Origin of the sequence: Dyadobacter sp. NIV53, from assembly GCF_019711195.1 — a bacterium.
GTDB lineage: Bacteria > Bacteroidota > Bacteroidia > Cytophagales > Spirosomataceae > Dyadobacter.
Window position 1 is genome coordinate 3,056,590 of the sequence record NZ_CP081299.1, and the last position, 115,343, is coordinate 3,171,932.

Annotated in this window: 97 protein-coding genes and 2 pseudogenes (2 of these 99 only partly in view); 43 read left to right on the top strand and 56 right to left on the bottom strand. The window is 40.1% G+C overall.

The window, feature by feature from the left end; translation table 11 throughout:
• The 5 genes from KZC02_RS12255 to ahcY form a co-directional block, all read left to right on the top strand.
• Positions 1 to 475, top strand: partial view of a peroxiredoxin gene (locus KZC02_RS12255; RefSeq protein ID WP_221394355.1) — the 3' portion only. 77 nt of this gene lie to the left of the window's left edge; only the last 475 of its 552 coding nucleotides appear in the window; its start codon lies beyond the left edge, outside the window; its stop codon occupies positions 473 to 475.
• A gap of 119 nt (positions 476 to 594) precedes the next feature.
• Complete coding sequence (locus tag KZC02_RS12260) at positions 595 to 1,185, top strand: carboxymuconolactone decarboxylase family protein (RefSeq protein WP_221394356.1); 591 nt, start codon at positions 595 to 597, stop codon at positions 1,183 to 1,185.
• A gap of 205 nt (positions 1,186 to 1,390) precedes the next feature.
• On the top strand, positions 1,391 to 2,335 hold the full coding sequence (locus KZC02_RS12265; RefSeq protein WP_221394357.1) for a hypothetical protein: 945 nt from the start codon (positions 1,391 to 1,393) through the stop codon (positions 2,333 to 2,335).
• A gap of 22 nt (positions 2,336 to 2,357) precedes the next feature.
• Positions 2,358 to 3,821, top strand: a complete 1,464-nt coding sequence (locus tag KZC02_RS12270; protein WP_221394358.1) for an MBOAT family protein — start codon at positions 2,358 to 2,360, stop codon at positions 3,819 to 3,821.
• Between the two features lie 269 nt (positions 3,822 to 4,090).
• Positions 4,091 to 5,407, top strand: a complete 1,317-nt coding sequence (gene ahcY, locus KZC02_RS12275) for an adenosylhomocysteinase (protein ID WP_221394359.1) — start codon at positions 4,091 to 4,093, stop codon at positions 5,405 to 5,407.
• 117 nt (positions 5,408 to 5,524) lie between these two features.
• Here the strand turns inward: ahcY and KZC02_RS12280 are convergent, their stop codons facing one another.
• The 15 genes from KZC02_RS12280 to KZC02_RS12345 all read right to left on the bottom strand — a co-directional run bounded on the left by KZC02_RS12280 (position 5,525) and on the right by KZC02_RS12345 (position 24,322).
• Positions 5,525 to 6,388: a mechanosensitive ion channel family protein gene (locus KZC02_RS12280; protein ID WP_221394360.1), complete on the bottom strand. Its 864-nt coding sequence runs from the start codon at positions 6,386 to 6,388 to the stop codon at positions 5,525 to 5,527.
• Between the two features lie 274 nt (positions 6,389 to 6,662).
• On the bottom strand, positions 6,663 to 7,559 hold the full coding sequence (locus KZC02_RS12285; RefSeq protein WP_221394361.1) for an anti-sigma factor domain-containing protein: 897 nt from the start codon (positions 7,557 to 7,559) through the stop codon (positions 6,663 to 6,665).
• Positions 7,556 to 8,086, bottom strand: a complete 531-nt coding sequence (locus KZC02_RS12290) for an RNA polymerase sigma factor (RefSeq protein ID WP_229254229.1) — start codon at positions 8,084 to 8,086, stop codon at positions 7,556 to 7,558. Before KZC02_RS12290 ends, KZC02_RS12285 begins: the two co-directional genes overlap by 4 nt.
• A gap of 360 nt (positions 8,087 to 8,446) precedes the next feature.
• Positions 8,447 to 9,175 carry a gliding motility-associated ABC transporter permease subunit GldF gene (gene gldF, locus KZC02_RS12295; RefSeq protein ID WP_221394362.1) on the bottom strand — a complete coding sequence of 243 codons (729 nt, stop codon included), beginning with the start codon at positions 9,173 to 9,175 and terminating at the stop codon, positions 8,447 to 8,449.
• A 63-nt stretch (positions 9,176 to 9,238) separates the two neighbouring features.
• Positions 9,239 to 9,754, bottom strand: coding sequence for a DUF4199 domain-containing protein (locus KZC02_RS12300; protein WP_221394363.1), 516 nt, complete (start codon positions 9,752 to 9,754; stop codon positions 9,239 to 9,241).
• Positions 9,755 to 9,833: 79 nt separating this feature from the next.
• On the bottom strand, positions 9,834 to 10,388 hold the full coding sequence (locus tag KZC02_RS12305) for a DUF4199 domain-containing protein (protein ID WP_221394364.1): 555 nt from the start codon (positions 10,386 to 10,388) through the stop codon (positions 9,834 to 9,836).
• Between the two features lie 86 nt (positions 10,389 to 10,474).
• On the bottom strand, positions 10,475 to 11,758 hold the full coding sequence (locus KZC02_RS12310) for a dihydroorotase family protein (RefSeq protein WP_221394365.1): 1,284 nt from the start codon (positions 11,756 to 11,758) through the stop codon (positions 10,475 to 10,477).
• Between the two features lie 89 nt (positions 11,759 to 11,847).
• Complete coding sequence (gene gcvH, locus KZC02_RS12315; protein WP_221394366.1) at positions 11,848 to 12,228, bottom strand: glycine cleavage system protein GcvH; 381 nt, start codon at positions 12,226 to 12,228, stop codon at positions 11,848 to 11,850.
• Positions 12,229 to 12,306: 78 nt separating this feature from the next.
• A complete protein-coding gene (gene sprA, locus KZC02_RS12320; RefSeq protein ID WP_229254233.1) occupies positions 12,307 to 18,498 on the bottom strand; it encodes a cell surface protein SprA in 6,192 nt (2,063 codons plus the stop codon).
• Positions 18,458 to 19,486 (bottom strand): cell surface protein SprA, encoded by a 1,029-nt coding sequence (gene sprA, locus KZC02_RS31765; protein WP_229254235.1) that lies wholly within the window; start codon positions 19,484 to 19,486, stop codon positions 18,458 to 18,460. Before sprA (KZC02_RS31765) ends, sprA (KZC02_RS12320) begins: the two co-directional genes overlap by 41 nt.
• 103 nt (positions 19,487 to 19,589) lie before the next feature.
• On the bottom strand, positions 19,590 to 20,180 hold the full coding sequence (gene ruvA, locus KZC02_RS12325) for a Holliday junction branch migration protein RuvA (protein WP_221394367.1): 591 nt from the start codon (positions 20,178 to 20,180) through the stop codon (positions 19,590 to 19,592).
• 30 nt (positions 20,181 to 20,210) lie between these two features.
• The gene (locus KZC02_RS12330; RefSeq protein WP_229254243.1) at positions 20,211 to 21,770 is read right to left on the bottom strand and encodes a lytic transglycosylase domain-containing protein; all 1,560 of its coding nucleotides are present in this window, start codon (positions 21,768 to 21,770) and stop codon (positions 20,211 to 20,213) included.
• Between the two features lie 287 nt (positions 21,771 to 22,057).
• Complete coding sequence (gatA, locus tag KZC02_RS12335; protein ID WP_221394368.1) at positions 22,058 to 23,515, bottom strand: Asp-tRNA(Asn)/Glu-tRNA(Gln) amidotransferase subunit GatA; 1,458 nt, start codon at positions 23,513 to 23,515, stop codon at positions 22,058 to 22,060.
• 94 nt (positions 23,516 to 23,609) lie between these two features.
• On the bottom strand, positions 23,610 to 23,810 hold the full coding sequence (locus KZC02_RS12340; protein WP_221394369.1) for a twin-arginine translocase TatA/TatE family subunit: 201 nt from the start codon (positions 23,808 to 23,810) through the stop codon (positions 23,610 to 23,612).
• Positions 23,811 to 23,890: 80 nt separating this feature from the next.
• Entirely contained in the window at positions 23,891 to 24,322 is a 432-nt protein-coding gene (locus KZC02_RS12345) for a YkvA family protein (RefSeq protein WP_221394370.1), read from the bottom strand.
• A 186-nt stretch (positions 24,323 to 24,508) separates the two neighbouring features.
• Here KZC02_RS12345 and mdh point away from each other — a divergent pair, with 186 nt between their 5' ends.
• The 11 genes from mdh (at position 24,509) to KZC02_RS12395 (ending at position 43,609) form a co-directional block, all read left to right on the top strand.
• Complete coding sequence (gene mdh, locus KZC02_RS12350; RefSeq protein WP_221394371.1) at positions 24,509 to 25,435, top strand: malate dehydrogenase; 927 nt, start codon at positions 24,509 to 24,511, stop codon at positions 25,433 to 25,435.
• Positions 25,436 to 25,810: 375 nt separating this feature from the next.
• Positions 25,811 to 28,831: a TonB-dependent receptor domain-containing protein gene (locus tag KZC02_RS12355; protein ID WP_221394372.1), complete on the top strand. Its 3,021-nt coding sequence runs from the start codon at positions 25,811 to 25,813 to the stop codon at positions 28,829 to 28,831.
• A gap of 445 nt (positions 28,832 to 29,276) precedes the next feature.
• Positions 29,277 to 30,905, top strand: a complete 1,629-nt coding sequence (locus tag KZC02_RS31770) for a hypothetical protein (RefSeq protein WP_229254245.1) — start codon at positions 29,277 to 29,279, stop codon at positions 30,903 to 30,905.
• 77 nt (positions 30,906 to 30,982) lie between these two features.
• Positions 30,983 to 32,092: a triple tyrosine motif-containing protein gene (locus KZC02_RS31775; RefSeq protein WP_229254247.1), complete on the top strand. Its 1,110-nt coding sequence runs from the start codon at positions 30,983 to 30,985 to the stop codon at positions 32,090 to 32,092.
• A 180-nt stretch (positions 32,093 to 32,272) separates the two neighbouring features.
• Positions 32,273 to 35,305 carry a TonB-dependent receptor gene (locus KZC02_RS12365; protein WP_229254249.1) on the top strand — a complete coding sequence of 1,011 codons (3,033 nt, stop codon included), beginning with the start codon at positions 32,273 to 32,275 and terminating at the stop codon, positions 35,303 to 35,305.
• 13 nt (positions 35,306 to 35,318) lie between these two features.
• Complete coding sequence (locus tag KZC02_RS12370) at positions 35,319 to 36,812, top strand: RagB/SusD family nutrient uptake outer membrane protein (protein WP_221394373.1); 1,494 nt, start codon at positions 35,319 to 35,321, stop codon at positions 36,810 to 36,812.
• A 25-nt stretch (positions 36,813 to 36,837) separates the two neighbouring features.
• Positions 36,838 to 37,680, top strand: coding sequence for a LamG domain-containing protein (locus KZC02_RS12375; RefSeq protein WP_221394374.1), 843 nt, complete (start codon positions 36,838 to 36,840; stop codon positions 37,678 to 37,680).
• Positions 37,680 to 39,350 carry a glucoamylase family protein gene (locus KZC02_RS12380; protein ID WP_221394375.1) on the top strand — a complete coding sequence of 557 codons (1,671 nt, stop codon included), beginning with the start codon at positions 37,680 to 37,682 and terminating at the stop codon, positions 39,348 to 39,350. Before KZC02_RS12375 ends, KZC02_RS12380 begins: the two co-directional genes overlap by 1 nt.
• Positions 39,351 to 39,388: 38 nt before the next feature.
• Entirely contained in the window at positions 39,389 to 40,765 is a 1,377-nt protein-coding gene (locus tag KZC02_RS12385) for a glucoamylase family protein (RefSeq protein ID WP_221394376.1), read from the top strand.
• Positions 40,766 to 40,903: 138 nt separating this feature from the next.
• Positions 40,904 to 41,887, top strand: coding sequence for a kelch repeat-containing protein (locus KZC02_RS12390; protein WP_221394377.1), 984 nt, complete (start codon positions 40,904 to 40,906; stop codon positions 41,885 to 41,887).
• A gap of 84 nt (positions 41,888 to 41,971) precedes the next feature.
• Positions 41,972 to 43,609, top strand: a complete 1,638-nt coding sequence (locus KZC02_RS12395; RefSeq protein WP_221394378.1) for a M1 family metallopeptidase — start codon at positions 41,972 to 41,974, stop codon at positions 43,607 to 43,609.
• Here the strand turns inward: KZC02_RS12395 and KZC02_RS12400 are convergent, their stop codons facing one another.
• The 3 genes and pseudogenes from KZC02_RS12400 to mazG all read right to left on the bottom strand — a co-directional run bounded on the left by KZC02_RS12400 (position 43,610) and on the right by mazG (position 45,757).
• On the bottom strand, positions 43,610 to 44,272 hold the full coding sequence (locus KZC02_RS12400; protein WP_221394379.1) for a thiamine diphosphokinase: 663 nt from the start codon (positions 44,270 to 44,272) through the stop codon (positions 43,610 to 43,612).
• Between the two features lie 7 nt (positions 44,273 to 44,279).
• Positions 44,280 to 44,798 (bottom strand): DUF16 domain-containing protein, encoded by a 519-nt coding sequence (locus KZC02_RS12405; protein ID WP_221394380.1) that lies wholly within the window; start codon positions 44,796 to 44,798, stop codon positions 44,280 to 44,282.
• 124 nt (positions 44,799 to 44,922) lie between these two features.
• A pseudogene (gene mazG / locus KZC02_RS12410) lies at positions 44,923 to 45,757 on the bottom strand (nucleoside triphosphate pyrophosphohydrolase).
• Between the two features lie 109 nt (positions 45,758 to 45,866).
• On the opposite strand from mazG, the gene KZC02_RS12415 reads away from it, so the two are divergent.
• On the top strand, positions 45,867 to 47,714 hold the full coding sequence (locus KZC02_RS12415; RefSeq protein WP_221394381.1) for an ABC transporter ATP-binding protein: 1,848 nt from the start codon (positions 45,867 to 45,869) through the stop codon (positions 47,712 to 47,714).
• A 1-nt stretch (position 47,715) separates the two neighbouring features.
• Here KZC02_RS12415 and KZC02_RS12420 read toward each other — a convergent pair whose 3' ends face one another.
• The gene (locus KZC02_RS12420; protein WP_221394382.1) at positions 47,716 to 48,186 is read right to left on the bottom strand and encodes a PaaI family thioesterase; all 471 of its coding nucleotides are present in this window, start codon (positions 48,184 to 48,186) and stop codon (positions 47,716 to 47,718) included.
• A gap of 161 nt (positions 48,187 to 48,347) precedes the next feature.
• On the opposite strand from KZC02_RS12420, the gene KZC02_RS12425 reads away from it, so the two are divergent.
• Entirely contained in the window at positions 48,348 to 49,142 is a 795-nt protein-coding gene (locus KZC02_RS12425) for a phosphosulfolactate synthase (RefSeq protein ID WP_221394383.1), read from the top strand.
• 28 nt (positions 49,143 to 49,170) lie between these two features.
• Positions 49,171 to 49,827: a DedA family protein gene (locus tag KZC02_RS12430; RefSeq protein WP_221394384.1), complete on the top strand. Its 657-nt coding sequence runs from the start codon at positions 49,171 to 49,173 to the stop codon at positions 49,825 to 49,827.
• A gap of 178 nt (positions 49,828 to 50,005) precedes the next feature.
• Here the strand turns inward: KZC02_RS12430 and guaB are convergent, their stop codons facing one another.
• Positions 50,006 to 51,481, bottom strand: a complete 1,476-nt coding sequence (gene guaB / locus KZC02_RS12435; RefSeq protein ID WP_221394385.1) for an IMP dehydrogenase — start codon at positions 51,479 to 51,481, stop codon at positions 50,006 to 50,008.
• A gap of 204 nt (positions 51,482 to 51,685) precedes the next feature.
• Here guaB and KZC02_RS12440 point away from each other — a divergent pair, with 204 nt between their 5' ends.
• The 7 genes from KZC02_RS12440 to KZC02_RS12470 all read left to right on the top strand — a co-directional run bounded on the left by KZC02_RS12440 (position 51,686) and on the right by KZC02_RS12470 (position 62,419).
• Positions 51,686 to 52,240 (top strand): RNA polymerase sigma factor, encoded by a 555-nt coding sequence (locus KZC02_RS12440; protein ID WP_221394386.1) that lies wholly within the window; start codon positions 51,686 to 51,688, stop codon positions 52,238 to 52,240.
• 21 nt (positions 52,241 to 52,261) lie between these two features.
• Positions 52,262 to 53,269, top strand: coding sequence for a FecR family protein (locus KZC02_RS12445; protein WP_221394387.1), 1,008 nt, complete (start codon positions 52,262 to 52,264; stop codon positions 53,267 to 53,269).
• Between the two features lie 104 nt (positions 53,270 to 53,373).
• Complete coding sequence (locus KZC02_RS12450) at positions 53,374 to 53,736, top strand: STN domain-containing protein (RefSeq protein ID WP_221394388.1); 363 nt, start codon at positions 53,374 to 53,376, stop codon at positions 53,734 to 53,736.
• Between the two features lie 26 nt (positions 53,737 to 53,762).
• Positions 53,763 to 56,807 carry a TonB-dependent receptor gene (locus KZC02_RS12455; RefSeq protein ID WP_221394389.1) on the top strand — a complete coding sequence of 1,015 codons (3,045 nt, stop codon included), beginning with the start codon at positions 53,763 to 53,765 and terminating at the stop codon, positions 56,805 to 56,807.
• A gap of 40 nt (positions 56,808 to 56,847) precedes the next feature.
• Positions 56,848 to 58,290, top strand: coding sequence for a RagB/SusD family nutrient uptake outer membrane protein (locus KZC02_RS12460; RefSeq protein WP_221394390.1), 1,443 nt, complete (start codon positions 56,848 to 56,850; stop codon positions 58,288 to 58,290).
• A 125-nt stretch (positions 58,291 to 58,415) separates the two neighbouring features.
• Positions 58,416 to 58,847 carry a hypothetical protein gene (locus tag KZC02_RS12465; RefSeq protein WP_221394391.1) on the top strand — a complete coding sequence of 144 codons (432 nt, stop codon included), beginning with the start codon at positions 58,416 to 58,418 and terminating at the stop codon, positions 58,845 to 58,847.
• Entirely contained in the window at positions 58,844 to 62,419 is a 3,576-nt protein-coding gene (locus tag KZC02_RS12470) for an FG-GAP-like repeat-containing protein (RefSeq protein WP_221394392.1), read from the top strand. The genes KZC02_RS12465 and KZC02_RS12470 overlap by 4 nt, the downstream gene beginning before the upstream one ends.
• A 1-nt stretch (position 62,420) precedes the next feature.
• On the opposite strand, the gene KZC02_RS12475 is transcribed toward KZC02_RS12470, so the two are convergent.
• The 5 genes from KZC02_RS12475 to mutY all read right to left on the bottom strand — a co-directional run bounded on the left by KZC02_RS12475 (position 62,421) and on the right by mutY (position 67,971).
• Positions 62,421 to 63,806, bottom strand: a complete 1,386-nt coding sequence (locus tag KZC02_RS12475) for a transporter associated domain-containing protein (RefSeq protein WP_221394393.1) — start codon at positions 63,804 to 63,806, stop codon at positions 62,421 to 62,423.
• Between the two features lie 243 nt (positions 63,807 to 64,049).
• The gene (locus KZC02_RS12480; RefSeq protein ID WP_221394394.1) at positions 64,050 to 64,529 is read right to left on the bottom strand and encodes a single-stranded DNA-binding protein; all 480 of its coding nucleotides are present in this window, start codon (positions 64,527 to 64,529) and stop codon (positions 64,050 to 64,052) included.
• A 73-nt stretch (positions 64,530 to 64,602) separates the two neighbouring features.
• Entirely contained in the window at positions 64,603 to 65,793 is a 1,191-nt protein-coding gene (locus KZC02_RS12485) for a Gfo/Idh/MocA family protein (protein ID WP_221394395.1), read from the bottom strand.
• Positions 65,794 to 65,917: 124 nt separating this feature from the next.
• Positions 65,918 to 66,775, bottom strand: a complete 858-nt coding sequence (locus KZC02_RS12490; protein ID WP_221394396.1) for a phytanoyl-CoA dioxygenase family protein — start codon at positions 66,773 to 66,775, stop codon at positions 65,918 to 65,920.
• 116 nt (positions 66,776 to 66,891) lie between these two features.
• A complete protein-coding gene (gene mutY / locus KZC02_RS12495) occupies positions 66,892 to 67,971 on the bottom strand; it encodes an A/G-specific adenine glycosylase (RefSeq protein ID WP_221394397.1) in 1,080 nt (359 codons plus the stop codon).
• 159 nt (positions 67,972 to 68,130) lie between these two features.
• Between mutY and KZC02_RS12500 the strand changes: the two genes are divergently transcribed.
• From KZC02_RS12500 to KZC02_RS12510, 3 genes are all read left to right on the top strand, one after another.
• Positions 68,131 to 68,436 carry an HU family DNA-binding protein gene (locus KZC02_RS12500; RefSeq protein WP_221394398.1) on the top strand — a complete coding sequence of 102 codons (306 nt, stop codon included), beginning with the start codon at positions 68,131 to 68,133 and terminating at the stop codon, positions 68,434 to 68,436.
• Between the two features lie 30 nt (positions 68,437 to 68,466).
• Positions 68,467 to 69,315: a tetratricopeptide repeat protein gene (locus KZC02_RS12505; protein ID WP_221394399.1), complete on the top strand. Its 849-nt coding sequence runs from the start codon at positions 68,467 to 68,469 to the stop codon at positions 69,313 to 69,315.
• A gap of 271 nt (positions 69,316 to 69,586) precedes the next feature.
• Positions 69,587 to 71,152, top strand: coding sequence for an Rne/Rng family ribonuclease (locus KZC02_RS12510; RefSeq protein ID WP_221394400.1), 1,566 nt, complete (start codon positions 69,587 to 69,589; stop codon positions 71,150 to 71,152).
• Between the two features lie 60 nt (positions 71,153 to 71,212).
• Here the strand turns inward: KZC02_RS12510 and KZC02_RS12515 are convergent, their stop codons facing one another.
• Positions 71,213 to 72,040, bottom strand: coding sequence for an enoyl-CoA hydratase-related protein (locus KZC02_RS12515; protein WP_221394401.1), 828 nt, complete (start codon positions 72,038 to 72,040; stop codon positions 71,213 to 71,215).
• Between the two features lie 51 nt (positions 72,041 to 72,091).
• Positions 72,092 to 73,180 (bottom strand): M20 family metallo-hydrolase, encoded by a 1,089-nt coding sequence (locus KZC02_RS12520; RefSeq protein ID WP_221394402.1) that lies wholly within the window; start codon positions 73,178 to 73,180, stop codon positions 72,092 to 72,094.
• A gap of 140 nt (positions 73,181 to 73,320) precedes the next feature.
• On the opposite strand from KZC02_RS12520, the pseudogene KZC02_RS12525 reads away from it, so the two are divergent.
• Positions 73,321 to 73,598 (top strand): annotated as a pseudogene (locus KZC02_RS12525) (type II toxin-antitoxin system RelE/ParE family toxin).
• Positions 73,599 to 73,608: 10 nt separating this feature from the next.
• A complete protein-coding gene (locus KZC02_RS12530) occupies positions 73,609 to 73,935 on the top strand; it encodes a HigA family addiction module antitoxin (protein WP_221394403.1) in 327 nt (108 codons plus the stop codon).
• Positions 73,936 to 73,951: 16 nt separating this feature from the next.
• On the opposite strand, the gene KZC02_RS12535 is transcribed toward KZC02_RS12530, so the two are convergent.
• From KZC02_RS12535 to aat, 3 genes are all read right to left on the bottom strand, one after another.
• Entirely contained in the window at positions 73,952 to 75,202 is a 1,251-nt protein-coding gene (locus tag KZC02_RS12535; protein ID WP_221394404.1) for a glutamate-5-semialdehyde dehydrogenase, read from the bottom strand.
• A complete protein-coding gene (gene proB / locus KZC02_RS12540; RefSeq protein WP_221394405.1) occupies positions 75,202 to 76,233 on the bottom strand; it encodes a glutamate 5-kinase in 1,032 nt (343 codons plus the stop codon). The genes KZC02_RS12535 and proB overlap by 1 nt, the downstream gene beginning before the upstream one ends.
• 128 nt (positions 76,234 to 76,361) lie before the next feature.
• The gene (aat, locus tag KZC02_RS12545; protein ID WP_221394406.1) at positions 76,362 to 76,973 is read right to left on the bottom strand and encodes a leucyl/phenylalanyl-tRNA--protein transferase; all 612 of its coding nucleotides are present in this window, start codon (positions 76,971 to 76,973) and stop codon (positions 76,362 to 76,364) included.
• Between the two features lie 447 nt (positions 76,974 to 77,420).
• Here aat and KZC02_RS12550 point away from each other — a divergent pair, with 447 nt between their 5' ends.
• From KZC02_RS12550 to hemH, 7 genes are all read left to right on the top strand, one after another.
• Positions 77,421 to 78,131, top strand: coding sequence for a GNAT family N-acetyltransferase (locus tag KZC02_RS12550; protein ID WP_221394407.1), 711 nt, complete (start codon positions 77,421 to 77,423; stop codon positions 78,129 to 78,131).
• A 138-nt stretch (positions 78,132 to 78,269) separates the two neighbouring features.
• Positions 78,270 to 79,472 (top strand): argininosuccinate synthase, encoded by a 1,203-nt coding sequence (gene argG, locus KZC02_RS12555; RefSeq protein WP_221394408.1) that lies wholly within the window; start codon positions 78,270 to 78,272, stop codon positions 79,470 to 79,472.
• Between the two features lie 34 nt (positions 79,473 to 79,506).
• Positions 79,507 to 79,869 (top strand): four helix bundle protein, encoded by a 363-nt coding sequence (locus KZC02_RS12560; protein ID WP_221394409.1) that lies wholly within the window; start codon positions 79,507 to 79,509, stop codon positions 79,867 to 79,869.
• 14 nt (positions 79,870 to 79,883) lie between these two features.
• On the top strand, positions 79,884 to 80,891 hold the full coding sequence (gene argC, locus KZC02_RS12565) for an N-acetyl-gamma-glutamyl-phosphate reductase (protein ID WP_221394410.1): 1,008 nt from the start codon (positions 79,884 to 79,886) through the stop codon (positions 80,889 to 80,891).
• 113 nt (positions 80,892 to 81,004) lie between these two features.
• On the top strand, positions 81,005 to 82,138 hold the full coding sequence (locus KZC02_RS12570) for an aspartate aminotransferase family protein (RefSeq protein ID WP_221394411.1): 1,134 nt from the start codon (positions 81,005 to 81,007) through the stop codon (positions 82,136 to 82,138).
• 130 nt (positions 82,139 to 82,268) lie between these two features.
• Entirely contained in the window at positions 82,269 to 83,216 is a 948-nt protein-coding gene (locus tag KZC02_RS12575; protein WP_221394412.1) for an N-acetylornithine carbamoyltransferase, read from the top strand.
• 95 nt (positions 83,217 to 83,311) lie between these two features.
• The gene (hemH, locus tag KZC02_RS12580; RefSeq protein WP_221394413.1) at positions 83,312 to 84,373 is read left to right on the top strand and encodes a ferrochelatase; all 1,062 of its coding nucleotides are present in this window, start codon (positions 83,312 to 83,314) and stop codon (positions 84,371 to 84,373) included.
• Between the two features lie 110 nt (positions 84,374 to 84,483).
• Here hemH and KZC02_RS12585 read toward each other — a convergent pair whose 3' ends face one another.
• From KZC02_RS12585 to KZC02_RS12600, 4 genes are all read right to left on the bottom strand, one after another.
• Positions 84,484 to 85,632: a cysteine desulfurase family protein gene (locus tag KZC02_RS12585; protein WP_221394414.1), complete on the bottom strand. Its 1,149-nt coding sequence runs from the start codon at positions 85,630 to 85,632 to the stop codon at positions 84,484 to 84,486.
• Between the two features lie 2 nt (positions 85,633 to 85,634).
• The gene (gene glmM, locus KZC02_RS12590; RefSeq protein WP_221394415.1) at positions 85,635 to 87,038 is read right to left on the bottom strand and encodes a phosphoglucosamine mutase; all 1,404 of its coding nucleotides are present in this window, start codon (positions 87,036 to 87,038) and stop codon (positions 85,635 to 85,637) included.
• A 108-nt stretch (positions 87,039 to 87,146) separates the two neighbouring features.
• On the bottom strand, positions 87,147 to 87,989 hold the full coding sequence (locus tag KZC02_RS12595) for a transglutaminase family protein (protein WP_221394416.1): 843 nt from the start codon (positions 87,987 to 87,989) through the stop codon (positions 87,147 to 87,149).
• A 149-nt stretch (positions 87,990 to 88,138) separates the two neighbouring features.
• Positions 88,139 to 89,161, bottom strand: a complete 1,023-nt coding sequence (locus KZC02_RS12600; protein ID WP_221394417.1) for an alpha-E domain-containing protein — start codon at positions 89,159 to 89,161, stop codon at positions 88,139 to 88,141.
• A 224-nt stretch (positions 89,162 to 89,385) separates the two neighbouring features.
• Here KZC02_RS12600 and KZC02_RS32480 point away from each other — a divergent pair, with 224 nt between their 5' ends.
• Together KZC02_RS32480 and KZC02_RS32485 are read left to right on the top strand one after the other, a co-directional pair.
• On the top strand, positions 89,386 to 90,222 hold the full coding sequence (locus KZC02_RS32480) for a helicase HerA-like domain-containing protein (RefSeq protein ID WP_255637422.1): 837 nt from the start codon (positions 89,386 to 89,388) through the stop codon (positions 90,220 to 90,222).
• Positions 90,185 to 90,943 carry a helicase HerA-like domain-containing protein gene (locus tag KZC02_RS32485; RefSeq protein ID WP_255637424.1) on the top strand — a complete coding sequence of 253 codons (759 nt, stop codon included), beginning with the start codon at positions 90,185 to 90,187 and terminating at the stop codon, positions 90,941 to 90,943. The genes KZC02_RS32480 and KZC02_RS32485 overlap by 38 nt, the downstream gene beginning before the upstream one ends.
• A 56-nt stretch (positions 90,944 to 90,999) precedes the next feature.
• Here the strand turns inward: KZC02_RS32485 and KZC02_RS12610 are convergent, their stop codons facing one another.
• The 10 genes from KZC02_RS12610 to KZC02_RS12655 form a co-directional block, all read right to left on the bottom strand.
• Positions 91,000 to 91,419, bottom strand: a complete 420-nt coding sequence (locus KZC02_RS12610) for a DUF2141 domain-containing protein (RefSeq protein WP_221394418.1) — start codon at positions 91,417 to 91,419, stop codon at positions 91,000 to 91,002.
• 7 nt (positions 91,420 to 91,426) lie between these two features.
• Positions 91,427 to 91,993: an acyl-CoA thioesterase gene (locus KZC02_RS12615; RefSeq protein WP_221394419.1), complete on the bottom strand. Its 567-nt coding sequence runs from the start codon at positions 91,991 to 91,993 to the stop codon at positions 91,427 to 91,429.
• 46 nt (positions 91,994 to 92,039) lie between these two features.
• The gene (locus tag KZC02_RS12620; protein ID WP_221394420.1) at positions 92,040 to 93,122 is read right to left on the bottom strand and encodes a Gfo/Idh/MocA family protein; all 1,083 of its coding nucleotides are present in this window, start codon (positions 93,120 to 93,122) and stop codon (positions 92,040 to 92,042) included.
• Positions 93,123 to 93,229: 107 nt separating this feature from the next.
• Positions 93,230 to 94,579, bottom strand: coding sequence for a neutral/alkaline non-lysosomal ceramidase N-terminal domain-containing protein (locus KZC02_RS12625; protein ID WP_221394421.1), 1,350 nt, complete (start codon positions 94,577 to 94,579; stop codon positions 93,230 to 93,232).
• 211 nt (positions 94,580 to 94,790) lie between these two features.
• Positions 94,791 to 96,026: a DUF58 domain-containing protein gene (locus KZC02_RS12630; protein WP_310590435.1), complete on the bottom strand. Its 1,236-nt coding sequence runs from the start codon at positions 96,024 to 96,026 to the stop codon at positions 94,791 to 94,793.
• Between the two features lie 62 nt (positions 96,027 to 96,088).
• A complete protein-coding gene (locus tag KZC02_RS12635) occupies positions 96,089 to 97,060 on the bottom strand; it encodes a MoxR family ATPase (protein WP_221394422.1) in 972 nt (323 codons plus the stop codon).
• Positions 97,061 to 97,587: 527 nt separating this feature from the next.
• Positions 97,588 to 98,778, bottom strand: coding sequence for a DUF4350 domain-containing protein (locus KZC02_RS12640; RefSeq protein WP_221394423.1), 1,191 nt, complete (start codon positions 98,776 to 98,778; stop codon positions 97,588 to 97,590).
• 50 nt (positions 98,779 to 98,828) lie between these two features.
• Complete coding sequence (locus tag KZC02_RS12645) at positions 98,829 to 99,671, bottom strand: DUF4129 domain-containing protein (RefSeq protein WP_221394424.1); 843 nt, start codon at positions 99,669 to 99,671, stop codon at positions 98,829 to 98,831.
• Positions 99,616 to 100,497, bottom strand: a complete 882-nt coding sequence (locus tag KZC02_RS12650) for a hypothetical protein (RefSeq protein WP_221394425.1) — start codon at positions 100,495 to 100,497, stop codon at positions 99,616 to 99,618. Before KZC02_RS12650 ends, KZC02_RS12645 begins: the two co-directional genes overlap by 56 nt.
• Positions 100,498 to 100,542: 45 nt before the next feature.
• A complete protein-coding gene (locus KZC02_RS12655; protein WP_221394426.1) occupies positions 100,543 to 101,508 on the bottom strand; it encodes a stage II sporulation protein M in 966 nt (321 codons plus the stop codon).
• A gap of 95 nt (positions 101,509 to 101,603) precedes the next feature.
• On the opposite strand from KZC02_RS12655, the gene KZC02_RS12660 reads away from it, so the two are divergent.
• Entirely contained in the window at positions 101,604 to 102,317 is a 714-nt protein-coding gene (locus KZC02_RS12660; RefSeq protein ID WP_221394427.1) for an RDD family protein, read from the top strand.
• 52 nt (positions 102,318 to 102,369) lie between these two features.
• On the opposite strand, the gene KZC02_RS12665 is transcribed toward KZC02_RS12660, so the two are convergent.
• From KZC02_RS12665 to KZC02_RS12705, 9 genes are all read right to left on the bottom strand, one after another.
• A complete protein-coding gene (locus tag KZC02_RS12665; protein ID WP_221394428.1) occupies positions 102,370 to 102,792 on the bottom strand; it encodes an HNH endonuclease in 423 nt (140 codons plus the stop codon).
• Entirely contained in the window at positions 102,779 to 103,009 is a 231-nt protein-coding gene (locus tag KZC02_RS12670; RefSeq protein ID WP_221394429.1) for a hypothetical protein, read from the bottom strand. The genes KZC02_RS12665 and KZC02_RS12670 overlap by 14 nt, the downstream gene beginning before the upstream one ends.
• A 154-nt stretch (positions 103,010 to 103,163) precedes the next feature.
• Positions 103,164 to 106,229 (bottom strand): efflux RND transporter permease subunit, encoded by a 3,066-nt coding sequence (locus KZC02_RS12675; protein ID WP_221394430.1) that lies wholly within the window; start codon positions 106,227 to 106,229, stop codon positions 103,164 to 103,166.
• Positions 106,230 to 106,406: 177 nt separating this feature from the next.
• Positions 106,407 to 107,453: an efflux RND transporter periplasmic adaptor subunit gene (locus KZC02_RS12680; RefSeq protein WP_221394431.1), complete on the bottom strand. Its 1,047-nt coding sequence runs from the start codon at positions 107,451 to 107,453 to the stop codon at positions 106,407 to 106,409.
• 1 nt (position 107,454) lies between these two features.
• Positions 107,455 to 108,033, bottom strand: a complete 579-nt coding sequence (locus tag KZC02_RS12685) for an NAD(P)H-dependent oxidoreductase (protein ID WP_221394432.1) — start codon at positions 108,031 to 108,033, stop codon at positions 107,455 to 107,457.
• Entirely contained in the window at positions 108,030 to 109,400 is a 1,371-nt protein-coding gene (locus KZC02_RS12690) for a TolC family protein (protein WP_221394433.1), read from the bottom strand. Before KZC02_RS12690 ends, KZC02_RS12685 begins: the two co-directional genes overlap by 4 nt.
• A 42-nt stretch (positions 109,401 to 109,442) precedes the next feature.
• A complete protein-coding gene (locus tag KZC02_RS12695; protein ID WP_221394434.1) occupies positions 109,443 to 109,793 on the bottom strand; it encodes a DUF4260 domain-containing protein in 351 nt (116 codons plus the stop codon).
• Between the two features lie 12 nt (positions 109,794 to 109,805).
• On the bottom strand, positions 109,806 to 110,426 hold the full coding sequence (locus tag KZC02_RS12700) for a TetR/AcrR family transcriptional regulator (protein WP_221394435.1): 621 nt from the start codon (positions 110,424 to 110,426) through the stop codon (positions 109,806 to 109,808).
• Positions 110,427 to 110,651: 225 nt separating this feature from the next.
• Entirely contained in the window at positions 110,652 to 111,185 is a 534-nt protein-coding gene (locus KZC02_RS12705) for a YceI family protein (RefSeq protein ID WP_221394436.1), read from the bottom strand.
• 287 nt (positions 111,186 to 111,472) lie between these two features.
• Here KZC02_RS12705 and KZC02_RS12710 point away from each other — a divergent pair, with 287 nt between their 5' ends.
• Positions 111,473 to 112,282, top strand: a complete 810-nt coding sequence (locus tag KZC02_RS12710; protein ID WP_221394437.1) for a transglutaminase family protein — start codon at positions 111,473 to 111,475, stop codon at positions 112,280 to 112,282.
• Positions 112,283 to 112,442: 160 nt separating this feature from the next.
• On the opposite strand, the gene kbl is transcribed toward KZC02_RS12710, so the two are convergent.
• The gene (kbl, locus tag KZC02_RS12715; RefSeq protein ID WP_221394438.1) at positions 112,443 to 113,633 is read right to left on the bottom strand and encodes a glycine C-acetyltransferase; all 1,191 of its coding nucleotides are present in this window, start codon (positions 113,631 to 113,633) and stop codon (positions 112,443 to 112,445) included.
• Between the two features lie 36 nt (positions 113,634 to 113,669).
• Positions 113,670 to 114,623, bottom strand: coding sequence for an NAD-dependent epimerase/dehydratase family protein (locus KZC02_RS12720; protein ID WP_221395034.1), 954 nt, complete (start codon positions 114,621 to 114,623; stop codon positions 113,670 to 113,672).
• 172 nt (positions 114,624 to 114,795) lie between these two features.
• Here KZC02_RS12720 and KZC02_RS12725 point away from each other — a divergent pair, with 172 nt between their 5' ends.
• On the top strand, positions 114,796 to 115,257 hold the full coding sequence (locus tag KZC02_RS12725; protein ID WP_221394439.1) for an Lrp/AsnC family transcriptional regulator: 462 nt from the start codon (positions 114,796 to 114,798) through the stop codon (positions 115,255 to 115,257).
• A 72-nt stretch (positions 115,258 to 115,329) separates the two neighbouring features.
• Here KZC02_RS12725 and KZC02_RS12730 read toward each other — a convergent pair whose 3' ends face one another.
• Positions 115,330 to 115,343 carry the final stretch of an ABC transporter permease gene (locus KZC02_RS12730; RefSeq protein WP_221394440.1) on the bottom strand. It continues 2,338 nt past the right edge of the window, so 14 of the gene's 2,352 nt are visible here — the last part of the coding sequence; its start codon lies off the right edge, out of view; its stop codon occupies positions 115,330 to 115,332.

A 115,343-nucleotide genomic window follows, 5' to 3' on the forward strand; every position in this document is an offset into this window, starting at 1 on the left:
AAATGAATTTTATGATATTACTTCAGAAGATCACAAAAATGCTGAAAAATGGATGGTAATGTTCTGGTGGCCAAAAGACTTTACTTTTGTTTGTCCTACTGAAATTGCTGAATTCAACAAAAAAAATGAAGACTTCGCAGATCGTGATGCAATCCTGATCGGTGCGTCTACTGACAGCGAAAACGTTCACCTTGCATGGCGTAAAAGCCACGACGATCTTCGTGATCTTCAATTCCCAATGCTTGCTGATACTTCAAAATCTCTGGCTGAAGAACTTGGTATTCTGGAAGCAAATGAAAAAATTGCATATCGTGCTACCTACATCGTTGATCCACAAGGAATTATTCGTTGGGTATGTGTAAATGACCTTTCTGTTGGCCGTAACGTTGACGAAGTTCTTCGTGTATTAGACGCTCTTCAAACAGATGAACTTTGCCCATGTAACTGGGTAAAAGGCGAAGCTACTTTAGCGTAGTTTTTTAGTTTATGAGTTTAGAGTTCATGAGTTTAAAGTACGCAGACTTTGAACTCTAAACTCATAAACCCTGAACTTCTGAAATCATAAACTTCTCCCCCACTTCTAATCCTACTAAAATGTATCCATTTGCAACAACAGGGAATACGAAAGATTCTCTGTATAAAGAAGTTAATCTTCCTGCTGAGTTTGAAAGCGTAATGATTAACAAACTGGCGGCGTTGGACCACCGTTATCTGAAAGACCTTAAAATCAATATTGGCAACGTTCTTAAATCTCAGAATATCAATCGCAAAGAAGCACTTCTGATTGCACTTTCGGTGGCTATTAATGAAAAAAATGCAGCTGTTATTGCTGCTATTGAAGAACTTGCAGTAAATGAAGGTGCGGAAGAAAAAGAAATCGCGGAAGTTACTGCCTGTGTTTCTTTAATGAATGCCAATAATGTGTTCTACCGCTTCAGACACTTTATGGACAAAGAATTTTACAACAATGCTCCTGCCGGTATCAAAATGAGCATTATGGTAAATCCTGTATTGGGAAAAGAGCTTTTTGAATTGTTAAGCCTGGTAGTTTCTGCATTGAACGGCTGCGAAATGTGTGTTACTTCACATGAGCAATCTGTATTGAATCATGGCGGAACTCAGGCTCGTATCTTCGATGCTGTAAGAATCGGGGCTATTTTCAAAAGTTTTACTGTTCTAGCCTGATGAGACAGAAGGATATTTTCGAATAACTGAAAACTAGTTTAATACTGCCAGTCATTATTAAAGCCCTGGAGCGTGGTCATTTGGCCACGCTTTTTTTAATGTGCAGGCTCGATTTATCAGATAATAAATTTATTTTTATCCATATTTGCCGGATAAATGGCTTTCTGGCAGCACCAGGCTGATACCCCTCTTATTGTTTGATTAAATGGAATTTAAGCTTCTCAGAAAAATTGTTTTTAAGGTTTTATTGCTGGCGATTATTGTTTTTGGCTTTATTGAATTGTCTTATCGTGTTATTACCGCAGGATGTGCCAAAAATGCATTTACAGCTGCTCTGGTAGACAAACACCATTACGCCAATTCAATTTCTACCCCAAAAATAGTTCTGGTTGGAGGTTCTAATCTGGCTTTTGGCATTAATTCAGCAACTTTAAGAGAAAGAACAGGATTGCCCGTAGTGAACATGGCCTTACTTGCGCCACTTGGAATTCACTTTATTTTGTCCGATGCAGCGGCGTATGTAAAAAAAGGTGATATAGTAATTATGTCATTTGAATACAACATTACTGTAAACGGGGATATAGAATCCCAGTTGTATGTTGCAGATTTTACACCCGAAGACGGGCCTTTTGTTACCGATACCTCAGGATTAACCGGCAAGTGGAAATCACGTTTATTACATCGCCTGCATGCTCCTGCAAAAATTGAAACAGTTTTTGAAAAACCTTCTGTTGACGATCCTTACTCTATTTATTTCCGTGGTGCATTTACAAAAGAAGGAGATATCGTCAGTCAGCTTAATAACTATAAAGGTAACGTACATGACGGAAACGGGCCAATTTCCACCTTGCCCTTCAGGAAACAAATTGAATCAATGAATGCTTTTACAAAACAATTTGAAGACAAAGGTGCCAGAGTATTTTTCCTCTATCCCACGGTAGCAGAAAGTTTTTACCAGAATGCAACTACCGCAATCTATGACCTGGACAAGAATTTCGATAAACATCTAAAAGCCCGTATACTATCCAAGCCACAGCAATCGGTTTACGCCGACAGTTCATGTTTTGATACCGTATTTCATTTAAATGGACGTGCCCGGGATATTCATACAGAAAAGGTTGCCAGTGCATTGCTTGCCATTGGTATTTAACTAACTCAAATTAACTGCTGCGATGTTATTTAATTCCATTGAATTTCTGATCTTCTTTCCTGTTGTTACAGTTCTTTTTTTCCTGGTAAAACATCAATACCGCTGGATATTACTTCTTGCGGCAAGCTGTTACTTTTACATGTGGTTCAGGCCGGTTTATATCCTGATACTGGCATTTACAATTGCAATCGACTATTATGCAGGAATACTGATAGAGGAGTCGGCTGCCAGGCGGAAAAAGTGGTTTTTAATATTGAGTATTGTTGCAAATGTTGGCGTGCTGGCGGTTTTCAAGTACTATAATTTTTTCGCTTCGGTCGTTAATACGCATTTTGATACATATTCACCATTACTGAATATTCTGCTTCCGGTTGGGTTATCTTTTCACACCTTCCAGGCCATGAGCTACACATTCGAGGTTTACCGGGGCAATCAGAAAGCTGAGCGTCATTTTGGGATTTATGCATTGTATGTTATGTTTTATCCTCAATTGGTTGCCGGACCAATCGAACGCCCCCAGAATATTCTTCATCAATTTTACACCAAACATTATTTTGATTACGACCGTGTTAAAAGCGGCCTTATTTTAATGGCTTGGGGTATGTTTAAAAAAGTAGTTATTGCCGACCGGCTGGCTGTATTTGTAAACCAGGTTTTTGATCATCCTGCCAACTATTCAGGACCTTCGGTTATTACCGCATCGGTCTTTTTTTCTTTTCAGATATTCTGCGATTTCTCAGGATACTCAGACATTGCTATTGGTTCAGCCCAGGTAATGGGTTTTACGCTCATGAAGAACTTTGACCGGCCCTATTCTGCCAAAAGTATATCGGAGTTCTGGCGAAGATGGCACATTTCTCTTTCATCCTGGTTCCGCGATTATCTGTATATTCCTCTGGGTGGTAACCGGGTAAGCAAGCCACGTGCTTATCTTAATCTTTTTATCATTTTTCTTGTAAGCGGATTCTGGCACGGAGCCAATTGGAATTATATTATCTGGGGAGCATTACATGGTTTTTATCTCATTTTTGCACTTCTTACCCTGAAACCTAGAATGTATTTGTTATCAAAAAGCGGGATTGCAAGGTTTTCCTGGTTTAACGATTCATTACAAACCATTACCACATTTGCCTTAGTCAGTTTCGCCTGGATTTTCTTTCGCGCAGATTATTTAGATACAAATGCTATGTGGAACCTGGTTAAAAGCACCGGAAAAGGCTGGCCAACATTTCAGGAATTTTTCACTACCGAATATTTTATGGAAAACATATGCCTGGGTCAGCGCCGCAGGGTGTTTTTTACAGCAATAGGGCTCATTTGCTTTATGGAATTCATTCATCGCTTACAAAGGAACAGGAGTTTAAGGTTGTCCATATCTTATCAGCCAATATGGATACGGTGGACAATTTACTCTGTGTTTTTACTATCCATTTTATATCTTGGGGTTTTTAATAATACGCCACAATTTATATACTTCCAGTTTTAAGGTGCCTGATTTTCAGTCAATAAAATATAATCATGCCCTCAGTTTTCTATCATTTAGAAAAAGAATATAATTCCTGTGTAGACAAAATATCTAGGCATAGTTGCTGAAAGGCTGTCTGTTGCTTTAAATTTTAGGATTCACATTCAATTATAGATAGAATATCTGATTTTTAATTCAAAACCCCAATTTTCATCTACGATCATTAATCCTGTTAGTTTTTCTACTTAATTTTGTACCTATTATAAGATATTAAACTAAAATTATAAATAATGGCAACTTCAACCGAAACATACGTTCCTTACAAGGTTAAAGACATCTCGCTGGCCGAATGGGGTCGTAAAGAAATCACATTAGCAGAAGCTGAAATGCCAGGTTTGATGGCGATTCGTGCTGAATTCGGACCATCAAAACCTCTTGCAGGTGCACGTGTTGCTGGTTGTCTTCACATGACTATCCAAACTGCTGTGCTGATCGAAACACTTACTGCGCTTGGTGCAGAAGTTACCTGGTCATCGTGCAATATATTCTCTACGCAGGATCACGCAGCAGCAGCAATCGCAGCGGCAGGAATTCCTGTGTATGCATGGAAAGGCATGAATGAAGAAGAATTCAACTGGTGTATTGAGCAAACACTTTTCTTTGGAGAAGATCGTAAGCCATTGAATATGATCCTTGATGACGGTGGTGATCTTACCAACATGGTTTTTGATGAATATCCTGAACTGATCGAAGGCATTAAAGGCCTTTCTGAAGAAACTACAACTGGTGTTCTTCGCTTGTATGACCGTTTGAAAAATGGTACGCTTCATTTACCGGCAATCAACGTAAATGATTCTGTTACAAAATCGAAATTTGACAATAAATATGGTTGCCGCGAATCACTTGTAGATTCAATCCGTCGCGCAACTGACTTGATGCTTGCTGGTAAAGTTGCGGTTGTAGCTGGTTACGGTGATGTTGGTAAAGGTTCTGCTGAATCACTTCGTGGTGCAGGATGCCGTGTATTGGTAACTGAAATTGACCCGATCTGTGCACTTCAGGCTGCAATGGACGGTTTTGAAGTTGTAACAATGGATGAGGCTGCTACACGTGCAAATATTTTTGTTACAGCAACAGGAAATTACAAGATCATTACTGATCGCCATTTCCTTAAAATGCGCGATAAAGCTGTGGTTTGTAATATCGGCCACTTCGATAATGAAATTGATATGGCCTGGTTGAACGGAACTTATGGCGCGTCAAAATCTCAGATCAAACCACAGGTTGATATCTATTCTGTTGAAGGAAAAGACATCATCATTCTTGCGGAAGGCCGTTTGGTAAATTTAGGCTGTGCAATGGGTCACCCATCTTTTGTAATGTCCTGCTCATTCTCAAACCAGACTTTGGCTCAGATCGAACTTTGGACTAACACTGCTGCTTACGAGAAAAAAGTATACGTTCTTCCAAAAGCTCTGGATGAAAAAGTTGCTGCTTTCCACCTGGCACACGTTGGTGCAAAACTTGAAACACTTTCTGATGAGCAGGCTGCTTATATTGGTGTTACAATCGAAGGACCTTACAAAGCTGATACTTACAGATATTAAGAAAAGAAGGGTTCACGCAGAGTAAAGAGAGCGTCCACCCGGTTTTACGCAGAGAGCGCAGAGTTCAACTTTGCGCTCTCTGCGTTTTTTGCTGTCCTGCCCTGAGTGAAACTTCTTTTACTCTTTCGCAGGTGGTACATATTCCATAGTCCGGGTTGGATATGGGATTGAAATTTTATTCTCATCAAATGCCTTCTTGATTGCTTTTATAGCTACACTTTTAGCTGTACCCGGCCCTATCTTTACCTGATCGATCCAGAATAAGATCTGGAAATCAATACTGCTGTCTCCAAATTTGGTATAATTGAATTCAACCGGCCTGATTGCACTCAGAAAATCAAAATCCTTAATGACGGACGTTGCCAGTTCTTCCACAAGTGTCAGATCGTCGTGATATGAAACGCCGCATTCAAGCAAAACCCTGCGTTCACCGGAATAAGTAAAATTAACAATCGGCTTCTGGAAAATGTCCTTGCTTGGGAGTTCTACCTGCTGTCCGGCAAAATTATCCAGTTTCACCGACCGCAAACCTATTGACTTTACTCTTCCTGTATATCCGTTGGTTTCTATCACATCGCCTACTTTGATCGGCCGCTGAATAGCAATAAATGCTCCCGAAATAAAGTTGGCAGTCAGATCCTGAAAAGCGAACCCGATTGCAAGAGCAAGAACTCCCGCACCGGCAACCAGTGAAGCTACTGTTTTTTCAAGGCCCAATGTCCCAAGCGCAAAAAATACACCGGTCATCATAATAGCAATTTTGGTAATGGTGGATATTAGACCAACCAATGCAATATTGTGAGACGCTCTGCCCAAAATCCTGGATACAATTTTACTGACATAATCTGCCAGATATTTGAAAAATATAAGGATCAGTAAGGCGATTATGATATTGGGCACAAATCTGATACTGGCATCAAACCAATTGTCCAGCTTGGCAGTTATCGGATTTACTATTCTTGAAATTTGTAATAATATCATTTTTGACTTGTTTGATTTTTCTAAATTCTAAGATGGCGCGAACGTTTTTGATAGCGCGAACGTCCCCGTTCGTGCTTTGATGGCTCGAACGTCCCCGTTCGTGACTATTATTGTAAGGCCTCCGGCCTAGATTATTTATCACAATACCAAGGCCGGAGGCCTTACAATAGCAGTCACGAACGGGGACGTTCGCGCCATCAAAAACGCCCGTCGGGAAATTACTTTCCAGACGGGCGTTTTCAAAACTTTGAACCTTAAACTTTTATAAACTTACTCAGACCTTACCCATCACATACATTTCTTCCATGGTTGGGCTTGGATTACCTCCTGCTTTTTCAAGCGTTATGGCAAAAGCAGCAGAGCCGGTTTTTGTATTTTTCATTTTTAGAACTTTGCCTGAATATTGCCCGTCCAGCATGCCAATATCCACCGGCTTACCATCTACGATACTCCACAGCTGATATTGCTTGCCAATAGGAGGAGTCGGAAGATTCTGTACGTCAAGCATCACCTCATTTGTTTGCTGATTCCAGAATGCGGCCACCGAACTTTCCGGGGACTTTTCCAAACCTGCCATCCGAATAACTTTAAAATCGGGATTACGATACATATCGGCTAACAAACCTTTATAATCGTAGTCTTTTTTCAGAATTTGTATATTGGCGGCCATTTCTTCATTCCTCTTATTGAGTTCCGAGACCTGTACCGACGACCATCCTGCAAACAAAGCAAGCAAAACGGAAGCAGCAATAGCCAGCTTAGCCCAGAAAGGTGTTACCTCTCTTATTTCAGGATGTTCAAATGCGCCTTCTATTACCTTGGTTTCAGCAATAGTTTCTGATGGAATTTGTACGAATACACCTTCCCTGATTTCCTTGCTTAAATTTTGTTCAACATCTGTATTTTCAGTGCCGGCTATTTCTTCAGTCCTTGGTTCATCAACAGAATCAAAATTCATTTTTGCAAAAAGTGATTCCTTTAATGAAGCAGGAGGCGCCATCTGATGTTTGAGTGCGTATTCTTCCAAAGCACTTTCGGTCCGCAACAGCTCTTCCTTTATCTCCGGATAAATATGTGACATACACTCCACTTCCTGTTTTTCCTGAGAAGAAACAGTGCCCAATACATACTCCTCTAATATACCGGACTCTATGTAGGCTAAGATATTCATACTGCAAAGTGTTGTTTTAACTCCTGTAACGCTGTTCGGATTCTTGATTTTACCGTACCCAATGGTATGTGCAATTCTTCGGAAATTTCTTCATGTGTATAACCCTGAAAATAGGCCATATCAATTAGAACTTTCCTTTCGGGCCTCAGCATATCGATAATTGCTTTCATTTCCGAACTTGTTGTCTGTGAATCTTCTGATACATCTCTTTCATTCCGGACAGCCACGTTTTCGATATCATCCATTATTGGTTTCCTCCCTTCTACACGTACGGCATCTATTGCACCATTCCGTGCAATGTTCATGATCCATGTAAACAACCTTCCCTTTTCCGGATTATATGAAGCTATATTTTTCCAGATTTTTAAGAAAGATTCCTGCATTACATCGGCCGCTTTCTCCTCGTCCCTCAACGTTTTCGAAATGATATTAAACAAAGCCCCTGAGTAGTGATCGTACAGAAATTCAAAAGCAGTCCGCTCATTTCTTTTCAGAGCCGCTACCAATTCTTCCTCCGAATATTTCACTTTGCTAGTCGCCAAGAGTCGCTTAACAGTTAATTGTAAATTTCTTACTGGCAAGCTAATAAAAATTTCGAAGATCTGAAGACGCGGAAAATAAAATAATGATTCCGTGTAAACATCCGCTGAAACTCCTATCAGGCACAGTCTTGTTAATCTGACATCAAAGTTGCGTGTGATACTAATCATTTTAGTGTGTTTCTATCATATACGATCCCTACACAAAAATGGATCAAACAAGCATTTCGAAAGTGTTTAAATGCAGATAAATGTATGCAGTACAGAGGCAAAAAAATGAATGCAACCAGAATGCGAAGTCAGCTTTTGGTTGTTGTTGAAAAGAGCATTTTATTCTTCGGCAAATTATTATTTCCTCAGTTTTTCAACCTGCCAGTAAGTAAATACCAGAAAAAGTACCATCAGGCTGATCAGATATATTACGTTCCTTGAATCGACAAGGCCTTTTCCCAAAGCGCTGTACTGAGCATCTAAAGCCATCCATGAAAATAACCCGGCAAAAAAGCCGCTTTCTAAAAGTAAAGAAACCGCGCCAAAACCGATATACCAGATAAACCCAAGAAAAACACCTAAAATAAAAGCAACTATCTGATTATCATTGAGTGAAGAGCACCATATTCCCATAGCAACTAATACGCCGCAAAAAAGTATTAAGCCTATATAAGACCCGAATACGGCTGCTGAGTCAATATTACCTTTGGGATTACCTAACTGGTATACACTGATGTAATAGAGTATTGTGGGTGAAATTGTAATTAGTACTAAAGCCCAGTTAGCAAAAAACTTTCCCAGGATCAGGTCGCGGTTACGAAGCGGTTTGGTAAGAAGCAATTCCAGTGTACCTGTCCGGCTCTCTTCTGCCAGCGACCTCATTGTAATGGCAGGGATTAGAAAAAGCAACACATAAGGTGCCAATTTGAAGAAAGAACCAAGGTCAGCATATCCATAATCCAGTATGTTGGAATCAGGAAAAACCCAGACGATCAAACCGACAGCCGTTAAAAAGACAGCCATTACAATATAGGCAATCAGGGAATTAAAAAAACTGCCAATTTCTTTCTGAAAAATTGCTAACACGCTGTTTTAATGAAAATAAATAAAAAGTGATTTTTAACCTAAATAATAATCCAGTGAATATTTTTACTCAAACACCGGTTTTTCTTTACGAAGGATTGCCGAAATAATAAGCGAAAGGATAAAGCCCATCAGTATATACATAAAAACGCCCATAGCAAATGTAATTCCCGGTGACATAAATTTCTGGGAGAGCTCCATGGCCTGATCAATCTGGGAATCATCCATACCTTTTGCTTCCATATCTTCACGGGCTTTATCCATTACTTTTGTCATTAGTTCAGGATCGATGAACCTTATATAAAACATGGTAAACATCGAAGATAGAAAACCCAATACTGCCGATAATAAAGCGCCAAGTCCCAATCCTTCGCCATAGGACATGAAACCTTTATTCTGCTGACGAAAATCTTTCATGGCCAAAACAATCACTACAATCAGAAATACAAATGACAATGTCGATAACAGCTGATTTTGGGAAAGTCCTGTAACATTAAGAATTGTTGTATAAACCATAATAATCACAGCGCCCACAACTCCGAATTTCAGAGCCACACGGGCGGTAGATGCTTTTTCTTCCATTTTAAAAGTTGTTTAGGGTAATTGGTTAGCCACTTAAAACCTGCTTATTTTCAGAATTTTATGAATATAAATTTCAGGTCTATTTGTTATAAATGCCGTAATCCTGTCTTCTGAAAATAAGGGATATGACAAGAATCGGGATAATGCCTAAAATGAACTTCTGAACAATTTCATTTTTAATAATAATAGATGGTTTATTATTTTGCACCACTTTATACATATCCAAAAATTCCGGATCAGTAAGGTAACTTAATTGCGTCTTGCGATCATGATTCAGCAGTTCTAATCCCGCCGAAATATAATCCGTAAAAACACTCGGATCTATATAAGAAACGAATAAGTAAATCAGCCATCCGTTAATGATGGCAGCTACACAAAGCACCACATAACCAATCGTAAGTGCTTCCCATAAATGCAGCAACCCATTTCCAACATTCTTGCGGTAATACCAGCATGCGCCCGAAATTAGAATGATAAAAATCCCCATATCCATTACACGTATATTACTAAGGGGCTCAGCTTTTAAAAAATATAATCCAAGAAAAAATATAAATACCAGCAGTCCCGTAATCAGACCGAAGACCATGGAAACTTTTAGCAGTGGTTTATTAAAATAATCAATTATTTGTTGCATAATTTATTTAAAACGAAAAATACGGCCACTTGATTAAGTGAACAGATCAAAATTTAAAGTTCAAAGTAAAATAGTTTAACCGTTTGTTAATCAAACCATTCCAGTTTATTATTATTGATTACACCGCGTACTTTGCCTTTCAGGGTTTTTCCTAAAAATGGGGTATTTTTTGATTTTGAATAACTTTTATCAAAAACCCATTCGGTACCACTTTCAAAAAAAGTAAGGTTGGCATCTGCGCCTTCCTGAATATGTTCTTCCTGTAACCTTAAAATGTATCTTGGCTGGGAAGTTAGCTTTTCAATAATATCTTCAATGGACAAACCACTATACATTACCGACAATGAAAAAGCAGTTTCCAGTCCGGTTATACCAAAATCAGCGTGATCAAATTCGAGATTTTTACTTTCCTCATCATGCGGATTATGATCCGAAACGATTGCATTAATAGTTCCGTCGGCCAGACCTGTGCGAAGAGCAGATATGTCATCAGAGGAACGGAAAGGTGGATTTACTTTCAGATTCGTATCAAAATCTAGCAAATCACTATCCTGAAATGCTAACTGATGTGCTGCTACATCACATGAAACCGGCAAACCTTTTAATTTGGCATTTCTGATCAGGCCAACAGCTTCTTTTGTTGAGATCAACGAAATATGTAATGCTGGAGACTGGGAAACATACATACTTTTTTCAAGTGCATATTCCAGTAATTTCAAATCCCGGTTCAGCATCATTTCTTCTGCCAGGGAAGGCATCCCTTTCATTCCGATCAGCGTGCTCGTTACACCTTCATGCATTTGTCCGTACAATGTCAGCTGGCGTTCTTCCGGGCGATTCATCAGCAGTGCATTCATGGGTTGTAAATACAGGATCGTTTTCAGGAAAAGATCTGCATTCTGAACAGGATTTTCGCCATCTGTAAAAGCGATAGCCCCGGCTTCGTGCAGGTCGATCATTTCTGTAAAATCAATCCCCTGTGCTTTACGTGTGATGGCCGCTGCGACGTGTAGTTTTACCAGCCCGCCACTGCCCGACTGACGAATATAGGTCAGCGTATCTTTACTATGCACTACCGGCTCGGAATTGGGCAATAACACAATTTCTGTGAATCCACCGCGGGCTGCTGCAACACGAACAGATGCCAGATCTTCTTTATGTTCAAAACCCGGATCACGGGAAGCTACACGCATATCAACCCATCCAACCGAAACGCAGAGCCCTGCTCCTTCTTTTATTTCAGCATTGCCTGCTTCCAGGTTTTCCCCAATCTGTTTTAATTTTCCGTTTTCTATCAGTAAATCTTTTAACTGACCGTTGAAAGGGGATTTCTTGTCTATTATCCGAACTGAGCGAACTAATAATTTCATATTTTTTATTACAAAAACTGTATCCGGAAAAAGGTTACAATCCATTCTATATTACAAAAAAAAGCTCCCTACGGAGCTTCAAGCTTTTATCAGGCACCTATAAATTTTTGGTAATCTTCTGCTGAAAGTAGCCCGTCCATATCACCGGGATTTGATAAAGTTACTTTAACCATCCAGCCTTTTCCGTAAGGATCAGAATTAACCAGCTCCGGTTCGCCATCCAGCTCATCGTTCACTTCCACTACTGTTCCGTCCAGAGGAATAAATAAATCTGAAACTGTTTTTACCGCTTCAACCGATCCAAAAACTTCTCCTTTTTTTAAAGCATCACCAACAGTATTGATATCAACATAAACAATATCACCAAGCTCCTGTTGTGCGTGGTCTGTAATTCCTATAAATGCAGTATCTCCTTCGATACGAATCCATTCATGATCTTCGGTATATTTCAGTTCAGATGGGAAATCCATAATATAATTAGTGTAAGTTTTGAAAAGCCTTTCCATCGCAAATTACACGATGTAGACTGTATTTTCCAAATGGAAATTTTATTCTGCCAAATTGAACTTGATTTGCACACCGCCGGAAGTACTGGCTCTGTAAAAAGAGTTGGAAACCAATGGATCATTAAACATCCTGTCAAAGTAAAATTGAAGGCTTAATCTATTGTTAACCATATAATTAACAGTTGGGCGAAGCTGGAAATTAATGTTACCCGATATTGGTATGTTTTCACCATCAAATTTGCGCTGAATGGCACGCGTATCGCGGAATGTAAGGCCCAGCTGCATGGTCATATCGTTTTTCAGCTTTTTCTTTACACCATTGATCTTAAATGGCAAAGGAACATTGTTCTTGGTAAAACCGATATTGATTGTAACATCCTGATTAAAAAGCTCAGCAACCTGTGCATTTGAAAGATTTAAAGCCACCGTTCTGTCACGGTTATATTCCAGACGGGCAGTGATCTTATTTTGCGTCCGGAATTCCACACCCAAAAGTGGCTGGAACCTTTCTGCAAGTGTTATTGTGCTCATAGAGAATACAGGAATATACTGCCCGAGGTCATTCAGCCTCGACGACAATGGATAACCGGTCACAGCAAGGTTTACATACAGAGATGTATAATCAAGGGAAGATGTAAAATTACCAACACTGTAATCAGAGCTATATTTGTGTTTGATGGTAAAAGAGCTGAACAACCTTTTAAACATAGGCAGCTGCGCCAGGCCGCTATAGCTCAAATCCCAGTTAGGCATTGGAAATTTCAGGAACGGATTGGTACGGACCTTACTCGTATCAGCAGTTCCTTTACCCGAATAAGCTGCGAAAAAAGCTGCGATCAATACGTCCTGTGATGTTTCATTATATTCACCCTTTACATCCGAATGATTCCGGTTACTCAGAACTTCAATCATTTTTGCGCGGTAAGCCCTGAACTTATCAAACACCGGAGAAGAATTATCCCTGTTCTGTTTGGTAAATGCAGTACGGAAAGACCAGAACGACATACTGAACTGTCCGTTCCGTAATGGGCTCTGCGAAGTATACAGACCCGTAGAATCCGGCCTGTAAAATTCCTGATACGCATCCTGACGTGTTAATCTCACGTCGATAATCATTCTGAAATCTTTAAATGGTTCCAGGGTTGTACCGGCTGCAAACTTTTTGGCGATGGTTTGTTGAAACGGCTGGTTTTGAACCTGGCTTTTAGTTATCCAGCCTTTATCACCAGCTTTTATCTGAAAGTTACGGTCTTGTTGTCCGAGTACAAATGGTAATCCCGGAGCATTGGCATTATCAAGTCCAAAATATTGGGGAGCTCTGAGATAACCTGGAAGAGCCGTTGTCTCCAGTACGGAATAACTGAAATTGATCCCTCTCACAGTCATCAGCGCACGTGTTATATTTTTTACAATATCCGTGGTACGCATATCTATGTCTTCAATATCACCCGGGCTCCGAGCAAAATTCTTGCGTACAGCCGAAGGTGTATTGGCAAATTTCAGGTAACGCAACTTATTATAAAGCAATACAAAATCGACTTTGCCCGTAACACCTCTTTCCCTGCTGTTCCGGATGATATCACCAAAAGGCGCACCGGTAGTATCCACCAGTCCTAATGCATTCGCCTGATATGAGTATCCGATAGAGTGTTTGTAATCTGCCGTCATCCAGTCGAGAACAGGAATTTTGTCAAGCGGCAAACGATAGGTAAAATCAATCTTCTGATCGAAGTTTTTCATACGGCCCAGTTTTTTAAAATTGGACCATAACGAATCTTTTTTCGCCGATGTATTAATATCTCCCGTTGGCTCATCAATAATAGAATTAGCGGAAGAATTATACGACAGTGTCATATTTTTGGTCAGGTTCCAGCTGAAATCATAATACCGGTTAAACCAGAAATATTTTTCATAAGTAGGCAGAATCCCATCCGTAGTAAGATCCGAATTTCTTAACTGGGTTTTCAGGAAACGGCGGTCTACATCAGCCCGTACCGAAACCATATTTGGAAGTAGTGTCAGGTTAAAATCTTTGATCAGTTCAGCCCAGCGATTTTTAGCTGCAAAGTTTTTAAACGGTTCAAATGCTTTTGGCTGACTGCTGTAAACATAGGCTATCCCACCTTTATACATGCGCTGCGAATATTCCTGAGTCAGGATATTTCTTCTCCTGTCGTCACTGAAAGCATACGTAAAAGATAAATTCTCAAAATCATAAAAGTGATTTCTGACGCCCTGCTTTGTCTTAACTTTCCGGACATTAGAAAAATTTATTCCTCTTTTCACGGCATTCTCTTCTACCATCCGGCTGTACCCGTCTCTTTCGTCCGACGATAAATTGGCCAGAGTAGTATTAAGCGGTGTATCCGGATCAAGCGGATCAAAGTGTGGTTTTACATTTCTGCGGTCATAACTCACAAATACAGGAATACTAAATCCCCAGCTTTGCGGCAGTAATTTGTCCAGTGCAATATTGGAAGAAAGGCCATACTCTGTTGTTAAATTCCTTGTCCGTTCACCTATCCGCTGCTGTACACTTCCAAACCCGAAAGTTTCAACCCGGCCGGAAGCGGTTAATGTCGCAAAATCCGCAAGTTTGGCATCCAGCTGCGCAATGGCTGCTACGCCTCCGGTTTCATCAAAACCTTCCACATGCATCTCATCCACCCAGATACAGAAACTCTTTGAGACTTCATCGGCAGATTTTGAATTGGTCATCCCGATCATCATCACTCTTACCGAACTTAAATCAGGATTTCCAACAACTGTAATATTGTATCGCCCGTCAGAAGTAGGTACCGTATAAGGCACGCTCTGGTTCCTGCCAATTTCCTTATTCCTGGTTGCTTTTGCACTGATCAGATCTGCCAGTAAAATATTAAGTTCATTCGCTTCCGGCCATACTTCCGTTGGAGTGGCTGCCGTAGTTCTGGATGCCTGCAGTTTGGATATATCAATTTCATAATAGTTCTGCGTAATGTCGGTTCCAATCCGCATGAATGCACCAACCATATTGTCCTCTTCACGTTCGTTGTGCATGTGCACGTACATCCGTAATCTTTTCCTGAATAATAAATCCAGGTTTACATTTTTATACACAGCACGGGAATCCCCGTCACGAAGATCGGTAACGCACAAACTCATGGATTGCTCATTCAGAAGCAAAGGCGGCCTTTGTGTATTGTCCTGATCGCGTATCCAGCCTGGAGGAATAGTGTAAACGTATTTATTATTCTCGTTGTTCTTCTGGCCATTTTCTTCAATACTTACTGTACCAACCGTAAATTTGGCATCGTAAGGTTCCGGAACTTCCTGCAATCCACCGTCATCCAGATTCGATGTATATTTCCGGTATTGCTGGCCTACCATTTGTAATTGTGCAAAACGTAGCACAACCGGTTGCTCAAACTCAGTCAGGTACATCCGCATAAAACGAATTGACTTAAACCCATTTATTGCACCAACCTGTCCCGTAAACTCTTTGATAGGTACCCTGAATAAATACCAGCTTTGCCCATCTGCTGTATTAACCGATTTATCAACAATAAAGCCTTTTCCTATTGCAAGTTCTCCGGGTTTGAGATCTATTTCATATTCGTAATAAGCTTCGTTATCATTAATGGTATTGTCGACATTCATATCCTCACCATCAGGAACATTGGTGGAAGATGGTGTAACGTCTGCTGAACGTCCTGCACTTTCAGGAGAGTTGTTCTCCATTCCAACATAATTTTTGTAACGCTCAATGATTTTCAGGTTAGCTGCGTCCTGTTCAGCTCCCAGAAAGAACTGAAAATCGTCACCAGAAGGGTCACCCATAATTCTTGCTTTGGCTTCGGCACTTAGATTTGCAGGAAGACGATCAAGATATGATTTAAAAAATACCCTTTCCTCATCGTTGCTTAATCCATCCAGACCTACATCCTGTTTCTCCCGTGCTCCGTTTTCATTCGTAAAAGCATTGATCAGATATTGTGATTTTGTAACATATCCCCAAGCCGTGGAATCTACATTGGTACCTACTACTTTTGGTACAATAGGAAGTCCATTCTCAAAGTTATATCGTTCGTCGGGAATGGCATCTTCGGAAATATCTCCCAAATTGAATACCAGTTTTCCACCTGTTGTATTCACTTTGTTTTCAGTTCCATCCTGCACAATTCCATTTCCCTTGCCATCGTTGATGAACGGATCAAGCATCCAGAACTCAATACTTTCAATGTTGGCATTATCAAAATCATTGTCTGAAGTTATGGCCCTGCTCAATGCACCAAAATTTTGCTTTGGTAATTTAAGCCGTCCGTCGGTAGCCAGGTCTGTATTGTAATTATACATTCCTCTTTCAGAAGGATAATAGGCAATGTCAAGAATATTCTGAGGGTAAGTTACTAAACCAGCAATAGCACGGTTTGGAAAAATCTGATTGGGCAGGTATAGTTTTGCATAATAATTTGCACGGTCCGCATCTGTGATATTTGCAGGCGGCGTATATCCGCCACCTAATCCCTGCGCTCCACCAAAAATATTGTCGATTGTGTAGGCCGAAATTTTTGCACGTTTGTAACCATAACTTAATGAAGTACCAGCTATACCATTACTAAACTTAGCAGGCACACTTGCCACTCTCCATTTTTGCGGTTGTCTGGCCAGATCATAAACAGTACGTGCGGCTTCAAAGTCATCAACAAGTGAGCGGTTATTTACGTCTTTGGATACACCGGGGAAAAGTTTGGCTACCTCGGCCTTAAACTGGATACTAGACATTTCCTTGGTTTGCAGAAATGGCAACCTGTCAAGCCACTTCGTCAGAAACGGTACATCTTTCCTGAGATTGATGTCAAATCCGAGCATTGTATTATTCACAGGTTCGTTACCAATAGATACACGCGTCAGAAACCCGGCTGTTCTTTCACGGTATTTCATGGCCGTCATCCCAATGCTCAAATCCCGGTTTACAACATAATCCAAACGGGTCCCTAACAAAGAACGCGTCTGGTTCTGAAACATATCGGGGCGTTCATATTCAATTACGATTTCGCGGCCTGAGTTTAAAATACTCTGGTTAAGCAATCTGACGCGGCCTAGCTGTGCTTCCACCAGATAATCAGAACCAGCTGATAATGGAACACCACCGGAAGTAACCGTTACCGAAGTTTCCAAAACACCAAATGGCAATGATACTTCTGCTCCTTCGCTGGACTGATAAGACCCTTTCAGAAAAAATTTGTTCCTTTCTGTGATCTGCTGAGCATCTATCATGGTTTTGCTATATAGCTCACCAAACACATATTTGCTACGGTACTGATCTTCTCCTGACCCGAATTTTTTAGAAAGTGTACTTCCAAATGGTTCAAGTACGGGGAATATAATCCTGCCGGTTTTGCTATCTACCGTTATTCCTTCTACAAAGTCAAAATTACCATCCGGCTGCAAGTCATTGACAGGATTCAGCCGGTCCAGTCCAAAGAGGCGTATCAACGGTACGTTGGCAATACTACTTTCCTGAAGATTGGGATTATCTATACCAGTTAAATCATCCTTATAAATAACCCGAAGCTGAAATCCTTGTTTCTCGATCTGGCTGGTTCCTAATGAGTACACATTTTTCATCATCAGGTTCCACATCGGCAGATTTGTATTGTTCCGAAGCGTTGAAGATTTTAATAATTTTAAAGCAATTACTTCATCATCTGTTCTTGCCTGATAATCTTCTGTAAGCTCTCCGACTTTATAAGCTCTTCCGTTTAATGTATATTCATAAGCAACCGCAAGAACTTCGTCATTTCTAAGTGTATTGGTTAAAGAAATATAACCCAGTTGGGGCTGAAAAACATAATCTGTTCCGGCAACCAGCCTTTTAGCACCTCTTAACAATTCGTAATCTTTGGTTTTTTCAAATCCCAGAGCAGTTATTGCCGAATTTGTATTATCAACCTGTCTGAATGCAGCATTGGTTTGTAAGTTTTTATACAATCCGTTTGCCGCATTGTCACCTGGAGAAGTTCTATTAATCGGCTGAAGAGTAGCGTTTGCTGCTTTAAATGGAGCAGGTTCACCCATATCCGCAAATCCGACAACATTTCTTAAAGACGAAGTTGTTGTTGTCCTATTGGTTACATACACCTCGATTCTGGTTACTGTAACGCCGGAAGTAATGGTTGGAGTTGTTGTTAGCGAAGATTCATAAATATTTCTAAAAGTATTGTGACAGAAAGAAATTCCGGTTCTCGTCATAAGTATCAGCGCGAATCTCGTATTCCCTTCCCTGTGCCCCACCTCTCAAAACGATTCTTTCTTTACTTGATTTCTGTTGGGAAGCAACGAAAGTCGCCTTTAATCTCCCAAACTGGAAATCCGTTTTTATCCCGAACAAATTCTGGACACCCGGAATTAACTGGCTGTTAATAGCCCAGTTAATATTTCCTGCTTCAATTTTTTTAATAAAGCTTTCCTCGGGATTTTTATAATTCAGTTTTATCGCATTCTCAAAATTGAAGTTGGCTTTCGTATCAAAGTTGGTCTGGAAACCAAGCATATCTCCCAGCCGGGCGTCAAAGTTGATATTGATCTGTTCGTTAAAGATAAATTGGGTATTTCGTCTCTGACGGATCGGAATAGAAGGATTATCCAAAAACTGGTTCATTACTCCCAAATCGAGAGAAACAAATCCGGTAGGTTTAAAATTAATGAAGTCATCACCAAGCAGTTTTGAAATAGCCGGCGGCATATCCAGTTTAGGCAAAAGTCCGCGGGCACCCATTGCGCTTTTGCCATCCTGCCTGCCAGCATATTCGCGCAGCAGGCTTTTGTAAGCCCTGTCTTCCTGAACTTTATCATATTGTTCAAGATTCATACCTTCCGGTGCCCTGAAATCCAGATTTCCTGTTGGTGTTTCAATGCTCTCTGATACAGCAATCTTTCCGGAACTATCCAGCAAAATAGAGGTAGAAATATTGGAAGGGTCTTTCAGATAAAAGGGCGAACGGGGCCTTGGCTGGGCAAATTTGTTAGAATAATAATCCTTCCAGCGCATGATGAACTGGTTGCCGGATCTATCAATATTTTTTTTGGTAGTATCATTTACCAGCGTGTCGGCCAATAAGGCCCAATCTCCCGGTTCACTGGAATAAACATTCGTCTCAACCGACAAAGAAGCCAGCATCACCCCGCAGGTGGATATTGTGAATGTCTTAAAAAGTAAAGAGTAAAGTGCTGACGACAAGGCTAATATTCTTATTTAGAGAAGGTTACTGCTACGATCCTATTCATCATATCCAATAATGGTTAAAGTATGCGATATCCTGCTAACAACCATTTCCACACAGCTAGCGAAGCGCCAGTTTAATTAATTGCTCCACGCTCATTTCCTGGCCCTCACGTTTAATGATTACATCGAGGCTTTTTTCCGCTGTTACTTTCGGAATTCCCAATGTTATTAAGGCTGCAAGTGCTTCACTTCGTATCGTGTTTGACTGGCTGCCGAAAGATTTAATTTCAGTTATACCAAATGCTTCCTTACGAATTTTATCCTTTAACTCTAAAATAACTCTTTGGGCAGTTTTTAATCCGATCCCTTTAATGGACTGTATCAAACGCAAATCTTCATCAACGATACCTTGTCTGATTTCGTTGGATGACAGCGAGGACAACATGACCAAAGCAGTAGATGGCCCAACACCCGAAATACCAATTAAATCTAAAAAAAGCCTTTTCTCATCAACTCCCCAAAAGCCGTACAAAATATGTGCGTCTTCACGGATATTCAAATAGGTGACCAGTTTACAACGCTCGCCATATTCAGGTAAAGATGTATAGGTTTGCAATGAAATCCTGATCTCGTAACCAATTCCATTTACATCAATAATTGCATAAGCAGGATCTTTGTAAGTAACCGTTCCGTTAACGTAAGCAATCATATATATAGTATGTGTATTTACAATCAGTTATTAACTGGAAATAATTAGTTTTTGGCCCGGTTTAATCTCGTTTCCTCTTATCTTGTTAGCCTTTTTGAGGTGATCAAGCTGTAAACCATAACGTTGCGAAATAGTCCACAAAGTATCACCATGCTGAACAGTGTGATAACGCATTTTTATCCCTCTGTCTTTTTTAACTTTTCGTTCCGGCTGGTCCAGATTTGCAAAATGTTCTTTTTTGGCAGGAACAACTTCTTTAACCTCTTTCATGATCACCAGTTTCTGCCCTTTTTTAATCACGCTTTTACGAAGGTGGTTCCATCTTTTCAAATCGGCAACCTGTATTCTGTATTTTCTGGAAATGGATTGCAAAGTTTCTCCTCTTCTGACAATATGAGAAGATTTCTTTGTTTTACTGACCGTCGTAGAAGCTGATGACTGGTTGTCTTCAAATTCCTCCTCATCATCGTTGCTAACATAAGCATAAGGAAATGCAACACCTTTACTTAATGAATCGGTACGGCAACTGTCAGCCATCGCCATCATCATATTGGCAGCAATAAACTTACGCGTACAGGAGTCCATGATCGACAGCCTGTTACTAACCAGATAAGTATATTGTATACTTGGTACTCTAAGTACGAAGTCCCTTGTTTGATCGGGAAGCAGGTTTTTTGTAATAGAAGGATTCAGTCTGCCCAGATCCTGAAAATCTATTCCGCTATTTTGGCAAAATGCAACGAGGTCAATATACCCGTTGATATGAATGGTATCATTAGGAATTTGATATTCAGGATTCTTAGCATAAATCCCATGATCATTTCCATAATTCATCATGTAGTTCATCGCTACATACTGAGGTACATAAGAGCGTGTTTCTTTTGGCAATGCATTATATATAGTCCAGAATGTAGTTCCATGCGAGCGGCGCATAGCGCGTTTTATATTTCCGGGCCCTGTGTTATAAGAGGCAAGTGTAAGCTCCCAATCACCAAAAATATTGTAAAGCTGTTTAAGATATCTGCAGGCGGCATCCGTAGCTTTTACAGGTTCAAAGCGCTCATCGATATAACTATCCTGATAAAGTCCGAACTCACGGCCGGTCGCAGGCATAAACTGCCATAATCCTCCGGCTCTTGCGCGTGAAATTACTTTGGGGTTCAGGCCAGACTCAATCATGGATAAATATTTGAGCTCAGTTGGAAGGCCGTATTTCTGAAGTGTTTTTTCAAAAAGTGGAAAAAATACCGGCATTTTTTCCATCATGGTCTGTGTAAAGTCTGTCTTTTTATAAATAAAATATTCAACAAACTCATGGGAAGATTTATGATAAGTGAGAGGAATTGATTTCTCAAGTCTTGCAAATCTTTCCCTCAGCAGTTTTTCAGGTATTGCAGGTGTTGCCCCTATTTCCTCAAGATCAGGTAATGGTAATCCGATCTCGTCCGCCGACACTGCCATAGCAAGTGTGTCTATTTGTTCCTGCTTTTCCTGTAGTATGGTTTGGAAAGCGCCAGCCGCAACAAACGGCGTATTATAAAATCCTGCACAAATGGCTCCAAGCCATAATAATTTTTTCGAAATCTTCATCAATAATTGCTTTTGAAGGTTAATCAATTCCCGGTTTTCAATGGCTTTATCTGTTGATAAAAAGTGACAGACATAAATCCTATTTATAATTTTCAATATCTGAAAATTAGCCTGTTGAATTAGAATAATCTCTAATACAGTAAATTACTGACTCTATTAAAGTAAGATATATTTTTTCTGCATTTTAGAATTCACTTTGGCACGGTTTTTTAATCTCACCAAGTGTTAATTCCGTATTTACTATTTAAAAGACGAAAATAACGATATTTCTTAATTCAAGAATAATTTTAAGAGTTACTTTGCAACACTACATTATTTTTCTTCGTAATGGAAGACAGATACTTTGTGAATGCAAACATTTTTTCTTCACCAAAAAAAGGAGCCATTACCTGAATTCCAATTGGCATACCACTTGTATCGGTACCATTAGGAATAGCAATGGCCGGATTCCCAACCACATTAGCCTGCACCGTAAAGATATCAGCAAGATACATTTGTAATGGGTCTTCTGTTTTCTCCCCAATTGTGAATGCAGTGGTGGGTGTCACCGGAGAAATCAGAAAATCAAACTGCTCAAAAAACTTTTGTGTTTCTTCCCGGACTAATCTTCTAACGCGCTGGGCTTTGGTATAGTATGCGTCATAGTAATTTGCACTTAAAACAAAAGTACCCAACAGGATTCTTTTCCTCACCTCTTTTCCAAAACCTTCCGTTCTGGATTGCTTGTAAAGCGATTCCAGATCCTTCGTTTGAGCAGAACGATGGCCATATCGGACACCATCAAATCTGGATAAATTAGAACTTGCCTCCGCAGTAGTAAGAATATAATAAGTAGGTAGTAAATAATCGAGTAACGGCATTTCTATCGGCTCCACCTCATGCCCGTCCGCTTTCAGCCGATTAATGATATCCAGTGTATTTTGCCTGATCTCAGGAGAAATGGATTTACTTTCTATGGTTTCGCGTATGTATCCTATGCGCGCTTTCCCATTCCAGTCAGCAACTGAACTATATGAAGGAACGCCTTGAGGCGCAACTGTACTATCAAATTCATCTGGCCCAGCCATTATTTCCAGCAAAAGTGCCGCATCTTCCACACTTTTGGTAATAGGGCCGATACTGTCAAAAGAAGAGGCATAAGCAACAAGGCCCCAGCGGGAAACACGTCCGTAGGATGGCTTCATCCCAACCACACCGCAAAAAGCGGCTGGCTGGCGAACCGATCCGCCTGTGTCACTTCCCAGAGATGCGTGGCATAAGCCAGCCTGGACGGCAACTGCGGAACCTCCGGATGAACCTCCGGGAACCTTGGAATTATCAGCAGCATTAAGAACAAACCCCAGTGAGGAGTTTTCATTGGAAGAACCCATAGCGAATTCATCACAATTCTGCCTGCCAATAACAATAGCGTCTTCATCCAGAAGGCGCTGAACTGCAGTAGCAGTATAAGGAGCTATATAAGAATTAAGAATCTGGCTACCAGCCTGCAATGCATGCCCTTTGTAGGAAAGTACGTCTTTAAGACCAATAATGAGGCCGGCAAGTCGCCCGGCAGTACCATCATTTATCTTTTCATCAATAAGAATTGCTGACTGTTTTGCTTCATCAGTGTAGACATCAACAAAGGCATTAAGATGAGCATTGGACGCAATCCGTTCCAAATAATGATTAACCAACTGCACGCAGGTAAGACTTCCTTTGTGCAAATCATTCTGAATTTCTATTAGCGTAAAATACTCTTTCAATGTATTAATATATTGGGTGGGGTTATAAATAAAGAATCAGAGCCAATAAGTTAGACTTAACGGCTCTGGCTAGTACTACGACAAGATTAAAGGGTTATTTAGGATCCTCCATACTTTTTTCGATATTTTCCTTTACGTCTTTGGTAGCGTTCTTAAACTCGTTAATACCCTGTCCCAAACCGCGCATCAGCTCAGGAATTTTCTTCGCACCGAAGAATAACAAAACGAACAATGCGACCAGAAAGATCTCTTGTCCACCCAATCCCATAAATGCCAAAACGGTTAATGATCCCATATCTATTTTCTTTTTTATGTTTACAAAAATACTTATTCTTTTCTTAAAGAACTAAATTACTTCGAACTTTATCCTAGACTTTATCCTATATTAATCGTTTTTTCCTGTTTCTCCCACTCACTAAACTTATTAACATCGCTTCCAAGTGTTTTGATCAGCCATATCACCAGAGCGATATCATCTGTGATTCCTATTAATGGCAAAAAATCAGGTATGATATCAATCGGGGAAATGAAATAAATCAAAACTGCTACAATTGAAACCAGGCTTTTCCAGGGAAGACCTTTGTATTCTCCCGAAGCATATGCCTTCACCATCCGGATCAATAGCTGAACGTTACTTTGAAATTCTGCCATATTACCCTTAAAACCAACCGTATTCAGCTTACCCATTACCTGCTGTGCCAATTCCATCAACCGGGTTGCATTTCCGGCATATCGCCCCGCCTTTCCTTTTGCATTTTTAAAAAAAACGGATTTTAATATTTTTGTTATTAGTGAATCATTATCCATTTGGGAAAAATCAAAAGTGTTTGTTATGACAATATAACTATCTATGTACGCAAAAAATTGCACATTGGATTGCGACGTATTACTTTTCTGTCAAAAAATAAAATTCTTTATGGTTTTAACAAATTATGTATTCAAATTTAGGGCATATTTTAAAATACTGAGTTCTTAACATTAAATATATTCTTTATGAAGATTACCGTCGTAGGTGCTGGTGCCGTAGGTGCAACCACAGCTGACAATATTATTCGTCGTGAGCTGGCCGAAGAAGTCGTATTATTGGATATCAAAGAGGGAGTAAGTGAAGGGAAGGCACTGGATATGTACCAAACGGCCGCTTTACTGGGATTTAATACCAAACCCATTGGCTCAACCAATGATTACGAAAAAACCAAAGGCTCGGATGTCGTTGTGATTACCTCTGGCCTTCCCCGTAAGCCCGGCATGACACGTGAAGAATTAATTGGCATTAATGCAGGAATCGTTAAAGGTGTTACTGAAAATATTCTTAAGTATTCCCCAAAGGCCATCATCATTGTAGTTTCCAATCCGATGGATACAATGACTTACCTGGCATTTAAAGAATCGGGTATTCCTAAAAAACGGTTGATCGGTATGGGTGGTGCCTTGGATAGCGCACGTTTTAAAACTTACCTGGCATTGGAAATGGATGTTTCCCCGCTGGATATCCACGGCATGGTAATTGGCGGACACGGCGATACGACCATGATTCCTTTAACACGCCTTGCAACTTATAACGGCATACCGGTCAGCCGCTTTATATCACCTGAAAAACTGGAAAAAGTAGCTGCTGATACGATGGTGGGCGGAGCAACACTTACTAAATTAATAGGAACATCTGCGTGGTATGCTCCGGGTGCTGCAACATTACTTCTGGTGGAGAGTATCGTTCGCAATCAAAAGAGAATTGTGCCGTGCAGTGTGTATCTGAATGGAGAATACGGACAAAAAGATATTTGCATGGGTGTACCTGTTGTTCTAGGCCGTAACGGCTGGGAAAAGATAATTAATATAAGGCTAAGTGATGCTGAAAAAGCGGCGTTTGAAAAATCAGCTGAGGCTGTAAGATCTATGAATGGCGCGCTAAGCCTTTAAAGTCCAAATTGTTTCTAAAAACCGGCCCTCGAAAAATCAGGGCCGGTTTTTTATTTTATAACCCTTCTAGGTTTTGTTAATTCATACAATATTTTCTAATAAAGTTTGGGTGTATTCGAAATCACTTCTTAGAATAATTAAATTTTTTTAATTATTGATTGATGAATTGTGAAATATTGTTAAAAAACCCTGCTCATGCAATCTGTTACAATATATTGAACTATGTAAAGAAAGCAATTTATAATTCCAATATACGGTAGGATTATATAGTTTAATTCTGCAACTTGCATGCTTTAAAATATTTTATTCACCAGTTATTAAACTGTTTCAATCAATTTTAACATCAATTTACTATTTAAGCCACAGATTCTATTTATGAGAAAATTACTAATTCTACTTATTATGACCTTTGTCTCTTCTGCTATATACGCACAAGGAATAAAAGGTAAAGTTACTGATGCCAAAACCGGAGCTGGTCTTCCAGGTGTATCCATTCTGATTCAGGGTACAAACAATGGAACCGCTACAGACGCTGATGGGAATTACAACCTTAACATTGCCGATGGAAGTTACAAACTGAGCGCAAGCTTTATTGGTTTTACCACCCAGACTGTTGATGTGAAAGTAAGCGGAACAACAGAATTGAACATTGCACTTGCAGAAGGCACTGCTACACTGGACGAGATTGTCGTTACAGGTTCAAGAGCCGGTGGACGTGTTAATACAGAAAGCCCGGTTCCGGTTGACGTAATCAACGTGGCACAAATGACTACTCAGGTTCCTCAGAACAACCTGAACCAGATCATGAACATCGTTGCTCCATCTTTTACCTCAAATACAGCAACGGTTGCCGATGGAACTGACCATATTGACCCGGCTCAGCTACGTGGCTTGGGCCCGGATCAGGTTTTGGTATTATTAAACGGAAAGAGAAGACATACTTCTTCTTTGGTAAACGTAAACGGTACTCCGGGACGTGGATCTGTTGGTACGGATTTAAATGCAATGCCGGCATATGCTATTGAAAAAATCGAAGTATTGCGTGACGGTGCATCTGCACAGTATGGTTCTGATGCCATTGCGGGTGTTATCAACGTAAAAATGAAAGAATCGACGGGTAAATTGAATATGTCTCTTTACAGCGGTGCTAACTTTTCTCACGGTTCTAACGATCACACTGGTGGAATGGACGGAGAAAATCTTCAGATTGATGCTAACTATGGTGTTAGAATTGCCAAGAAAGGTTTTATCAACTTTACAGCATCTGCACTGACAAGAAAACCAACTTACCGTGCTGACTTCGCAACGGGTAACATATTCAATGCTTACAATGCCATTGAATATAGAGTAAAGCAAAGTGGCGGAAATGTTGGCGGGTTGGTTAATGATGTTGCGGCAATCAAACAAGGTGCATTAGGCGTGAGTTATCTGGATGCGGCAACGCAATCTTCCATTGCTGCTGCAAGTTCAATTGGTGATTTACAAAAAGTACTTGGCGCTGACGTAACAGACAACGAATTGGCATTTAGAGGATTACAAAGAAGAGACTTCAACATGCGTATTGGTCAGTCTGAATTGAAAAGTATTCAACTTTTCGCAAACATGGCTGTACCAATTAACGAAAACCACGAGTTTTACGCATTTGGTGGCTACGGAAAGAGAAAAGGAAACGCAGCAGGTTTTTACAGAAGACCAAACCAGGCTCGTACCTTTACAGGTATTTTCATCAATGGTTTCCTTCCAGAGATTCACTCTGACGTTATTGATGCTTCTGCGGCAGCTGGTGTTCGTGGTAAATTAGGCCTGTTCAATTATGATTTGAGTAATACATTTGGTTCTAACACATTTAATTATGGAGTAGAAAACACGGTAAACACAACCCTTTTGCAAAACTCTCCTACTGTTTTCAAAGCTGGTGGATTAAATTTCAAGCAAAACACGGTTAACCTTGATTTGAGCCGTAAATTTGACGTACTGTCTGGCTTGAATCTTGCTTTCGGTGGTGAGGCTCGTTTTGAGTCATACAGAATTAAAGCAGGTGACGAAAACTCATGGGCACGTTATGATGTGAATGGCAAAGTTATTACCTCATCTACACAATCTCCGCCAACTGATTTCTTTGGCGCAGCACGTCCGGGCGGATCTCAGGTGTTCCCAGGTTTCAGACCGGAAAATGCAGCAGAAACGAAAGACGCCAACCGTCAAAGTGTTGCTGTATATGTAGATACAGAATTGGAAGTAACCAGCAAATGGTTACTTGAAGGAGCAATCCGTTTTGAAAATTATTCAGATTTTGGTAGTACAACCAATTTCAAATTGGCTACACGTTACAAACTGACTGACAATATCAATCTTCGTGGTGCTGTGTCAACTGGTTTCCGTGCACCTTCTCTTGCTCAAATTTACTTTAACTCTACTTCGACTCAATTCGTAGGTGGTGTTCCTTTTGAAGTAGGTACATTCAGCAATGCATCTGATGCTGCTAATTTATTGGGTATACCTAAGTTGAAACAAGAAGAATCTAAAAGTTTCAGTGCAGGTTTTACGGCTAAAATACCAAGCTCGAATTTGACAATTACAGCGGATGGTTATTTCGTTCGTATTAACGACAGAGTAATCTTAACGGATCAGTTCTCACGTCCAAGCGGAACTGTAACTGGTTCGGCATTGGAACTGCAGCAATTGTTTGATAAGGCAAATGCAACCGCGGCTACTTTCTTCTCTAACGCGATCAACACACAGTCAAAAGGTATAGACATGGTGATTTCTCACAGAGCAAGGTTTGACAACGGTGCAACATTGAGAACGGATCTTGCCGGTACAGTTTCACAAACCAAACAAGTTGGTGATATCAAAGCGTCTAAAATCCTTGCAGACAACGGACAGATCAACAACTATTACTCTGAAGCTAACAGAATTTATCTTCAGCAGGCGATTCCTCGCGTGAAGTTTAACTGGAGCCATACGTTAAGCGTTAAGAAATTTGACCTGTTCCTTAGAAATGCATACTTCGGAAAAGTTACGGATCCTAATACAGTTGACGTAAATGGTGATGGTTTCATCGGTGCTACTATCGTTAACGGACAAGCTGTTGAAAACGAGCACCCTATTTGGGGAGGAAGATTGATCACAGACCTTTCTGTTGGATATCAGATTGCAAAATTTGTTAAAGTTGTTGTAGGAGCTAACAACCTGTTCGATATCTATCCGGACAGAAACTACAACTCAATCACTGCTAAAAGACCAACCGGTGTATCGGAAGGAAAAGTACTTTATGGCGCAGCTGCTTCAACAGTTGATTTGTCAAACGCAAACCAATTCGTTTATTCAAGAAATACTTCTCAATTCGGTATGAACGGAAGATTCTTGTTCGCTCGTCTGAACTTTACATTTTAATACCAGACAATCTGATCGGATTATTGAATAAGTCATAAACAAAAATGGGCAGCCTTAACCGGTTGCCCATTTTTGTTTATGAAGTAATCACTCGTATCGGATTTGATATTGCATGGCCACACCGTGCAATAGGTAATTTGTAAAAGTGAATTTTACAAAATGTGAACCGGAAGTATTAAGATTGTACCGAATATCATTTTTGATCTTAATCGTCAGCTGGATTTACCTAACGTAAAACAACTGACAAAGTGAGTACTAATATTGTAATTGCTCTAAACATAGACAAAATTTATAAAGATTTTGTAAACGAATAGCGGACGATATTCCTAATAAAAGATTAAATTAAAAGTCAGTTGAAATGAATTGTTTCATTGTAAATGAAAAAAACTTATTGATAACATTCTCTATTTGCAAACATATAAGTAAGCAATGTTCTAAGCTGACCTTGTTTTTATGTTTTGCCTTTTCTTCATTTTTACAAGCCCAGGAAACCCCGCCCTTAATTAATTATTCGCTTTCTGTTTATAAAGCACACAACCAAAACTGGTCTATAGACCAAAGCCAGAACCATATTATATATGCCGCCAATTCTGATGGATTACTGGAATACGATGGCGCTTCCTGGAAACTATATCCATTACCTAATCAGCAGATTGTCAGAACCGTATTATGTGACGAAGTTATGGTCGATAAATCACTAAGAGGAAAAACATTTGTTACAGGGACGAATACAGAAAACAGGATCTATGTCGGCGGTTACGGTGAATTCGGGTATTGGCATCCTACTGCAACGGGCCAGCTGGCCTATCATTCGCTGAGCAAAGATGTTAACTTCGCCAGTCTGAAAACAGAGGAGATCTGGCACATTCTCAAAACGCCGGAATATATCTATTTCCAGTCATTTTCGGCTATGTACCGATATGATGGCAGGAAACTAATCGAAATAAGCTCTTCCGGCAACTTTATGTTTTTAAGGTATGTCAATAACCGTCTTTTTATTCAAATGATTGGCAAAGGGTTATTTGAGCTGAAAGGTGAAAAATTCATCCCATTACCAGGAACAGAACAATTGGCCGGTTCTATTGTCTCTTCAATTTTACCATTCTCTAAAAATCAGATCCTCATTACCACTGCAAAACATGGCTTGTTTATTTGGCAAAATGGAGAGATGAAGCCCTGGAACATTCCTCTTTCCGAAGAGTTAAAAAAGAATATCGTTAACAAGGCTATTGTATTAAGTCAGGACAGCAGTTTCGTATTCGGAACAATACAAAAAGGCATTTATGTCATTTCACGAAACGGTACTTTAAAATACCAGTTTAATAAAGAAAACGGATTACAAAACAATACAGTACTGGCATTGGCAGAAGACAGCCGGAAACATTTATGGGCAGGGCTTGATCAGGGAATTGACCTGATCAAAATGTCTTCTCCATTTATATCCTATCAAACCAATAACAATCCCTTAGGTTCTGCCTATGCAGCGGCTATATGGCACGGAAACCTTTATGTTGGATCTAATAATGGTGTATTTGTAAAAAAATGGATGTCAGCCGATCCTTTTCGTGCCATTCCCGGATTAGGCGGACAAACCTGGAACTTAAAAGTGTTCAATGATCAGCTGCTTTGCGGGCACAATGATGCCACATTCCGTATAGACCATAAGGGGGTTACAAAAATATCTGACGTTACCGGCGGCTGGGTTTTTCTACCGGTTAAAAATGGAAACGACACCTTGCTGTTACAAGGCTCGTATACCGGCCTGAGTGTTTATAAAAAGAACAAAGAACATCTCTGGACTTATGCATACCCGGTCAAAGGAATACTTCCTCTCCCGATCCGGCAAATTGTTCAGGACAAAGACGGATCATTCTGGCTGGGACATGCCTACAAAGGGTTATATCGTGCCAAATTAACTGCGTTACTTGATTCAGTAATTCAGTGGAAAGAATACAAATCTCCAAAAGATATTCCTAGTGAATTTTCAGTAGAAATATCTAACTGGAAAAACATAATACAGATCAGGTCCGCCAACCAATTTTTGAACCTGACCTTAAAAACCAGCTTCATCTGAGTCAATACTTTACCGATTCTGACAATGAACCGTTTAAAATCCGGAACGGAATAAAAAATGAATGGTTTAAGGTTTTCATGAACAAAATCCTGATGTATAATGATAGTAATGAAGTAAAAACTTTTGAGCTGGCACTCATCCGAAATAGTGAAACGATTATCCCTGTTTCTGATCAGTATTACTTCTTTTGCCTTGCTAATGGATATGCTTTATACAACAGATCTTATTCTAAAAAGAACACTGTTAATAGTATTAGACCTATCATTCGTAAAATAGCGAATCTGCGTAACCTGGCCGAGACTTTTGCTATTGGCGGCAAAGTAACTTTACCGAAAGATATCCGCTCCATCAGGATCATGTATGCACTTCCAGTTTTTGGGCAGAATATACAGTATAAGTACAGATTAAAAGGGCTTTCAGATCAATGGTCGGAATGGACAGACCAGAATTTTGTGGAGTATACCAATCTTGAATCCAGCTCATATAATTTTGAAATCAAGAGCAGTTTAAATAATGAAATTACCTCCTATCCATTTTCAATTACTCCCTATTGGCGGGAAACAGCCTGGGCGAGATTTTTATTCGCTGTATCAATATTCCTGATTGTGGTTGCTCTCATCATTTATCAGGAAAAAAGGCTGGCAAGGCATCGCAGAAAACTGATAGAAGAACAGGAAGAAAAACTGCGCCAGGAAAGACTTTCCAGTGAAAGGAAAATTATGGAACTCCAGAACGAGAAACTCCAGAGTGAAATCAAAAGTAAGAGCCAGCAGATAAGCAATGTTGCTATTAATGTGGTTCGTAAAAACGAAATTCTGGAAGAAATAAGGGATGAGCTCAAACAGGTGAAACAGGAAATGGGCCAGCAACTTCCCAATATCCATTATCAAAAACTACTGAACAGTATTGAACGAAATGTAGCCGGCAAAGAAGACTGGGTTTTGTTTGAGGATAATTTCAACGAAGTACATGAAGAGTTTTTCAAGAGATTAAGAATGATTAGTCCAACCATTTCACCATCCGAACTCAGGCTTGCTGCATGTCTTCGCATGAACCTTTCTACAAAAGAAATGGCACCTGCACTTGGGATTTCCATTCGTGGCGTCGAAATAAAAAGATACCGATTACGTAAGAAACTAGGCCTGGAGCTGGATGCCAATCTGGTTCAGTACATGATGGACATTTAAATTGTTTGTATTAATCTAATACAAAAATCCATAAAATACTATTTATACTTGCATTATTCTCATTGATGTAGTTGTGATGTAGTCTGTTTTTGGAATTATCGGATTGTAAAATTCTAAATTTGCAACAATTCAATTAATTCTTGCAATAATTATATCACCAATTTTTCATCTTTATCATCAATGAAAACTGTTTTACGCTCACTGTGTATGCTGGTCTTTCTGTCGTGGAGCGTTACCTCTTATGGACAGCAAATTAGTATATCAGGAAAAGTCACATCCGCTCCGGATGGATCGCCTCTTCCAGGGGCAAGTGTTTTAATAAAAGGAACAACTACTGGTGTTCCTACCGATGCTGATGGAAATTACTCCATTCAGGTTCCTTCTACAAGTTCAATACTTGTTTTTTCAATGATTGGTATGACCGCTCAGGAAATTACTGTGGGTTCTAAAACCGTATTGAATGCATCCCTACTTGAAGACGCACGTGCACTTAACGAAGTTGTAGTTGTAGGTTATGGCTCTCAGAGGAAACTGGATGTAACCGGCTCGGTCGTTCAGATTAAAGGAAGTGAAATTGCAAAGCAACCCTCAATGAATGCTGTCAGTGGTTTGCAAGGTAAAGTTGCAGGTGTGCAAATCAGCAATTCCGGTAAGCCTGGTGAGGCACCTCAAATCCGTATTCGCGGTGTCGGTACGGCCTATGGTAGTGCTAACCCATTATATGTTGTTGATGGAGTATGGTTTGATGATATCAGTTTCCTGAATTCGGGCGATATTGAAAGCATGAACATTCTTAAAGATGCTTCAAGTCAATCTATTTATGGAGTTCGTGCAGCAAATGGTGTTGTACTCATCACAACCAAAAAGGGAAAAGCTGGTAATGCAGTTGTTAATTACAATGGCTACGTGGGTTATCAAAAAGTGACAAACCAAGTCAAAATGGCTAATGCAAACCAGTACGCAACGATGGTTAACGAACTGGCAAATGTCAATGGCAAAGGAAACGTTCTTGATCCATCCCAATACGGAGAAGGCACTGACTGGTATCACCAGATTCTTAGAAATGCATTGGTAACCAATCACCAGATATCTATAAGTGGTGGCGGAGAAAAAACAACCTACAATTTCTCTCTTGGTTATCTGAATCAGGACGGTGTTGTAGAAAAGAATAATTTCAAACGTTACACTGCCCGTTTACAAAATGATTTTCAGGTATTGAAAAGCTTGAAAATTGGTTATACAGCTACCGGATCTTTCAGTAAATCAAAAGATGAAGCAGGTGGGATTTTCCGTCAATTGTATGCTGCCGGCCCAGTTGTACCTGTTTATTACGCCGACGGAACCTATGGAGATCCGACTGATTACAATTTAGGAGATGGAAATAATTACAATCCACAAGCAACAGTCGATTTCTATAATCAAAATACGAAAAAGACTTTATTGACTGCAAATGCCTATGCAGAATTGACAATATTGAAAGGTTTGACTTTTAAGACGAGCCTGGGCGGTCGTTACGGACAAGATGAGACGCGCTCTTATGTTCCCAATTATGTTGCAACTTTTAAACAAAGAAATACAACAAGCAAATTGGAATTCACCCGTCCTCAGACGAGATACTGGATTTTCGAAAATACACTGACTTACGCAAAAGATATTGGTAAACATAGCTTTACTGCATTATTAGGCCAGTCAGCTCAACATGATCAGTCATATGAAGTAAAGGCAAGTGCTCTTAATGTACCTTACACAAGCGAAGGTGATTTATATCTTGCGCTTGGGAACATAGATGGACGTACCATTGAGGATAAAGGAGACTTGGGAACATATGCTTCATACTTTGGAAGGGTTAATTATTCTTTCAACGACCGCTTCTTGCTTAATGCCTCGTTACGGGCTGATGGATCTTCCAAATTCTATCAAGGTGGAAATGCATGGGGTTATTTCCCATCAGTAGGTGCGGGCTGGGTAATCAGCAATGAATCTTTCATGGCAAATCAACATGTATTCGATAATTTGAAAATACGAGGTAGCTGGGGTAAAATTGGAAACGCATCTGTTCCTTCTAATTTGTCAACGCTGACAGTTGCAAACGGAGCTGATCTTGCCGCAATTTTTGGCGGGCAATTAAATACCGGTGCAAGTATCAACTCTATTATTCCTCCGACTACTTATTGGGAACGTGGAGTTGGAACTGACATTGGTATTGAAGGCGCTTTACTTAAAAATAAATTAACAATCGAACTCGACTATTATCTTAAGAAAACTGAAAAAGCCATTTTTGATATTCCGGTATTATCATCAATCGGTACTGCCTCCGCAAGAATTGTTGGTAACCAGGCCACTTTCCAAAACAAAGGCTTTGAAGCTGTATTGAACTGGAGAGACGAAATTGGAAAAGATTTCAGTTATAGTATTGGTATAAATGGTGGATTGAACAACAACAAAGTATTGTCTGTTACATCCGGAGCAAATCCAATTTATGATGGAGGTGTAGGCCTTACCAGCGGAGCTCTTGCAACCCGTACGGTTGTTGGTGATCCAATTGGATCCTTTTACGGCTACGTTGTTGATGGCATTTTCCAAAATCAGGAGGAAATTAATCATTCCGCACAGAAAAACGCAAAACCTGGCGATTTCAGATACCGTGATATCAGTGGTACTGCCGGGGTTCCTGATTCAACGATCTCTTCTCTTGACAGACAAGTAATTGGTAATCCCAACCCAAAATTGACATATGGTATAAATACCAGTTTTAACTATAAGTGGTTTGATCTGAGCCTTGATTTTCAAGGCGTTGCCAAAGTTGATATTTACAATGCAAACCTGGGATGGAGATATGGTAACGAAAACTTCACAAAAGACTTCTACGATAACAGATGGTACGGAGCAGGTACTTCAAATACTTATCCTTCAGCTAACATCGGTGGCGGATCAAATTATCTTCCCAATACATTTTTTGTTCAAAGCGGAAGTTATTTCAGAGTTCGGAATGCGCAGATCGGATACACTTTCCCACAGTCGGTTAACGACAAGCTGAAAATTAAAAAACTTCGCGTTTACGCAAATGCTCAGAACCCACTGAATTTCTTCAAGTACAAAGGACTTTCACCAGAAGTTAGAGCGAATGAAAATAAACCAACCCAGGCTGGAATCGATGCTAACGTATATCCTTTGTCGGCAACTTACAACTTCGGTATTAACGTCACTTTCTAAGATCATCAGGAATATGAAAAATATAGATTTTAAAAACAATTTAAAGCAAGCAGGCTTGTATTTGGGATTAGCTTCTCTTTTACTGGTTCCTTCTGCTTGTGAGCAAAGCTTTTTGGATACCGATCCACAAGGCAAACAAGCTGGTACTGTTTTCTGGCAAAACGAAGGCGATGCAACTAAGGCTGTAAATGCCATGTATGCAAACCTGAGAGGATGGACCAACACTGCTTTTGCTCCTATTGCAGTTGAAAACATGGGATCCGATGATGCAGAAAAAGGCAGTACAGCCTCTGATGCGACCTTTTTCAATGATTATGATAACTTTTCTGTTGGATCTGGTGATGGCCAGCTTGCTGACTTCTGGAAAGGGCAATATCAGAACATCAACTATGCTAATCAGGTACTGGACAACATTCCGGCAATCAGCATGGATGAAACACTGAAAGCAAGATATCTGGGTGAAGCCAAATTTGTTCGAGCTTATTCTTATTTCAGATTGGTAAGGGCATATGGAGATGTTCCATTGCGTTTAAAATTACCTGCTGATGCATCTGAGTACAATTTACCACGTACACCTAAGGCAGATGTATACGCTGCGATTGAAAAAGATCTTACTGAAGCCGCGGCTGTTCTTCCTCAAAGCTATGGTTCAAGTGATCTTGGACGAGTAACTAAAGGAGCTGCTATGTCACTTAACGCAAAAGTGTCAATGTACCAGTCCAAATGGCAGCAGGTTTTAGATTTGACTAACCAGGTAATTGCTTCGGGGAAATATTCCCTTTTCAATAATTACGAGCAATTGTTTCGAATAGCAAATGAGAATTCTTCTGAGTCAATTTTTGAAATCCAGAACGAGCTTTTGCAGTCGAACAAAGATGCATCTAACTCGCAGTATTCACAAGTTCAGGGTGTTCGTGGAGTCACTGGCGGCGGATGGGGATTCAATGTTCCAACCAAAGCTCTTGCCGATGCTTTCGAAACTGGTGATCCAAGAAGAGATGCAACGATCATTTTCAGAGGCGAAACAACTCCAGAAGGTGATGCTATTGCAGCTGTGGGGGACAACCCGATGTATAACCAAAAATCATATGTTCCTTTCAGCCTTTATATATCCGGATTTAATGAAGGAGCACAACAGAACGTTCGTGTTATAAGATATGCAGATGTGTTATTGATGAACGCAGAAGCTGCCAATGAACTAGGTAACAATGCGTTGGCGTTATCATCACTTGAATTGGTAAGAGCTCGTGCAAGAGGGACGAGTAAAACCATACTTCCGAAGGTGACAACTACTGATAAAGTTGCATTACGTACTGCTATCTGGAACGAACGTCATTATGAATTGGCGATGGAATTTGACCGTTACTTTGATGTGATCCGTCAGGGAAGAGGCGCTGAAATCTTTGGACCAAAAGGATGGAAAGCTAACAAAAATGAAGTATGGCCGGTTCCTCAGACCGAAATCGATTTGAGCGCAGGTTTATTGGTTCAAAACCCTGGATATTAATCAATCTCTTACAAAGGATCTATCAATGAAAGCTATAAATTCTAAATTAACATTGGCAATCACCATGCTTATGATTGTCGGCCTAACAGCTTGTTACGAAAAGTTTGACCCTGAAAGTTATGCACCGAGCGTTTCGATTGGTGGTTTTACATCATCTGGGGAAATTGCAACTTCAAATCTGGTCGCTTACTGGCCTTTTGATGGCGATTATGTGGATGCGATATCAAAAACTGCTGGTGTAAACACCGGAACATCATTTGCAAATGGCTTGAAAGGGCAGGCTATGAAAGGTGCGAAAAATGGATATGTTTTATTTAATCCAACGAGCGCTATACTTGGCCTTCAGAGCTTCACAATAGGGTATTGGGTTAACAGTCAATCAACCACTGCTGCGGGAGGAATAATTGGTTTAGTAACACTCTCGAGTAAGGAAGCATTCTGGGGCAATCTTGAAACATTCTTTGAAAATGGTGGAACTACCACAGATGGAATTTTCAAGGCGCACATTCAGAATGATACATTGGATACCTGGGTTTCGAAAGATGGTATTGTAAACTTGTACAATTCGTGGACCCACATTGCTTTGTCTTATGATGCTACCTCTTCCACTTTTAGTATCTACATAAACGGATCTAAGGTGAACACAACAACGGTTGCTAAATTCGGTAACCTAAAATGGAAAAACCCAGGCCAGATAGTATTTGGAGCAAATCAATTTCAAACTACGCCAAGTTTAACAAAAGCATCAGAACCGCAATCTTGGGCAAGTTACCTTACGGGTTTGCTTGATGAAGTTAGAATCTATAATGTCGCTCTGAAAGACGCAGAAATAGACGCTCTTGTTAAACTAGAGTCAAGAGGAAAATAATGTCCTTCAAAAATTTTGTTTTTTTCTGCTTTACCGTATGGTTCGGGATTTCCTGTAAAAAGGAAAATAATCCCGAACCACCGGTAACGGTCGTTCCAACTTCGTTTGGTTTCAACAGCCTTAAGGTTGATGGCTCTTATAGTGGTTTCTCCTACGTCGATGTGAAGCCCAAGCCCATTATAGAATTCAACTTTTCAGCACCATTAAACAGTGCATCCTTCGCCAATGCAGTCAGTATTATATCCAAAACCGGTGAAGTTGTACCCTATTCCACCTCGCTGGAAAACGGGGACAGTACTGTAATAATAATTCCAATAAATGCATTGCCTTATCTAAGTTCCTATAAGGTTCTAATTTCCAAAGCCTTAAAGTCTAAATCTAACGGTTCGTTACTTAGTGAAGTCAGTATAAACCTTATAACCGCTCTCGACACAACCGATAAGTTCCCAAAAATTACCGACGAAGCACTTTTAACCCTGGTTCAAAAACAAACCTTCAGGTATTTCTGGGAATTTGGACATCCAACAAGTGGTTTGGCAAGAGAAAGAAATACATCCGGTGATATCGTAACCTCCGGTGGCAGCGGCTTTGGAATAATGACCATTCCGGTTGCTATTGAAAGAAATTTCATAACACGTGCAGAAGGACTGGAAAGAATGCAGAAGATCGCAGGTTTCCTGAAAGATAAAACACAAAAATTTCACGGCGCTTTTCCTCACTGGATCAATGGAGCAACCGGAGCGGTAGTACCATTCAGTACAAAAGACAATGGAGCCGACCTGGTTGAAACTTCTTACCTGATACAGGGATTACTGACTGCGAGACAATATTTCAACAATTCAAATCCTGCTGAAACTGCTTTAAGAACAGATATCAATACGATCTGGAATGGAGTAGAATGGGATTGGTTTCAAAAAGACAAGGGAAATGTATTGTACTGGCATTGGAGTCCTGATTATAATTGGGATATGAATTTGCCAATTAAAGGCTGGAACGAGTGTATGATTACTTACGCACTGGCGGCTTCGTCTCCAACGCATCCTATAATAAAATCAGTCTATGATAATGGCTGGACAGGCAATGGAAGTTTTGTCAACGGCAAATCTTATTTGGGAATTACATTGCCTTTAGGTGAAGCTTACGGAGGGCCATTATTTTTCTCACAGTATTCATTTTTAGGTATAAATCCAACCAACCTTAAAGATGGTTTCACCAATTATTTTACTCAAAACAGGAATCATACATTAATCAATTACAATTATTGCAAATCCAATCCTAAGGGATACTATGGATACAGTGACCAATGCTGGGGATTGACAGCCAGTGACATTCCAGATGGTTATACTGCCAGTTCGCCAACAAACGACATAGGTGTAATTGCTCCGACTGCAGCTTTATCTGCATTTCCGTACACGCCTGATGAATCCATGAAAGCTTTAAAGTTTTTCTATTATAAACTTGGTGATAAAATATGGGGCGAATACGGTTTCTATGATTCGTTTTCTCTGGTGCAACCCTGGTTCGCCAATTCGTATCTGGCTATTGACCAGGGTCCGGTAATTGTCATGATTGAAAATCACAGAACTGCCTTATTATGGGATCTTTTCATGAGTTGCCCGGAAGTGAAAACCGGAATGAAAAATCTTGGTTTCCAAAGTCCTAACCTGTAAATAATTGGTACCCGCAATTAAAACAATAAACCTTTATCATGAAAATTTTATCTTACCTGACCTTTTTCATTTGTTTGATTCTTGGCATAACCAATAGTAATGCACAAAAGAAAAAAGCAAATGTTACTAAGCCTGCCATTTTTAATCCCGCCGACCGGCCAAAAAATTTATCAGATACAGCCCTGCTTGAACTGGTGCAAAAGCAAACTTTTCGTTATTTCTGGGATTTCGCTCATCCTGTAAGTGGCTTAGCCCGTGAAAGAAGCAACGTTGCCTACGATTACGGCGGAGAAGTAACGACAACTGGCGGAACAGGATTTGGCATTATGGCGATGATTGTGGCGGCTGACAGAAAATGGTATCCAAGGGATTCCATAGCAAAGCGACTTTTGAAAATGGTGAAATTCCTGTCAAAAGCTGATAATTTCCATGGTGCTTTTCCACACTGGATCAATGGGGAAACAGGAAAAATCATCCCGTTCGGACGTAAAGATGATGGTGGGGATTTGGTTGAATCGGCTTTTTTATTTCAGGGACTCTTAACAGCCCGGCAATATTTTAATCAGGATACACCTCTGGAAAATGATTTAAGGAACCGCATTACCTGGATTTGGAATGAAATAGAATGGGATTGGTACACACGCGGAAACCCGGATCAGCTTTACTGGCATTGGAGTCCGAATAATGGCTGGGCAATGAATTTTGAATTGAGAGGTTACAACGAAACGCTAATTACATATATTCTCGGTGCAGCTTCTCCACGTTATCCGATCACCGCACAGGTTTATCATAAATGCTGGGTGCAAAGCGATCATTTTAAAAATGGCAAAGAATATTACGGCATAAAATTACCTCTGGGTTTTGATTTCGGCGGCCCGTTATTCTTTACTCATTATTCATTTTTAGGTTTAGACCCACGTAATCTGAAAGACCAGTATGCTGATTATTGGGAGCAAAACGTAAACCATACTTTGATCAATTATAAACATTGCGTTGCCAATCCGGGTAAATTCGAAGGTTATGGAGAGAACAGCTGGGGACTAACAGCAAGTGATACTTACAATGGATATAATGCACATTCGCCCAATAACGATTTCGGCACAATTTCACCAACAGCTGCTTTATCATCATTTCCTTATACACCTGACAAATCAATGAAAGCACTTCGTCATTTTTATGACGATCTGGGAGATAAAATATGGAGCGAATATGGCTTCACAGATGCTTTCAACGAATCGCAGAACTGGTATGCTAAATCTCATCTGGCCATTGACCAGGGACCTATCATTGTAATGATAGAAAATTACAGGACCGGGCTCCTCTGGAAATTATTCATGCAGGATCCCGACGTTCAGAACGGATTAAAAAAATTAGGTTTTGAAAGTCCGGCACTTGAAATTACCAGCAAAAATTAACCTATTCTTTCCCGTAATTACCAAAAGACCAGTCTCAGGCTGGTCTTTCGCTTTTATTAAATATAATTGTATCTTAATGGTGTTTTAAGACGTATCTCGAGCAAAAGGATGCTAAACTCAACCCATTTAAATACAAGGATGATGATTTCATTTCTAAAAACCGGAGTATTACTGGTTATTCTAAATTTATGGGCGGTATCAGTTTCTGCACAAATCTGGGAAGTTTCAGAACCAGAAAACCTTCCTGAAAAACGGCATGAAAATGCGATGACAACTGCCAATGGAAAGCTTTACTTATTAGGTGGCCGCGGAATTAAACCGGTTGACGAATATGATTTTAAAAAAGATTCATGGACAAGCCTTAGTAAAACACCTATTGAAATGAGTCATTTTCAGGCTATTTCGTTTAAGGATGAAATATATGTTCTGGGAGCGTTTACAGGCGGATATCCACATGAAGTTCCTATTCCAAACATTTATATTTTCAATCCAATCAAAAATGAATGGAGGAAAGGATCCGAAATCCCTGAGAACCGAAGACGTGGGGCAGCGGGTGCATTTGTATTGAATGACAAGATTTACCTGGTTTGTGGCATTCAGGATGGTCATTGGGACGGACAGGTTACATGGTTTGATGAATATGATCCGGCAACGGATAAATGGAAAACACTTGCTGATGCACCACGTCCAAGAGACCACGTACAGGTTGCAGTCATTGATCACAAACTTTATGTAGCAGGCGGAAGGCTTTCAACTGCACGAATCAATCAGGTACTTAATACGACGATCAAAGAAGTGGATGTATATGATTTTAAATCCGGAAAATGGTCAACCCTGGACGCATCCAATAATTTACCCACTTTACGTGCCGGCAATACTACTGTAGCTTATGGTGATAAAATTTTGATCATTGGCGGGGAAAGTGACGCGCATGTAGAAGCGCATAATGACGTAGAAGCATTCGATATCCGGACTCAAAAATGGGAAAAACTGCCATCGCTCCATCAGGGACGACATGGAACCCAGGCTGTTGTACTCAATAAGAAGGTCTACATTGCAGCAGGATCAGCTAATCGGGGCGGTGGCCCGGAACTAAATGATATGGAAATCCTGGTTAAATAGCTTTTAGCAATTGACTTTTAGCACCTTTTGCAAGATATCACCTGAATTAAGTTCATAAAAAAATATTATAATCCTGATTAATACATGCTTAATAAGACCCTGATTTTCTGCCTGTTACTGATATCATATTGCACATTTGCACAAAATAAGTCTTTCACGCACGCTGATACTTTACGCGGATCTATCACACCTGAACGCGCCTGGTGGGATCTTACCTATTACCATTTGCAGGTGACACCTAATGCTAAAGACAGCACTTTAACCGGAAGTACTGAAATCCGTTATAAAGTAGTAAAGCCTTATCAAATAATACAGGTAGACTTACAGGAACCTTTGCAAATAAGTAAAGTAACACAGGATGGCCAGGACTTGAATTTTAAAAGAGATGGAAACGCATTTTTTATAACCTTACAGAAAAAACAGGAAACAGGAAAGCAGGAAGCAATTGTAGTCAGTTATTCGGGCCGGCCTAAACTGGCAAAACGTCCGCCATGGGACGGAGGTGTACAGTGGATCCCGGATGGAAAAGGAAATACCATTATTGCTACTTCTTGTCAGGGATTAGGTTCCAGCGTATGGTGGCCATGTAAAGATCACATGTATGACGAACCGGATAGTATGCTCATCAGCGTTACTGTTCCCGAAAATATGAAGGATGTTTCTAATGGTCAGTTACGCAATATTTCTAAAAATCCTGATAATTCCCAGACATTCAATTGGTTTGTAAAAAATCCTATAAACAATTATGGGGTAAATATGAACGTGGCCAATTATGAAAGCTGGAAGGAAGTCTATAAAGGTGAAAAGGGAGATCTCAATGTAAGTTATTATGCCCTGCCCGAAAACCTGGAAAAGGCAAAGGAACAATTTAAGCAGGTTCCTATGATGCTGAAAGCATTTGAGCACTGGTTTGGCCCTTATCCATTTTACGAAGATGGTTATAAACTGGTAGAGGTTCCATACCTGGGAATGGAACACCAGAGCTCGGTTACTTATGGCAATAAATATAAAAATGGTTATTTAGGCAGGGATTTATCCGGTACCGGCTGGGGATTGAAATGGGATTTTATTATCATTCACGAAAGTGGTCATGAATGGTTTGCCAACAATATTACCTACAAAGATGTGGCTGACATGTGGGTGCATGAAAGCTTTACCAATTATTCGGAAAATTTATTTACTGAATACTATTTCGGCAAAGAAGCAGGGTCGGACTATGTAATTGGAACGCGTAAACTGATTGCCAATGATAGCCCGATCGTTGGCCCATTTGGTGTGAACGAGTCAGGTTCGAAAGATATGTACTATAAAGGTGGAAATATGCTGCATACAATTCGTCAGGTTGTAAATAACGATGAGAAGTGGCGGCAAATTCTGCGTGGATTAAATAAGACTTTTTATCACCAAACTGTTGACGGTTCACAAATAGAAAATTATGTTAGTGAACATGCCGGGCAAAATTTGTCAAAAGTATTTGACCAGTATTTGAGAAATATCCGGATTCCTGTTTTGGAATATACTTTTAAAGATAAAGAGCTGCAATACCGGTGGGCTAATGTGGTAAATGGTTTTGATATGCCGGTAATAGTAAAAATTGACTCTGGAAAAGACCAGTTTCTTAATCCAACCGGTGAGTGGAAAACATTAAAAGTTAAAGAAGGGAAAGTGCTGGAAGTAAACCGGAATTTTTATGTTGAGTCTAAGAAAGTTTCAGCTTTATAATCAGTCCCAGCATTCCATAATCAGGAGATCGCCTTTTTGAGCTGAAATCCGTACAATTCCATCTTTTTCCGCCTCGTTACTATTTCCTGAACGATAACCTAATATAAGGATTTCGTCGTTCAGGTTATATTTCAGGCCACTGGTTTGTATTCCTTCAACCTGTCCGATTGGAATTAAAGAAATCGGAGTTCCTGCTACATACCATTTTTCGTAAGTACATTTTAGAGGAAAAATTTTGGAATGATCGTCGAACAGTACAAGGTGTATCTGCTCTTTGTAGCGAACCAAATTGGTAATATTAGTTATAGCATGATCGGCACGGCGGCCTGTTGCCCAAACAATATTAGCAGCCGGGAATCCACGGTCAATTAAAAAATCAATTGCTTTTTCCAGGTCTGTTTTATTCTGATCTGGTGTACTGATAATTTCTAAGGGTTCCTGCTGAGACCGGATTGCTTCAAAATCATGTTGCTGATCAAAATCACCCATCCAGACATCAATCTTGATTCCAAGTTCAAGCACACGGTAAATAGCATGATCCAATACCACTATAAACGGGCTCCATTCTAACAGCTGCCCAAGAAGTTCTCCACTACAAGCTTCTCCATTTGCAATGATGAGAGCGGGTTCCTGTTTTTCTTTAACAATGTGATGAGAAGACATTTATCTCTTATTTACTTTTAATAAGAGTTATAAGATCGTCAAATTTCTGATCCATTCTGTCAAATCGTTCATCCATCTTATCGAATCTTTCATCCATCTTATCGAATCTTTCGTCTATCTTATCAAATTTCTCATCTATCTTATCAAACTTCTCATCTATCTTATCAAATTTCTCGTCTATCTTATCAAACTTCTCATCTATCTTATCAAACTTCTCATCTATCTTATCAAATTTCTCGTCTATCTTATCGAACTTTTCGTCTATCTTATCAAACTTTGTTTCTATTCTATTAAATTTCTGATTTACCTCTATTCTAAATTCTGATAAGTTAATGGTTACTTCTGCAACCTGATGTTTTACTAGAGTTAATTCCTTATTCATTTTAGCTTGCTGTTGCTTTACATCAGCAAAACCGCGCTGCATATCAGTGGTAATTGTTGCCAATCCCTTCGCAATTATTTCAATTTGTTTACCTTGATCCACTGCTAAAATTTCTAATTGATCTACCCGTTCTTCCAGAAACATGTTAATCTATTTTTATGTTGATGAATATTTTGATTTGGTTTTTCAAATCCACTTCAATATCGAAAAGAAATTCCAGCCTTACAAATATTTGAATTTTCCAATTTAAAAAAATTCGATAAACTTCTCAGATCCTTAATTCCTTTGCTTTATTCCAATATATGTCCATTTCATTCAAAGTCATATCACCAAGTGATTTCCCATCGGCTTTTGATGCCTCTTCAAGATATTGAAAGCGCTTGATAAACTTCTTGTTCGTTCTCTCCAATGCCGTTTCAGGATTGATATCGACAAATCTTGAATAATTAACCAGCGAAAATAACAGATCCCCAAATTCCCCTTCTGCTTCTTTCTGATCTATTACCTCGGTTGTTTCTATATTGAAATTATCTTTAAATTCCTGTAGTTCTTCTTCCACCTTTTCCCAAACCTGTTGTTTTTCATCCCAGTCAAAACCTGCCCCACGCGCCTTTTCCTGAATACGCATTGCTTTTACCAAAGCCGGTAAGGAGGCTGGTACGCCGGATAAAACGGATTTGTTACCTTCTTTCAGTTTCAATTGTTCCCAATTCCTTTTTACATCCTCTTCTGTATCAGCAACAGTATTGCCGTAAATATGCGGGTGCCGTGAAATCAGTTTATCACAAATACCGCTCAAAACATCCTTAATATCAAACTGAAAGGCTTTTTCAGGATGGCTCTCAGAAGCTATTTTGGCATAAAATACAATGTGTAAAAGCACATCGCCCAACTCCTTTTTTATCTCTGGCAAATCGTTTTCCAGAATTGCATCCGACAGCTCATAAGTTTCTTCGATGGTAAGGTGGCGTAAGCTTTCCAAAGTTTGTTTCCGGTCCCATGGACACTGCTCGCGAAGTTCATCCATGATCGTCAGTAACCGATCAGAAGGCCATTAGTTGCTGCTGCCGCCTTTCCGGCAGTGAATCAAATTTTTTTTCCATTTCACAAAGATAGAGAAGCGAAAACAGGAAGTTAGAATACCCATTCTTAAAATCGAACTTTTTTGCCATTAATATAAGTTATCACAAGTCATCAAATTACTTATTATCATTGGGCAAACCATCTGTAAAAGAATCTGTTAAATCCAATTCTGTTAATTCTCAGTCATTTAGAAAGCGATTTTCTGCTTTACAAAACCTTCCCCGTTTTTTCCGCCTGGTTTGGGAAACCAATAAGTCATTAACAACAGGAAATGTCTTTTTCCGTCTGCTCAAATCAGGGTTGCCTTTGCTCATGCTTTATATTGGCAAAGAAATCATTGACGAAGTAATCCGGTTAATGGATCACAAATCCGATTCGCACCAATACCTTTGGATTTTGGTAGGGGCAGAATTGGCACTGACCATATTATCTGATTTGCTCAACAGGTGTATCAGTTTATTCGATAGTTTATTAGGTGATCTCGTAGCAAATAAAACTTCAGTTGATCTGGTTCATCATGCTGCAAAACTGGATCTTTATCAATTTGAAAATCCTGTATTTTACGACAAACTGGAACGTGCACGCCGGCAAACATCCGGTCGTACAGTATTATTATCCCAAACCCTCGCTCAGATACAGGATATTGTAACACTGCTATCATTAGGAATTGGCCTGGTTGTTTTTAACCCCTGGCTTATTTTGATTTTAATTATAGCGGTAATTCCCTCATTTTTAGGAGAAACACATTTTAATGAAAGAACCTATTCGTTAACACGAAGCTGGACACCTGAACGCCGTGAACTGGATTATCTCCGATATCTGGGGTCGAGTGCCGAAACCGCAAAAGAAGTTAAGGTTTTTGGTTTGGAAAATTATCTGGCCGGTCGTTTTAAATCACTTTCAGAAGAATATTATCTGGCCAATCAGAAAATCGCAATCAGTCGTGCCGGCTGGGGATATCTGCTTTCCGCCCTTGGTACTTTGGCCTATTATTTTGCCTATATATTTGTACTGATGCAGACATTAGGCGGAATTATTACCATTGGCACCATGACTTTCCTTTCGGGTTCATTTCAGCGTATGCACGGAATGTTACAAGGTATAATGAGCCGTTTTTCAGGAATTGCTGAAAATGCACTTTACTTGCAGGATTTATTTGACTTCTTTGAAATCCAGCCTACAATTCTTGCCAATGAAACAGGAAAGACTATTCCTGCCCCAATCAAAAAAGGAATAACTTTTGAGAATGTTGGTTTTAAATATCCTGACACCGAATTATGGGCTTTACGCAATCTTTCATTCTCCATTGAACCAGGTGAGAAACTGGCACTTGTCGGAGAAAACGGGGCAGGAAAAACGACTTTGGTAAAATTACTTGCTTGCCTGTACAAACCGACCGAAGGACGTATTCTCATTGACGGTGTCGATTTACTGGATTATCAATTGTCAGATCTACGCGCCAACATCGGAATTATTTTTCAGGATTATATCCGGTATGAAATGACGGTTTCCGATAATATTGCAGTAGGCGACATCAATCATTTTGAAGATCAGGAAGCCATTGAAAATGCTGCTAATATGAGCATGGCTCATGAAGTAGTAGCTCAATTACCTAATAAATTTCAGCAGGTTTTAGGAAAAAGGTTTAAAGATGGCACTGAACTTTCCGGCGGACAATGGCAAAAAATTGCCTTAGCCCGTGCTTACATGAGAAATGCACAGCTAATCGTTCTGGACGAGCCGACGTCTGCTCTGGATGCAAGGGCCGAGCACGAGGTTTTCAAACGTTTTACCGGGCTGATTGAAGGAAAAATGGCAGTATTGATTTCCCATCGTTTTTCAACTGTTAGAATGGCTGACAGAATTCTGTTTCTGGAAAAAGGGCGGCTGATTGAATACGGATCTCATAATGAATTGCTTGATTACGACGGTAAGTATGCGGAGCTGTTTCAGTTACAGGCGCAGGGATATCAATAATTTAAAAAGTTAATTTCAAACTGGTTTGAATCAGGTTGCTTGTACATTTTGCAACGATTTTTCCCTCAGCATTGGTGATTTCGCCTTCAACGTGAACGATGTTTTTACCAGCCCTGATTACCTTTCCTTTGGTTAAAAGAATCTCACCGACACGTGCCGCATGCAAAAAATCACAATTAAGGTTAACCGATGTGAAGGCGAAATCACGCCCCAAAGCATATACCATTGTTCCCACAACGTCATCTAATATAGTGGAAGCAATCCCGCCATGTAATACGCCCATTGAATTTGTCATATCCTCACGAACTGTAAACTCAATTTCCATACTGCCTTCCTTTACATCTATTAATTTACCATTCAGCCATCTGCCAACTGCAGAAGGGCTCTGGTTTAAATGCTGGCCAATAAATTTTTTCAAAAATGCAAGCCTTTTGTTTTCGGTAAGATGTAAAGAATTAATTGAATCACTCATTTCACATTCGTTTTAAGTTTGAAGACGATTATTACCGAAAATAGTAATTATCGTAGATACATTCATGATTCAGTGTCAATTGTATGGATTTTATTGCTACGTATTAAAGGTAATTGCTACCTTTGCCGGAGTTTTTGCAAGAGATAAACGAATACGAATATATGAATTTTACGCTATCACAAGTTCCTGCCCGCTCAGAAAAACCCCGTGAAAAAGGTATCACAATGGTGATGGATAAGGGACTAAGCATCAGGGAAACCGAAGACATGATCGAGACAGCGTCCCCTTACATCGATATCGTAAAACTAGGATGGGCAACATCCTTTGTAAGTCCTCATCTCAACGAAAAGCTTGCTGTATATAAAAGCGCAAACATTCCCGTCTATTTTGGAGGAACACTTTTCGAAGCATTTGTGGTAAGAAACCAGTTTGATGATTATCGTAAATTGCTGGACAAATATGACCTGAAATATGCGGAAGTATCCGACGGATCGGTTGAAATGGCGCAGGATGTAAAATGTGAATATATCCGTACACTGGCTCAACAGGTTACTGTACTTTCAGAAGTTGGTTCGAAGGACGAAAATAAAATAATCCCGCCTTATAAATGGATTCAGCTGATTAAGTCCGAATTACAGGCCGGGGCATGGAAAGTAATTGGAGAAGCAAGGGAATCCGGTAACGTTGGGCTTTTCAGGGCAAGCGGAGAAGTACGCCAGGGCTTGGTAGAAGAAATCCTGACTGAAATTGCATTTGAAGATATGTTATGGGAAGCTCCGCAAAAGTCCCAGCAAGTATGGTTTGTAAAGCTTTTGGGAGCTAATGTAAATTTGGGAAACATTGCACCAGCTGAACTTATTCCATTGGAAACAATACGGTTAGGACTAAGAGGTGACACTTTTAATCACTTCCTGAATGCCAAAACCAAACAAAAATGGAAAATTGATTCCAAATAAATAACACCACTCTCATCTTAAAATCACTATGGAATTCATTAAGCAGTTTATTGACATTTTCCTTCATTTAGATAAACACTTGTTTGATATCGTACAGGAATACGGTACACTCACTTATCTGATTCTTTTCCTGATTGTTTTTACAGAAACAGGATTGGTGATTATGCCCTTATTACCTGGTGACTCATTGCTGTTTGCAGCAGGAGCTTTGGCTGCTAATCCGGATACAGGCCTTAATGTCTGGCTGATTATCATTATCCTTATTATTGCTGCTTTGCTTGGAGATAATGTGAATTATTTTATGGGTAAAAAATTCGGTGGTGTTATCAAAAAACGTGAACGTATTTTATTTCTTAAAAGAGAATATCTGGAAAAAACAGAAGCCTTTTATGAAAAACATGGCGGAAGCACTGTAATTATGGCGCGTTTCATTCCAATCGTCCGTACTGTTGCTCCGTTCGTTGCTGGTGCAGGAAGTATGAATTACTCTAAATATATCGTTTTTTGTGTGATCGGAGCACTTCTGTGGGTTCCTGCACTAACACTTTTAGGATATTTCTTCGGCGGATTCGACATTGTTAAGAACAACTTTGAACTGGTAGTTTTTGCAATCATCGGTTTCTCAATTCTGCCTATGATTTATCAGTATCTGAAAAGCAGATTTTCAAAGCCTTCGGCAGTGTAATTTTGCCTATCGGCAATCGGCTATCAGCTTCTAAGGATATCACGACTTTTAAGATAATTTTAAACTCACAAAGAATAAGCCCCGTATTACTACGAGGCTTATTCTTTGTGTAATACTTAATCAATTCTTTATTATCCTGCCAACTAGCCGAAAGCTGATTGCCAACAGCCAAAAGCCCCTAGGATTTCGATGAATAATTAGGTGCTTCTTTTTGAATCATAATATCATGCGGGTGGCTTTCGCGAACTCCGGCTGATGTAATTTTCACAAACTGTGCTTTTTGTAAAGAAGGTATATCACCAGCCCCGCAATATCCCATACCGGCTTTCAATCCGCCTACCATTTGGTAAACAATCTCAGAAACTTTGCCTTTAAACGGAACACGTCCAACAATTCCTTCCGGAACCAGTTTTTTTACATCATCTTCTGCATCCTGGAAATAACGGTCTTTCGAACCATCTTCCATGGCTTCTACTGATCCCATTCCACGATACGCTTTAAATTTCCGTCCTTCGTAAATAACGATCTCTCCCGGGGCCTCGTCACTTCCGGCAAGCATGGAACCGATCATGATCGTACTAGCACCGCCAGCCAAAGCTTTTGTCATATCACCTGAATAACGGATACCGCCATCGGCAATGACCGGAACTCCTGAATCTTTCAATGCTTCGGCTGCCCACATTACAGCTGTAAGCTGCGGAACTCCGATACCGGCAATAATACGCGTGGTACATATACTACCTGGCCCTACTCCTACTTTCACTGCATCTGCGCCGGCTTCAACCAGTGCAAGTGCGCCTTCGCCTGTGGCTACATTGCCTGCAATTACGTCCAGATTAGGGAATTGTTTTTTTACCGATTTCAATGCTTCAATTACACCGAATGAATGTCCGTGCGCAGTATCCAGACTGATTACATCCACACCTGCTTTTACAAGTGCCTCTACTCTTTTGAGCAGATCCGCAGTTACACCGACAGCAGCACCAACACGCAGCCTGCCATAAGCATCCTTGCAAGAATTAGGGTGGGATTTACGTTTCTGAATATCCTTATAAGTAATTAATCCGGTAAGACGATATTGTGAATCAACAATTGGTAATTTTTCAATTTTGTATTCCTGAAGTATTTTCTCAGCATCGTCCAATGACAAACCTTCCGAAGCAGTGATCAGGTTTTGGGTTGTCATGATTTCAGTAACCGGTTTCGACATCTCACGCTCGAAACGCAGATCACGGTTTGTAAGAATACCGATCAGTTTACGCTCCTTATCAATAACAGGAATACCACCAATTTTAAATTCACGCATGATCTGATGCGCATCGCCTAAGGTTGCGTCATTAAAGAGCGTGATCGGGTCGAGGATCATACCACTTTCCGAACGTTTGACTTTCCGTACTTGCTCAGCCTGCGCTTCCAGGCTCATGTTTTTATGAATAATTCCAATTCCGCCTTCCTGGGCCATAGCAATGGCCAGTTCAAATTCGGTAACAGTATCCATGGCTGCTGAAACAATTGGAATGTTCAGCTCGATGTTACGTGTCAGCTTGGATTTTGTTTTTGTGTCGCGAGGCAGAATTTCTGAATAACCAGGTATTAGAAGAACGTCGTCGTAAGTTAATGCCTCAAAGAGGACTTTGGATGGGTCTGTGCTCATAGCAAATAAACTCTTGTTATTTGCCGGGCAAAATTAGTAATAAGTTTGCAGCCAAACAAATTTTTGCTCCTATGAAAAATATTAAATTTTCAAGATTTATAATTAACCCCGTATTTGTAAAAAATATTAAAAATAAGATAAAATGGTTTAGGGATATTTGACCGTTGTTTGACTATACCTTTGTATTCCTTTTAACGGAAACTGATGAAAAAGTTACTGACCGATGAAGAACTGGTTATTCAGCTTTCAGAAAGCAACAAAAACGCTTTCGAAGAAGTGTATAACCGGTATTGGTACAAACTATTCTGTATTTCATACCATCAGACAGGAACAAAGGAGGAAGCGGAAGAACTTGTACACGATTTGTTTGAAAGCCTTTGGAACAAACGTGCCGAAAGTAATATCAGGCATTTGAGCTCATACCTGGTTATTTCTTTAAAAAACCTGATCAACAATCATATAAAGTCGAGAATAACGTGGCGAAAATATCAGGAATATATACTACTTAATAAAATACAGGAAATATATTCAACAGATGAGAACATTGCATTCAATGATTTATCACAAGCCATTGATAAAGCGATGAAGAAACTTCCTGAAAAAACAAGCAAAGTTTTTCAGCTTAGCCGGTTCGAGAACCAATCTGTTAAGGACATTGCCAAAGAATTGCAGATATCCGAAAAAGCAGTGGAATACCATATTACGAAATCACTCAAAGTATTAAAAGATCATCTTTGGATCTATCAAACTGATAACTGAGTATTTCTAAACCCAATAAATGTGAATCAATACGATTTTGATATTGTCCTGAAAAAGTACTTGTCCGGGCAGCATTCGCCGGAAGAAGAAAAGTTGATCAATGATTATCTCCAGGATAATTCAATGATTGATACGGCTGTTTTTGAGGCTGAAAAGGATATGATCGGAAAAAGGATTAAAAAGAAACTGTACGCCAATACAATTGGAACGCCTTTACTAATTCGTTTAAGGCCATGGTTTATGGCAAGTGCGGCTTCTGTATTAATCATTTTAGGCTGCTGGTTTTTTATCAGTAAAACTGAGTATTCAAATGTCATTTTCAATTCAGGCATAATCCTTAATCCGGGTGTAGTTGAAATAAAAAACACTTCCAATAAATCGCAGACAATACCCCTTGAAGACGGAAGTGTGGTAACATTGAAAAAGAACAGCAGTATTAGTTTTCCCGAACATTTTGGCAAAAAAAACAGGCTGGTGTATTTACATGGCGAAGCATTTTTCCGGATTAAAAGAAATCCTGCCAAACCATTTATTGTATCAACAGGAAATTTGCAAACAAAAGTACTTGGAACCAGTTTCACTGTAAAGTCCTATGACGAATCTGCGACGGTTGAAGTTCAGGTCAAATCCGGCCGGGTTTCTGTATATGAAGTAGCAGAGAAAAAATCGGTGAATAGCAACGGTGTTATACTGACTCCAAACCAGAAAATCATTTTCGACAAAAAATCTAAAAAAATGGAATTGTCTATTGTCGAAAAACCAATGATCATTGTACCACTAAATGAAACAGAGCATAGATTTACATTTTTGGAAATACCGGTCAAAACCGTTTTTTCAGAGTTGGAGAAGTCATATGGAATTGATATTGTGTTAGAAAACGATGTAATGGATGCCTGTCTGTTTACAGGAGACCTGAACGGCTTGCCTTTGTTCGATCAGCTTGATCTGATCTGTAAATCAGTTAATGTTACATATGAGAGACGCGGAACTGCCCTGTTCGTCCAGGGAACAGGCTGCGGCACTGAATAATTAAATTATTGAAAAACCGGTGATTTTACCATTAAGATCACCACCATAAATCCTGTTGATAATCAGCAGTTCTTGTTCTTTTGCATTGAAAACCATTTAAAATTATGCATAAAAAAATACCCGAAAAAGTTGTTTACAAAGTCATGAGTACTATGTTCAAACAACTATTTATTTCTGCTTTATTTTGCGGCATTGCACTGGCCCACAGCATTTCCGGGCAGGAATTGCTGAACAAAGAGGTTTCGCTTAAAGTGGAATCTATGGAAATAAAAAAGATCCTGAATCTGATAGAGAAGCAGGCTGATGTAAAATTCGTGTACAGCACCAACAGTATTCAGGGTGCTCAGAATACTTCATTAAAAGAAATTAAAGGCCCGTTATATAAAGTGCTGGATCAGCTTCTGGCCCCGATCAACGTATCTTTTGAAGTAGTTGGTAATACCCGGATACTACTTAGAAAAAAGTAGCAGGAACCAATACCCAGTCACAGGGAATGCTGGTTCCCAATCTTTTAATTGACCGTAAAATTTCGGGAAAAGTATCGGATGAAAAAGGCGAAGGCCTGCCAGGTGTGAACGTACTGGTAGTTGGAAGCCAGCAGGGTACTTCCACCAACGAAAAGGGTGAATATCAATTATCTATAGCGGACGGGGCAGTAACGCTTAAATTTTCATTTATTGGCTATGTGAGCCAGGAAGTTGTTTCAGACAAAAATAGCGTTGTCAATATTTCTCTTGCTCCTGATGTAAGTGCGTTGAATGAGGTTGTAGTTGTTGGATATGGTACGCAGGAAAAGAAAGATGTTACCGGTGCCGTATCTTCGGTAAAAGGGGCAGACTTTCAGAACCTGCCTTCCGGTGGTGCACAACAGGCACTTCAGGGAAGAGCGTCGGGCGTGAATATTGTACGTAATGGTGGTGCCCCGGGTGACGCAGGTTCGATACAAATACGGGGATTTGGAACAGTAAATAATTCTGCTCCACTTGTTGTAATTGATGGTGTACCGGCGGGAAACATGAATGATGTAAATCCTAATGATATCGAATCTATTGAAATCCTGAAAGACGCCTCAGCTTCCGCAATTTATGGTACGCGTGCTGCAAACGGAGTAATTCTTATCACAACCAAACGCGGGAAATTCGATAATCCGATTAATGTCACGCTGAATGGTTATGTGGGTGTGACAAACCGTATTAAAACGCTTGATGTACTGGACGCACCATCTCTGGCAGCAATAAAGCGGGAGGCATATACCAATGACGGATTGCCAATTCCGGCGATATGGGAGGATACAAAATACCAGACCCAGCTTACAAACTGGCAGGATGAATTATTGAAACAAGGTACTACACAAAACTATGACGCTTCTATCCGTGGCGGCGGAAAGTATTCTTCCTTTGCAATTTCGGGTGGTTACTATAGCGAAAAAGGTATTATTGGAAAATCGGAATATGAGCGTTTTACATTTCGTATCAATTCTGATCATAAAATTGGGTCTAGAATTAAAATCGGACAGAATTTACAGTTTACCAATACACTGAATATATCACCCGACACGCAATCTTCACAAACCGGCTTGCTTTGGAGCGCCATTCGTTTTCATCCGGGTTTGCCGGTTAAAAACGCAGATGGTTCATATAGCTCTACGCAGGGAATTGGTGCTTTCGGAGATATTAATAACCCGGTTTTTACTGTTGACACACAGGATAAGGGCAATACCCGTAACCGTTTTCTGGGAAGTGTTACCGGCGAAGTGGAAATTGCAGATGGCTTGAAGCTACGCGGAAACCTGGCTATGGATGCTACTTTTTCCGAAAGCCATACTTTTGATATTAAAATAAATGACCAGTTCCGGACTAATTCCTACAATCAGCTAAGTTTGGGCCATGATAGAAGCTGGTCATTTTTGCAGGAATATTTTTTATCCTACGACAAACAATTTGGTCAGCATAATGTTAGTCTGGTTGGTGGATATACTTCACAAACTTTTAACAGCAATTATTCCAATCAGTGGGGACGTGACTTTGCAAGTGAAGATCCTTCTTTGCGTTATATGCAATATGCCGGAACCATTGTTTCCGTTCCATTAAATAACGGTGGAAATGGCGGACGCAGTTATGATGCCCTTTCATCCTATTTTGGCAGGGTCAATTATTCATTCAAAGACCGGTATTTACTGACTGCAACTGTTCGTAGTGATGGTTCGTCAAAATTTGCTCCCGGCAATCAATGGGGTGTTTTTCCTGCATTTTCAGCAGGATGGAGAGTTTCTGAGGAGTCATTCTTCAAAAATGCTTTACCTGTGTTCAGTAACTTTAAGCTGACTGGCGGCTGGGGACGGTTGGGTAATCAAAATGTTGCTTCATTGCAATATCTGGCGCTGATCAACTCTACTTATCGTTATGCATTTGGTAATGGTGGTGTTCAGAATAATGTTTCCGGAGCGGCACAAAGCAGATTGGCAAACATAAATATTGGCTGGGAAACAGCTGAAATGAGCAATTTTGGATTAGAAGCAGGCTTATTCAAAAACAGCCTTTACTTCTCTGCCAATTATTTTATCAAGGATACTAAAAATATGCTTTTGGCTCCGCCTTCTATCGGAACAATTGGTTCTGCTACCATTCCTGATCAGAACATTGGCCAGCTGAGAAATAAAGGATTGGAAATCGAAGCATCTTACCGCCACACCGTAGGAGCTGTTACTTTCAATGTAAGCGGTAATGCTACATTTATCAAAAATAAAATAACGAAACTGGCAACTCCCGGCGGATTTCTTGCAACACAGCTCTACGGAAGAGGACAGCAGGAAATTGTACGTACTTATGAAGGCCATCCATACGGTACTTTTTACGGTTATAAAACCGACGGGCTTTATCAAAACCAGGGTGAAATTGATTCTGACCCCAATCTGGCAAATGATTCCCGCCGTACTGACGGACAGATCAAACCAGGCGACATAAGGTTTATCGATTTGAATAAAGACGGAGTGGTTGACGATCAGGACAGAACGATAATCGGAAGTCCTCAGCCCAAAATCAATTATGGTTTTTCTGCTGGTGCAGCTTACAAAGGGTTTGATTTTAACCTGTTCTTTGTTGGTGTTGGCGGATCTAAAATTTACAATGCCGACCGGATGCAGGGACTGGATGCAAGTTATTCTTTTAACTTGTATGCAGATGAAAATAACCGCTGGACCAAAGAAGGATCAAGCAATACGATTCCGCGTGTAAGCATTGATAACGGAAACCGTAATTACAGGCCATCTGATCTTTTTATAGAAAAAGGTGATTTTTTACGTTTGAAAAACATGACATTAGGATACACCGTTCCTAAAAAAGTGATAGACAAACTGAAAATGTCGCAGGCCAGAATTTACGTAACAGGCCAGAACATTATCACATTTACCAAGTATTCCGGTCTTAATCCTGAGCTGGGATATGCAAGCGGCGGACAACAGTATACCCAGCTTAATGTAGATTATGCACAGTATCCATTGGCGCGCACCTGGACGATTGGAGCAACAATAGGATTTTAACCAAAAACGTTCAGATTTATACCAGCCGAATTTTATTACTATGAAAAAGATAACAATACTCGCCGGATATATTTTCCTTGCAACGTTCAGCAGTTGTAAAGATAATTTACTGGATACAACACCATACGGACAGGTTACATCACAACAATACTGGCGAAACGGTGACGATGTGGTAGCAGCTACCAATGCTATTTATGCCCCGTTACTGGATGAAGACGGATTTGCGCATACGGAATATACTTTTGATAACTGCTCCGACGATATGAACAGAGCAGGGGACCATTCTGATGAAACACCATTGGAAATGTTCACTTTTGATGCTTCGAATTCTCATATCCTGGCTACATGGAAAACCAAGTACGAGGTCATTTCACGGGCTAACGCAGTTTTGATCAATGCTCCCAAGGTTACAATGGACGAAACTTTGCGCAACCGCAGTATGGGGGAAGCATATTTTTTGAGAGGTTTTATTTACTGGCGCCTTTCTCTGATCTATGGTGAAGTGCCAATACTTCTGGAAGATGATGCTTTGAACCTGAACTTCAACAAACCAAAGTCGACGTTGGCTGAAGTACGGGCACAGGCAGAAGCAGACTTTACGAAAGCCGCGTCTTTGTTGCCAGTTTCCAATAGTGATGCAGATGCTGGCCGCGTAACACAAGGTTCAGCTTATGGTTTTCTTACAAAATTGTATGTGTACGAAGAGTTATGGGCAAAAGCAATTGAAGCCAGTTTAAAAGTTACTGCCAATCCTGCATACGCTCTGGCAAGTGGTTTTAACAAAAACTTTGAATTAGTCACTGAAAATAATCCTGAAATATTATTCTCATTGCAATATGAAACCGGCTGGACTACTGACAATTCTCCAACTTTTTATCATACTCCGCAGGCTTTTGGCGGATGGGGATTTCATGAACCGATTGATGATCTGGTAAAAGAGTTTGAAACCGGCGATCCGCGTAAATCGTATTCGATATTCAGTCCGGGTGATGAGGTAGACCGTAATGCAGGCGGTAAGGAAAAATTCACTGCTGACATGACACGCGTTACAGGATACTCTTTCAAAAAGTACACGCAATTCGCTGAAAACGGTGATATGAGCCAAAGCCTGAATGCACCGCTTCTCCGTACTGCTGATGTCTACCTTTTAGCTTCGGAAGCAAAAATACGTTCAGGAGCGAATGGTGATGCGGAATTGAATGTAGTAAGAAAACGCGCCGGTTTGACGGCTATTACCAATGCCACAATGAAAAATATTATGCATGAACGCCGTGTGGAACTTGCTGGTGAAAATGAAAGACATCAGGATTTGATGCGTTGGGACAAAGCCGGTTTAATTGACATAGCTGCACATTACAAGATTGCACGCGGACCTTACAAACCGAGCCGTAATTTCGTAAAACCTAAACATTATTATTTCCCATTGCCGCAGCGTGAAGTGGATTTGAGTAATGGTACGTTGGTTCAGAATAGTAATTATTAAAGAGATAAATTGCTAAAATAGTCAATACCGGGCGTGCCTATTGTTATAAAGAAGTCAACTTTTAAAAAGTTGACTTCTTTGCCATATCAGAAGTTGTAAAATTTCATTTTCCAGATCAAAAAAAATTGAAACAAATATTAATTTCCTTAGTCTTAATCGTCTCACTAACTCAGTGTAATTCACGGGAAAAAGATATACAGGGACTGTGGCGAACGGACTCTATTTCCAATTATGTCAATGGTCTGAGTTTTACCAATAATACTATGGATGAACACTGGTCTTACTTTGAATACAAACCAGACGGGTCTGTATTTGAACGGAGGGGAAAAGAATTCAGGAAATCTTATTACAAATTAACCGGTGCCGATTCGCTTACCTATTCTGATTCGACCGGTTACGCATTAAACCAATATCAGATTCTTCATCTGGACGAAAAAATTCTGGTTCTTAAAAAATCACAAAAACCTTACCTTGCAGGAAAAAATCAGGAACTGTACGAAATAAGATATTTTTCCAAAACAACTGCGGATAACACGCTTGCCTCACAAAAGAAATGACCCGAAAACTGATTCAATGTGTATTAATAAACCTGGTTTTGATTGCCTGCCAATCACCAAAAAAAAATACATTATTCGAATTACTTTCCTCTGACAGAACGGGCATTACATTCTCCAATGATCTCAAAGAAGACGAAAAACTAAATATCCTGACCTATGAGTACTTCTATAACGGTGGTGGCGTAGGAATTGGGGATATTAATAATGACGGTTTTGCGGATGTTTTCATGGGAGGCAACATGACTGAAAGCCGTTTGTATCTGAATAAAGGAAATTCCGGCGATTCATCTATCCATTTTGAAGATATTACCAAAACGGCTGGAATTGAAATTCCCGATGGGTGGGTCAGAGGTATTTCCATGGTTGATATCAACGCCGACGGTTACTTAGATATTTACATTTGCAGGGCGGGGCCACAAACGGCTGGCTCACAAACCGCTGGACCAATTTCTTCCCGCCCCAATTTACTCTATATCAATCAGGGTAATAATACTTTTCTTGAAAAAGGAAAAGACTACGGTTTGGATTATAACGGAAATACCACGCAGGCAGCATTTTTCGATTATGATCACGATGGCGACCTGGATGTATATCTGCTCACCAATGTAATGGAAAGAAAGGGCCCAAATGTGATCCGGCCAAAAAGTGTGGATGGTACGGCATTAAGTACTGACCGGCTTTACCGGAACAATAGCAACCAGACTTTCACTAATGTTTCCAAGGAAGCAAATATCCTGATTGAAGGATTTGGACTGGGTGTCTCTATTGTTGACGTAAATGAAGATGGCTGGCCGGATGTGTATGTTTCCAATGATTATCTGTCCAACGATCTGCTTTACATCAACCAGCAAAACGGAACTTTTAAGAATGAAATAACCGATTATTTTCGTCTTCAGAGTTATTCAGCCATGGGTAACGATGCCGCGGATGTTGATAATGATGGATTGGTTGACATCATTACAGTCGATATGCTTCCGGAAGGTAATGAAAGGCGCAAAAATATGTTCGGGCTTATGAATTATGACCGGCATCTTTCGGAATTGAAAATGGGTTACCAGCCACAGTTCATGAGAAACACACTTCAGCATAACAATGGCAACCGTCCAGATGGAACCAACCAACCATTTTTTAGTGAAATTGGCCGTTTCTCAGGAGTCCAGGCTACGGATTGGAGCTGGAGTGCGCTGTTGGCAGACTATGACAATGATGGTTTTCGTGACCTGATGATCACCAATGGATATCCAAAAGACATAACCAACCGCGATTTCGTCATTTATCGCATGGCGCAATATCAGCAGCAAATGCAGTCGGGCAATACGGATAACCGTCCGTTTATGAACGCTTTGAAGGAAGTGGAAGGCGCACATATTCCCAATTATTTATTCAAAAATAATGGTGACCTGACTTTCAAAAATCAGTCGGCAGATTGGGGTTTCGATATTCCTTCTTTTTCTAACGGCGCTGCTTATGCAGATCTGGACAATGATGGCGATCTGGACGTGGTAATTAACAACATCAATCAGGAAGCGTTCGTATATGAAAATCATTCTGAACGGCTAAAAGACCACCATTATCTGCGGATTAAATTGAAAGGCACAAAAGAAAATCCATACGGATTTGGCACAAAAGTGACTTTGTATTACAAAAACGAAAAACAATATATAGAACATTCGCCGTACCGCGGATATCAGTCAACCGTTGAGAATACGCTTCATTTTGGCTTAGGAAAAAATGCTTTTATAGATTCAGTAAGGATAGTCTGGCCGGACAGGAAAACGCAATTATTGTCGGATATTAAGGCAGATCAGATTTTAGAAATTGACCATAAAAATGCCCGAATTTTAGAAGTGTCTGGAAAAAAAACTGTCGCTCCTTCCCTCTTCCTGGATGCTGCAAATTCAACAGGAATCAGCTATAAACACACTGATGAACTATATATTGATTTTAAAATCCAACCGCTCTTGCCTCATTTGCTTTCACAGAATGGGCCGGGAATTGCTGTCGGGGATATCAATGGCGATGGTTTGGAAGATTTTTATATAGGCGGAGCTTTCCGGCATTCGGGTAGTTTTTTTATTCAAAATCAGAATCAAAAATTCACAGAAAGGAAATTAACCCGGGGTCAAAAATTTGAAGAAGACATGGGTTCACTTCTCTTCGATTGTGATATGGATTGTGACCTGGATTTATATGTAGTGAGTGGAAGCAGTGAATTTGAAGAAGGCTCAAAATATTATCAGGACAGGTTATATAAAAATGATGGAAAAGGAAATTTTTCATTGGATATCAATGCATTGCCCGTCATGAATACCAGCGGATCGTCCGTATCAGCCGCAGATTTTGACAAAGATGGAGACCTGGATCTTTTTGTTGGCGGGAGATTAAGTCCGGGACAATATCCGATTCCTGCAAAAAGCTTTATCCTGCGCAATGATAGTGGAAAATTTACCAACGTGACTCCACAGGTAGCTCCAATGCTCCAAAATGCAGGAATGGTTACCGCCTCACTCTGGACAGATTTTGATCAGGACGGGTGGATGGACCTGATCATTACCGGCGAATGGATGCCGCTGACATTCCTGAAAAATAAGCATGGAAAGTTTATTGATATAACTGCTTCTACAAGTTTAACTCATACGAATGGTTGGTGGAATAGTATTGTTTCGGGGGACTTTGATGAAGATGGCGATGTGGATTACATTGCAGGAAATGTTGGATTAAATACAGAGGATCAACCATCGGTGAATAAACCTTTAACATTATTCAGTAAAGATTTTGATGGAAACGGGATTGTCGATCCGGTGATGTCACGTTATCTGGGCGAAAATTTATATCCAATTCACCCGCGTGATGAAATGACAAGCCAGATGAATTTCCTCAAAAAGCGCTTCATCTATTATCGTGATTATGCTAAGGCTCAGACAAAAGATATTTTCACAAAAGAGGAATTGAAAGATGCTGTCCAGCTGAAATGTGAAGAAATGAAAAGTGTTTACCTGGAAAATCTGGGAAGCGGAAAATTCAAAACTCATGCACTTCCTGTGGCTGCACAATTGGGCGCCATATATGGTATGTGCGTAAATGATTACGATATGGACGGGCACCTTGACCTGTTACTAACGGGCAACTCCTACGCACCTGAGTCTATCAGCGGCAGGCTGGATGCATTTAACGGGCTTGTACTGAAAGGAACGGGGGAAGGGCTTTTTATACCTTTATCCACAGAAAAGAGTGGTTTTCTGGTAGAAGGAGACGCAAAAGGATTGGCAGAATTGAAGTTATCAGATGGGAAAAGCCTGGTACTTGCAGCGCAGAATAATGATTTGCTGAAAACATTTATCCTGACTACAACCGCCCAGAAATATATTGAAATAAAACCATTACCATTGGAAAGCAGGGTCGAGATTTTATACAAAAATGGAAAGCGAAAAAGATATGAATTGAATTATGGATCCGGTTATTTATCACAATCTTCAAGAATATTGAGAATAACAGCAGATCAAATAACCAGCATTACAATTTTCGATTATCAGGGAAATTCAAGATCAATACCTGTTCTGAAAATAAAATAATTCAACCTACCAGGACCCGAACTTTCTTTATCCGTTTCTTATCAGCTGATTGAACTTTAAAGGTAATTTCCTTGTGCGTTGCTATTTCTCCGGTACGAGGCAATCTTGAAAAAAGTTCGAGTAAAAGTCCGGCCAGCGACTCGCTGTTTCCACGAACCTCATCGAAATAATCTGTTTCCAGGTCAAGCAATCTGCATAGGTCATCGATCAGGACTTTTCCTTCAAAAACGTATGTATTTTCATCAACCTTGGTATAATTTACTTCGTCGTCTTCATCATATTCATCATTGATATCTCCGAAAATTTCTTCAATAATATCTTCCAGCGTAATCAGTCCACTGGTCCCGCCGTATTCGTCAACAACAACGGCCATGTGCACACGACGATTCTGAAAATCTTTCATCAGGTCGTCTAACCGTTTGCTTTCAGGAATAAAATATACTGGACGAAGTAATTTTTGCCAATTAAAATGTTCATTCAAATGTATGTGCTGAAGCAAATCTTTTACATTTAAAACCCCTTCAATATGGTCTAGGTCATCTCTAAAAACAGGCACACGCGAATAACCTGACTTATTGATTTTATCCATTAACTCATGGAAATTCAATTCAATATCAAATGCTGTAATGTGTAAACGCGCCTGCATGGCTTTTTTGGCATTAGTTTGCCTGAAATTTGCCAATCCACGCAACAGATCCGTTTCTTCTTCACTTTCAGCTTTAGATTCCAGGCTTTCTGTTGATATTTCAGAACCTTCAGGTGTCATTACTCCAAATGCATAACCCAGCTTCATCACGGGCTGAGCGAGAGGCTTACATATTTTAACTAAGAACCGGGTCATACCGGCAATTTTCGGAATAAATTCCAGTGCTTTTCTTGCACAGTTATATCGTACTATAGCATCCAGCCAAATCCAGAATAATACAAAACCCAGTGCAATCCAACGAACGATATGATGTTGATCTTCCTGTAAATAAATCCAGACCAATCTGGCAGCAAGCAGGAGTGCCAGCAACGTAACTGCCCGTTGCATAAGAGACAATGTTAATTGCTGAATACGGTTTGGAAGAAGATTGTCAGATTCGCTTTTCCGTTCCCAGGGATTTTCCAATGCGCCGGCAGCAGAATAAGCGGCTCTGATACCTGAGAAAAAAAGTGATATGGCGAAAAGGAACAGAACCAGAATTAAATCGTAGATAAACAACTGGTTTAAGGAAATTTGTAAGCCAGCAATAAATGGAAGTCCATTTACCCAGTCGCGGTGTGACTTATAATTGTAATCATTTTCAGCTAAATCATTGTCAGATGATTTAGTCGTTTTTCGGGGATAAAAAATCCCCTTACTCGTTCGGGAAAGAGGATCGTCAGTACAGGTTTTTTCTTTCACAGAAGTTTAAAAACGTTCATAATAAACCTTAATATCATAAATGTAGCGATTTCTGATTAAAGAAACTTTTTTATTAAAATATTTTGAAGACAGAATAATGAAAGTTTTTTTGGTGTAAATATGAATAGTCCGTAGTATCTGGTTTCAGGAAAAACCCGGAATACACACTACGGACTATAAGTTTTATTTCTTTCGATTTTCTCTATTTTGATTATCTGAAAACCGAATTTATGTTGTCAATAATCAAAACGGCAGATCGCCATCATCATTTCCTGCCAGCATGGACGGCGAAACCGGATCAACAGCTCTTGGTGCCTGGTTTGTACGCGGAGCTGTGGAAGGTGCATAACCCTGATTACCATTGCTATCCCCACCAGTATTTGAACCCGGAGCTGCTCCTAACATTGTCAGGCTGTTCGCACGGATTGTAACACCTGACTTTTGCTGCCCTTCCTTATCTGTCCAACTATCTGTGCGGATTCTACCTTCGATATAGACCTGACTTCCCTTTTTAAGATACTTTTCAGCCACTTTTGCTAATCCTTCCCAAAGTTCAATCCGGTGCCATTCTGTATTATCTACTCTTTCACCGTTCTTGTTTGTATAACTTTCCGTAGTAGCAATGCTGAATTTGGCAACTGCCGACCCGCTCTCTAAATATCTCACTTCCGGATCACTACCCAGATTTCCAATTAATATTACTTTATTAACACTTCCTGCCATGATTTTTTATTGTAGATGATTTTGTGTTGCAGATATAAATATAGCGAAAAATCCTTTAAAATCAGAAAAATCTCTAAACGTCCTGCTCAGTAATTTTCCCTGTAATTTTATCTTTTAAAATCAGTTTATTACGGCCGTCATGTGTCATTTCCTGTTTGATCAGATAATGTTTTTCGTCATAATCTACATAATTTGAGGGTTTTGTAAGTCCTTCCTGCCCGCGCCAGACCGGCAGTACCACTTTTTCCCATAACTTGGTTTTGGCCGATTTATATGCTGCATCAATCACTGCATTTACCACATATCCATCATAAAATGTCTCGGCAGCTTCAACTCCTTTTTCTGCTGCATTGAACATATCTGTGAACATGTGGTTATAGCCTAATTCATTTACTTCATCACCAACCGGAAATAACCAGCCTGTTTTGCTTTCTGCTTTTTCAGCTACATAATCACCGCCACTTCCTGATGTATACATTTCAAAACCAGTCCTGAGAAAGTTGTTGATCCAGATCGTACCTTCCGTTCCCATCACTTCATCTCTCAAATCCATTCCTCCACGAAATGTCCAGCTCACTTCAAACTGGCCGATTGCTCCGTTTTCATATTTCACCAGTGCAATCGCGTGGTCTTCGGCATCAATAGGTTTTACCTGTGTATCAGCCCAGCACATTACTTCAACCGGTTTAATGTCTTTTCCGATGAAATTACGCGAGATCTCAATACAATGGCAGCCGAGGTCAAGTATACAACCACCTCCTGCCTGTTCTATATCCCAGAACCATTCACTATGCGGGCCCGGATGTGCTTCACGTGATTTAGCCCAGATGATTCTCCCTAATGCTCCATTTTTTATACTTTCAAGTGATTTTAAGAATTTTGGTGTGTAACACAGATCTTCCAGGTAACCGGCAAAAATCCCTGCTTCTTCCACCGCCTTCATCATGCGTAAAGCTTCTTCTCCTGTTCTTCCCAATGGTTTGGTAGAAACTACGGCCTTTTTATATTTGGCACAAAGCATAACCGCCTGTTCATGAATATTATTTGGAAGTGCAATACAAACCATATTTACGTCCGGATGTGCAATAATTTCTTCCATATCCGACGACCAGATATCACAGCCATAGTCGTCTGCAAATTTTTTTGCACTTTCTTCCCGTCGTGCATAAATAGCCACAACTTTATCCCGGCCGCGCTGGCCATGGATTGATTCCGTGTAAAAACGTCCGATAAAACCGGAACCCAACATGGCAATTTTTTGCATAATCTGAAAGTTAATGTTTTTTAGGAATCTGAAATTTTACTGTTTAATTAGTTTTGATTAACGATAGTGACAAAAACTGAAAGCCAGCGGCTGATTGCCGATTGCTGAAAGCCAGTTACCAAAGTCACCTCGTCTTCACCTCATTTTCCCAGCCAGTTGTTTTCAATGCCGGATCATTTTCTTTTTTCAGAAAATCTGCATTTTCAAATGAAACAGCATCCCATTCCAATAAAGCATGATCCGGAACGGTGGAAACCGGCACTTTCCAGGAATTGGATGTTTCACTGTAAGCGATATTTGACTGTGAATTATAACAGGATATGAGTGACCAGCGCGGCTGATCAGACAAATTGGCCTCGGATCTATGAATTAAATTGCTATGAAAAAACAATGCATCCCCAGCTTCCAGTTCGCAATATATCAGGTCCATGGTTTTTAATGCATGATCAACCATTTCCATATCCGCACCTACCTGTTCCCCCGCAAAACCGTGATTTAATCTGCCCATTTTATGAGAGCCCTTGATCACCTGTAAACACCCGTTCTCCTTATTAGCATCAGTCAGGGCAACCATTACACTCATCAGCTGATCAGGGAAAATAAACTGATTTTTATACCAGTAACCATAATCCTGATGCCATTCCCAGGCACCGCCGATTTTAGGTTCTTTTTGCATCAGTTTGGTATGAAAATGACAAACTGCGCTGTCATTTCCCAACAATTGCCATACCTGATTAATCATTCTTTCGCTACGTATCAAGTAACCAAATACGTCGTCACCCGGCGTGAACCATAACGTCAACTTTGTTTTTTTCCCAGTCTGGTCATTTAAATCCATTGCATTATTCTGCATGATGGAATTTCCAACTGCGCTGGAATACAACTTATCAATTTCTTCCTGACTAAAAAGATTTTTTACAACCAGATATCCATCTCTGTGATATGTTTCCAATTGATTATTGTTTAAACTAATAGCAGTCATGATCTATATTTGTTATACGTTTAATACAAATTAATATTTACAAAAACATAACAATATAAGAACACGAAAAGAAATTGTCTACTTATTTGACTTACATCTGATTCCAAACGTTAATTTTAAAGGTAATTTTCTTCTTTCAAAACTGTATCAACCAATATAGGTTTAGGAAGCGTATAAATTTCATCCTGATCATAAAAATGCAGATCCGATGGTAAATCCACCTGAGTATTTTCAGGAATATCAATCCACCAGAAACGAACATTAAGCCGCTGGTGAGTTAACAAATGCAGATATACTTTTGGGACTTCGCGGATACGCCCTTTCAACATCAGATTATGTATAATTTCATTTTCATAAAAATCCTCAGGAGAAGTAAGAAGGCCGGCAGATTCGAACATCAGAAAGTCATACAGTCCTTTCCATATATCCTTGCCCTTTCGTTCCTGCATGGCTAGCTTTTCTCCTTTTTGCAGGATAAAATAATTAAAGTATCTGTTACGAACTGTCAGTTTTTTGGCCTTAACGGGCAGCTTACTCTGCATATTAAACTCATAGGCATAACAAATATCATTGAACGGGCAAACCGAACAGTCCGGAATGCCGGGCACACATTGTAAAGCACCAAACTCAATCATTGCCTGGTTATAAGTTGCAGGATCTTCCTGAGAAACCAGTTGTTTTGCCAGTACAAGAAATTCCTTTTTCCCCTCGTTACTTAATATATCTGTAAAAATGCCAAACAGGCGTGCCATAACACGGTAAACATTTCCATCAATAGCAGGGATGGCCTCGCCAAATGCAAAGGAAGCAATAGCGGCTGCGGTGTAATTTCCAAGCCCTTTCAGTTTTGCAAGCTGTACTGCACTTGCAGGAAACTCCCCATTAAATTCGTTAACGATCTGCCGGGCAGTAAAATGCATGTTCCGTGCCCGCGAATAATATCCCAATCCCTGCCAGAGACGCAGAACGTCTTTTTCATCGGCTGCTGCCAGATCAAAAACTGTCGGATAGTCCAGTACAAATTTCTCATAATAAGGAGTGCCCTGAGCAACGCGTGTCTGCTGCAGAATAATTTCCGATAACCATATTTTATAAGGGTCCGAGGTTTGCCTCCACAGCAATGGCCTGTGATTTTGAAGGTACCAGAATTTAAGCTTTTTATTAAAATCAATTACCTGAAAATGATCCTCTAGCATAACGTTTTGACTTATGTACACTGTTTTTTAACCGATTATAAAAAAAATGAAAATACCATCCTTTTAAATTAAGGTAAAAATAGCGTACCTTTGTGTTCCCAAAATTTAGAGGAGCAAGTAAATAAATGAAATAATATCCACTTAAAGTAAAAAATCAAAGTGACTAAGGCAGACGTAATCGCACAAATTTCTGAGAAAACAGGTGTAGACAAGGGCGATGTTCAACAAACGCTAGAATCGTTTTTCACCGTAGTAAAGGATTCGCTTTCTGATGGTGAAAATCTTTATGTAAGAGGTTTTGGTAGCTTCATCAATAAAAAACGTGCACGTAAAGTTGCCCGTAATATTTCGAAGGGAACTTCGATGATTATCGACGAGCATTTTGTACCAAGCTTCAAGCCTGCCAAAGTTTTTGTTGAGCAGGTAAAAGAAAGTGACAAGTTGAAAGATGTCGCTGAAAAGTAATTTGCCTTTTACTGGTTTGGTTATAACAGTATGAAAAAATCCATCATTATTTCTTGTGTACTTGCATTTGCATTGGCAGGAACTTTATTTAGTTTGCCAAAGGTAGTTGTTAATACTAAGGGAAAAGAAATGGAAACTGAGACTATAGCTGAGGCATCGGTTCCCACAAGGGAAACCGCTACAGCTGAAAAATCTCCAAACTCACATGATGGGGCCACTTTATCACCTGAACAACAAAAAATCGTTGCCCAGCTCAGAAGTGGCTTCATTCAGGCAAGTGAAAAAGAAAAAGCTGCTGCCGGATTGAAATTATCCAATAAATTTGCTGAGCTCCAAAAATTTGACAGTGCAGCTTTTTATGCCGAAAAAGTGGCCCTTTTGTCTCCATCTATTGAAAACCTGGTAAGAACAGGAGATCGGTACTATGAAGCTTATGGTTTTGCGGTGGATGACCAGAAGATGAAAAATCTTGGTATAAAAACCCGCGAATACTATCAAAAAGCAATTGATCAGAATCCGGGCCTGCTGGCTGCGAAAGCCAACATGGCTATGACTTATGTAAACACTGAGAACCCAATGCAGGGTATTTTAATGTTACGTGAAGTAATAGAAACGGATCCTACCAATGAACTGGCTTTGTTTAATTTAGGGATTTTGTCCATGCGCTCTAACCAGTATTCAAAAGCAGCTGACAGGTTTAAGCAAATACTTACCAACAATCCTGCCAATACAAAAGCAAAATTCTATCTGGGATTAACGCTTGTGGAATTGGGAAATAAGGAAGAGGCCCGCAAAATACTGGCGCAAGTGAAAAAGGAAGAAAAAGATCCTGTAATTCAACAAGCTATTGCAGAATTGGAAGGCCGGCTGAACGATTGAGCAGGAGAAATTAAGAATACAAATTATTTATTTTATAAACGACATATTTATGCCTTGCGGAAAAAAAGAAAAAGACATAAGATTTCCACTCACAAGAGAAAGAAACGCCTTAGAAAAAACAGACATAAGAAGAAATAATTGGAAATGACCGGATCTTACAGTTCTTGTGAATCCGGTCATACCATCTTCCCCACGTATGTATTACCCCTTTTTATCTTAAAAGCGGGCGGTTAAGTATCAACATTATATAAGCCATTCAGTTGGTTGAACATTGAGTAACGAATTATTAATCAATTCTACTCAAAAGGGAGAGCGTATTGCCCTTTTGCAGGATAAACGTCTTTTAGAATATCACGTAGAAACGCCGGACCAAAGCTTTACCGTAGGTGATATCTACCTTGGTACAGTCAGGAAACTGGTGGCAGGCCTTAATGCTGCATTTGTCGACGTCGGATTTGAGAAAGATGCTTTTCTGCATTATCTTGATTTAGGGCCTAATATTAACTCTCTTAACAAACTAACCAAAGACGTAATAGCCAAGCGTGTCAATTCAGGCAAATTGAGTAACATCAAGATGGAACCTGAGATTGAAAAGTTAGGCAAGATTGACAAGGTTCTTTCGAAAAACCAATTGATACTGGTTCAGATCGTCAAAGAACCAATCTCTACAAAAGGTCCGCGTTTATCCTGCGATATTTCTATTGCCGGCCGGTATATTGTACTGGTACCCTTTTCCAATTCTGTTAACCTTTCCAAAAAGATTACGGATAAACAGGAAAGAAACCGTTTGCAACGGCTTATGTCTTCCATCAAACCGGCCAACTTCGGTGTAATTATCCGTACTGTTGCTACCGGAAAAGATGTTGATGAACTGAATAAAGATCTTCAGGACTGTCTGGATAAATGGGAAAATGGAATCAAAATGCTTCGTGACGCCAAACCACGTGACCGCGTGATAGGCGAAATGAACCGTGCTTCTTCCATCATCCGTGATATGCTGAACGAATCGTTCGACAGTATTACTGTTGATTCCAAGGAAGTTTACGACGATATCAAAGCTTACATCCACAACATTGCTCCGGATAAAGAAAACATTCTGAAACTGCATAGCGGTAAGAATAAGATCTTCGAACAATTCGGACTGGAAAAACAAATAAAGTCGCTATTTGGCCGCTCAGTGAGTCTGCCTAATGGAGGCTACTTAATTATTGAGCATACAGAAGCATTGCACGTCATCGACGTGAACAGTGGAAACAAGTCTAATTCTGAGGAAGACCAGGAAGCGACGGCGCTGAGTGTCAATCTGGAAGCTGCCAAGGAAGTTGCCCGACAATTACGCCTGAGAGATATGGGCGGAATTATCGTTGTGGATTTCATCGATATGAAGAAAGCGGATAACAAACGCATTCTATTTGATACCATGCGCGATGAAATGAAAGGCGACCGCTCTAAATACACAGTTCTGCCACTTTCAAAATTCGGGTTATTACAGATTACGCGTCAGCGTGTAAGACCGGAAATGAACATTGTAACCCGTGAAACATGTCCTACATGCGGCGGTACCGGGACTATTCAGGCAAGTATATTAGTTTCTGACGTAATTGAGAACAACCTGGACTATATGCTTTCCAAGCAAAATGAACGTGGAATTACGATTTTACTACATCCGTTTCTTCACTCTTATTTTACAAAAGGAATTATTTCCCGTCAGGTTAAATGGTTTTTCCAGTATAAAATCTGGGTTAAATTAATTAAAGATTCTTCATTGGGTGTTACCGATTTCAAATTCCACAACAAGTACGGAGAAGAAATTGAAATTGTACCAGGAAATTCTTAGGGCAGAAGCTATATAGTGTTTAGCTGCCAGCTCTTAAAATTCTTGTTAGAAATAAGAAGATTATTTCCCTTTCCAAACAGGCTGCCTTTTCTCTTTAAAGGCCAGTGCCCCTTCCTTGGCATCTTCGGAAGCCAGGAGTTCCTCTAATTGGTTTTTGAGATAAGTATGCTGCTCACTTGATGAAATAGCTGATAACTCTTGCAATGCTTCCATTCCTGCCTGAATAGCAAGCGGGGCATTGGCACATATTATATCTGCAAGCTTATTTACCTCATCTGCTATTATTTCTTTTTCGATAATTTGAGTTACCAAGCCTAACCGAAAAGCTTCCTCAGCAGAGTAACTTTTACCCGTAACAGCCATTTCCAGTATTTTTCGTTTTGGAATAATTGACAGCAATGAAGCCATAACCTGCATTGGCCAAATACCTCTTTTTACTTCCGGCAAACCATATGCCGCTTCGTTTTCACTGATAACAAAGGTACATCCGCAAATCAGTAGAAATCCACCAGCTAACACAGCGCCTTCCACCTGAGCTATACTTGGTTTCAGCAGTTGGTCAAAAGCATCTCCTAATTTGACTTCTTCCCTGATTTTTGGCAACGTTGGATTCCTGATATCGGCATCAAGGTTGTAGAAAGCATTTAAATCTGCACCAGCACAAAAAACCGGCCCTTCTGCATCTATAATTACGCAACGGACTTCCTGATTATAATGTGCATATGCCAAAGCAAATGTAATTTCCTCGGCCATTGTGGGAGTAAAAGCATTACGTTTTTCGGGGCGGTTCAATGTAATCCGCAAGACATGGTCTTCCAGTATCGTTCTGATATAAAGGAATTGAACAGTCTCAAAAACTCCGGCATCCTCTTTACTGTAAAAACGCATAAGTTTTAGCTTTGATTATTAACCTTGGCTGTGTCCTACTTCGATGCAGTTCTATTTATTCATCACTTCTTCAAGCATTTGGATATATTGGGTGATTCCTTCTTCAATTTCATGCAGATAAATAAACTCGTCAGCACTATGAGAACGTCCTGAATGGCCCGGCCCCATTTTTAAAGAAGGGCAATCCAATAATGCCTGATCGGAAGTAGTTGGAGAGCCGTAAGCTTCTCTTCCCATACTTAAGCCTGCTTTTACAATCGGATGATCCATTGGAATACTGGATGGCCGCAAGCGTATAGAACGGGCATTTACTTCCGACTGAATATTAGCCTGAATGACTTCAATGATCTCTTCCAAAGTATACTGATCCGTAGCCCTTACGTCAATCGTGAATGTACAGATATCCGGCACCACATTATGCTGAGTTCCAGCATTAATAATAGTCACTGACATTTTCACCGGCCCTAATGTCGGAGAAACTTTGAGAAACTGGTAATTGCTGATCCAGTCAATATCTTTCAATGCTTTATAAATCGCATTATCACCTTCTTCTCTCGCTGCATGGCCTGATTTCCCTTTTGCAGTACAATCCAATACGAGCAATCCTTTCTCGGCAACTGCCAATTGCATGTCTGTCGGTTCTCCTACAATGGCAAATGCAATATATGGCAATTCCGGAATGACAATTTCCAGTCCTTCCTTTCCTGATATTTCTTCCTCGGCAGTTGCTGCTATTACGATATTATAAGTGAGGTCATTCCTGTCATAAAAATGACTAAAAGCTGCCATTAATGAAACCAGACACCCGCCTGCATCATTGCTTCCTAAACCAAACAGTTTCCCATCTCTCACAAGTGCTTCAAACGGATTGAGCGTCCAGGATTTATTTGGTTTTACCGTATCATGATGAGAATTAAGCAGAAGTGTAGGTTTACCGGCATCAAAATGTAAGTTATATGCCCAGATGTTATTTTTCTTACGATGAAAAGGAATGTTTTTTTGGGTGAAAAATTCTTCAATTAGCGATGCCGTGCGATCTTCTTCCTTACTAAAAGACTGCGTTTCAATCAGCTTTTTTAAAAGCCTTATAGCTTCCTGAGAACGTACTTGTATATTTTCAATGGCACTGGATGTATCCATAATGTGATGAGGCTATTCGGATTGTTTTTGGGCAAAGATATAAAATTTGATTTGAGAGCATACAAGATTATGTATGCTGAAAATTAGCTACGCTGTTACATTCCTTTGTTATCTCAAACCTTCTGTTCTATATTCGCGTTATGATTATAAGTTTTCAACATAAGGGTCTTAGGCTATTTTTTGAAAAAGATGATTCCTCTAAATTACAGCCTCATCATGTTGAAAAAATCCGGCGCATACTTTATCGGTTAGATGAATCAGTTGCAGTTGATGACATGAACCAGATTGGTTGGGATTACATCAACTTACAGGAGGACTTAAAGGGTTTTGGTCTGTAAAAGTAGATAAGAATTTTAGAATTATTTTTAGATTTGAGAAGGAACAGGCATTTGACGTTGATTACATAGATTACCATTAAAAACGATAATATGATTAAACGAGGCATGAAACCTCCGCATCCAGGAGCAATGATCCGGGACATAATGGAAGGAATAAAGGAAGAAACAGGAGAATCATTAACTATTATTCAAGTAGCTGATGGACTTGGAGTTACGAGAAATATTATATCTGCAATATTGCATGAACGCCAGGGAATTAGTTCAGAAATGGCAATCAGGCTGGCAGAAGCCTTTGGTTCTACACCGCAATTCTGGTTAAAATTGCAATTAGACCATGACTTATGGCATGCTGATAAAAAAGTAAACCGTAATGAAGTTAAACATTTTTGGTCACCAAGTACATTAAAAACAGCATAATAAAATAAAAAGAATCTCACCACCTTACCTGTCCGTCACCTCTAACGATCCATTTTTCGGTCACAAGTTTTTCCAAAGCAAACGGGCCGCGTGCGTGTAATTTCTGAGTCGAAATACCAATTTCCGCCCCAAGTGCAAATACAGCTCCGTCTGTAAAACGGGTTGATGCATTGGCATAGACAGCTGCGGCATCCACTTCATTCAGAAAACTCTCAATGGCTTCACTATCAGATGAAATAATGGCTTCTGAGTGACGGGAAGAAAAAGCACGGATATGTTCAAGTGCTTCATTCAATCCTTCAACTACTTTTACAGAACATTTATAATCCAGGAATTCCCGGCCAAAATCTTCCGGTTCTGCTTTTCTTAGATATGGATAATCCGCTTTTTGTAATATGCCAAATGAAGTTTCATCAGCAAAAACCTCCACATTCCATTTAATAAAATCGTCTTTCAATTTTGGCAAAAATGCATCTGCCACTTCTCTATCCACCAATACCGTATCCAGCGAATTACAAACCGATGGGCGTGAGACTTTTGCATTCACTACAATTTTAGCCGCTTTATTGAGATCGCCAGTTTTGTCTATATAGGTATGACAAACACCTGCTCCGGTTTCAATGGTAGGAACCAGTGAATTCTGGCGTACAAACTTAATCAGGCTTTCAGAACCGCGTGGAATAATAATATCCACGTATTTGGTAGCTGTAAGCAGTTCCATAACAAATTCGCGGCCAGTTGGAAGTAAGGTTACTGCTCCGTTCGGAATACCAAATTCAGACAGACTTTCATGGATTAAACCAACCAGATAAGTATTGGAAAAATGCGCTTCTTTTCCACCTTTCAAAACACATGCATTACCGGAACGTAAGCAGAGTGATGCAACATCAAGCGTAACGTTTGGCCTTGACTCATAAATAACTCCGACAACGCCAAGCGGCACCGTTACTTTACGTAGTGACAATCCCTGTTCAATCGTGCGTTCAAGCAGTATCTCTCCGGTTGGATCAGGTAGAGCCGCAATTTCTCTGAGACTTTGAGCCAGGTCAAGAATCCTCTTTTCATTCAAAAGCAAACGATCTTTTTTCGGATCAGCATCATCCATCACATCAAGATCCTTCTGATTTTCTGTGATAATGCGAGCCGAATTTCCTTCAACTTTATTGGCCAAAACGATTAGCAGGCCGGCGCGTTGCTGATCAGATAATTTGCGGACCGCTACGGATGCGTCCTGTGTTGCTTTTAAAAGAGGTAATATAGATTTCATCAGAGTAGTACAATATCATTGGCATGCGCCACTTCAAAATTCAGTGTTTTTAAATTTTCCTTAATTGCAGCAGAATTTTCCCTGGCACGTGCTACTGCAACCATTTCCTGATCAGGAGAATAAATTTCAATAATTTCTCCTGCTTCAAATTCTCCTGTTACTTCTGTCACTCCTACTGCCAGAAGGCTTTTTCGCTTTAATAATGCTTTTGACGCACCTTCATCAATTTGCAATCTTCCAGAAACTAAACCCCCACTTCCCAGCCAGCGATTCCGGGCGGATAATGTACTTTTCCCGGCACCAATTACAGTTCCTGCTTTTCCATCAAGTGCGTGTAACAGCTCATTCTCCTGGTTCATCCCGAATATTACAACCCGGATCGCCATACGTGCGGCTAACTTGGCAAACGTCAGCTTGGAAGCCATTCCTCCTAAACCCAGGAATGATTTATCCGTACGTACAAATTTAAAAACCTCATTCACATTGGATACGTTCCTTAGAATTTTCCCCTGTTCGTCGAGCAAACCACCAACGGATGTACAAAACATGAGTGATTCGGCTCCAAAACCTACTGCAAGTAATGTAGCCAGTTCGTCATTATCTGAAAATTTCAATTCGCGATCGCTTACAACATCATTTTCGTTAACAATCGGAATAATATTATTCTGCCAGAGTTCTTCAAAAGTTTCTTTTAGCTGTAAAAATTTATTCCTGTTTGCAAAGTGCTGCCTTTCACAAAGACTTTGGGCAATGTAAATGTTGTTAGGAGCAAAGTAACCGGCATACAAGCCAACCAGCAACGGATTCCCGACAGAAGCTGCCGCTTTGCGCTGGGTCATGGTTCCTTTATAATCCTGGATAAACGCTTTTCCGGCGCCAACTGCTCCTGAAGAAACGATAATGATGCGATAAAGGGAATGGATAGAGGATACCTGCCGTGCAATTTCAGATATAATCCTGATGTCAGGTTCACCGGAAGGAAGTGTGATAGATGCAGTTCCGAATTTTATTACAAGTATTGGTTTTGACACTTTTATGGTTCAAATAAGGCAGTACAGATCAGCCGGAACGAGTGGCTGATAATTTGATTTCGTCTCAAAATTAAATTATTTCAAATGAAAAAAGCAGATAACTTTTATTATGAACGATATCTTTATTTTTAAAAATGGTCAGAAATCAAACTTTTATCAAATTTCCTGCTTAACAATAAAGCCTTTTGCAGCCGTTGCATATATTGCTCCCTGGGTATTTCAACTGCACCGTACCTGAGCACATTGTCATTTATAAATTGCGTATCCAGCAGCATGAAGTCATTGACACGCAATATTTCAATCAAATAATGAAAAGCAACTTTGGAAGAGTTACTTTCCAGAGAAAACATTGATTCTCCAAAAAATGCTCCGTTTATCGAAACACCATAAAGCCCTCCCACCAGCTGATCATTACGCCATGCTTCCACACTATGTGCATAGCCAGACTGATGTAAAGCAACATAAGCTGAAATAATTTCTTCTGAAATCCAGGTACCTTCTTCCATTTCTCTCGGCTGCGAACAACCGCGCATGACCGCTTCAAAATTAAAATCTACCCTTATTTCAAAGGTCTTTTTATTCAGAACCGGCCGGAGCGACCGGGAAGGTTTGTAGGTTTCTATTGGTATAACTGCCCTTGGATCAGGTGAGTACCAATAGATAGTGTCATCTGCTTCTGCCATAGGAAATATCCCGTTCATATAGCCATAAAGTAGATCGTCGGTTGAAATGTCTGACATTAAAATATACTATTTGCGTAGTATTTAAAAAATTTGCTCAAAGCGAAAAATCGCAATTATGTACCCCCGTTAGTTGAATTTAAGGTTATTCAGGAGGATTTCATTGGTTATTCAAATACAATCTTCGGATTAAATTCAATAATATTTTTCATTAAAAAAACGAACCATAAAAATATATCTGCTGTTTCTTTGGAGTAATATTATTTTTTGCAAGCTTTGCAACCTCTTAGACGCATTTAGCAAGTTAATGAACAATACCGAAATACATACTGTTCTGCATACTACGCCTTTCCGATATAGGTCCCCCCGGACCGCATAACCTTATTTTACCTACGTGGTAAATCTTTTATACCCCTAATATTGTTACTAAAATAGTTCTTAAACGTCCCATCGTTTTCATCTGGGGATATTTATTTTGTTTCGAACATTTTTGCCATACAGCCATAAATGAAAAATACCGAAGTAGTGGGCAGTAAGTTTTTAGTACAGACTGCCAATGAAAATCATCTCCATTTTGCAGAAACAATTTGTGCAGAAATGGAGGAAAGCGCCAAAAAGCGTGGTACTGGTATAGCTAAACGTTCTCCTGTATATATCATGGAAAAGATGATTGAAGGGAAAGCAATTATCGCAACAACAACGGATGGCATCTGGGTAGGCTTTTGCTATATTGAAACCTGGGAGCATGGCAAATTTGTAGCGAATTCAGGTCTTATCGTGCATCCTGATTTTAGAAACAGTGGAATGGCAAAGGCAATCAAGCAAAAAGCTTTTGAATTATCACGCAGCAAATATCCGGATGCTAAAATTATAGGTATTACAACGAGCCTGCCAGTGATGAAGATTAATTCAGATCTGGGTTATGAGCCTGTAACATTCAGCGAATTACCAGCTGATGATGCCTTCTGGAAAGGATGTGCAAGTTGTGTGAATTATGATGTATTGAGCCGTACCGGCAGAAAACATTGCCTATGTACGGGAATGATGTACAATCCCGAAGAACATAAAAAAGTGGATGCCCAGCCTGAAAAGGATTCCTGGGATTTCCTGAAAGAATCAAGCCTTTACGAGCGCTGGATGCGAATCAAACAACGTATTTTATTACGAAGGGAAGAACGCGCCAAAAAGAAAAACGCCGAGGCTATGCTCATACACTAGTGTAAGCATTCATTTACAGATTACATATATCTATCTAAATACCTCGCCCGAAAGCTATAATAAGCCCGAAGCGAGGTATTTTTTTGTTTCTTTGTAGTTCCATTTTAATAACCAATAAGAAATTACATATTCTTTAAAATGTCACAGCCCAAAGTAGTATTAGCGTTTAGTGGAGGATTGGATACCTCTTTTTGTGTAAAATATTTAGCTGAAGATAATGGCTACGAAGTTTACTCAGTTTTGGTAGATACCGGTGGTTTTTCGGAAGAAGACCTGAAAACGATTGAGGCCAATGCTTATTCACTTGGCGTAAAAAAACATGTTACAATCTCCAAAACAAAAGATTACTATAACGATTGTATCAAATATCTGATTTTTGGAAATGTATTGAAAAATAATACTTATCCGCTTTCAGTGAGTGCGGAACGTGTTTTTCAGGCAGTTGCTGTTGCTGAATACGCTAAGGAAATCGGGGCAAGTGCTATTGCTCATGGAAGCACAGGTGCCGGAAATGATCAGGTCCGGTTTGATATGGCATTCCGTATTATTATTCCGGAAGCTGAAATTATTACGCCGATCCGTGATTTGAAACTTTCCCGTGAAGCTGAAATTGAATACTTAACTAAAAAAGGTGTTGGCCGCGAATGGGCAAAAGCTGCATACAGTATTAACAAAGGGCTTTGGGGAACATCTGTTGGAGGAAAAGAAACCCTGACTTCTGATCAGTATCTTCCCGAGTCTGCTTGGCCAACCCAGGTTACCAAAACTGAGCCGGAAACGATCACACTGGAATTTGTTGAAGGTGAGTTGAAAAGTGTAGCCGGAGAAATTTTTGACAACCCGGTCCATGCTATTCAGAAACTGGCAGCTATTGCCCAGCCTTTTGGTATTGGCCGTGATATTCATGTGGGTGATACAATTATTGGTATCAAAGGCCGCGTTGGATTTGAAGCCGCAGCTCCGTTGGTTATCATCAAGGCGCATCATACTTTGGAAAAACATGTATTGAGCGAACAACAGCTTTACTGGAAAGAACAACTATCTAACTGGTATGGCAGCTTGCTGCACAAAGGCCAGTTTGTAGAGCCTGTTATGCGTAACATTGAAACATTTCTTGCTGATACACAAACGCATGTTACAGGAAAAGTTCACGTGCAACTGGCGCCATACCGTTTCCATATAGAAGGTATCGAATCACCATTTGACCTGATGTCTTCAAAATTCGGAAGTTATGGCGAAATGAACAATGCCTGGACCGGCGATGATGTACGCGGTTTCTCAAAGGTTGCTTCTAATCAGGTGATGATTTATCAAAAAGTAAGCGAATCAGCAGAAAGTTAAAAGTTTAGGAGTTTAAAGTTCAGGAGTAAAGCTCATGCAAAATTATCAAGATTTGAAAGTCTGGCAGAAATCTCATCAACTTGTTCTGGAGATTTATCAACTTACTAATAACTTTCCAAAAAATGAAATGTTTGGGCTTACTTCTCAAATGCGTAGAGCAACAGTTTCTATATCTGCTAATTTGGCCGAAGGTTGTGGTAAAAAAGGTGTCCTCGACATTGCCAATTTTTTCCAAATTTCACTCGGTTCATTGCATGAAACAGAATATTATCTTCTACTTAGCAAAGACTTAAACTATATATCTATCGAAGTATTTGAAAGAAGAAATTTAGAGATCAAAGAGATCAAGGCAATGTTAATCTCTTTGATTAAAAAAGTTCGTAACCCTCAAATCTAATTCTAATGTAACTCATGAACTCATTAACTAATAAACTAATAAACTCTATTAACATTGGAATAATAGGTGCGGCGGGTTATACGGGTGGGGAATTGCTGAGAATTGTCATTAACCATCCGAATATTAACATTGCTTTTGCACATAGTAAAAGTCAGGTAGGAAAGCCGGTTTATACAACACATACGGATCTGTTGGGTGATACCGACCTAACCTTTTCAGGAGAAGAAATACAGGCACTCTTAAATAAGGAAAACTTACAAGCCATTTTTCTTTGCTCCGGACATGGAGAATCGCATAAATTTCTGAATGAATATACCGTTCCTGATACTATTAAAATCATTGATCTTAGTACGGACTTTCGGGATGAATCAAACGGGTTTATTTACGGACTTCCTGAACTACAAAAAGAGAAGATCAAAACGGCAACAAAAATTGCCAATCCGGGATGTTTTGCAACGAGTATCCAATTGGCCATTTTGCCATTGGCTGCTGCGAATCTGATCAAGGATGATATTCATGTAAGTGCGGTGACAGGAAGTACCGGAGCAGGACAGTCGCTGAGTGCTACTACGCATTTTACCTGGCGGAATAATAATGTTTCCATTTATAAAGCTTTTACACATCAGCATCTCACTGAGATTAAAATGAGCCTTGGGAAGTTGCAAAACGGTTTCGACAAAGCAGTTAATTTTATTCCATATAGAGGCGATTTTACCCGTGGGATTATGGCAAATGTTTATACCCGTTTTGAAGGTTCGCTGAATGAAGCAAATGAATTGTATAAAAGTTACTACGTATCCCATCCGTTTACGCATGTCAGCGAAATACCTATTGATATAAAACAAGTTGTTAATACCAACAAAGGCCTGATTCATTTGGAAGTACATGATGGACAATTATTGATTACCAGTATTATAGATAATTTAACAAAAGGTGCTTCCGGTCAGGCAGTTCAGAATCTAAATCTGCTATTCGGGTTGCCAGAAGATACGGGTTTAAGATTAAAGGCTCCTGCTTTTTAAATTTAAACGCAGGGTTAAGAAGTTAAGCGCAGAGAGGACGCTAAACTTTTTAAGCTCTGTGAAACTCTGTGATTTAAAACTCATTTCCTCTGCGGTTAAAACTACCTGAAACTATGTCACATTTATTTGATGTATATCCAATTTATGATATTGAGCCTGTAAAAGCACAGGGAAGTTATTTGTGGGATCAAAATGGCACAAAATATCTGGATCTATATGGCGGCCATGCGGTAATTTCCGTTGGGCATTGTCATCCGTATTATGTGGATATGCTCACTAAGCAGCTTAATGCGATCAGTTTTTATTCTAATTCTGTCAAAATTTCTTTGCAGGAAGAACTGGCTGAAAAATTGGGAGATCTTTCCGGTTATCCGGATTATAAATTATTCCTGTGCAATTCAGGAGCCGAAGCCAATGAAAATGCTTTAAAACTGGCATCTTTCCATAACGGCCGGACTAAAGTTATTTCATTTACAAAATCATTTCATGGCCGTACAGCCGGTGCCGTTGCTGCAACAGATAATCTTTCTATAGTAGCACCAATTAATTATAATAAACACGTTTCGTTTTTACCTTTTAATAATATTGAATCAGCAGAAAACGGTATTACGGATGAAGTCTGTGCAGTTATTGTTGAAGGTATCCAGGGTGTTGGCGGGATCAACGTGTGTACCGACGAATTCCTGCAAACATTACGTCGTAAGTGTGACGAAACGGGTGCCATTCTAATTCTGGACAGCGTACAGTGTGGTTATGGACGGACAGGAAAATTCTTTTCACACCAGTTCAGCGGTATTGATCCGGATATAATTTCTATGGCCAAAGGTATGGGAAATGGTTTTCCGATCGGAGGAATTTTAATATCGCCTAAGTTCAAAGCAAGTTATGGTTTGCTGGGAACTACATTTGGTGGAAATCACTTGGCCTGCGCTGCCGGTGTGGCGGTTTTGGATATTATGAAAAATGAAAATCTCCTGGAAAACGCTGCTGAAATTGGAGAATATCTTTTCAAAGGCATTCAGGAAATTGGCGGATATAAAGAATTGAGAGGACGTGGATTAATGATTGGTATTGAATACGATTTCCCTGTTAAAGATCTTAGAAATAAATTATTGTTTGAACACAAAATGTTCACTGGCGTCGCCGGGGTCAATACTATTCGGTTATTACCTTCATTGGCGCTGGGGAAGGAAGAGGCGGATTTATTCTTAGAAGTATTACGAATTGAAGTAGGCAGTCTTATTTAACGCAATGGATACATTTAATACTATAGAAAAAAGATTGTAAATAGATTATAATAGTTTTGCGTCTTCGCAACCAAATCCATTGCGAAAACCAAAGCGCATATTGCGTTTAAATACATCACCAAAACAATCAATGAAACATTTCCTTTCCCTAGAAGACGTAGCTGACCTTCCACAATTGATTTCGAGTGGTATTGCGGCGAAACGCAATCCATTTGCTGATATAGAACTTGGTAAAAATAAAACAATAGGGCTTCTGTTCTTTAATTCGAGTTTAAGAACCCGTATCAGTACTCAAAAAGCGGCTCAAAATCTGGGTTTGAACGTCATTATCATGAATGTCGGACAGGATGGCTGGGGGCTTGAAATGGAGGAAGGAGTGATTATGAACGGTGACAAGGCTGAGCATGTAAAGGAAGCTGCTGCCGTGATCGGACGTTACTGTAACATCATTGGAATACGCTCTTTTGCTGGTTTGCAGGATCGTGATAAAGATTATCAGGAAATGGTATTTCAGCAATTTAAAAAATACGCCGATGTCCCGATAGTGAACCTCGAATCTGCAACACGTCATCCGCTGCAATCTCTGGCGGATTGCATTACTATTGAAGAATTTAAATTAAAACAACGCCCGAAAGTTGTACTTACCTGGCTTCCTCATTTTAAAGCGCTGCCACAGGCAGTTGCCAATTCGTTTTGTGAATGGATGAACCCTATGGACGTAGAACTGGTGATTACGCATCCGGAGGGATATGACCTGGCTCCCGAATTTGTAGGCAAAGGCCAGGTTATTTATGATCAGGATAAGGCTTTGGAAGGAGCCGACTTTGTATATGGCAAAAACTGGTCTTCATTTACAAATTATGGGCAGGTTTTAACAAGCGATCCGTCGTGGATGCTTACCGAAACAAAAATGGCCCTGACTGATAACGGAAAATTCATGCATTGCCTGCCATTAAGGAGAAATATGAAAGTAGCCGATGAGGTATTGGATGGCCCGCGTTCGCTGGTGATTGAAGAAGCTGCCAACCGGGAATGGTCGGCACAGGCTGTGTTGAAAGAAATACTTTTAGGCTTATAATATTAAAAGCTGATGTGCAGCGAACTTTATAGTTATGCGCATCAGTTTAATAAATACAATATTTCACCTTGAATATTATAAATTTAACTACTTCAATGCATACCAATACATTGACCCAGGCTTCAATCTCACAGAAAAAAGCAATTGGGAAAACAGGTGTTCTCATCGTTAACCTGGGTACTCCGGATAGCCCTTCGGTACCTGACGTAAGAAAATACCTCCGGGAGTTTTTGATGGATGAACGGGTAATTGATATCCCTTATCTGAATCGCTGGTTGCTGATCAATCTGATTATAGCACCTTTCCGGGCACCGAAATCCGCAAAAATTTACCGGCAATTATGGACTCCGGCAGGATCACCATTAAAAATTTACGGCTATTCTGTTGAAGAAAAATTACAAAAGGCATTAGGAGAAAACTATGTGGTTAAACTTGCTATGCGTTATCAAAGCCCAAGTATTGAAAGCGGCTTAAATGAACTACGTAAAGAATGCCTTTCTGAAATTATTGTCGTTCCTTTTTTTCCTCAGTATGCCTCTGCATCAACAGGTTCGGTGTACAAAAAAGTTATGGAAGTAGTGAAAGACTGGGAAGTACTTCCTGAAATCCGGTTTGTTAACCGATTCCTTGATCATCCAAAATTTGTTGAAGGATTTGTTAATCTTGGCAAAAAATACATGGCACAAAGAGATTACGACCACTTTGTGTTCAGCTATCATGGAATTCCCGAAAGACAAATTACAAAAGGAGATGTTGCCAATGTTTGCCAGTTTGGAACTTGCTGTGATAAACTCGATGCCAGGAATCAGCATTGTTACCGTGCTCAATGTTATGAAACTACGCGATTATTTGTAAAGGGAATGGGAATTCCGGAAGGCAAATACACGGTTGCTTTTCAATCACGACTTGGTAAAACGCCCTGGATAAAACCTTATACGGATGAAATAATACCCGAACTTGCAAAAAAAGGAATTAAAAGTGTATTAGCTTTCTCACCTGCTTTTGTAGCTGATTGTCTGGAAACTACGATTGAAGTTGGCGATGAATATAAAGAAATATTCGAGAAAGAAGGCGGTGAACACTGGCAGCTTGTGGAAAGCCTGAATGACAGTGACATCTGGATTGAAACGCTGGAAGATCTCGTTAAAAATGCATAATTTATCAAAATAGAGAAGTCAAGTCTGGGCGACCCCGTCTCGGCGACCCCGTCTCGGTGACCCCGTCTTGGCGGCCCCGTTTCAGAAACCTGACTTCTCTTTATCTTTGCTTATAACAAAACAGATTCTTTGCGATACAGCTCTGCAAGTGTACCAACTGCATAATCAATCTCTTGCTCTGTATTATATTTTCCGAATGAGAACCTTACATTCGCTCTTTCAGGATCAATTTGGAGTTCATTTAAAACATGTGAGCCGATCTCAGTTCCGCTGGAACAGGCACTTCCGCCAGATACAGCGATTCCTGCAATATCCAGGTTAAACAAAAGCATATCACTTATATCAGAAGGTGGAAGGCTTACATTCAAAACGGTATAAAGGCTGTTTTCAAGCTGGCCTGACTGACCATTGAACCGGATTCCTTCAATGTTTTCGCTCAACTTCTGAATCATCCTGCTTTTCAGATTTTCTATATGGCTGCGATGTGAATCCATATCCCGGTAAGCAATTTCCAAAGCTTTTGCCAAACCTACAATACCGTATACGTTTTCGGTCCCGCCACGCATATTACGCTCCTGCGCACCACCGTGTAAATATGGATAAATCTTAATTCCTGGCCTTACATACAGAAAACCTATCCCTTTCGGCCCATTGAATTTATGAGCAGCCCCAACTATAAAATTAGCTTTCAGTTGCTGAAGATCATGTTTGTAGTGACCCATCGTCTGTACGGTATCACAATGAAATAACGCATTATATTTCACACATAATTCACCAACAGTATCAAGATCAAGCAGGTTGCCGATCTCATTATTTCCATGCATCAAAGAAACCAGTGATCTTGAATGCGTTTTCAGCAAATGTTCCAAATGTGGAAGATCAACTACTCCATTTTCATTCAGGTCTACAAAACTCAGCTCAATCTGTCCGGTTTTTTGAAGATGTTCCAAAGTATGCAGGACTGCATGATGCTCAATTCTGGAAGTAATCGCATGCTTCAAACCCAGTGTTTCTATACTTGACCGAATGGCAGTATTATCTGCTTCGGTTCCTCCGGAAGTAAAAAATATTTCCGAAGGCGCTGCATTCAATATACCGGCAATCTGTTTTCTTGCTCTTTCTATCACCGAGCGCGCAGCACGGCCATATGAATGGATTGACGATGGATTGCCAAATTGTTCCCGCATGATTGGAAGCATTGCATCCAGCACTTCGGGGTCAAGAGGCGTAGTGGCAGCATTGTCCAGATAAACCTTCATTGTTAATTTTTTGGTTCTGAGATAATCTCTTTAATATCAGAAATTATTTTGTTGGCTAGATTAATTGCGGTTGTCTGTGTTTCCGATTCAGAGTAAATACGAATAATCGGCTCCGTATTTGACCTGCGCAAGTGAACCCATTCATGGTCAAACTCTATCCGGACGCCATCAATAATGCTCAATGGCTGTTTTGAATATTTGGATTGAATACGACTCAGGATATTGTCAACATTAATATCAGGAGTTAACTCGATTTTATTTTTAGAAATATAATAACCCGGATACGACTTTCTTAAAACAGAGGCGGTTTTACCAAATTTTGCCAAGTGTGTAAGAAAGAGTGCAATACCAACCAAAGCATCCCGGCCATAATGGCTTTCAGGATAAATTACTCCACCATTTCCTTCTCCACCAATGATGGCATTGTGCTGCTTCATCATCGCTACCACATTTACCTCTCCTACTGCGGAAGCAAAATATTGTCCTCCGGCTTTTACGGTTATATCGCGTAAAGCTGCTGTGGATGACAAATTTGAAACCGTATTTCCAACACTGTTTTTAAGCACATAATCTGCAACAGCTACCAATGTATATTCTTCTCCAAACGGACTTCCGTCTTCACACATCAACGCCAGCCTGTCCACATCCGGATCTACTACAATACCCAGATTATATGAACCGTCTTTTAGTTCTTTACTGATTTCCCTTAAATGTTCAGGCAGCGGCTCCGGATTGTGTGCAAAATTACCAGTTGGATCACAATTTAATTTTTTGACATTTTTGACTGACACACCCAAAGCTTCCAGCAACATAGGAACGGCAATTCCACCCGTTGAATTGACTGCATCAACAACAATACGAAAATTAGCAGCTTTGATCGCTTCAATATCGACTAATGGAAGTGCCAGGATATGGTCAATATGTTTCTGGAGATACGTATTATCAATACTGTAACTACCAAGTTTTTTAACGTCAACAAAAATAAAATCTTCTTCATCGGCAATTCTTAAAACTTCCGCACCTTCTGCCTCAGAAATAAATTCTCCATCGTGATTAAGCAGTTTCAGGGCATTCCATTGAATTGGATTGTGGCTTGCGGTCAGAATAATTCCTCCACCCGCATGCTCCATAGTAACTGCAATCTCAACAGTTGGAGTAGTGGACAGACCTAAATCTATTACACTTAAACCTACCCCCTGCAAAGTAGCAGCAACAAGCCGGCTTACCATTTCACCTGAAAGGCGGGCGTCACGACCGATTATAACTTTTAAATTTTGTGGATTAGTACGTCGTAGCCATGTTCCATAAGCAGCTGCGAATTTTACAACATCAATCGGAGTCAGCCCCTCGCCGGATTTACCACCAACAATACCTCTGATCCCTGATATAGATTTTATTAACGTCACGATCTAAATTCCTCTGTTTGTTTGGGTACAAAAATACTAAATTTCCTATGCCTTAACTGCTTTTCTTGAAACAATAGTAACTATTGATTAAAAGGGCTTCAAGAAGCATTAAACCATTTCTATATCAACCTGAGTTATTAATGATGCATTGGCAAATCCCCGAAAGGAGCCCATCACAGGCGCAAGTTGGTCAAAATCAGCTGATGCAGCCGTACTGATATGATTATTGACAATAGCTTTGCCTTCTGTCGGATCAAACCCGCGCCAGCCTGCACCCGGCAGATACACTTCAACCCACGCATGAAGCTCGTGTGCCTGCAAAGGATTTCCATATAGATATCCACTTACGAAGCGTGCAGCAATTCCCAGACTCCTGCAGGCACTTATAAATAGCCGCGAGTAATCCCTGCATGAGCCTGTTCTGTCCCGCAAGGTATCGTCCGGCGGATAAGCCTTTCCAAATTCCCTGTTCTGATAACTGAAATTTGTACTGATATAATGGCTTAGCTGTACAAGAAAAGGAACGGTTTCCCAATTTACTTCCGAAGCAATTTTCCTCGCAAATTGTTCAACATAGTTTGTTACATCACTCCGGCTAAGATATGGGATCAGGTATTTATAGATCCTGTCCTCATATAAAAAAGGAAAGTTTTGGGTAGAAAACGGAAAAAGTACAAAGTCGAAAATATTTACAGGATCAGAACTTACCGTAATTACCGCATCTACTGTTAATCTGTTCACAGGACCGTTAAAAAAATAAGCTACCTGTTGAGGGTTACCTTCTGCATCTACATTCCTGACAATTTTAGATGGTTTGGGGTCAATGAAGAGCGAATAATCAATAATACGCTGATGTGGATAAGGCTTCGGATAAATATACAGTGTATGCTGATCCAGAACAACAGGAAAATTGTAATTGTAAATCAATGAGTGATGAACTTTCAGGTTCATATATTTTTCTGTTTTAGCAAAAGACAATCCGTTTACTCCTGGTGAGTATAAGTAATGGCAACCATGCAGGCTGCCACTTTGATCCTAAGCAATAAGTGTATGCATCTCCGACAATATATCTGAGAAGTGCTGAATTATTATGGCATTCGTCAATTCATCCACTGGTTCATCGATTTTCCGGCAGTTTGCCCCATCGACTGTCCCATGGATTGTGATTGTTCGGTTTCCAACCCAAAATACATATCGAAAATGGCATTATCGACCTCGTTGTTTTTTGTCTGAAATTTGTCCAGGTATTCGTGAAGGCCCATTTTGAATACATCCTCCACCTCTGTGAATTCCAGTTCACTACGCATTTTACTCAGCGCCCTTTCAGCAGGATCTGTGTGCCCTCTTTCCGGAATTGATCCGCGAATAGCATACAACGAAAGCTCCGCCTGACGAACACTGTAAGCAATGGAACGCGGGAATAATTTATCAAGAATCAAAAATGCGACTATGTTCATCGGGGTGAGTGCACGATGCGTCTGCCGGTACATATTATATGCACTTACTGATTTGAGCACCGCAGTCCACATCATCAGGTCAAGTGTAGAACCGGAAGTACCTGCATCCTGCAAAAGTGTAAAATATTTAACATCCAGAAACCGGGAACATTTATCTGCACGTTCTATATGGCGCCCTAAACGGCCAAAATGCCAGGCTTCATTGCGTGTAATGGACGAATCAACAACACCGTGAAACAACTGGCAGCTTTTACGGATATCAGTAAAGTAATTCTGCATGTGGTCCATATTCCGGAAATTCTCTGCTGAATTACCTTTTATAGAAAGATAAAATGCATTAATACTTTCCCACATTTCCTTCGAAATCGTTTCCCGGATGGTACGCGCGTTCTCCCTGGCTTCGTAAAGACAGCTGATTATCGAATTTGGATTACGTTTATCAAAGGTCATAAAGTGGATTACATCTTCCTTTGTTGGCTTTTCATAATATTTATAAAAAGTAAAATGATCGGCAGTAGCGATCAGAAGAGGTTCCCATTGTTCGTCGACATCAGGAGGAAGGTCCAAAGCCAGATTAAAATTAACTCCAACAAAACGGGAGTAATTTTCTACCCGTTCCATATAACGATTCATCCAATAAATTGAATTAGCAACTCGACTAAGCATATGCGGCAAATATTGTGGTTCCGTGAATTAAAATCAGAATAATTACATAGTGAATTTACCAAAATACCTAATAATATATCGTAAATACAAACTACTACGAAAAATAATATACCTTCTAAAAAGAATATTATTTTGGTCAAAAAAAACTTATAAAAGCAAGGAATCTTTTCAAAAGATATAAATTTGGTAAATTAACCCGTCATTAACAATAACAATATACTTCTGTGTCTAAAAGAGATCTATTCGTAGCAGCTATTCAAAAATCGTATCAAACCAGCCAGCCTTCCATTCATTTGGGATCCGCGATATTGGACGGTGAAATTATTACAGAGGCAAAAGTAAACCTTCCTTTGCGAATGATGAACCGCCATGGGCTGATTGCAGGTGCCACCGGCTCAGGAAAAACGCGGACTTTACAAGTGCTTGCTGAACAGCTTTCTGCTGCCGGAGTACCTGTTTTTATGTCTGACATCAAAGGTGATTTATCAGGAATTGCACAACCGGGAAAGACCAATGCAGCCATTGACGAACGGTCGCAAGCATTAGGAACCGTTTTTGAAGCCAAAGGATATCCGGTAGAATTATATTCACTAAGTGGCCAGAAAGGTGCACAAATGCGTGCGACTATTCTGGAATTCGGGCCAATTTTGCTCTCTAAAATTTTTGAATTAAACGATACGCAGGCAGGCGTCCTGGCAATACTTTTTAAATATGCCGACGATAAAGACCTGCCCATGGTGGATTTATTTGACCTTAAAAAAGTACTAAGTTACTTATCCGAAGGGCCGGGCGCCGCTGAGATCAAAGCTGATTACGGAACCATATCTTCTTCCACTGCCGGAACAATTTTACGTAAAATAGTTGCTTTGGAACAACAGGGAGTCGGAAGCATTTTTGGTGAAAAATCATTCGATATAACTGATCTAATCAACCGTATCGACGGGCAAGGTGTGATCAGCCTGCTGAATATTTCAGACGTTCAGGATAAACCTGCTTTGTTTTCGACATTTATGCTCAGCCTTCTTGCTGAATTATATCAAAAATTACCTGGAAGCTGGTGATCTGGATAAACCGAAACTGGTATTCTTTCTGGATGAGGCGCATTTATTATTTAAGGATGCACCAAGGGCATTTCTTGATCAGATTGAGCAGGTTATCAGGCTAATCCGTTCAAAAGGTGTAGGTATTTTCTTTTGTACACAGATGGCGCAGGATGTTCCGGTAAATGTTCTGGGACAATTAGGAAATCGGATCCAGCACGTACTTCGTGCCTTTACGCCACAAGATGCTGATGCACTGAAGCAAACTGTTAAAACCTATCCGCGTTCAGATTATTATCAGATTGACCAGATATTAACGACATTGGGAATTGGGCAGGCATTGGTTACGGTACTAAATGAAAAAGGTATTCCAACGGAAGTTGCAGCTACTCATTTGCTTCCTCCGACCTCGATTATGGGACCTATGACACAAGCTGACTATGAAAATCAGGTACGCCAGTCGGATGTATATTTGAAATACAAAGATCCGATCGATCCTGAAAGTGCTTACGAAATGCTGACCAAAAGAATGGAGGAGCATGCAAAAGCCGAGGTTAGCGCAAAAGAAGAAGTGCAGCAGGCTAAAAACCAGAAAGAAGAGAAAGGTATGATTTCTGAGGCTTTATCATCTCCTTTGGCAAAACAAATTGGCAGGGAAGTAGTGAGAGGTGTTTTTGGGATGCTTTTTGGAAAAAGAACAACTTCTACCAGAAAGAAAAGCGGTGGATTATTTGGATTTTGAAATTTTTACAGATTTGACAACTTTTTAAAAGTTGTCAAATCTTAGTCCGTCAAATCTTAATTCGTCAGTTTCACTGAAATTGTCTTGCCGCCTGGCAAAAGTTCAAATGCACAATCTTCAAACGACGGAGCGGAAAATCTAGGACGAAAATTCTTGCTGAATCCATAAGGTTCTTTCGGTATACCCACAAAATTTCTATCCATGAGATCATTTCCGTTCAAATCGTGATACATGGCCAATGCATAACGGCCGGGAGCTAACTCGAAAGTTGCAGTCTGGTCATCGGCAGATGTCACACTAATGATTTTGGCAATCCCCGGCTTGTTTGTCCCAAACTTTTCATCGGGCCTGAATAAGGCAATCCAGATTTTACCGTTCCCGTTTTTTACGTTGGTAATTTGTACCTGAAGAGTAGCCGTTGGTTCATTGGTTCCTGCAAACAGGAAGCAGCAAGCGTATAAAGCAAGTAAATTCATAAAAAAATTATGATTTCTGATCTTTCCATCCAAGTACACACCTTTGTTCTGCAAGTTTCCCCAGATTTTCATTTACTTCCATTCTGGTTTTAGCATTGTCAAATGCATGGCGATATGTTTCTTTTAATTCCTTTCGTTTCATTGCTTCCAAAAAACGCCTGGTATCTTCCTCGTTTTCAAGTAATAATGGCGGAACAACGGCTGGCCGGTCATCGTCTCCTTTAGCAACCATCGTAACATAAGAAGTATTGGTATGCCGCTGAACACCATTTCTCACATTTTCCGCTATGACTCTTATTCCTATCACTAAAGAAGTGCGCCCGACATAATTAACCGATGCCATGAGGGAAACAAGATCCCCGACTTCAACCGGTTTCAAAAAATCAACTCCATCCACAGAAACTGTGACACAATAGGTTGCAGCATGGCGCGATGCACAGGCATAGGCTACTTTATCAATTAGTGAAAGCAAAATACCTCCGTGTATTTTCCCACCAAAATTGGCATAGGAAGGAATCATTAACTCGGTTAACGTAGTTTGTGAAAAGCTGACGGGTCGCGCATCTAATTCCATAGGTTTTATTTAATTGTAACAAATTCAATACAGCAATTTAACTTTCTTATTTCAACATAACCGTTTTCCCGGATTTGGCTGATAGTTTTGCCGCTTCCAGAATTTCTACCACAATTACATTGACGGGCAATCCATAAAGGTCATTTTTATCCAGTTTCAACCGGCCTCCCACTACATCTGCCAATACTGAAAAAGGATCGGTAAATGGTGCAGGACGAGGTTCAATTTTTAAGGTCTCCTCAGGAGATTTATTGGCTAAACGCTGACGAACCGTAGTTGGATTAACAGCAACAGCATAACCTTTTGTACCAAATACTTCCATATCCTTTCTCGCAAAAGTCCAGTTCCAGGATGCCTGAATAATACATTGCGCTTTGGGATACTGTAAAATAATTGACGCTTCGTCATCTACATTTTTATAAATATCCGGTTTGTTCTGGTGCGTAACTGCGGTTACAGAAACCGGGCGTTCTCCTTTTAAAAGCCAGGTCATCAGATTTGCTCCGTAACATCCAAAATCTGTTAGCGCTCCTGCTCCGTTTTTAGCAGGATCGGTTAAAATAGCAAAGAACTCTTTACTTACACCGATTTCCTTTGGACCTTCATGCCCGTCGTTTACCATTACTTTCCTGATTTCACCCAATTTCCCGTCTGTAAGCAAATCGTGTACATATTGATTGCTCGCATACCAGGATGTTTCAAAATTAGTCAGCACCTGAACATTATTCTGTGTTGCTAATTTCTCAATTTCTTTGGCATCAGCAAATGTCGTAGCCAAAGGTTTTTCCACCATCACATGAATTTTCCTGGGCGCACAGGCTCTTACAATGGCAATATGTTCACTAATCGGCCCGAAAGCTGAAACGGCATCCGGTTTTACCTGATCGAGCATTTTATTCAGATCATTAAAAAACAGGCTTTTATCCAATTTGTATTTGGAAATAAACTGATCTACCAGTTCCTGATTCGTTTCATAAACACCTACCAGTTCAGTATCTTTTTTATCCGATCGGTTAAAAGCCCAGCCAACATGCCCGTGACTTAAACCGGCAACCGCCAAACGCATAGGCTTTTGAGCAAATATTTCCGTAGAAATCAAACAAAAAAATAACAGCAAAAAGGCTTTCATATGTAATATTGAGCTAAATGAATTTCAGATTAAAGTACTCAAAGAGATAAAGCTACCCAAAAACTGAGGTTCTGTTGCCGGCCCACCCACCGAAAGCCGAAAGCGCCTTAATCCATTTTATCAATAATATCCTTAATTACTTCCTGTAAATATGCGCCGTTATAAGGCCCGTACCAGCTCATAGGTTTGGTTTCGTACAAGTCGCGGTCGAAATATTTGTCATGCGTAATGTAGCCAATATAACCTCCGTTGAAGCTCGTTACCATCAGATTCAATCCTTTTGTTTTGGCATAAGCATCCAGTCCGGCTACTAGTTCCCCCGAAAAATCGCATGGCATACCTACCATTAAAATATTCCCGATCCGGAGGGCTTTTACAAAAACCGGATATTCTCCAAATGCTTTTTTAAATACCCACGACCGCAATACAATATCCATCGTTAACCTTGGTGACGGATCTCTTAACGGCAAAGGAATGGTTAACGTCCTTATAACCAATTCATTTTTAGGCTGTCTGATAATTTTAGAAGAAAGTAAAGATTGCTGTACACCGAATGCCTGGTTTTTCATTTCATCAAAATCATCCGTTCCTTTTTCAACAGGTGCCATACTACCTACCGCACCAGCCATATACATGGCAAAATTATACCGTCCTTTTTCCAGAGAATCAATCAATATGCCCGGATAATCACGCGACAGAACCATATTCTTAGAGTTCATCACTGTGGAATGTGCTGCATAGGAGCTCAAAACTGCTTTTTCACCACTTTTATTTACAAGAGCCAAGGACCGGATTTCCGGATCAATACTACCTTCATCACCAACCAGCCTGTTTCGGATGTCAATGGTATCTTTTGCCTCCAGATACGTAAGCTTAGCTGGCTCAATTTTTGCTTTTGCCTGTACAATAGCCTGGAAAATGGCATCAGCAATACGGTCAACTGTGACCTGGTCATACTTTCCTGAAAAGAATAAACCTGAAATGCCGGTTCCCCAGCCACCTACACTGTTATGGCTATGCGTCGCTCCAAAATATACCTGATCAAATGGAATTTCCTTTTCGGTTAGCCGTGTCTGCAGGATTTTTGTCACGGTTGGCGGAATAATAAGGAGATCTGCGGCAATAATAGCTGCCTGTGTTACGCCATTATCAATCACCATGGCTCTTATGTAAATAGAATCATGTACTGAGACATAAGATTTGCCGCGCCTATTGCCGTAACCTGCCATTGGTGTGGGCGAAGCAGGAGTTATATTTACCTTAGACCAACCTGCTTTCAGTTCGCCCGCTATTGAACTATCGCTTTTTACATTTCCAATTTCTGTCTTCCATTGTTTGTAATAAGGCATTTCTTTATAAGGCGTATGATCCATTGTTGTGATCATAGTCGAAATTATGAGCAGCAAAATGAGCAGAACAACACCAATTAACTTAAATAAAATTTTAAGAAATTTCATCAATCGTAGAGTTTAGGTAAATCAGGCCGTAAAGATATAGAAGGAAAGGAAAACTTGGTTTAAATCTAATTCCATATCCAAATCGGTGACAAGCTGCGCCGCAGATAATCAAATTAAATTGCTCCCCGATCTTTTAACTCAAGATATTTATTGATTGTATTAACCGATAACTGCTTTGGTGCGGTCAGTATTGACTGAATTCCGTAACGGTTTAATTCTGCTGTAATTTTTTCTTTTCATAAAAAAACCGATGGGCAATTGTTTTCAGATAAACCTGTTCCAGGTCTTTTGCCGGAGATTCTATTAAATGTTTTGTTTCCGTATTTTCAAACAAAATCACGACTAAAAGATGATCCTTGGCCAATCGCCGCAAGTATGGTAACTGTCTTTGTAAAGCTTCAAGTGTTTCAAAATTTGTAAAAAGTAAAAGCAGGCTCCTTTGCCGTACCTGATGGCGGACTGCTACACTCAGCCGCTCAAAATCAGTTTCCAGGAATCTCGTTTTTTGGCGATACAGTACTGACAGTATTTTTTGCAGATGCCCTGATCGCCGATCGGCTGCAACGATCTGGCCCATCGTATCCGAAAAAGTGATCAAACCGGCTTTATCTTCTTTGATCAATGCAATGTTGCTCATAACGAGCGTGGAATTAATTGCGTAATCCAGTAATGTTAATCCTTCAAACGGAGACTGCATAACGCGGCCCTTGTCAATCAGACAATAGACTGTCTGTTGTTTTTCATCCTGATAAGCATTTACCATGATGTCGCCCCGGCGCGCACTGGCTTTCCAGTTAACCGAACGGCGGTCGTCTCCTGGTACATAATTACGTACCTGATCAAACTCCATCGAATGTCCGACTCTGCGGATTCTCTTTACCCCAATTTCGCTTAGCCGGTTTGCCACAGCCAGTAAGGCATATTGCCGCATTTGAAGAAACGAAGGATAAACGGCAGTTACTTTTTTATCTTCAAACTGAAAACGTCTTTTTACAAGTTTCAGCGGGGTAATCGCAAACACATTAACCTGGCCAAATTCATACTCGCCACGTTGTACCGGACGTAATGTATAATGAATCTGTTGTTCAGAAACCGGAGCCATTTCTGCATGAAACAGAATATCACGTCTTTGAAACTGATGCGGAATTTCATCAACAATTTCCAGGCGGACTTTAAAAGAATACCGGTTTTCCAGATATAAGGTGATTGGATTTTCATCACCATTTGATAACCTGTCCGGCGAACTTCTTCTGGCAAAAATCCCGGCTTTCACTTTGTACAGAGCAAATGTATCCGCAGCAAGCAATATTAATATAACGATCAGCAATACATTAAAAATGGGTAACAGCCATAAGAAAACATACGCCAGAATAAAGCACAAGACCAGACTGACCCAGACTATCCAGAATGTCTTGGTGAAATACAGCGAACGAAAGAATTTTATCATTTTTTTGGCTGTTAGCTTTGAGCTATTGGCTTTTTAAACTCATCAATATCATTTACTGCAATTTATCTTGGCACTGCGGTTTTTTCTAAAATCAAACGAATTAGATCATCTGGCGTTGAACCTTCCATTTCACGCTCGGGAGTGAGTATTATACGATGCCGTAAAACCGGATACGCCAGCTCCTGAACATCGTCAGGTGTTATAAAATCTCTGCCTCTTAATGCCGCCAAAGCTTTGCAACTATTAAGCAACGCAACGGATGCGCGTGGAGATGCACCTAAAAACAGCGCCGGATGTGCGCGTGTTGCACCTACTACGGATACTATGTATTCCAGCAATTTCTCTTCCACATGGACCATCAGGATTTTATCCCGTAAAGCATTCAGCTGGTCAGCAGTAATGGCAGGTTTTACTTCATCTACCGCATCTCTTAGCCTTCGACGCTCATTATGCCCTTTCAGGATTTCAGCTTCCTCTGCTGCCGTCGGATAACCGACAGTCAGTTTGAACAGAAAACGATCCAGTTGCGCTTCCGGCAAACGGTACGTTCCTTCATGTTCCACAGGATTTTGGGTTGCTAATATCAGAAATGGCTCAGACATGGGATAAGTAGTTCCATCGACCGTTACCTGCCGCTCTTCCATTACTTCAAAAAGTGCCGATTGTGTTTTGGCAGGAGCGCGGTTTACTTCATCTACCAGAACTATATTGGCAAAAACCGGCCCTTTTTTAAACTCGAATTCAGTATTTTTTGTGTTGTATAAGGATGTTCCCAGTACATCAGAAGGCATCAGATCCGGTGTAAACTGGATTCTGCCAAATTCAACCTCAATCGTTTTGGCTATTACTTTTGCCATCAGTGTTTTGGCAACTCCCGGAACTCCTTCAAGCAGAATATGGCCGTCGGCCAAAAGTGCAGTCAGGATATACTCTATCGTTAGGTGCTGACCTACAACAACCTGGCCTATCTCCGACTTTATTCTATTTACTGCTTCCTGTAAATCACTGAGTTCTATTCTGTTTGTAAATTCCATTGGTTCTGGTGTTGTCGTGGTCCGGGGTAATAATTCGAACTGAGTTTTTATTCATTCCCAGGATGAAGCCCCGGATTACTGTATTATATATCATTGGGCTAACTTATATACAATCCCAGGGTGATACCCCGGGCTGAAATATAGGAGCCCGTTGGGCTAACTTTTATTCTTTCCCAGGGCGGATGCCCCGGGTTACTGTATTAAGTACCATTGGGCTAACTATTATACAATCCCAGGGCGATGCCCCGGGTTGAGATATAGGAGCCCGTTGGGCTAACTTTTATTCATTCCCAGGGCGATACCCCGGGCTGAAATATAGGAGCCCGTTGGGCTAACTTTTATTCATTTCCAGGGCGATGCCCCCGGTTGAGATATAGGAGCCCGTTGGGCTAACTTTTATTCATTTCCAGGGCGATGCCCCCGGTTGAGATATAGGAGCCCGTTGGGCTAACTTTTATTCATTCCCAGGGCGATGCCCCGGGTTGAGATATAGGAGCCCGTTGGGCTAACTTTAATAGGTTTATTTTTCATTTTGTTCTGTTGTAAAAATCTTCCAGTTTTTTGTTGAGATCCATTAACCTGTGACTGGTCCAAACATTGTCTTCTTCTGAAATTTCATTAAATAAATCCTGAGTTTCCTGTTTTGACCAACCGCTTTTACCCGAAACCTGTTCTAATAATTCACTTTCCTCAAATTTGCCAGGTGTGATCCCAAATCTTTCTCTCATATAAATCCAGAAATGCTGTATCAGTTTTTCTGCGAGATTTGCGTGATTCCCTTTCCGGTAATACATGTTCCCAATAGTCCTGACAAATTCCAGCGAAACATTTTTAGGCGGATCCATTATCGGGATGACTCTTTGTTTTCGTTTCCCAGAAAAAACTGCGTACACTATCAGTCCGATTAATGTGAGCAAATAAGCCGTTTTTAATCCTGGCTGACTTACAATATACCTGAAGACAGACCTTTCATTTTCTCCAAAACGGCCTTGTTTCTGATATTCGTCCCAATAAACAGGCTGTGCGGGTAAATAGGAAAGTGCATGAAAAGCCTGTTTGCCAGTAATCGTATCCAGTACATAATAGTTGGTGAACGCCAAAGGAAGATTATGAATAAAGATTTGTCCCTTTCCATAATCAGCTTTTACAAAAACCGGCTTATTGTCTTCATTAACAGCCAGTACCGTCACATTTTGAGACTTTTCTATTTTCAGGTAATTACGGCCGTCATCCTTCGTAAATAGAAATCCTTTTCTATCCCTGATCCTGGGATTAGTAAAATTAAAAACCTTTGCCGTATCCTTTGCAGCTGGCTTGTCTACAATGTTTTTTAATCCCAGTGTATGCAGCAGGTTTCCGGAAAAATCGTATGCTGAAATAAAAATAGTATTGCCTTTTCCGGCATAATTTAATAATTCTTTCTCATCAGCCGGCTCTACAAAAAATGATCCCTGAATAAACACATAAGAGCTTTTATTCACCATTGATGAGTCTTTGGAAAGCTGGTTATAAGGAGGTATCCTTAAACTTTCAACCTTTTTATTCCCGATCATTTCCGGCAATAATTCAAATAATGCTTTTGTCCCGAACGGAATATGATCCTTATTGGAATAACTATCGCGCCAGTTTAATGGTTTTGGCCGGTAATATTCTACTAATCCATATCCCAGGATCATCAGAAATAAAAAAAACCAATACCGGTTCAAACTCAAAAACATAATTTTTATTTTCTTAATATTCGATTAATACAGTTAATTACCCGAAGCTGTTAGTTGGAAATTTTTTCCTGAAAAGCATTTGAAAAATCTTTCATTTCATTAAAGCCGGATTCTTCGATTTGAAAATCACCGTACCAGGCAAATTCGAAATATCTTGTTATTTTGACAAAATCGGTATGGTACGGATATTTTTCCAGTTCCTGTACATAGCTCTGATTGGTCAGGTTAGGTTTCCAGTGGATCAGTTCGCGGGTTGTGAGCAATTTCAAAATTTTAAGGTATTGCAGTCGGATTGCGAGGCGAAAATCTCCCCGTTCCAATGCCTGGCCTATTGCTTCTTCGAAATTCAATTCATGAATATTCTCCTGCCCAACGATATAATCCTGAGAATCCTGAACATTTCTGGAAGGGAAAATATATTCCAGCACTTTGGCCTTATACAGCAGAAAAAGTACCAATCCCGCAGCAACAGCCATGAAAACATATTGCCAGAAACTCTCGTATGCGTTTCCTGAAAAAAGTTTGCTGATCTTTCCGTACAACCAGTTCATCCATTTTGCAACAGGATCTTCGGGAGGCTGCGGATCATCACTGTACTGATAATCGTTGTCGTTCCGAAGCTCCTCAATATGTTTGGCATCAGGATATCGGGGCACAATATGGCTATTGTCTTTTGCAGCAGTTTTCAGGCTGTCTTTTTGTGCAAAAGTCCTGGAAAATGGAAACAAGCTCATTGTACTGACAAACATCAGTACATAAGAATGTATGATTATAGCCTGAAATATCTTTCTGTTTTTTAAATTAAAACCGCCTTTTCCCATCAGATTAAATACTTTTTCAAAAACGATCCTCATCATCAGGCCTACCGGAATCTCCGCTTCCCAACGTCTCAATTTCAGCACGCAAACCCGAACCTTCGGAACGTTCCAACAGATTATAATACTGAAATGCGACTGCAATCCATACAATTCCCTCAACCACTGTTTTACCTACAGTTGCGATTATACTTGCTGCAATTATCAATACTTTTGAATCTGTAATTCCTTTCCCCAAACCTAATGCATTCATGATGGTTGTAACCATCACAGGGAACTGAAAAACAATGGCTACAATACTGGAAACGATGGACATAATGATAATCAGCCCGAAAGTAGACCACCATTTACCCTGAATCAGATTATAACTTCTTTTTAGTGAATCTGTTACTGATAATTTTTCCCGAATGGTAATCATCATAAAAAACTGGAAGCAAACACCCAGATATATGCCCGGAATAACAAAGAACATGGTGCCAATTAAAATAAGTATAAATGAAAGAACCTGGGCACCAATGCTGACCGAAATATTCTCAATTATTTTATTCCAGACTAAACCAGGTTGTATATCGTTTGATGATCCTTTTTCCTCATACAAAATAATAAACGCGCTTACCGTGGCATAAGCCAGAAAATAGGTAACCAGGCTAAAAATAGCAACAAACAAATATTCCGTTGTGAGGTATATGCCAAACCTGCTAAAAACATCTCCATTTTGCAAAAGCGGCAATGTTCTGGACTGAAACATTCCCTGGGCAATACCTGAAAGAAGCGCGGAAGGGCCGGCAATAAAAATGAGCGCTTTTACAAGCGGGCCAAAATTCCGGGTAGCAAACTCAAAAGAGGCATTCATTTTTTGCCCGAAATCCCGCTGCTGTAACAGTACAATAGGTGTTTTGTTCATGAAGGTATCATTGATAGATGTATACAGATAACTTTTCCTGTTTAATTATTGATTGTCAGATTTTCCTTGTTGGTAATTTCCACCATAAAGCCTTTGCGGATAGATCACAAAATACCAGATAATAAAAAAAGCTGATATACTGATAATTGCCACGCTTACCCACAAAGGCAAAGTAAGCCTTGTAACAAAACTTTCTAAAAACCCGGCTGCAATAAATACAGGAACCAGCCCGATTGCTAATTTTAATCCTTGCTTCGCTCCTTTTTTAAATGATTCGACTCGGGAAAAAGAGCCCGGAAAAAGCAGGCTGTTACCAATGACCAGTCCGGCAGCTCCTGCAATAACAATGGCAGATATTTCGAGTGTGCCATGAATCCATATTTTTAATACTGATTGCATAAGTAACCCTCTTTCAAAAAAGAAATACTGGAACGCTCCGAGCATAATACCGTTCTGGATAATAATGTATAATGTCCCGGCCGAAAAAAGGACGCCCAATACGAAAGCTGTAAGCGCCACACGGATATTATTGACCGTAATAGCCAAAAACATATCTGCCGCAGAATGTGATTTATAGATCGCCAGAGGATCTCCATTTTTGATGTTTTCCAATGTTTGGTTTACATATCCGTCACCTAATATCAAACGTACGAAAGTTTCGTCATGGGCCGCAGAAACGCTGCCGATCAGAAAAGCCGCTGTGAAAAACAAAAAAGCACAGAGCAGATTATTCCGCGCCTGAAAGGAAATGTAAGGTAGTTCATACAGCCAGAAAGTTTTGATCCTTCCCTGATCTTCACGACGGTTACTGTATAATTTGCCATGAAGCTGTGAAGTAAGTCCATTGAGATAGCGCAAAACCGAAGAACCCGGGTAAAATGTTCTGGCGTAAGAAAGATCGTCAGTCAGGGAAATAAATCGGGATGTGAGTTCATCCGGGTCATCGGCCGGATTTTCTTCATAAAACCGCCAGCGTTCCGAGTTACGTTTCACAAAAACAGCTTCTTTCATAATTGGCGTCTGAAGATATTGGAAAGTTAGCGGGATTACCTTATTTTTCCTGCAATATAAATGAAAATTCTGCCAGACAAACGTTCCGCAAAGTAATGAGTTTACAAATAGAAACAGCACAAAATGTTGGTGTGGATTACGAAATCGCCAGTGTTGGGGAACGTATACTTGCGCAATTCGTGGATTATGCCGTTTATTTCGTCTGGATAATGGCTGTTGTTGCAATTACGTCAGTTTCAGACAGTGCTAAAAGTGGAATTTCCAGTCCCTGGATTACAACCGGAGCCATGATGCTTCCTATTATGCTTTATCCACTTCTATGTGAATATTTTATGGATGGGCAAACGGTTGGAAAAATGGCACTTAAAATAAAGGTGATCCGGCTTGACGGGAGTAAAGCTACGCTTAGCTCCTATCTGCTCAGGTGGCTGCTATCCATTGTTGATGTTAGTTTGTTTTCGGGACTGGTAGCCATTTTCGCAATTGTGATTAATGGAAAAGGCCAGCGTTTGGGAGATATTGCGGCGGGAACAGCTGTGATCAAGACGCATCCAACCATCCGGCTGGAACATATCATGACGCCCGACCTGGATCCCAATTACCGGCCTGCATATCCTGGTGTAGTTCGGCTTTCAGATAAGGATATCCGTACAATCCGTAAAGTGCTTGCCACAAATAATGAAGAACTGATGGAAACAACTATGCACAAAATGGAAGATTTACTTGGCATTAACAGCCTGGAAACAGCTTCGGTTTTCCTATGGACTATCATTAATGATTATAATTTTTACGCGAGTTCGGAAGTATGATTGGTACGTTTAATATGTGGCCAAGGCTCTACCTGAATATGAGATTTATGACTTATTGAACAGGATAATGCCCAATAAGTTGTAATGCTTCCCGCTCTACCTTTCTTGCAATTTCATTAAACTTGAAGATCCTGACGGTTACCATACCGATATTTGTTAATGGAATTATTTCATTACTTTGAATTTTAAAATGTTCTTTCCAATCATCTGTTCTAGGATTATAGAATCGTACTAATATTCCTTCATCTGTTAAACTCCCCAGATCACTCCCCTTAAATCTGTTACAAATCATACAGGCAAAAGCCAGATTTCCAACTTGTGATTTACCACCATGTTTTACACTTATAATATGGTCTATTTCGCAGCCAAAATAAGTATCACTTTCCCGGATAAGACAATATTCACATTTATGATCCGCAATTCCCGAAACTTCCCTGCGCATAGCCTCAGGAATATACTCATTAATTTTGGACATAATTATGAGCACGTGCCTTTGTTAAGCGCATTAAATGTTCCAGTTGAAAGTAACTATCCAACTCTGATTGTTCTTCCTCGTTTATTTCTCCGTTTTTTTCTTTTTGTATCAATTCACGGATTAAATAAGATGATTCTTCCGAGGGTTTAAATAAAAGTACTCTTTCAGGAGTAGTCCCAGAGGCCAAAAAATCAATAAGTTCGTCGTATGCTTTCATAAAAACTCTTTGTTAATAATCAAATATACTTTTAAATTTTAATGATAAAAAGATAATGGTTTCTAACCAGTGGCACGGCTGATCGACCAAGCTCCGTAAAAAGCTATATGAATCAGCCGTGCCACGGATACCCTGGCACACGCATCTTTACATACTATTTAACAGTCACCACCTCCACCTTCGGAGGAAGTAATTTGTACAAAACCGGTGTAACAATCCGGGACAGCAAGGTGGAGCTGATCAGCCCTCCGATCAATACCCAGGCAAGCGGGGAATATAACGGATTACCTTCTATGGCCAGTGGGATCAGGCCACCAATGGCCGTGAAAGATGTTAGTACGATGGGCACGAAACGGATTTCTCCTGCCTGCTGAATGGCATCAATCAGCGATACACCTTCTGCCCTCAACTGGTTGGTAAAGTCAACCAATAAAATGGAGTTCTTTACTTCAATACCAATCAGTGCGATCAGCCCGATAATAGCCACAAAGGACAAAGGATAGCCTACCAGAAATAGTGCAGATAAGGCACCGATAATTCCCAGCGGGATAACAGAAAGTACGATCAGTGAGCTTTTGAATGTCCCGAATTCCAGTACCAAAACACCCAGAAATCCGAATGCCGTGATCAGGATAATTGTTCCTAATCCTCCAAAAGATTTTTCCCTGGCTTCCAGTTCACCGGCTGCTTTGTATGTAAATCCCTCCGGAAATTGATATTTGTCCAGTTTGGCAATAACCTGGTTATATACTTCATCCACAAGAAATCCTTTTTTCACGTAAGCAGAAACGGTTACATAACGATCCTGGTCATAATGGCGGATCTGACTTACGGCACTTTCAAATTGGAGATCCGCAATCTGTTTCAGCGGCACAGATGCACCTGCGAGCGTATTGACGTACAAATTATTCAGTACATTCTGATCAGCTATTTTACCTCTTGGCATCGTCAGGTTGATGGCATAATCATCTCCGTTTTCATCTTTAAAGACACCAATATTCAGGCCTGTTACAGCCAATCTGATAGTCCTGTTTACGTCTGCGACGGATATACCCAGCATACTGGCCTTTTCTTTATTTATTTTGACACGGATATCCGTTTTTCTGGTGGCAATCGGATTATTCACGTAGATCGTTCCGGCGGTGCTTTTTAGTGTTTTTTCAACTCCTGCAGCCGCACTGCGCAACTGATCCAGATCTTCACCGAATATCCGGATAGCAATAGGAGCTTCGGTATTCGGGCCCTGTTCAAAATCCTTCACTTCAACTTTAGCATTGACAACATGCGCAAACCTGGTTCTCAGCTTTTCTATAACCTGCTCTTTTTCAGACGGCTTCATATCGGTGAGTTGTACAAAAAACTCTGCATAATTGGTCGCATCAGAGCGCTGGATGACATTATAATAAATCCGTGGATTTCCTTTTCCGACATTGGTCGTAATGTACCTGATCTCCGGTATTTTTTTCACTTCACTTTCTACATATCTTGCTACACGATCGGTTTCTGATAATGCAGTTCCGTCAGGTGTCTCCACAGAAATCAGGAACATTGGTTTTTCAGATTTCGGGAAAAGGGCAAAACCGATCACTTTAGTCAGGCTCAGGGATGCCACAAACAGAATTACTGCAAATCCCAGAGTTGGAAGTGGGTGACGTAACGCCCAATGCAAGAGTTTGCTATATGATCCGCTGATAACTTTTTTCAGTGATCGCATAAATATATTTCCTTCCGGATTATGTGATTCCTTTAATAACCTGCTGCTCAGAAACGGAACGATGGTCAGGGAAACAACCATGGATGCCAGAATAGTCACACTTACAGCCACCGGCAAGCTTCTGATAAAATCTCCGGATGCTTCCGGCAGGAAATTAAGTGGCAAAAATGCTAGGATCAGCGTAACCGTACAGCCAATAACTGCCAATGTAATCTGTTGAGTTGCTTTCACTGCAGCTTCCCTTTTTGGATACCCGTTTCGCATCCATCGCTCGATATTTTCGACGACAACAATGGAGTCGTCAACGAGTATTCCCAGCGAAACGATCAACCCTACAATACTTAACTGATTGATACTGAAACCAAGATAATCTATGGCCGCCAAACCCATTGCAAGGGAAAGTGGTATAGAGATCATTACCACCAATGCAGCCCTGAAACCAAGCGGAAGCAACGTAAGCGATACCAGGAAAATAGCAATGGCGAAATCTTTGGAAAACCGGCTAAGCCGTTTACTCACACTTTCGGCCTGGTCAAAGCTTTTGATTAATTTAATATGAGAAGGTAATGTTTTACTAAAATTCTCAACAACCGGATTCAGTACTTTGCCAACCTGTTCAATATTCTGCCCTTCCTTTTGAGCCGCAGTCACAAGCACACAGCGGTGTCCGTTTAATCTGGTAATATGCGATTCTTCTGCTTCATCATAGTCAACAGTAGCGATATCCGCCAGATATATGATCTTTTGCGATGATGTGCTAAAACCTGTGCTGGCTACAATAGTATTTTTTATTTCGGGAAGTGATGTATAATCGCCGGATGTTTTCACATTAAATTTGCGTACTCCTGCCTGAATGCTTCCACCAGGAATATTATAATTCTCAGCTTGTAATGCCTGAATTACCTGATTGACCGGAACACCTTCCAAAGCCATTTTTTCCAGATTTAACGATATCCGAACCGTTTTTGCAGGATAACCCCAGTTTTCAACACTTTTAAGGCTTTTTATCTTAGAAAGCTCATCTTTCAGATCGTCTGCCCTATCACTCAGTTCTTTATTAGAAGCTGTTTCGGAAACCAGTGCAACCTGTACAATATTGACATCTGTTGGCGAAAAACGGCGAATTTCTGTCCTGAAAATATCTTTTGGAAGTTCTGCGGCCAATGCTCCCACTTCCCGGACCAGCTCCTGGTATTTTTCGTCCGGATCTTCACTGTAATCATATTCAATTACCACAACAGCCAACCCATCGTCTACATTGGTTTTGATATTGTTTACATTTTCCAAAGCAGTGAAGCGTTTCTCTACTTTATCCACCACAAGCTCTTCCATATCAAGTGCATCCGTTCCGGGATATACATAGACAACAGCAAATGAAGGCGCAAAAAATTCAGGATCTTCACCTCTTGGCATATTAAAAAGGGAATTCAATCCCAAGGCCACAACCCCTATAAACATGACCAGCATAAACTGCCAGTTCTTAACGGAAAATTCTGACAAATTCATTTTTGAATTAAGAATTAATAGTGACTTATAATTAAAAACGCAGCACCTCAGAGAAGTCAAGTCTTAAAGTCGGGGTCGCCCAGAAGGGGTCGCCAAGACGGGGTCACCCAGACGGGATTGCCAAGACGGGGTCGCCTAGACTTGACTTCTCTTGGAACCAGACAATTCTTTATTTATTCAATTTTTAATCGTCAAAGCCGACGAATCAGTCAGAAATGCTGAACCGCTGGTGATTACCTCGCTCACGTTCTCCAGGCCATTTGTGACCAGCACCTTATTCCCATCCAGATAACCAATAGAAATTGCCATGCGTTTTGCTTTTCCATTGTTGTTTACAAATACAAAACCCTTATTGCCGTTTCCCTCAATTACCGCTTCTATCGGAATCACTTTATACTTCCGGCTTTGCGATGGTGTTAATTCTGCTTTGGCAAAAAGCCCTGTTGCGAAACGTTTCCCGGCCGGATCAATTCTGATCTCAATCTGATAAAGCTTGCTGACCGGATCAGCAGATTGAGCAAGATTCGTAATTGTTCCTTTGAAAGTTTCTTCCGGATAAGCATCCAGCAGAACCGACGCATGATCGCCCAATTTCACTCTTGCCCAGTCTTTATCCGATATTCCTACACGTACCACCCAATCGTTCCGGCTATTGGAAGCAAGGATCAAAGCAGCAGTTCCGGCGCTGGTAAATTCCCCTTCGTTGATTTGTTTACGTGTAACTGTACCGTCAATCGGTGAAATAATTTTTGCATAAGACTGATTGAACCTCGCGATTTTAAGATTTTGCTGTGATACATCATAACCGGTCGTAGCGTTTTGTACTTGTTCCAAAGTGGCTGCCGTATCGTTCAGCATGTTTTTAACACGCTGCATATCCCGTTCGGATTTTTCCGATGCAAATGCGGCCTGATTGACCTGCGCATTAATTTCCGTCATGTCCAGCATAGCTAAAAGCTGGCCCTTACGAACCGCCTGGCCTTCTTTTACATATACATGGGAAACAATTCCACCGATTTTAAAAGACAAACGCGCCTCTTCTGCCGATGCTACGGTACCGGCCACGCGAATAGGTTCTGCACGGAATGCTTCCTGTACTCTGGAAATTTTTACCGGAATTACCGTTTCGTCCACAACTCCGTTATCCTGTTTTTTCTCTTTTTCACCACAGCTGGAAAGCAACGACATGAAGGCTAAAAAAGAAATTTGTATTATAGTTTTCATATTATTTCAATTGAATACCTGACTCATTAATTTTCATAATACATTTTCGCCTGAACTCCTCAGTAGAATTTCGGATTGGGCCGAAAGTTGTTGTCCGGACCGGCTTAATCCCACAAAACTCCAGTGTCATCTTTTTCATTGCATGATAAGTAGGCCGGCCGTTTATCAGCCAGTAATACCAAACCGGCTGATCCAGCGTACTGATAATATGCGCACTCTTTCCAATCAATAATTTATCCCACCAAACTGAATTTTCACGTCTTTCAAATGCAAATCCCGGCAAGAAAACACGGTCAATAAAGCCTTTGAGCAAAGCAGGCAAGCTCCCCCACCACACCGGATAAACCCATACAATGTGTTCTGCCCACGTAATTTTTGCCCGTGCATCCAATAGATCCGGTTCAAGCTCAACACGCTTACGATAGCCAAATTCCAGATTTGGATTAAATTCCAGTTTCGCAAGTATTATTTCCTGAACCTCCGCACCAGATGCTAACGCACCAAGCCTATACGCTGCTGCAAGTGTGGCGCCAAAACTTTCCGGATCCGGATTTCCGTTGATGATTAAAACCTTTTTCATGGCTCAGCTGTGATTTTATTAAGCATGGATTGCTTGATCAGCACATCATACTTTGTAATTGATTGCTGTAACTGTGCAGTCAGTACATCATTTTGCGCTTTTACATATTCAATTAAAAGCACATTTCCATTGCGGTAACGGCTATCAATTACTTTAAAATACTGGGACGCATTATTCAACCCGTCCTGAGATGCTTTCTGTGTCTCACGGGAAGAAACCAGATCGTAATATGCCTGTGTAGTTTGTAATTCAATTTGTTTTTCAACCTCAGTTTGTTTGGTTGTCAACAACTCAGTCTGAATTTTTGCCTGCTGGATTTTAGATTTACGTTCATACCCTTTAAAAATATCCCAGGACATTCCAACTTGGCCGGCTACATAATCCTGATCTTTAAACTTGTAGCCATATCCCTGAAATCCGACATTTCCACCCACAAAAACTGATGGCCGCGACGCTGCTTTCTGATGCAGCTGTATTGCCTGCCGGGATGCTTCAATAGACAAATCGAGCTGTTTTAATTCCTGCCGGTTTGCAACTGCCTGTCCGGTCAGACTTGTTAAGTTCGCCAGTCCATCGTAATCAAATGGTTTTAAATTTATAAAAATGGAATCGACAGTAATTTCATTTGTCAGATCCTTATTCAGCAAAAAGTTAAAATAAGCTTTGGCTATCTGTATATTTTTATCTGCTTCTGCTTTCTGCTGCAAAATCTTACTCACTTCATATTCCGACGAAAAAACCACGTCTTTTGTCGATGTATTGTTGGCTACCAGTTTCCTGTTCAGCTTTACGAGCTCATTCAGTACATTTTGGCTGTTGGTGAAGATTTTCGCCGCCTCCAGGGATTGTAGATATTGGTAATATGCCGTTTCAATATTATAGCGTAATTCATTTTCAACCACCCGTTTTTTTGCTTCCTGAGCCGACATCAGGCTTTTCTGGATCAGATAGTTATATTTTATTTCAGGATTATAAATTGAATACTGCACGCTCACTTTCGTATCATGGAAGTTGGTTGGTGCCAAAAGCACATCAACATTTTCAATGTTGGTAGGAAACTGGTTTTTGCCCGTTAACTCGTTCAGGGATTTATAGGCTGGGTTCAAAAGGTCTCCAACCGGAAAGTTAAGGCGCCGTCCACCAGCTGCATAGGAATATGTAGGGGCGAAAGTCAGACGGGGATAAAAGAGCGCTTTCGCCTGATTGATCGCTTCCATTGACTTTTTTATTTCCAATGATTCCTGTTTCAGCGACAGGTTGTCCTGCAAACCCTCTTCAATATAACTTTCCAGAATATCAGATTTTTGCGCAAAAACCTGTAAAGAAAAAAGTATCAAAAAGGAAAGACGTAGAATTCTATTAATCATGACATATTTAATTAACAGTGTTTAGTATGATGGCAAATTTTTTTATTTTCCAATTTGGCCTAAATGTGTATGTTTGAAATCATCATTGTATTTCAACCCGTAGCCGAAAATCCTGTCCATAGCTGAATGCCCGAATAAGATAATTCCAGCTAACAAAATAGCCTGGTTACCAGATATTAAACCAATAACGCCAACCAGAATTCCTGTTCCTTTATGATGGATAAAATTATACATAATAGCCCCGGTCTTAGTATTGACAACATAACCAACCATACTAAGATCGGGTAGAAGTATGAGCGCTGGAAACCACCACCAGGCAAAATCAAGACGTGTAAAAAGAAATATGGCAAGTAAAAACTGAGCTAAATCTTCCAGTTTCAAAAGTGTTTTCATCACTAAAAATTGTTAAATGGTTGTCTTAATCATTTCAACAAACAACTTGAACGATTCCTGAATCCGCTCCATTTCACGGTTATCTCCAAACATGTCCATACGCTTTTTCAGATAAATTGTAATAAGCCCATGCATAAAACTCCATATAGTTAGACATACCGTTTCAACTTCGCGATCACTTTTGAAAATACCTGCCTCCATACACTCCTGAATGATCAGTCGCAAATAATCAAATGATTTCATTCCGTCTTCCCACATTTCATCTTTGCAGGCCAGCGCTTCCATAGGCGCCTGCATAATGAACATCAGGTCATACAATTCCGGATTTTCAATCGCAAATTTTATGTATTGACGTCCCAAAGCAACCAGTTTTTCAAACGGTTCGGCTATGTCTGCAACCACTGTGAATTCCTGCATCATTTTTTGAAACGCAAGAATATGCAATCCCAGCAACAGTTCGTTTTTGTCCTTATAATAAAGATAAATCGTAGCAGGACTGTACTCAATTGCATCTGCTATGCCTCTGATACTCGTTTTTTCGTAGCCATTTTCCAGGAATAATTTCTGCGCTCCTCTTAATATTAATTCACGCATCTCCTCACGCTCTCTTTCCTTCCTTTCTGTAATTCCCATAATATACGCTGATCTACCATGCAAATATACTAAACAGTGTTTAGTAAAAACAAACTGTTTAGTTAAATTTATACGAATGGTGAAAATTTTATTTCAATGGTAAAGAAATTACATTGATGTCAACTCATAATACAGCTGTTTCACTAATTGAAAAAAAAGTTATAACCGCCGGTAGCCGGACGGTTATAACTTTCAAAATTAATCCTTAACAATTAATAATTATCCTCAATCGTGCCTTACCAGCTGGATATTAGCGATCAATTTTACATCTTCACCAATAAGCATACCGCCGGAATCCGTAAGTTGCATGTAATTGAGCCCGAATTCCTGCCTGCTTAGCCTTCCTTCTACTTCAAACCCAATTCTTATATTTCCTTGTGCATCTCTTTCGGTTCCACCATATTCGGCATCTAACTCAATAGGTTTGGTAATACCTTTTAATGTGAGCAAACCTGAAAGTTTGTAATTGTCTCCCTTTACTTTATGAAAATAGTTGGATTGAAATGTAATATGCGGAAACTGGTCTGCATCAAAAAAATCCGCTGATTTTAAGTGTTCATCCCTCATTCCTACGTTGGTATCAATACTGCTTACGTCCAGAGAAAAGTGAATTTCTGCGCTTTCAAAGTTATTCAGGTCTGATGTAGCACCGCCTTCAAAGTTCTTAAATGAGCCCGTAATTGTAGAGATCACTAAATGTTTGATCTTGAACTGAACTTCGGAATGTGCCGGGTCTACAACCCATTTTGTAATTGCCATGGGAAAATTAATTATTGAATCAGAAAACTATTAAATTTTAAGAACTAAGTCAAAATTCTGTCCTGATAATATCACATAATGGAAAATTATGGACAGAAATATATCACACCTGAGTAATGATAACGTAATCATTTAGAACAATAGATATATTAAATTGATCTGGAAAAAGAAACTTTGAAAAATATTTATGTAACAGGAAAAAATCCAAATAATAAAAAGAGTGGCATGAAGTTTTACCCACACCAGGATTGTTATATTTACTAAAACTTTACTAAATCGACGAATACATGAAGATGAAGGGAAGAAGTGTATTTACGTACGACGTATATGCTCCCACTACTATAACCACAATGCTGCGTCCGCGACGCCAGGAAGGCCAATCCATTATAGAAGAAGGCTTTGATATTGAACCCCCAGTTGCATTTTCTGAATACACAGATATTTACGGCAACCCTTGTCAGCGTACAACTTTACCGGTTGGCAAAGTAACCATTACGACCGAAGTTCAGGCACAGGTCAATAAAACCAAACCCATACCAAGTCCTTCGCCAGCTTATGTACTGGTAGGTGATTTGCCTGACGAAGTGATGCACTACATTCTTCCCAGCAGATATTGCGAATCGGACTTATATGAAATAAATATGCTGGCGATGCAAATTGCCGGAAATTTTACTCCGGGCTACGATCAGGTAGAAGCGATCAGGACCTGGATACACAAAAATGTTACTTATCAGTATGGCGTAACGGATTCAAGTACAACTGCTTTGGATCTGGCGAGAAACCGTATAGGCGTTTGCCGTGATTTTACACACCTGGCAATTGCACTTTGCAGAAACCTTTGTATTCCAACACGTATGACAGTTGGATATCTTGATAAATTAAAAGACATGGACCTGCATGCCTGGTTCGATGTTTACATCGGCGGAGCGTGGTATACTTTTGACTCTGTTCAGGAAAAAACGGAAGGTTACCGCATTGAAATCGCTCATGGCCGCGACGCTGCCGACGTAGCAATGATCACACAATACGGAAATGCTACGTTACAATCCCTGCATGTGGAAGTAGAGCTTCTGGAACCGGAGCCCGTGGAACAGTAAGGGTATTTGGAGTTTGGAGTTCAGAGTTCAGAGTTCAAAGTTCAGCATTCAGAGTTCAAAGTTTAGCGTTCAGAGTTTAGAGTTCATAATTAAAAGTTCAGAGTTTAGAGTTAACTTATTTCTAAACTCTAAACTCTGAACTTATTTCTGAACTCTGAACTTATTTTATTACTCCCAGTTGTTTACCAATTTTTGTGAAAGCTTCTACCGCTTTTTCAAGATTTTCCTGGCTATGTCCAGCTGAAATTTGTACCCGGATCCTTGCTTTTCCCTGTGGTACTACCGGATAGAAAAACCCGATTACATAGATTCCTTCGTCCAGCAATTTGGCCGCAAACTCCTGCGCTAATTTTGCTTCGTATAACATAATGGGAACAATAGGGTGTTCGCCTGGCAATATATCGAATCCCGCTTCCGTCATCACTTTTCGAAAATAAGCCGTATTTGTTTCCAGCTTATCACGAAGAGCAGTAGAAGCAGAAAGCAGTTCCAACACTTTAATAGAAGCCCCTACAATGGACGGGGCCAATGTATTGGAAAATAAATAAGGCCGTGAACGCTGGCGCAGAATCTCTACTATCTCTTTTTTTGCTGCCGTAAAACCGCCGGATGCTCCACCAAGTGCTTTTCCGTAGGTTCCGGTAATAATATCAATCCGACCCATTACATTCCTGAGTTCATGTGTACCACGCCCTGTTTTTCCTATAAATCCGGAAGCATGACATTCATCAATCATAACCATAGAACCGTATTTTTCAGACAGGTCACATATCGTATCCAACCTTGCAATCGTTCCGTCCATTGAAAAAACGCCATCGGTCACAACCAGTATCCGCCGGCTTCCCTGCGCCGCTTTCAATTGGTCTTCCAGGTCATTCATATCATTGTGCTTGTAACGGAATCGTTTTGCCTTACACAAACGAATTCCGTCAATGAGGGAAGCATGGTTTAGCTCGTCGGAAATAATGGCATCGTTTTCTCCAAGCAGCGGCTCGAACAAACCTCCGTTGGCATCGAATGCAGCTGCGTATAAAATGCAGTCTTCCGTGCCCAGGAATTCAGCCGTTTTCCGTTCCAGTTCCTTATGAATATCCTGTGTCCCGCAGATAAAGCGAACAGACGACATACCAAATCCGTGGGTTTGAATGGCTTCAATACCCGCTTTGATCACATCAGGGTGAGAAGAAAGCCCAAGATAATTATTGGCACAAAAGTTCAGTACTTCTTTACCGTTGTCCGTAGCGATCCGGGCAGCCTGAGGTGTTACTATAATGCGTTCTTTTTTATATAAACCGGCTGCTTTAATCGCGTCCAGTTCCTGTTGCAATTCCTGCTGAATATTTCCGTACATGGCTTGTATTTTTATAATCCTGATTTTTTTCTAAAATTAAATTTTGACCAAATGATACTTTTTACGAAGTTCTGTAATCATTTCTTCCGTCATTTTATCCAATGTGTAAGCCGGCCTCCATCCCCAGTCTTTCCGTGCAGGTGCATCATCAATTTGCTGTGGCCATGAATCAGCAATGTCCTGGCGGTAGTCAGGCTTGTAACTGATCTTAAAATCAGGAATAATTTTTCTGATGCTTTCTGCAATTTCTTTCGGAGAAAAACTCATTCCTGCCAGATTATAGCTCGTACGGATATTGATCTGGTCCTTTGCTGCTTCCATTAACCTTACCGTAGCATCCATGGCATCGCTCATGTATATCATCGGGAGTTTTGTATCTTCTTTCAGAAAACACTCAAACTGTTCTCCATTAACTGCTTTGTGATAAATATCTACGGCATAATCTGTCGTTCCGCCGCCGGGCATCGACTGATGACTTATAATTCCCGGATAACGCAGCGAACGAATATCCATTCCGTATTTTTGGAAGTAATAATTTGACCAGTTTTCCCCTGCCGCTTTACTGATCCCATAAACCGTAGTTGGGTCCAGATAAGAATATTGTTCAGCTGTATCGTCTGTATGATCACCAAAAACGGCAATAGAACTGGGGTAAAATATCTTGTGAACACCATTTATCCTGGCTGCTTCCAATACATTAAAATACGTTTGCATATTAATATACCAGGTTTGTAACGGGTTCTCTTCCCCTTTTGCAGAGAGAATGGCAGCCAGATGATAGACCTGCGTGATTTTATGTTTGGCAACTATGGCAGATAAGGCAGCTGCATCAGTAGCATCCAGTTTTTCAAAGTAATCCGGTTTTGTATCGGGCATATTCAGATCAGACGCAATCACTCTGTTTTCTCCATAAATCCCGCGTAAATATTCCACGAGAACAGATCCAATCTGCCCATTCGCTCCAATTACTAAAATACGTTCTGATTTCATCATGACAAACATTCTTTAAAAGCACAAATCACTCGCAATTTTACCTTTTAAGATATTATTTTCAATATAAAGCCATTTTTACAGCTAATATTACCAGACTATATAAATATTAAAGATAATTTTACTTTTTAAACATTAATTCATATTTATTGACAGGAAATATTATTGTGCCATGGAACAACTGGACAAAATTGATACCAAAATATTACGCATTTTACAAAAAGATGCCAAGAAGACTACAAAAGAAATAGGCACAATGCTGAACCTGACGATCTCACCGATCTATGAAAGGATACGGAGACTGGAAAGTTTAGGATTTATAAAACAATACGTAGCAATTCTGGACAAAAAGCTTATTAACCGCTCAGTAACAAGTATTTGCCAGGTTTCTATGCGTTATCATAATGAGGCCTTTATTGAAAAATTTGAACAGGAAATCCAAAACCTGGAAGAAGTACAGGAATGTTACCATATGGCCGGACAAGTGGATTTTTTGCTAAAAATCAATGTAGGCAGCCTGGACGAATACCATGATTTTGTGAAGTACAAATTATCAAAGATTGATAATATTGGTGTGTTGAACAGTACGTTTGTGCTGAAAGAGATCAAGCATACTTCGGAGTTTTATATCTAAATCTGTTTAGATCAGGCTTTCCCAGACTGGCCGTCCCCATTTTAAAAACCCGGGAGGCCTGATCGTTCAGTTCTATTCAAATTTCA

Bases quoted from the DNA above. Each gene is read 5' to 3' on its own strand.
- ahcY (WP_221394359.1), top strand. From the start codon at position 4,091: ATGGCAACTTCAACCGAAACATACGTTCCTTACAAGGTTAAAGACATC.
- KZC02_RS12600 (WP_221394417.1), bottom strand. From the start codon at position 89,161: ATGCTTAGTCGAGTTGCTAATTCAATTTATTGGATGAATCGTTATATG.
- mutY (WP_221394397.1), bottom strand. From the start codon at position 67,971: ATGCTAGAGGATCATTTTCAGGTAATTGATTTTAATAAAAAGCTTAAA.
- KZC02_RS12425 (WP_221394383.1), top strand. From the start codon at position 48,348: ATGAATTTTACGCTATCACAAGTTCCTGCCCGCTCAGAAAAACCCCGT.
- KZC02_RS12345 (WP_221394370.1), bottom strand. From the start codon at position 24,322: ATGGATAATGATTCACTAATAACAAAAATATTAAAATCCGTTTTTTTT.
- KZC02_RS12450 (WP_221394388.1), top strand. From the start codon at position 53,374: ATGCATAAAAAAATACCCGAAAAAGTTGTTTACAAAGTCATGAGTACT.
- KZC02_RS12640 (WP_221394423.1), bottom strand. From the start codon at position 98,778: ATGTTTTTGAGTTTGAACCGGTATTGGTTTTTTTTATTTCTGATGATC.
- KZC02_RS12655 (WP_221394426.1), bottom strand. From the start codon at position 101,508: ATGAAAGAAGCTGTTTTTGTGAAACGTAACTCGGAACGCTGGCGGTTT.
- KZC02_RS12725 (WP_221394439.1), top strand. From the start codon at position 114,796: ATGGAACAACTGGACAAAATTGATACCAAAATATTACGCATTTTACAA.
- kbl (WP_221394438.1), bottom strand. From the start codon at position 113,633: ATGTACGGAAATATTCAGCAGGAATTGCAACAGGAACTGGACGCGATT.
- KZC02_RS12300 (WP_221394363.1), bottom strand. From the start codon at position 9,754: ATGGAAGAAAAAGCATCTACCGCCCGTGTGGCTCTGAAATTCGGAGTT.
- aat (WP_221394406.1), bottom strand. From the start codon at position 76,973: ATGTCAGACATTTCAACCGACGATCTACTTTATGGCTATATGAACGGG.
- KZC02_RS12485 (WP_221394395.1), bottom strand. From the start codon at position 65,793: ATGCAAAAAATTGCCATGTTGGGTTCCGGTTTTATCGGACGTTTTTAC.
- KZC02_RS12575 (WP_221394412.1), top strand. From the start codon at position 82,269: ATGAAACATTTCCTTTCCCTAGAAGACGTAGCTGACCTTCCACAATTG.
- KZC02_RS12530 (WP_221394403.1), top strand. From the start codon at position 73,609: ATGATTAAACGAGGCATGAAACCTCCGCATCCAGGAGCAATGATCCGG.
- argG (WP_221394408.1), top strand. From the start codon at position 78,270: ATGTCACAGCCCAAAGTAGTATTAGCGTTTAGTGGAGGATTGGATACC.
- ruvA (WP_221394367.1), bottom strand. From the start codon at position 20,180: ATGATTGCTTACGTTAACGGAACGGTTACTTACAAAGATCCTGCTTAT.
- KZC02_RS12620 (WP_221394420.1), bottom strand. From the start codon at position 93,122: ATGAAAGCCTTTTTGCTGTTATTTTTTTGTTTGATTTCTACGGAAATA.
- KZC02_RS12710 (WP_221394437.1), top strand. From the start codon at position 111,473: ATGAAGATGAAGGGAAGAAGTGTATTTACGTACGACGTATATGCTCCC.
- KZC02_RS12585 (WP_221394414.1), bottom strand. From the start codon at position 85,632: ATGAAGGTTTATCTGGACAATGCTGCCACTACGCCTCTTGACCCCGAA.
- KZC02_RS12380 (WP_221394375.1), top strand. From the start codon at position 37,680: ATGTCCTTCAAAAATTTTGTTTTTTTCTGCTTTACCGTATGGTTCGGG.
- KZC02_RS12505 (WP_221394399.1), top strand. From the start codon at position 68,467: ATGAAAAAATCCATCATTATTTCTTGTGTACTTGCATTTGCATTGGCA.
- KZC02_RS12460 (WP_221394390.1), top strand. From the start codon at position 56,848: ATGAAAAAGATAACAATACTCGCCGGATATATTTTCCTTGCAACGTTC.
- KZC02_RS12405 (WP_221394380.1), bottom strand. From the start codon at position 44,798: ATGTTTCTGGAAGAACGGGTAGATCAATTAGAAATTTTAGCAGTGGAT.
- KZC02_RS12370 (WP_221394373.1), top strand. From the start codon at position 35,319: ATGAAAAATATAGATTTTAAAAACAATTTAAAGCAAGCAGGCTTGTAT.
- KZC02_RS12420 (WP_221394382.1), bottom strand. From the start codon at position 48,186: ATGAGTGATTCAATTAATTCTTTACATCTTACCGAAAACAAAAGGCTT.
- KZC02_RS12720 (WP_221395034.1), bottom strand. From the start codon at position 114,623: ATGAAATCAGAACGTATTTTAGTAATTGGAGCGAATGGGCAGATTGGA.
- KZC02_RS12440 (WP_221394386.1), top strand. From the start codon at position 51,686: ATGAAAAAGTTACTGACCGATGAAGAACTGGTTATTCAGCTTTCAGAA.
- KZC02_RS12625 (WP_221394421.1), bottom strand. From the start codon at position 94,579: ATGAAATTTCTTAAAATTTTATTTAAGTTAATTGGTGTTGTTCTGCTC.
- mdh (WP_221394371.1), top strand. From the start codon at position 24,509: ATGAAGATTACCGTCGTAGGTGCTGGTGCCGTAGGTGCAACCACAGCT.
- KZC02_RS12480 (WP_221394394.1), bottom strand. From the start codon at position 64,529: ATGGCAGGAAGTGTTAATAAAGTAATATTAATTGGAAATCTGGGTAGT.
- KZC02_RS12700 (WP_221394435.1), bottom strand. From the start codon at position 110,426: ATGGGAATTACAGAAAGGAAGGAAAGAGAGCGTGAGGAGATGCGTGAA.
- KZC02_RS12550 (WP_221394407.1), top strand. From the start codon at position 77,421: ATGAAAAATACCGAAGTAGTGGGCAGTAAGTTTTTAGTACAGACTGCC.
- KZC02_RS12455 (WP_221394389.1), top strand. From the start codon at position 53,763: ATGCTGGTTCCCAATCTTTTAATTGACCGTAAAATTTCGGGAAAAGTA.
- KZC02_RS12685 (WP_221394432.1), bottom strand. From the start codon at position 108,033: ATGAAAAAGGTTTTAATCATCAACGGAAATCCGGATCCGGAAAGTTTT.
- KZC02_RS12690 (WP_221394433.1), bottom strand. From the start codon at position 109,400: ATGATTAATAGAATTCTACGTCTTTCCTTTTTGATACTTTTTTCTTTA.
- KZC02_RS12675 (WP_221394430.1), bottom strand. From the start codon at position 106,229: ATGAATTTGTCAGAATTTTCCGTTAAGAACTGGCAGTTTATGCTGGTC.
- KZC02_RS12705 (WP_221394436.1), bottom strand. From the start codon at position 111,185: ATGGCAATTACAAAATGGGTTGTAGACCCGGCACATTCCGAAGTTCAG.
- guaB (WP_221394385.1), bottom strand. From the start codon at position 51,481: ATGAGCACAGACCCATCCAAAGTCCTCTTTGAGGCATTAACTTACGAC.
- KZC02_RS31775 (WP_229254247.1), top strand. From the start codon at position 30,983: ATGAACAAAATCCTGATGTATAATGATAGTAATGAAGTAAAAACTTTT.
- KZC02_RS12305 (WP_221394364.1), bottom strand. From the start codon at position 10,388: ATGCAACAAATAATTGATTATTTTAATAAACCACTGCTAAAAGTTTCC.
- sprA (WP_229254233.1), bottom strand. From the start codon at position 18,498: ATGACGAGAACCGGAATTTCTTTCTGTCACAATACTTTTAGAAATATT.
- KZC02_RS12270 (WP_221394358.1), top strand. From the start codon at position 2,358: ATGTTATTTAATTCCATTGAATTTCTGATCTTCTTTCCTGTTGTTACA.
- KZC02_RS12650 (WP_221394425.1), bottom strand. From the start codon at position 100,497: ATGAACAAAACACCTATTGTACTGTTACAGCAGCGGGATTTCGGGCAA.
- KZC02_RS12490 (WP_221394396.1), bottom strand. From the start codon at position 66,775: ATGACTGCTATTAGTTTAAACAATAATCAATTGGAAACATATCACAGA.
- KZC02_RS12470 (WP_221394392.1), top strand. From the start codon at position 58,844: ATGACCCGAAAACTGATTCAATGTGTATTAATAAACCTGGTTTTGATT.
- KZC02_RS12630 (WP_310590435.1), bottom strand. From the start codon at position 96,026: ATGATAAAATTCTTTCGTTCGCTGTATTTCACCAAGACATTCTGGATA.
- KZC02_RS12355 (WP_221394372.1), top strand. From the start codon at position 25,811: ATGAGAAAATTACTAATTCTACTTATTATGACCTTTGTCTCTTCTGCT.
- KZC02_RS12665 (WP_221394428.1), bottom strand. From the start codon at position 102,792: ATGTCCAAAATTAATGAGTATATTCCTGAGGCTATGCGCAGGGAAGTT.
- argC (WP_221394410.1), top strand. From the start codon at position 79,884: ATGAACTCATTAACTAATAAACTAATAAACTCTATTAACATTGGAATA.
- KZC02_RS12610 (WP_221394418.1), bottom strand. From the start codon at position 91,419: ATGAATTTACTTGCTTTATACGCTTGCTGCTTCCTGTTTGCAGGAACC.
- KZC02_RS12680 (WP_221394431.1), bottom strand. From the start codon at position 107,453: ATGAAAACTATAATACAAATTTCTTTTTTAGCCTTCATGTCGTTGCTT.
- KZC02_RS12615 (WP_221394419.1), bottom strand. From the start codon at position 91,993: ATGGAATTAGATGCGCGACCCGTCAGCTTTTCACAAACTACGTTAACC.
- gcvH (WP_221394366.1), bottom strand. From the start codon at position 12,228: ATGGATTTCCCATCTGAACTGAAATATACCGAAGATCATGAATGGATT.
- KZC02_RS12660 (WP_221394427.1), top strand. From the start codon at position 101,604: ATGAGTTTACAAATAGAAACAGCACAAAATGTTGGTGTGGATTACGAA.
- KZC02_RS12365 (WP_229254249.1), top strand. From the start codon at position 32,273: ATGAAAACTGTTTTACGCTCACTGTGTATGCTGGTCTTTCTGTCGTGG.
- KZC02_RS12385 (WP_221394376.1), top strand. From the start codon at position 39,389: ATGAAAATTTTATCTTACCTGACCTTTTTCATTTGTTTGATTCTTGGC.
- KZC02_RS12310 (WP_221394365.1), bottom strand. From the start codon at position 11,758: ATGAAATTATTAGTTCGCTCAGTTCGGATAATAGACAAGAAATCCCCT.
- KZC02_RS12375 (WP_221394374.1), top strand. From the start codon at position 36,838: ATGAAAGCTATAAATTCTAAATTAACATTGGCAATCACCATGCTTATG.
- KZC02_RS12265 (WP_221394357.1), top strand. From the start codon at position 1,391: ATGGAATTTAAGCTTCTCAGAAAAATTGTTTTTAAGGTTTTATTGCTG.
- KZC02_RS12285 (WP_221394361.1), bottom strand. From the start codon at position 7,559: ATGAATATCTTAGCCTACATAGAGTCCGGTATATTAGAGGAGTATGTA.
- KZC02_RS12535 (WP_221394404.1), bottom strand. From the start codon at position 75,202: ATGAAATCTATATTACCTCTTTTAAAAGCAACACAGGACGCATCCGTA.
- KZC02_RS12395 (WP_221394378.1), top strand. From the start codon at position 41,972: ATGCTTAATAAGACCCTGATTTTCTGCCTGTTACTGATATCATATTGC.
- KZC02_RS12670 (WP_221394429.1), bottom strand. From the start codon at position 103,009: ATGAAAGCATACGACGAACTTATTGATTTTTTGGCCTCTGGGACTACT.
- KZC02_RS12280 (WP_221394360.1), bottom strand. From the start codon at position 6,388: ATGATATTATTACAAATTTCAAGAATAGTAAATCCGATAACTGCCAAG.
- KZC02_RS12400 (WP_221394379.1), bottom strand. From the start codon at position 44,272: ATGTCTTCTCATCACATTGTTAAAGAAAAACAGGAACCCGCTCTCATC.
- hemH (WP_221394413.1), top strand. From the start codon at position 83,312: ATGCATACCAATACATTGACCCAGGCTTCAATCTCACAGAAAAAAGCA.
- KZC02_RS12430 (WP_221394384.1), top strand. From the start codon at position 49,171: ATGGAATTCATTAAGCAGTTTATTGACATTTTCCTTCATTTAGATAAA.
- KZC02_RS12695 (WP_221394434.1), bottom strand. From the start codon at position 109,793: ATGAAAACACTTTTGAAACTGGAAGATTTAGCTCAGTTTTTACTTGCC.
- KZC02_RS12390 (WP_221394377.1), top strand. From the start codon at position 40,904: ATGATGATTTCATTTCTAAAAACCGGAGTATTACTGGTTATTCTAAAT.
- KZC02_RS12595 (WP_221394416.1), bottom strand. From the start codon at position 87,989: ATGAACCTGAAAGTTCATCACTCATTGATTTACAATTACAATTTTCCT.
- KZC02_RS12330 (WP_229254243.1), bottom strand. From the start codon at position 21,770: ATGAAGATTTCGAAAAAATTATTATGGCTTGGAGCCATTTGTGCAGGA.
- KZC02_RS12515 (WP_221394401.1), bottom strand. From the start codon at position 72,040: ATGCGTTTTTACAGTAAAGAGGATGCCGGAGTTTTTGAGACTGTTCAA.
- KZC02_RS12635 (WP_221394422.1), bottom strand. From the start codon at position 97,060: ATGGAATTTACAAACAGAATAGAACTCAGTGATTTACAGGAAGCAGTA.
- KZC02_RS12260 (WP_221394356.1), top strand. From the start codon at position 595: ATGTATCCATTTGCAACAACAGGGAATACGAAAGATTCTCTGTATAAA.
- KZC02_RS12520 (WP_221394402.1), bottom strand. From the start codon at position 73,180: ATGGATACATCCAGTGCCATTGAAAATATACAAGTACGTTCTCAGGAA.
- KZC02_RS12340 (WP_221394369.1), bottom strand. From the start codon at position 23,810: ATGGGATCATTAACCGTTTTGGCATTTATGGGATTGGGTGGACAAGAG.
- KZC02_RS12560 (WP_221394409.1), top strand. From the start codon at position 79,507: ATGCAAAATTATCAAGATTTGAAAGTCTGGCAGAAATCTCATCAACTT.
- KZC02_RS12570 (WP_221394411.1), top strand. From the start codon at position 81,005: ATGTCACATTTATTTGATGTATATCCAATTTATGATATTGAGCCTGTA.